Origin of the sequence: Methanolobus halotolerans, assembly GCF_004745425.1 — an archaeon.
GTDB classification, from domain to species: Archaea; Halobacteriota; Methanosarcinia; order Methanosarcinales; family Methanosarcinaceae; genus Methanolobus; species Methanolobus halotolerans.
The window spans coordinates 57,672-158,425 of the sequence record NZ_PGGK01000006.1; the positions used below are offsets into that span (position 1 = coordinate 57,672).

At 42.3% G+C, this 100,754-nt stretch carries 93 protein-coding genes, 1 tRNA gene and 1 pseudogene (1 of these 95 only partly in view); 52 read left to right on the forward strand and 43 right to left on the reverse strand.

The window, feature by feature from the left end; all coding sequences use genetic code 11:
- Positions 1 to 950: the beginning of a DUF3656 domain-containing U32 family peptidase gene (locus CUN85_RS07115; protein ID WP_135389634.1), read on the reverse strand. Its footprint begins 1,534 nt before the window's first position; only the first 950 of its 2,484 coding nucleotides appear in the window; the start codon lies at positions 948 to 950; the stop codon falls past the left edge of the window.
- A 620-nt stretch (positions 951 to 1,570) separates the two neighbouring features.
- Here CUN85_RS07115 and CUN85_RS07120 point away from each other — a divergent pair.
- The 4 genes from CUN85_RS07120 to mtaA all read left to right on the forward strand — a co-directional run bounded on the left by CUN85_RS07120 (position 1,571) and on the right by mtaA (position 4,880).
- Positions 1,571 to 1,888 carry a cobalamin B12-binding domain-containing protein gene (locus CUN85_RS07120; protein WP_135389635.1) on the forward strand — a complete coding sequence of 106 codons (318 nt, stop codon included), beginning with the start codon at positions 1,571 to 1,573 and terminating at the stop codon, positions 1,886 to 1,888.
- 119 nt (positions 1,889 to 2,007) lie between these two features.
- On the forward strand, positions 2,008 to 3,081 hold the full coding sequence (locus CUN85_RS07125; RefSeq protein ID WP_135389636.1) for a DUF7544 domain-containing protein: 1,074 nt from the start codon (positions 2,008 to 2,010) through the stop codon (positions 3,079 to 3,081).
- A 60-nt stretch (positions 3,082 to 3,141) separates the two neighbouring features.
- The gene (locus CUN85_RS07130) at positions 3,142 to 3,717 is read left to right on the forward strand and encodes a Maf family nucleotide pyrophosphatase (protein WP_135389637.1); all 576 of its coding nucleotides are present in this window, start codon (positions 3,142 to 3,144) and stop codon (positions 3,715 to 3,717) included.
- A 122-nt stretch (positions 3,718 to 3,839) separates the two neighbouring features.
- Positions 3,840 to 4,880: a methylcobamide:CoM methyltransferase MtaA gene (gene mtaA, locus CUN85_RS07135; RefSeq protein ID WP_135389638.1), complete on the forward strand. Its 1,041-nt coding sequence runs from the start codon at positions 3,840 to 3,842 to the stop codon at positions 4,878 to 4,880.
- Between the two features lie 27 nt (positions 4,881 to 4,907).
- Here mtaA and CUN85_RS07140 read toward each other — a convergent pair whose 3' ends face one another.
- Positions 4,908 to 5,321 (reverse strand): potassium channel family protein, encoded by a 414-nt coding sequence (locus CUN85_RS07140; RefSeq protein WP_135389639.1) that lies wholly within the window; start codon positions 5,319 to 5,321, stop codon positions 4,908 to 4,910.
- Between the two features lie 177 nt (positions 5,322 to 5,498).
- Between CUN85_RS07140 and CUN85_RS07145 the strand changes: the two genes are divergently transcribed.
- Positions 5,499 to 5,909: a DUF5658 family protein gene (locus CUN85_RS07145; RefSeq protein WP_135389640.1), complete on the forward strand. Its 411-nt coding sequence runs from the start codon at positions 5,499 to 5,501 to the stop codon at positions 5,907 to 5,909.
- Positions 5,910 to 6,122: 213 nt separating this feature from the next.
- Positions 6,123 to 6,995 carry an ATP phosphoribosyltransferase gene (hisG, locus tag CUN85_RS07150; protein WP_135389641.1) on the forward strand — a complete coding sequence of 291 codons (873 nt, stop codon included), beginning with the start codon at positions 6,123 to 6,125 and terminating at the stop codon, positions 6,993 to 6,995.
- Between the two features lie 625 nt (positions 6,996 to 7,620).
- Here the strand turns inward: hisG and thrC are convergent.
- The 6 genes and pseudogenes from thrC to CUN85_RS07180 form a co-directional block, all read right to left on the reverse strand.
- The gene (gene thrC, locus CUN85_RS07155; RefSeq protein ID WP_135389642.1) at positions 7,621 to 8,964 is read right to left on the reverse strand and encodes a threonine synthase; all 1,344 of its coding nucleotides are present in this window, start codon (positions 8,962 to 8,964) and stop codon (positions 7,621 to 7,623) included.
- A 281-nt stretch (positions 8,965 to 9,245) separates the two neighbouring features.
- On the reverse strand, positions 9,246 to 10,202 hold the full coding sequence (locus CUN85_RS07160; protein ID WP_167848820.1) for a hypothetical protein: 957 nt from the start codon (positions 10,200 to 10,202) through the stop codon (positions 9,246 to 9,248).
- A 391-nt stretch (positions 10,203 to 10,593) separates the two neighbouring features.
- Positions 10,594 to 10,836: pseudogene (locus CUN85_RS07165) on the reverse strand (IS1 family transposase); the annotation flags it as partial.
- Positions 10,837 to 10,977: 141 nt separating this feature from the next.
- Positions 10,978 to 12,348 (reverse strand): MBL fold metallo-hydrolase, encoded by a 1,371-nt coding sequence (locus tag CUN85_RS07170; RefSeq protein WP_135389644.1) that lies wholly within the window; start codon positions 12,346 to 12,348, stop codon positions 10,978 to 10,980.
- 1,345 nt (positions 12,349 to 13,693) lie between these two features.
- Positions 13,694 to 14,113 (reverse strand): PGF-CTERM sorting domain-containing protein, encoded by a 420-nt coding sequence (locus CUN85_RS07175; RefSeq protein WP_135389645.1) that lies wholly within the window; start codon positions 14,111 to 14,113, stop codon positions 13,694 to 13,696.
- A 396-nt stretch (positions 14,114 to 14,509) separates the two neighbouring features.
- Positions 14,510 to 15,205, reverse strand: coding sequence for a helix-turn-helix transcriptional regulator (locus CUN85_RS07180; RefSeq protein WP_167848821.1), 696 nt, complete (start codon positions 15,203 to 15,205; stop codon positions 14,510 to 14,512).
- Between the two features lie 1,408 nt (positions 15,206 to 16,613).
- Here CUN85_RS07180 and CUN85_RS07185 point away from each other — a divergent pair.
- A complete protein-coding gene (locus CUN85_RS07185) occupies positions 16,614 to 16,817 on the forward strand; it encodes a hypothetical protein (protein ID WP_135389647.1) in 204 nt (67 codons plus the stop codon).
- A gap of 69 nt (positions 16,818 to 16,886) precedes the next feature.
- On the opposite strand, the gene CUN85_RS07190 is transcribed toward CUN85_RS07185, so the two are convergent.
- Positions 16,887 to 17,441 (reverse strand): flavodoxin family protein, encoded by a 555-nt coding sequence (locus CUN85_RS07190; RefSeq protein ID WP_135389648.1) that lies wholly within the window; start codon positions 17,439 to 17,441, stop codon positions 16,887 to 16,889.
- 132 nt (positions 17,442 to 17,573) lie between these two features.
- Here CUN85_RS07190 and CUN85_RS07195 point away from each other — a divergent pair, with 132 nt between their 5' ends.
- Positions 17,574 to 17,939: a winged helix-turn-helix transcriptional regulator gene (locus CUN85_RS07195; protein WP_135389649.1), complete on the forward strand. Its 366-nt coding sequence runs from the start codon at positions 17,574 to 17,576 to the stop codon at positions 17,937 to 17,939.
- On the opposite strand, the gene CUN85_RS13340 is transcribed toward CUN85_RS07195, so the two are convergent.
- The 4 genes from CUN85_RS13340 to CUN85_RS07205 all read right to left on the reverse strand — a co-directional run bounded on the left by CUN85_RS13340 (position 17,910) and on the right by CUN85_RS07205 (position 23,281).
- The gene (locus CUN85_RS13340) at positions 17,910 to 18,140 is read right to left on the reverse strand and encodes a hypothetical protein (RefSeq protein ID WP_235856233.1); all 231 of its coding nucleotides are present in this window, start codon (positions 18,138 to 18,140) and stop codon (positions 17,910 to 17,912) included. The genes CUN85_RS07195 and CUN85_RS13340 overlap by 30 nt on opposite strands.
- 17 nt (positions 18,141 to 18,157) lie before the next feature.
- Complete coding sequence (locus CUN85_RS13345) at positions 18,158 to 18,976, reverse strand: NCS2 family permease (RefSeq protein ID WP_235856234.1); 819 nt, start codon at positions 18,974 to 18,976, stop codon at positions 18,158 to 18,160.
- Entirely contained in the window at positions 18,969 to 19,127 is a 159-nt protein-coding gene (locus CUN85_RS13350; protein ID WP_235856235.1) for a hypothetical protein, read from the reverse strand. Before CUN85_RS13350 ends, CUN85_RS13345 begins: the two co-directional genes overlap by 8 nt.
- A gap of 251 nt (positions 19,128 to 19,378) precedes the next feature.
- Positions 19,379 to 23,281: a lectin like domain-containing protein gene (locus CUN85_RS07205; protein ID WP_135389650.1), complete on the reverse strand. Its 3,903-nt coding sequence runs from the start codon at positions 23,279 to 23,281 to the stop codon at positions 19,379 to 19,381.
- A 216-nt stretch (positions 23,282 to 23,497) separates the two neighbouring features.
- Between CUN85_RS07205 and CUN85_RS07210 the strand changes: the two genes are divergently transcribed.
- Together CUN85_RS07210 and CUN85_RS07215 are read left to right on the forward strand one after the other, a co-directional pair.
- Complete coding sequence (locus CUN85_RS07210) at positions 23,498 to 26,149, forward strand: PAS domain S-box protein (RefSeq protein WP_135389651.1); 2,652 nt, start codon at positions 23,498 to 23,500, stop codon at positions 26,147 to 26,149.
- Positions 26,146 to 26,505 (forward strand): response regulator, encoded by a 360-nt coding sequence (locus CUN85_RS07215; RefSeq protein WP_135389652.1) that lies wholly within the window; start codon positions 26,146 to 26,148, stop codon positions 26,503 to 26,505. The genes CUN85_RS07210 and CUN85_RS07215 overlap by 4 nt, the downstream gene beginning before the upstream one ends.
- A gap of 365 nt (positions 26,506 to 26,870) precedes the next feature.
- Here the strand turns inward: CUN85_RS07215 and CUN85_RS07220 are convergent, their stop codons facing one another.
- Positions 26,871 to 27,101, reverse strand: coding sequence for a cytochrome b5 domain-containing protein (locus tag CUN85_RS07220; RefSeq protein ID WP_135389653.1), 231 nt, complete (start codon positions 27,099 to 27,101; stop codon positions 26,871 to 26,873).
- A 103-nt stretch (positions 27,102 to 27,204) separates the two neighbouring features.
- Positions 27,205 to 30,189: a right-handed parallel beta-helix repeat-containing protein gene (locus CUN85_RS07225; RefSeq protein WP_135389654.1), complete on the reverse strand. Its 2,985-nt coding sequence runs from the start codon at positions 30,187 to 30,189 to the stop codon at positions 27,205 to 27,207.
- 305 nt (positions 30,190 to 30,494) lie between these two features.
- Here CUN85_RS07225 and CUN85_RS07230 point away from each other — a divergent pair, with 305 nt between their 5' ends.
- From CUN85_RS07230 to CUN85_RS07260, 7 genes are all read left to right on the forward strand, one after another.
- Complete coding sequence (locus tag CUN85_RS07230) at positions 30,495 to 30,848, forward strand: hypothetical protein (protein WP_135389655.1); 354 nt, start codon at positions 30,495 to 30,497, stop codon at positions 30,846 to 30,848.
- Positions 30,849 to 31,218: 370 nt separating this feature from the next.
- Entirely contained in the window at positions 31,219 to 31,620 is a 402-nt protein-coding gene (locus CUN85_RS07235; protein WP_167848822.1) for a hypothetical protein, read from the forward strand.
- 128 nt (positions 31,621 to 31,748) lie between these two features.
- Entirely contained in the window at positions 31,749 to 32,633 is an 885-nt protein-coding gene (htpX, locus tag CUN85_RS07240) for a zinc metalloprotease HtpX (protein ID WP_135389657.1), read from the forward strand.
- Between the two features lie 267 nt (positions 32,634 to 32,900).
- Entirely contained in the window at positions 32,901 to 35,930 is a 3,030-nt protein-coding gene (locus tag CUN85_RS07245; RefSeq protein WP_135389658.1) for a carboxypeptidase-like regulatory domain-containing protein, read from the forward strand.
- A 266-nt stretch (positions 35,931 to 36,196) separates the two neighbouring features.
- Positions 36,197 to 36,931, forward strand: coding sequence for a hypothetical protein (locus CUN85_RS07250; RefSeq protein WP_135389659.1), 735 nt, complete (start codon positions 36,197 to 36,199; stop codon positions 36,929 to 36,931).
- Between the two features lie 15 nt (positions 36,932 to 36,946).
- Positions 36,947 to 38,227, forward strand: coding sequence for a radical SAM protein (locus CUN85_RS07255; protein ID WP_235856236.1), 1,281 nt, complete (start codon positions 36,947 to 36,949; stop codon positions 38,225 to 38,227).
- A complete protein-coding gene (locus CUN85_RS07260; protein ID WP_135389660.1) occupies positions 38,205 to 38,975 on the forward strand; it encodes an alpha/beta fold hydrolase in 771 nt (256 codons plus the stop codon). Before CUN85_RS07255 ends, CUN85_RS07260 begins: the two co-directional genes overlap by 23 nt.
- A 191-nt stretch (positions 38,976 to 39,166) precedes the next feature.
- Here the strand turns inward: CUN85_RS07260 and CUN85_RS07265 are convergent, their stop codons facing one another.
- Together CUN85_RS07265 and CUN85_RS07270 are read right to left on the reverse strand one after the other, a co-directional pair.
- Positions 39,167 to 39,616: a DUF6166 domain-containing protein gene (locus CUN85_RS07265; RefSeq protein WP_135389661.1), complete on the reverse strand. Its 450-nt coding sequence runs from the start codon at positions 39,614 to 39,616 to the stop codon at positions 39,167 to 39,169.
- 110 nt (positions 39,617 to 39,726) lie between these two features.
- Complete coding sequence (locus CUN85_RS07270) at positions 39,727 to 40,578, reverse strand: AIM24 family protein (protein ID WP_167848823.1); 852 nt, start codon at positions 40,576 to 40,578, stop codon at positions 39,727 to 39,729.
- Between the two features lie 682 nt (positions 40,579 to 41,260).
- Here CUN85_RS07270 and CUN85_RS07275 point away from each other — a divergent pair.
- The gene (locus CUN85_RS07275) at positions 41,261 to 43,255 is read left to right on the forward strand and encodes a hybrid sensor histidine kinase/response regulator (RefSeq protein ID WP_135389662.1); all 1,995 of its coding nucleotides are present in this window, start codon (positions 41,261 to 41,263) and stop codon (positions 43,253 to 43,255) included.
- Between the two features lie 50 nt (positions 43,256 to 43,305).
- On the opposite strand, the gene CUN85_RS07280 is transcribed toward CUN85_RS07275, so the two are convergent.
- The 3 genes from CUN85_RS07280 to CUN85_RS07290 all read right to left on the reverse strand — a co-directional run bounded on the left by CUN85_RS07280 (position 43,306) and on the right by CUN85_RS07290 (position 45,100).
- Positions 43,306 to 43,391, reverse strand: a tRNA-Ser gene (locus tag CUN85_RS07280).
- A 98-nt stretch (positions 43,392 to 43,489) separates the two neighbouring features.
- A complete protein-coding gene (locus tag CUN85_RS07285; RefSeq protein WP_135389663.1) occupies positions 43,490 to 44,257 on the reverse strand; it encodes a peptidylprolyl isomerase in 768 nt (255 codons plus the stop codon).
- Between the two features lie 96 nt (positions 44,258 to 44,353).
- Positions 44,354 to 45,100: a hypothetical protein gene (locus CUN85_RS07290; protein ID WP_135389664.1), complete on the reverse strand. Its 747-nt coding sequence runs from the start codon at positions 45,098 to 45,100 to the stop codon at positions 44,354 to 44,356.
- 181 nt (positions 45,101 to 45,281) lie between these two features.
- On the opposite strand from CUN85_RS07290, the gene CUN85_RS07295 reads away from it, so the two are divergent.
- From CUN85_RS07295 to CUN85_RS07305, 3 genes are read left to right on the forward strand one after another with little or no spacing between them, the layout of a single operon-like run.
- Positions 45,282 to 46,472 (forward strand): geranylgeranyl reductase family protein, encoded by a 1,191-nt coding sequence (locus CUN85_RS07295; protein ID WP_135389665.1) that lies wholly within the window; start codon positions 45,282 to 45,284, stop codon positions 46,470 to 46,472.
- Positions 46,473 to 46,850 carry a gamma-glutamylcyclotransferase family protein gene (locus CUN85_RS07300; protein ID WP_135389666.1) on the forward strand — a complete coding sequence of 126 codons (378 nt, stop codon included), beginning with the start codon at positions 46,473 to 46,475 and terminating at the stop codon, positions 46,848 to 46,850.
- Positions 46,840 to 47,463: a TatD family nuclease-associated radical SAM protein gene (locus CUN85_RS07305; protein WP_135389667.1), complete on the forward strand. Its 624-nt coding sequence runs from the start codon at positions 46,840 to 46,842 to the stop codon at positions 47,461 to 47,463. Before CUN85_RS07300 ends, CUN85_RS07305 begins: the two co-directional genes overlap by 11 nt.
- On the opposite strand, the gene engB is transcribed toward CUN85_RS07305, so the two are convergent.
- The 6 genes from engB to CUN85_RS07335 all read right to left on the reverse strand — a co-directional run bounded on the left by engB (position 47,460) and on the right by CUN85_RS07335 (position 53,364).
- Positions 47,460 to 48,092 carry a GTP-binding protein EngB gene (engB, locus tag CUN85_RS07310; protein ID WP_135389668.1) on the reverse strand — a complete coding sequence of 211 codons (633 nt, stop codon included), beginning with the start codon at positions 48,090 to 48,092 and terminating at the stop codon, positions 47,460 to 47,462. The two genes, CUN85_RS07305 and engB, sit on opposite strands and share 4 nt — an antisense overlap.
- The gene (locus CUN85_RS07315; protein WP_135389669.1) at positions 48,092 to 49,096 is read right to left on the reverse strand and encodes a DHHA1 domain-containing protein; all 1,005 of its coding nucleotides are present in this window, start codon (positions 49,094 to 49,096) and stop codon (positions 48,092 to 48,094) included. The genes engB and CUN85_RS07315 overlap by 1 nt, the downstream gene beginning before the upstream one ends.
- A 93-nt stretch (positions 49,097 to 49,189) precedes the next feature.
- Positions 49,190 to 50,461, reverse strand: a complete 1,272-nt coding sequence (locus CUN85_RS07320) for a DUF11 domain-containing protein (protein WP_135389670.1) — start codon at positions 50,459 to 50,461, stop codon at positions 49,190 to 49,192.
- A gap of 5 nt (positions 50,462 to 50,466) precedes the next feature.
- Positions 50,467 to 52,065 (reverse strand): BatD family protein, encoded by a 1,599-nt coding sequence (locus tag CUN85_RS07325; RefSeq protein ID WP_135389671.1) that lies wholly within the window; start codon positions 52,063 to 52,065, stop codon positions 50,467 to 50,469.
- A 40-nt stretch (positions 52,066 to 52,105) separates the two neighbouring features.
- The gene (locus CUN85_RS07330) at positions 52,106 to 52,609 is read right to left on the reverse strand and encodes a hypothetical protein (protein ID WP_135389672.1); all 504 of its coding nucleotides are present in this window, start codon (positions 52,607 to 52,609) and stop codon (positions 52,106 to 52,108) included.
- An 11-nt stretch (positions 52,610 to 52,620) separates the two neighbouring features.
- Positions 52,621 to 53,364, reverse strand: a complete 744-nt coding sequence (locus tag CUN85_RS07335; protein WP_135389673.1) for an RAD55 family ATPase — start codon at positions 53,362 to 53,364, stop codon at positions 52,621 to 52,623.
- 154 nt (positions 53,365 to 53,518) lie between these two features.
- Between CUN85_RS07335 and CUN85_RS07340 the strand changes: the two genes are divergently transcribed.
- Together CUN85_RS07340 and CUN85_RS12985 are read left to right on the forward strand one after the other, a co-directional pair.
- Entirely contained in the window at positions 53,519 to 54,259 is a 741-nt protein-coding gene (locus CUN85_RS07340; RefSeq protein ID WP_135389674.1) for a Nif3-like dinuclear metal center hexameric protein, read from the forward strand.
- 9 nt (positions 54,260 to 54,268) lie between these two features.
- Positions 54,269 to 54,439: a hypothetical protein gene (locus CUN85_RS12985; protein WP_167848824.1), complete on the forward strand. Its 171-nt coding sequence runs from the start codon at positions 54,269 to 54,271 to the stop codon at positions 54,437 to 54,439.
- Between the two features lie 11 nt (positions 54,440 to 54,450).
- Here the strand turns inward: CUN85_RS12985 and CUN85_RS07345 are convergent, their stop codons facing one another.
- Positions 54,451 to 55,011 (reverse strand): tRNA (cytidine(56)-2'-O)-methyltransferase, encoded by a 561-nt coding sequence (locus CUN85_RS07345; protein WP_135389675.1) that lies wholly within the window; start codon positions 55,009 to 55,011, stop codon positions 54,451 to 54,453.
- 26 nt (positions 55,012 to 55,037) lie between these two features.
- On the reverse strand, positions 55,038 to 56,558 hold the full coding sequence (locus CUN85_RS07350) for an AMP phosphorylase (protein ID WP_135389676.1): 1,521 nt from the start codon (positions 56,556 to 56,558) through the stop codon (positions 55,038 to 55,040).
- A 168-nt stretch (positions 56,559 to 56,726) separates the two neighbouring features.
- Between CUN85_RS07350 and CUN85_RS07355 the strand changes: the two genes are divergently transcribed.
- The 9 genes from CUN85_RS07355 to CUN85_RS07395 all read left to right on the forward strand — a co-directional run bounded on the left by CUN85_RS07355 (position 56,727) and on the right by CUN85_RS07395 (position 67,755).
- Positions 56,727 to 57,350, forward strand: coding sequence for an FKBP-type peptidyl-prolyl cis-trans isomerase (locus CUN85_RS07355; RefSeq protein ID WP_135389677.1), 624 nt, complete (start codon positions 56,727 to 56,729; stop codon positions 57,348 to 57,350).
- A gap of 488 nt (positions 57,351 to 57,838) precedes the next feature.
- Positions 57,839 to 58,291, forward strand: a complete 453-nt coding sequence (locus tag CUN85_RS07360; protein ID WP_235856237.1) for a nucleoside deaminase — start codon at positions 57,839 to 57,841, stop codon at positions 58,289 to 58,291.
- Positions 58,292 to 58,386: 95 nt separating this feature from the next.
- The gene (locus CUN85_RS07365; RefSeq protein WP_135389679.1) at positions 58,387 to 59,568 is read left to right on the forward strand and encodes a mechanosensitive ion channel domain-containing protein; all 1,182 of its coding nucleotides are present in this window, start codon (positions 58,387 to 58,389) and stop codon (positions 59,566 to 59,568) included.
- 102 nt (positions 59,569 to 59,670) lie between these two features.
- Positions 59,671 to 60,552, forward strand: a complete 882-nt coding sequence (pheA, locus tag CUN85_RS07370) for a prephenate dehydratase (protein WP_135389680.1) — start codon at positions 59,671 to 59,673, stop codon at positions 60,550 to 60,552.
- Between the two features lie 31 nt (positions 60,553 to 60,583).
- Complete coding sequence (locus tag CUN85_RS07375; RefSeq protein ID WP_135389681.1) at positions 60,584 to 61,480, forward strand: DUF7502 family protein; 897 nt, start codon at positions 60,584 to 60,586, stop codon at positions 61,478 to 61,480.
- 56 nt (positions 61,481 to 61,536) lie between these two features.
- Complete coding sequence (locus CUN85_RS07380) at positions 61,537 to 62,508, forward strand: AAA family ATPase (protein ID WP_135389682.1); 972 nt, start codon at positions 61,537 to 61,539, stop codon at positions 62,506 to 62,508.
- A gap of 41 nt (positions 62,509 to 62,549) precedes the next feature.
- Complete coding sequence (locus CUN85_RS07385) at positions 62,550 to 63,428, forward strand: DUF58 domain-containing protein (protein WP_135389683.1); 879 nt, start codon at positions 62,550 to 62,552, stop codon at positions 63,426 to 63,428.
- Positions 63,429 to 63,430: 2 nt separating this feature from the next.
- Positions 63,431 to 65,299 carry a vWA domain-containing protein gene (locus CUN85_RS07390; RefSeq protein ID WP_135389684.1) on the forward strand — a complete coding sequence of 623 codons (1,869 nt, stop codon included), beginning with the start codon at positions 63,431 to 63,433 and terminating at the stop codon, positions 65,297 to 65,299.
- Entirely contained in the window at positions 65,299 to 67,755 is a 2,457-nt protein-coding gene (locus tag CUN85_RS07395) for a VWA domain-containing protein (protein WP_135389685.1), read from the forward strand. The genes CUN85_RS07390 and CUN85_RS07395 overlap by 1 nt, the downstream gene beginning before the upstream one ends.
- A 39-nt stretch (positions 67,756 to 67,794) precedes the next feature.
- Here the strand turns inward: CUN85_RS07395 and CUN85_RS13355 are convergent, their stop codons facing one another.
- Complete coding sequence (locus tag CUN85_RS13355; protein WP_235856238.1) at positions 67,795 to 69,048, reverse strand: hypothetical protein; 1,254 nt, start codon at positions 69,046 to 69,048, stop codon at positions 67,795 to 67,797.
- Between the two features lie 213 nt (positions 69,049 to 69,261).
- Between CUN85_RS13355 and CUN85_RS07405 the strand changes: the two genes are divergently transcribed.
- From CUN85_RS07405 to CUN85_RS07435, 7 genes are all read left to right on the forward strand, one after another.
- Positions 69,262 to 69,846, forward strand: coding sequence for a GTP-binding protein (locus CUN85_RS07405; RefSeq protein ID WP_135389686.1), 585 nt, complete (start codon positions 69,262 to 69,264; stop codon positions 69,844 to 69,846).
- A gap of 255 nt (positions 69,847 to 70,101) precedes the next feature.
- Complete coding sequence (locus CUN85_RS07410; protein WP_135389687.1) at positions 70,102 to 71,400, forward strand: O-acetylhomoserine aminocarboxypropyltransferase/cysteine synthase family protein; 1,299 nt, start codon at positions 70,102 to 70,104, stop codon at positions 71,398 to 71,400.
- Positions 71,397 to 72,869 (forward strand): homoserine O-acetyltransferase MetX, encoded by a 1,473-nt coding sequence (metX, locus tag CUN85_RS07415; RefSeq protein ID WP_135389688.1) that lies wholly within the window; start codon positions 71,397 to 71,399, stop codon positions 72,867 to 72,869. Before CUN85_RS07410 ends, metX begins: the two co-directional genes overlap by 4 nt.
- Positions 72,870 to 72,996: 127 nt before the next feature.
- Complete coding sequence (locus tag CUN85_RS07420) at positions 72,997 to 73,413, forward strand: MarR family transcriptional regulator (RefSeq protein ID WP_235856239.1); 417 nt, start codon at positions 72,997 to 72,999, stop codon at positions 73,411 to 73,413.
- Complete coding sequence (locus CUN85_RS07425) at positions 73,413 to 74,027, forward strand: 4Fe-4S binding protein (protein ID WP_135389689.1); 615 nt, start codon at positions 73,413 to 73,415, stop codon at positions 74,025 to 74,027. The genes CUN85_RS07420 and CUN85_RS07425 overlap by 1 nt, the downstream gene beginning before the upstream one ends.
- A gap of 188 nt (positions 74,028 to 74,215) precedes the next feature.
- Positions 74,216 to 75,322, forward strand: coding sequence for a hypothetical protein (locus tag CUN85_RS07430; RefSeq protein WP_135389690.1), 1,107 nt, complete (start codon positions 74,216 to 74,218; stop codon positions 75,320 to 75,322).
- An 84-nt stretch (positions 75,323 to 75,406) separates the two neighbouring features.
- Positions 75,407 to 75,856 (forward strand): SRPBCC domain-containing protein, encoded by a 450-nt coding sequence (locus CUN85_RS07435; RefSeq protein ID WP_135389691.1) that lies wholly within the window; start codon positions 75,407 to 75,409, stop codon positions 75,854 to 75,856.
- On the opposite strand, the gene CUN85_RS07440 is transcribed toward CUN85_RS07435, so the two are convergent.
- From CUN85_RS07440 to CUN85_RS07450, 3 genes are all read right to left on the reverse strand, one after another.
- Positions 75,847 to 76,944 (reverse strand): citrate/2-methylcitrate synthase, encoded by a 1,098-nt coding sequence (locus tag CUN85_RS07440; RefSeq protein WP_235856240.1) that lies wholly within the window; start codon positions 76,942 to 76,944, stop codon positions 75,847 to 75,849. The genes CUN85_RS07435 and CUN85_RS07440 overlap by 10 nt on opposite strands.
- A gap of 175 nt (positions 76,945 to 77,119) precedes the next feature.
- Positions 77,120 to 79,903, reverse strand: coding sequence for an aconitate hydratase AcnA (gene acnA / locus CUN85_RS07445; protein WP_135389693.1), 2,784 nt, complete (start codon positions 79,901 to 79,903; stop codon positions 77,120 to 77,122).
- Between the two features lie 198 nt (positions 79,904 to 80,101).
- Positions 80,102 to 80,962 (reverse strand): IS5 family transposase, encoded by an 861-nt coding sequence (locus CUN85_RS07450; RefSeq protein WP_135389694.1) that lies wholly within the window; start codon positions 80,960 to 80,962, stop codon positions 80,102 to 80,104.
- Positions 80,963 to 81,496: 534 nt separating this feature from the next.
- Between CUN85_RS07450 and CUN85_RS07455 the strand changes: the two genes are divergently transcribed.
- The 3 genes from CUN85_RS07455 (at position 81,497) to CUN85_RS07465 (ending at position 83,493) form a co-directional block, all read left to right on the forward strand.
- The gene (locus tag CUN85_RS07455; protein WP_235856241.1) at positions 81,497 to 82,276 is read left to right on the forward strand and encodes a helix-turn-helix transcriptional regulator; all 780 of its coding nucleotides are present in this window, start codon (positions 81,497 to 81,499) and stop codon (positions 82,274 to 82,276) included.
- 158 nt (positions 82,277 to 82,434) lie between these two features.
- On the forward strand, positions 82,435 to 82,674 hold the full coding sequence (locus tag CUN85_RS07460; RefSeq protein ID WP_135389696.1) for a hypothetical protein: 240 nt from the start codon (positions 82,435 to 82,437) through the stop codon (positions 82,672 to 82,674).
- Between the two features lie 81 nt (positions 82,675 to 82,755).
- The gene (locus CUN85_RS07465) at positions 82,756 to 83,493 is read left to right on the forward strand and encodes an NAD-dependent protein deacylase (protein WP_135389697.1); all 738 of its coding nucleotides are present in this window, start codon (positions 82,756 to 82,758) and stop codon (positions 83,491 to 83,493) included.
- A gap of 19 nt (positions 83,494 to 83,512) precedes the next feature.
- Here the strand turns inward: CUN85_RS07465 and CUN85_RS12990 are convergent, their stop codons facing one another.
- Together CUN85_RS12990 and CUN85_RS07470 are read right to left on the reverse strand one after the other, a co-directional pair.
- The gene (locus tag CUN85_RS12990) at positions 83,513 to 83,656 is read right to left on the reverse strand and encodes a hypothetical protein (RefSeq protein WP_167848825.1); all 144 of its coding nucleotides are present in this window, start codon (positions 83,654 to 83,656) and stop codon (positions 83,513 to 83,515) included.
- Positions 83,657 to 83,869: 213 nt separating this feature from the next.
- Positions 83,870 to 84,361 (reverse strand): Hsp20/alpha crystallin family protein, encoded by a 492-nt coding sequence (locus CUN85_RS07470; protein ID WP_135389698.1) that lies wholly within the window; start codon positions 84,359 to 84,361, stop codon positions 83,870 to 83,872.
- 208 nt (positions 84,362 to 84,569) lie between these two features.
- Here CUN85_RS07470 and lysA point away from each other — a divergent pair, with 208 nt between their 5' ends.
- The 3 genes from lysA (at position 84,570) to CUN85_RS07485 (ending at position 88,120) form a co-directional block, all read left to right on the forward strand.
- On the forward strand, positions 84,570 to 85,829 hold the full coding sequence (lysA, locus tag CUN85_RS07475) for a diaminopimelate decarboxylase (RefSeq protein ID WP_135389699.1): 1,260 nt from the start codon (positions 84,570 to 84,572) through the stop codon (positions 85,827 to 85,829).
- 205 nt (positions 85,830 to 86,034) lie between these two features.
- Positions 86,035 to 87,615, forward strand: coding sequence for a S8 family serine peptidase (locus CUN85_RS07480; RefSeq protein WP_135389700.1), 1,581 nt, complete (start codon positions 86,035 to 86,037; stop codon positions 87,613 to 87,615).
- Positions 87,616 to 87,730: 115 nt separating this feature from the next.
- Positions 87,731 to 88,120, forward strand: a complete 390-nt coding sequence (locus CUN85_RS07485) for a secondary thiamine-phosphate synthase enzyme YjbQ (RefSeq protein ID WP_135389701.1) — start codon at positions 87,731 to 87,733, stop codon at positions 88,118 to 88,120.
- 55 nt (positions 88,121 to 88,175) lie between these two features.
- Here the strand turns inward: CUN85_RS07485 and CUN85_RS07490 are convergent, their stop codons facing one another.
- On the reverse strand, positions 88,176 to 88,355 hold the full coding sequence (locus tag CUN85_RS07490; protein WP_135389702.1) for a MarR family transcriptional regulator: 180 nt from the start codon (positions 88,353 to 88,355) through the stop codon (positions 88,176 to 88,178).
- A 23-nt stretch (positions 88,356 to 88,378) separates the two neighbouring features.
- Positions 88,379 to 88,795: an HIT family protein gene (locus CUN85_RS07495; protein ID WP_328591250.1), complete on the reverse strand. Its 417-nt coding sequence runs from the start codon at positions 88,793 to 88,795 to the stop codon at positions 88,379 to 88,381.
- Between the two features lie 144 nt (positions 88,796 to 88,939).
- Between CUN85_RS07495 and CUN85_RS07500 the strand changes: the two genes are divergently transcribed.
- Positions 88,940 to 89,434, forward strand: a complete 495-nt coding sequence (locus CUN85_RS07500) for a hypothetical protein (RefSeq protein ID WP_135389703.1) — start codon at positions 88,940 to 88,942, stop codon at positions 89,432 to 89,434.
- Between the two features lie 41 nt (positions 89,435 to 89,475).
- On the opposite strand, the gene CUN85_RS07505 is transcribed toward CUN85_RS07500, so the two are convergent.
- Positions 89,476 to 89,766 (reverse strand): hypothetical protein, encoded by a 291-nt coding sequence (locus CUN85_RS07505; protein ID WP_135389704.1) that lies wholly within the window; start codon positions 89,764 to 89,766, stop codon positions 89,476 to 89,478.
- A 121-nt stretch (positions 89,767 to 89,887) separates the two neighbouring features.
- On the opposite strand from CUN85_RS07505, the gene CUN85_RS07510 reads away from it, so the two are divergent.
- A complete protein-coding gene (locus tag CUN85_RS07510; protein WP_135389705.1) occupies positions 89,888 to 90,502 on the forward strand; it encodes a hypothetical protein in 615 nt (204 codons plus the stop codon).
- Between the two features lie 37 nt (positions 90,503 to 90,539).
- Positions 90,540 to 91,241 (forward strand): DNA/RNA nuclease SfsA, encoded by a 702-nt coding sequence (sfsA, locus tag CUN85_RS07515; protein ID WP_235856242.1) that lies wholly within the window; start codon positions 90,540 to 90,542, stop codon positions 91,239 to 91,241.
- 8 nt (positions 91,242 to 91,249) lie between these two features.
- Here the strand turns inward: sfsA and CUN85_RS07520 are convergent, their stop codons facing one another.
- Positions 91,250 to 91,453, reverse strand: coding sequence for a hypothetical protein (locus CUN85_RS07520; protein ID WP_135389707.1), 204 nt, complete (start codon positions 91,451 to 91,453; stop codon positions 91,250 to 91,252).
- A gap of 50 nt (positions 91,454 to 91,503) precedes the next feature.
- Positions 91,504 to 92,268, reverse strand: a complete 765-nt coding sequence (locus CUN85_RS07525) for a protease inhibitor I42 family protein (RefSeq protein WP_135389708.1) — start codon at positions 92,266 to 92,268, stop codon at positions 91,504 to 91,506.
- 161 nt (positions 92,269 to 92,429) lie between these two features.
- Between CUN85_RS07525 and CUN85_RS07530 the strand changes: the two genes are divergently transcribed.
- The gene (locus tag CUN85_RS07530; RefSeq protein ID WP_135389709.1) at positions 92,430 to 94,445 is read left to right on the forward strand and encodes a copper-translocating P-type ATPase; all 2,016 of its coding nucleotides are present in this window, start codon (positions 92,430 to 92,432) and stop codon (positions 94,443 to 94,445) included.
- Between the two features lie 471 nt (positions 94,446 to 94,916).
- Here CUN85_RS07530 and CUN85_RS07535 read toward each other — a convergent pair whose 3' ends face one another.
- The 3 genes from CUN85_RS07535 to CUN85_RS07545 form a co-directional block, all read right to left on the reverse strand.
- Positions 94,917 to 95,240: a DUF6951 family protein gene (locus CUN85_RS07535; RefSeq protein ID WP_135389710.1), complete on the reverse strand. Its 324-nt coding sequence runs from the start codon at positions 95,238 to 95,240 to the stop codon at positions 94,917 to 94,919.
- Between the two features lie 13 nt (positions 95,241 to 95,253).
- The gene (locus CUN85_RS07540; protein WP_135389711.1) at positions 95,254 to 95,574 is read right to left on the reverse strand and encodes a DUF6951 family protein; all 321 of its coding nucleotides are present in this window, start codon (positions 95,572 to 95,574) and stop codon (positions 95,254 to 95,256) included.
- Positions 95,575 to 95,756: 182 nt separating this feature from the next.
- The gene (locus CUN85_RS07545; protein ID WP_235856243.1) at positions 95,757 to 96,062 is read right to left on the reverse strand and encodes a hypothetical protein; all 306 of its coding nucleotides are present in this window, start codon (positions 96,060 to 96,062) and stop codon (positions 95,757 to 95,759) included.
- Between the two features lie 979 nt (positions 96,063 to 97,041).
- Here CUN85_RS07545 and CUN85_RS07550 point away from each other — a divergent pair.
- Both CUN85_RS07550 and CUN85_RS07555 read left to right on the forward strand, forming a co-directional pair.
- Positions 97,042 to 97,593: a hypothetical protein gene (locus tag CUN85_RS07550; RefSeq protein WP_135389712.1), complete on the forward strand. Its 552-nt coding sequence runs from the start codon at positions 97,042 to 97,044 to the stop codon at positions 97,591 to 97,593.
- Between the two features lie 768 nt (positions 97,594 to 98,361).
- Positions 98,362 to 99,378 carry a PHP domain-containing protein gene (locus tag CUN85_RS07555; protein WP_235856244.1) on the forward strand — a complete coding sequence of 339 codons (1,017 nt, stop codon included), beginning with the start codon at positions 98,362 to 98,364 and terminating at the stop codon, positions 99,376 to 99,378.
- 347 nt (positions 99,379 to 99,725) lie between these two features.
- On the opposite strand, the gene CUN85_RS07560 is transcribed toward CUN85_RS07555, so the two are convergent.
- Positions 99,726 to 100,433 (reverse strand): flavodoxin family protein, encoded by a 708-nt coding sequence (locus CUN85_RS07560; RefSeq protein ID WP_135389713.1) that lies wholly within the window; start codon positions 100,431 to 100,433, stop codon positions 99,726 to 99,728.
- A 122-nt stretch (positions 100,434 to 100,555) separates the two neighbouring features.
- Here CUN85_RS07560 and CUN85_RS07565 point away from each other — a divergent pair.
- Positions 100,556 to 100,754, forward strand: a 199-nt coding sequence (locus tag CUN85_RS07565; RefSeq protein WP_135389584.1) for a transposase, incomplete at its 3' end; no start/stop codon positions are given.

Consider the following 100,754-nt stretch of genomic DNA (forward strand, 5'->3'; position numbering starts at 1 on the left):
TGATGTGTGACATCACTTTCACCTGAAACGAAACCCTTTGTGAATCCCCTGTAAAAGAGTTTTGCCAGTTCGGTTTCGCATTCACTGATCTCCTCAGCGCTGAGATTCCTACCCGCACTGCATATCTCATGTGCAGCCTTTTTGTAGATCGCGGTACTTGCTGTCACGTATTCAGGTCTTTTCATCCTTCCTTCTATTTTCAGGCTTTTTACACCTGTTTTAACGATACTGTCAAGTTCTGGAAGGGTACACAGTTCAGCACAACTTATGGGATATTCACCGATAAGGTTTCTGTTGACTTCCTTTTCATCAACCATTACCCTGTAAGGTCTGCGGCAGGGCTGGGTACATGCTCCCCTGTTCGCACTGCGGTTGCTAAGAAAACTGCTGAAGAGGCATCTGCCTGAATATGAGTAGCACAGAGCACCATGAACAAAAAGCTCAATTTCAATGTTGCTTTTTTCCACGATATCTTTTACCTGCTCCGAGCGGAGCTCCCTGGAAAGTATGACCCTCGAAGCTCCTGCCTCTTCAATAAGATCAACACCACGCCTATTGTGAATCGTCATCTGTGTACTTGCATGCAGCGGGAGTTCAGGATATAAACTGCTCAGCAGCTTCATCAGGCCGATATCTTCCAGTATCAGGGCATCGACCCCATAAGAAAAAGCCCTGTCAATTATGTCAAGTACATCCTGCAATTCTCTCTGCTTTACAGGAATGTTCAGAGCCAGGAAGACCCGGACATCCCGCGAGTGGGCAAGGTCGATAGCCATTTCAAGTTCGTCAAGATCAAAATTCTTAGCTCCCTGTCTTGCATTGAAATCCGCGACTCCAAGATAGACAGCATCTGCCCCCCCCTTGATTGCACCTTCTAAGGCTTCCATATCACCTGCTGGCGCAAGTATTTCCGGTGGATGGCAGATGTCATGATTATTTTCACTATGCATTTTCTGACTCTCAAAAGATGCTATTTTAATTTTGCTGTAATCGCAATAGATACCTGGGTATATGTTTTAAAACCATTGCTCAGTTTCCTGACGCACCCAAATATCCCACTTCTGCTGCTACTGAGAGATCGATCTTCCATGCGGCAGCCATAAATAGTTCAGCATTCACACTAACAAATAACACAAAACTAATCAGTTAAAAGGGGTAATTTATATAAATATCACAAAAAATAAGTTCCAGCTACTATGCTTTCTGTTCTTTTCACTGTCATATCTGACCCTTATCAATCTATACTTCATGTCCACAGGTTCTGATACGGTAGTATTTGTACCGGGAACACTACTATTCGGCCTGGCTGGATACTTGCTGGGAGGATATCTGTATACCCACTATTCCAGTCCCTGAAAGTAGCACTTTCGGTCCGGTGAGTATAACAAACATTCCTAACGTTCGTTGCCCTCAAAGCAGTAAATGTTACTCAAGTAGTTTAAATTATATACTATAAACCGTAATAGATTCGATAAAATAGTAGACAAATCCGTATTATATTCAACATCGGAAATGTTTATATATGTCTGTATAAATATAACATTTGATATATAATAACAGGGGTTAGTAAATGACAAAACCAAAATTAACCGGTCAGGACATCATTGCGATGGCCAGACATTCCATCATAAACCTTGACAATAAAGAGGCTGAATATGCTGCACAAGAGGCCCTCGATGCAGGTTTGGATCCTGTTGACTTTATTGAGAAAGGTTTCGTCGAGGGAATGAGAGAGATTGGGGACCGTTTTGAAGAAGGGAAAGCCTCTCTTGTACAGATATTTGCCGCTTCCAAAATAATGGATGCAGGTATGAATGTCCTCAAACCTAAACTTAGTAAAAGGGATAAGGGATTCTGCTTCTTTGGCAACATAGCCGTAAATGGCTGAGCACACCTGCATCCCGGTTATAATAAATAATAATGTACTGGAATTCTTTCATACTATTCCCAGAAAAAAATTCTTTTCAAAACACTAATTATTTATTCGAACACTTACACATTCTATGCATGAGTTGGTATGTTGTAGATGCAGTGGATAAGGCTTTTGAGCGGACTAAGAAATGTCTGCTGGAGCCTTTTGACTTCTGGAAATGGGTGAAACTCACTATCATCGTCTTACTTATAGGCGGAGGGGCGAGCTTTAACGGAGGGGGTGGAAACTACTCCTTCGATGGATCTGATGTGCCTTCTTCACAGGATATTCCGGCAGGCATTAGTGATATTTTTCAGATGATCTCCAATAATATCGCAGCTAACGCATCAGGATACATAATAGGAGCTGTACTACTCGTAATTATTCTTGCACTTGTTCTGGCATACATTTCCAGCGTGATGGAGTTCGTCCTGGTAGAATCTCTTGTGAGCAACAGTGTAAAGTTCTGGGAATATTCCCGCAGTTTTCTTGGCAAGGGATTCGGTCTGTTCCTGTTCCGTTTGCTGTTAGGTTTTATCTACCTTGTCCTCATAGCTATTGTGACCCTGCCTTTTATCTACTACCTGATGAGTCAGACAGATGCAGGCCCCGGGAATTCACTGGCTGCCAGCATAGCTTACCTGATATTCCTTCTTATTTTCATCATTTTTGTACTTGTGATTGTCGGCGGCATCATCGGCTCCTTTTTAAACCTTTCCATACCTGTAAGCCTTTATAGCGGATCAAGCATATTCAGTGCATTTTCCATGGTCCTTAAAAAGTTCGGACAGGACTGGCAACAGATAATTATTTACTGGATCGGGCGGATCGTGCTGAATATTGCAGTAGCCATTATTGTAGGCATTGTGGTCCTGATCATTGCTGCCATTGCCTTGATGCTGTTCCTGGTCATTGACGGAGTATTATATTTAGTACTTTCAGCCCTTTTACTAGGGTCTGACCTGTTGATCTGGATAATACTTGCACCTGTGATATTTATCCAGATAATTGTCTTCATACTGGCTATTGCATTTGTCAGTATGCCTGCAAGTATTTTCCTCAAATATCATATGCTTACATTCCTGCAGATGTGGTATTCCAGATTTGAGATACCAATGTTCGATCAGCTACAGGATTCTGATACAGGGGATACGGAATCCTATTTATGATATTCTTGAACAGTTGTAAGTAGTACATATATAGAGTCAGTTCCTACTGTAAAAACAGAAATGGAGAGAATAATCCTTGCCTCGGCTTCCCCCAGAAGAAAAGAGTTACTGAAAATGCTGACCGGTGATCGCTTCCAGGTGTTCACAAGTTCATATGATGAGGGAACAGCACAGAAATCGGACCCTGCAGAACTTGTCACACGTAATTCGCTCGGCAAGGCCAGGGAAGTAGCCAGGCACTTTAACGATGGCGTCATCATCTCAGCGGACACGGTTGTTCTCTGCAGGGAGGAGATACTGGGAAAACCTGATAATGCAGCAATGGCAAAGGGAATGTTACGCAAGGTAAGCGGACAGCAAGTACAGGCCATAACAGGCATCACAGTGCTGGATGTTTCCCGTAACAGAGAGATCACCCGACATGAGATCACCAATCTGTGGATAAAACAGTTGTCAGAGGAAGATGTAGAATCCTATGTCAACTCTGGTGAACCTTTTGGAAAAGCAGGTGCTTTCGCGGTCCAGGGGAAAGGCGCCCTGTTTGTCGAGAGGATAGAAGGTGACTTTTTCAATGCAGTCGGATTGCCATTATTCAGGCTGGGAAGAATGCTAAAAGAAATGGGTATACAATTATAGGACCTGATCAGCTGCTTGTTCGCAATCTTAAAATACACCCCGGAAATTGTTCACTAAGAATAAGTGTATAGGGTCTGCATTCTGCTTGTGGACCTTACATTACCGAATCGGGAGGACGAAGTTTGAAAGATCTGACACAAAAAGAGCGTTTTGTGCGTTCCATAGAAGGAAAAAAAGTAGATAAAGTACCAGTATGTTCTGTCACCCAGACAGGTACAGTTGAACTCATGGAAGCCTGCGGGACATTCTGGCCACAAGCTAACAATGATGCGGAGAAGATGGCAACCCTTGCGATCGCCGGCCATGATATCGTAGGTCTTGAGTCCGTACGTTATCCCTTTTCCACAACAGTTATCGCAGAGGCCCTTGGTTGTACAATAGCTGAAGGTTCACTTGATGTCCAGCCATATGAACTTGACTTCCCCTGCAAGAAAAAAGAAGACGTCAGAGAGCTGAAACTTCCTGAAGATCTGCTGGAAAGCAGTGGAATAAGGACAGTAATCGAATCTACGGAAATCATTAGAAAAAGAGTTGGTGATGATGTACCAATCGTTGCCGGTATGATTGGTCCCGCAGCAGTCGCATTCTATGTGGCAGGTGCAAAGAACTACCTTCGCTGGTGCATAACAGAACCTGAGATATTCCAGGAACTGCTGACCATGGGTGAAGCAGTGTGCACTGAATATGCCAATACACTTTTTGAACACGGGGCAGATGCTGTTATTACTATTGATTCTGAAGCAGGTCCGGATCTCCTCCCTCCTCCTCTCTTCGAGTCGATGATACTTCCGTTGTATCGTTCATTGACAGACAGTATGAAGGGACTGAAGCTGCTGCATATATGCGGGGATGCCACTGCCATACTTGACCAGATGGCTGGCTCCGGATTCCAGGGACTCAGCCTTGAAGAGAAAGTAGATACCAGGTATGCCAGGGAGATCATGGCCGACAGAGCATGCCTGATAGGTAATGTATCACCTGCATTTACACTACTTACAAAATCCCACGAAAGTATTAAAAAGGAAGCAAAGCAATGCATAGAGGACGGAGTCGGTATTTTGGCGCCAGGCTGCGGTATTGCACCAAGAACACCGACTGACAACATTCAGGCATTTGTGGCTGCCAGAGATGAGTATTACATGGAGAAAGGATTGCTGAAATAACCGGACAGAGCAGTCTGGTCAATCTTTTCATTTATCGTTATACTGTGCATCCTCTTTTACATCTTCTGAAATCCTGCTCAACTCTCTCTCAATCTTTTTATGCCTGCCGGATATTCTTTCTTTTTGTTGTTTCCTGAAATATTCCCCGGTGGCATTCACAAAACCAAGCAGTATGCCAAGCCCCAGGAACACATATATCACAGTGAAAATCTTTCCAATATCAGTTGTCGGTGCAAAGTCCCCAAAACCGATGGTTGTAAGGACTATCACAGAAAAATACAAGGAATCAAGCCATCTCCATCCTTCTATATTATGATAAACGACAGTCCCTAAAACAAGGGTTATAATTACAAGTGTAAGCAGACTCCTGAACTCAGGTTCTTTAAGCATCTTAATGAGTGATCTCAAAAAAACAATAAATGCCAGAATCAACGGAATCATGATTTTAATTCCCCATTACATAATTACTGTCCTCGCATGCAAATTCTAATCCCTATGCAATTTCAATCTTTATAATCAAATAATTTGCGGAAGCTTAAATCTTCATTTCTGAACTTTGTTCCTTTAAATCTTAATTAGTTAACCTTCTTATATTTAATACGGGTAGGGGGATTAAGCTTGGGATCAATTCCAGGACCAGATAGGGACCTCTATAGTTTAGGGGCATCACAGAAAGATAGTGATCTTAAAGAATTCATTCATGATGTAAGGTACATTTTTGTATTCTATGTTATGGGGGATATATTGACAACTGTATTTGCTCTTGAAAATGGGCTGGGATATGAAGCGAATTTCCTGATTGCAGAACTCCTTGAATACTGCGGATACTATAGCATTGTGATGCTGAAGCTGTTCTTTCTTTGTTTTTGTTTTGTTGACTACCTGTATCTTAAAAAACGGGGTCACCGTTCCATGTGGAATGGAACAAGGCACATGATATCTCTTTTAGGGATACTGGTTGTTATAAATAACCTGCTAGTTATCAGTGGAGCATGGAACCATTTATATAGTTTTTTCTATGGGACTTGAACTGCCACCCATTAAAACGGGCGGCTTCATACAGTTTTTCTGGTGTGTATTGTTGCTCGCCTTCCGGAGCTCTTATATTTGGCTTTTAAGGCACTTGATTTAGCCGGATTATCACTGTTATATAGTGTCACTATCGAATTCCCAGAAACGCTTATAAAATACAACCATGTTTCTTATGGTACGTTCATCAAAACAATAGACCGAGATGTTAATATGATAAACATAGCTCTTCCTAAAGGCAGTTTAGAGGAACAGACATTCCTTTTGTTCAAGCAGGCGGACCTGGAGATAAAAAAGACGGACAGGGACTACAATCCCAGGATCAGCGACCCGAGGATAGGTAAAATCAAGATACTGCGGCCACAGGAGATTCCGGGTTATGTTTCCGATGGCTACTTCGATCTTGGCATCTCAGGACTGGACTGGGTCAGTGAATCTGATGCCGACATAGTGGAAGTGGCCGACCTCCCTTACAGCAAACAGGGTGCAGGCAACGTGAAAATAGTTATAGCTGTGCCCAAGGATGCTCCCATTGAAAATGCAAGGGATGTCAAACCCAACAGCAGGGTGGCTACGGAATATCCAAAAATGACCAGGAAGTTCTTCGAAGAGCGTGGTATCCCGGTAGAGATCCACTTCTCTTACGGCGCTACAGAAGCTAAGGTACCTGACCTCATGGACGTGGTCGTGGATCTCACCGAAACAGGTTCGACTCTCCGCAAGAACGGCCTTAAGATCGTGGATATCATCATGGAATCATCCTCCAAGCTTATCGCGAACATGAAGAGCTGGGAAGACCCGGTCAAAAGACAGGAGATAGAAGAGATCAAAACACTCCTGCTCTCGGTCATAGAAGCAAGAGGAAAAGTGCTCATCGACATGAACGTCCCAGCCGACAAACTGGATGAGGTTATCGAGTCCCTGCCCTCCATGAAAAGGCCGACCGTGTCGCAGCTGTATAAGTCAGATTATTATGCAGTCGAAACAGTCGTCAACAAAAACGAGGTCAACCTCCTTATACCAAAACTCAAGGCTCTCGGGGCCGAGGACATTCTTGAGATGGACATCTCAAAAATAGTTTATTAGCCCGACCAGTCAGAGCGGTCAACTGATTTTGATGGTCTCTGAGATTATCACATATTCCGGCGCAATGAATCTACTTTTAAGCAGAAAATATAAAGAAAAGTACAGATAAAGTGCTTTCCATATTTTTTGACAATAACCCGGTACATCCCGACATTGCCGGAATGTAACTCCACCATCGCTCATACTCCACTAATAATGACTGCTGAAAGCCGGAACGTTAGCAAGCCGGTTATCTTGAGGGAATGAGGCAATATTTGGCATGATAACGTTCCTTTATAGCAATCGTTTTTTGTGCTTCAGCGTTTTCCCGATCAATCCATACCGTACCACCGAATGGTCTGCAGTCACCTAGAATTTAGGGATCATATGACTGCAAATCCTACTACTAATTTCAACTATATAAATATATCTACACTATAATATATGTTGAGCATCATTATGATGATATAAGCATGTTTAACCACATAACCACTATTTACAATATTATTTACAAATAGTTACACCCGGGTTTGCAAGTCATTATTTAAGGTACCGGCTGTGAATCCTTCTAATAATGTTAAAAAAGGAAGACACATAAATAGCTAATACCCGAGAAATCAATCACAGTTTGAAAAAAGTTAACTATTTATTTAAAATTATTCAGTATGTATTCCCTGAACTGAATGTAGTCAGTATTCAGAGACTGCATATACTCTTCCCCGGCCTCGGTCCTTTTAAGGCTTTCGGGAAGTTCTGGCTCGATGCCTATTACCAACCTTACCTCCCCGGGGAATTTTGCGGGATGGGCGGTCTCCAAGGTCACAGCAAGTGTGTTATCCATGCTAAGTTCCCTGTAGTCTCTCAGGCCCTTTATGCCTACAGCTCCATGTGGTTCGATAAGTATACCGTACTCGTCAAAGAATTCTTTCATAACTGTCTTTGTCTGCTGGTCGGTGACCGAGATAGAGAATATGTCTTGCCTAAGCTTCCCCATGTCAGGCATCTGATTGATATTGCCTTTTTCATCCATCTCACCACCGTATATTGCGATCAGTCTTGAAAGGTTGCTTGGATGACCTACATTCATGGCATTAGAGAGACAATTCTTTGAGGGAGCGAGCTTTGCATACTTTCCGCTGTCAATAAAGCACGGAAACTCGTCATTCTCGTTAACCGATGCAAGTATCCTCTTAATAGGAACGCCCATGTTCTTTGCCAGTACACAACCCATCATGTTTCCGAAATTACCGGATGGGATGGAGACGATCATTTCTTCGGGGTAGTCTCTCAATTTGACATAAGCGTAAAAATAATAGATAGACTGAGGCACCAGACGGCCAATGTTTATAGAATTTGCTGACGAGAGATTCAGGTGTTTAAGTTCTTCATCTGCAAATGCCTGCTTAACCATGGCCTGGCAGTCATCAAACTTACCACCAATTGACAGAGCGGTGATATTCTTGCCCAGGGTCGTCATCTGCTTGCGCTGACGTTCGGACACCTCGCCCTGCGGGAACAATACGATGACCCTGATATTGTCAAGACCGTAGAATGCATGAGCTACCGCACTTCCGGTATCTCCTGAGGTCGCTGTGAGAATGGTAAGCTGCCTGTTCTCTTTCTTGAGGTAGTACTGCATGAGCCTTGCCATCATACGGGCGGCAAAATCCTTGAAAGAGGCAGTCGGACCTCTGTCAAGCCTCATAATATAAGTAATATCATCCACTTTTTCCAGCGGGACTTCATAGTCATAGGCATCATAGGTGATCTCTTTCAGGGACTCTTCATCGATCTCACCTGCAAGGATCTTTTTCAGTACCTGAAAAGCAATTTCAGGATATGGTTTATCCTTCATTGAAGTAAGCTCTTCTTCTGAAAAATATGGCAGTGCCTTTGGCATATAAAGACCTCTGTCCGGGGCAAGTCCTTCAATGAGCGCGGTTTCAAAACTTACTTCTTCCGCCTGGAGATTGGTGCTGTAGAGTTTCATGTTGATCAAATACTGATTTTGTGTCTCTGGTCGAAAACGAAAAGACCATACGCTGGCAACTTTCCTATAAACGTTTCTTGAATATCATTTCTAGTACATAGCATAATTCATTTATGAGCTTTTCTATGAAGATGTTTTTTATGCTCCTTCAAAGCAGTCAGTTGCAGTAAATCTAATTAAAAATAACTGTAAGTAAAAATAAGCAAGAAACAAAAAATATCAAAAAAGAATTGAAAACAGGCTATTGCCTGATGATCAAGATTCAGATGTCAGGAAGACATCTACTGCGTTGAATTCTGTCCTGTTATAGTGAAGATATAAATATCAGCATTTAAATTGCGCCTGTCCTCCCACACGACAGTATCATTATAGATCGCAGGATAGACCTGTCTTTCTTCATTTGTGGTTATCTGTAATTCCTCCCCTGTAGGTATATCATACATGTAGATATCAGAGTTGCCAAGGATATCCCAGTTGGAATTACGCTCATCCGTCCATACTATCCTGTCACCATGTATTTTTGGAACAACCTGCCAGGATTCATTGGTAGTAACCATTAATTCCTCTTCTGAAGAGACATTGTACATAAATATGTTCTGATCATAGTTTCGGTCATCCATCCATACGACCCTGTCCTCATAGACATCAGGGTACAGGGCAATTGATTCGTTGGCCGTGATCTGTGTTTCTTCTCTCGAAGAGAGGTCATATACGAATATGTCCCAGCCACCGTTACGATCATCCATCCATGTTACCAGATCACCATATACTGCAGGATACAATTGGTCTGATTCGTTATCAGTAATCTGCAATTCCTCGCCTGATGAAATGTTATACATATAGATATCCCAGTTACCATTGCGCAGGTCTTCCCAGACGATCCGGTCTTCATGAATAGCAGGGACTCGCTGGTCGGCTTCATTCGTGATCAGTGCAGACTCTTCTTCAGAAGTGAGATTATAAATATAGATATCCCAATTACCATTGCGCCAATCTTCCCAGACTATAATATCCCCGTAGATATCAGGAACCCTCTCCTCTGACTCATTTGATGTTATTTGTAACTCTTCTCCTGAAGTCATATTATAAAGGAAAATATCCGAACTTTCATAGCGAACATCGGTCCAAACTATAATGTCATCATAAATAGCCGGAAAATACTGATCGGACCTATTAGATGTGATCTGAATCTCTGTTCCGTCGATTGTCTGTGCTATCGAGGCATCTATTGATGCCATCAATAAAATACTCAAAAAACAAAGGATAACGCTTTTTTTAGATATCATATATACTAATTTCCCACATTCTCTAAGCCCCGGTAAAGGACCCGGTTCTTTATTTAGTCTATGGATTTTAGTAGTTATGGAAGCAATATTACTGAACAAAGGTAACCAAAAGAACTTTTCAAACAAGTCTGATAATAAAAATAAATTGAATAAATCAAATGGATCAAAATGCTATCCACATTTTCCAAACTATAAAGGCCTCTAAAAGCTTCTTAAGTGAATAATAAATAATTTTTAGGCTCTGTAAAAATCCTCATTTGAATCACATGAACAACCTTGACATACCTGTCAAGGTTGTTTACTATTAGCTTTATTTTAGGCATTGTTATTTAAGCATAGCTATTTATTTATTCCTATATTTCATCAAAAGAAGAAGAGAGTATTTTAGCATTTCAAGACTTTTGGTATAACATTTTGTTTTTCTTCTCAGTCTTGCCAGAAAGTGTCTGAACATACTGTTATATCCTTCAATCGTATATGTTTCTGCTTTTGATCGTGTGTGAATATTCTCTGGAAGGAATTTTGCATATGCTCTCCAGTTATCGGTCATCACTTCCCCGATTTTCTTTTTCTCTAATTTTATCCAGTGCTTTTAAGTGGAGGTAAGGATTTTTTTAAACATTACAGGAAGGATGCTGAACTGATAACAGATATTTGAGAGGTTTTACCTCAGCAATTAGCTTAAAAAGGTTATATTGTTTCATTTCTCTCGTGAAGAAAAAGAACTTCACTCCACTACTTCATATCCTGCATTCTTCCATGCTTTCATACTTCCAAGAACATTGTATATCCTGTCATAGCCATGTTTTCTCAGGATCGAGGCAGCTATATTGGAGCGCCGTCCAGTGCCACAATAGACAACTATCCTGCAATCCTCCGGAATTTTGTCCAGATTCTCTTCCACATGGCCAACATATATATGTGCAGCACCCTGTATGTGACCGTTTTCCCATTCTTCTTTGCTCCTGACATCTAGGATGAACAAATTTTCACCTTTTACCAGTTTGTCCCTGAGGTCATGGACCGATATCAAGTTGAAACTGTCCACCGGCATAGCATCGATATACCAGGCCCCGATTCCCCCGTTGAGAAAACCAGCTATATTGTCATAACCCAGTCTTATGAGATACCGAACTGCAGACTCCAGTTGCTCTTTATCTTCCATCACCAGGAGTATCTGTTTATCATATGGAAGCACCCAGCCAGCAAAGGACGGGAGCCCTTCAAGCCATATGCTGTAACTATCTTTGATATGCGCTCCTCCGAAAGAGTGAGGCATACGTGTATCCACAACTACTGTTGCTTTTTCCATCTCTTCCCTGAATTCCCCGGGTGAAAACAATTCGGGAACCGGGAGGCTGTGCAGCAGCGGAGGCCCTTCCAGATTATACTGTTCCATCTTTTTAAAATAGGGGGGAAATTCCAGCTTTTCTTCAACCTTATATCTGATGAATTCGTCCTTCGCAGTCTTCTGCAGGACAGGATTCTGGAGACGCTCAAGTCCAAGCGTACTGTATTCCCGCTCACTGATAGCTCCTCCACACATAGAACCTGCGCCATGTGCGGGATGTAGTATAACTTCATCCCCCAGAGGAAGTATCCTGTTAAAAATGCTGTCATACAAATCAGATGCCAGTCTCGGAGCTTCGTCAGGACCATATAGGTCGGTCCTTCCCACATCACCTATAAACAGAGCATCTCCTGTAAAGACCATGATCGTTTCATCACCCGCGTTAAGGTCTGCCAAGGCATATGACATGCTCTCATCGGTATGTCCCGGTGTATGTAGAGCAGTTATTCTCAACGAGCCTATAAAAATTTCCTGATCATCCTGAAGAGTGTTCCCGTATTTGAAATCAATCCCGGGGCCATGGTAGATGTCGGCTTCCGTAATGTCCTCAAGCTCCCTAGAACCAACCACATAATCCTCATTACGGTGTGTTTCAAGGATGTATTTTATTTTCATGCCTTCTCTTCTGGCAATATCCGCATAGACTTTGCAGTCCCTGCGTGGATCAATGACTACAGCCTCATTTTCCGATCCAATGACATAAGAAATATGAGCAAGTCCTTCCGATTTTATACGTTCGAATATCATCTTAAACCTTCCTGTAAATATCCCACTATTTACATGTAGAAACACATACTTGATATGTTTTTCTTAGATAGCAGTTCATACAAGAAGTAACTACCAGCTTCCTGTGTACTCTTTTACCTCATGTTTTCTCCGGTCAAAGATACCAGGAATTGTTTATGAATATATTATATATTTTTAATACTATTTATAAATAATATACATTCATCTATATATTCAATAAGTTACTTATTTATGAAAATAATAAATAAGTTTATTTTTTTCTTTAGATATACCAGTATGATACAGTTCTAAATTGAATTTGATGCACAATATTCACAAATAAATAAAGGCTCTGGAAATAAAAATGTCTATATAGAATAATATTTGCATTTAAATGAATATATAGGAACATTTTTTTATCATTTTGACATGTAGGGGGCAAGTCATTATCACTGGAAGAACATATTTTTCCAGATTCGGTAGTGATTGAAAAACGGCAAACTGAAAAATGGTAGATTGAAAAACGGTAGATTGAAAAACGGTAGATTGAAAAACGGTAGATTGAAAAACGGCAAACTGAAAAACGGCAAACTGAAAAACGATAGTAAGGGGAGGCACCTGAAAAACGATGCATTTAAGGTGCCTCTTTCCTTGCGAATCCAGTTTCGTTTAGCCTCCCTATCCAGACCGTATCTTAATATTTACCCACGGTTCCCCCCCTAACTCGCAAGAAGTGTTTCACCTTCTTTTATTTAATATAAACCTTGCTCAAATAAAAATATCCAGCATATTACAATGTTATTGAAAATTCAATCAGCTTTATTAGCTTGGAAAGAGCCTGTTAAGCTAATATTCAAAATTCAGGAGTCTTAACTTAATTTGCAAATTCTAATTCCTTATTCAGGTATGATATTTGTTCTTAGTTTACCATCCAGTGTATACTCTTTTATTATGCACCGCAAATTATTAAAAGTATTAAATATAATAGACAAATAGTTTAGTTGTCTTTTCTGAGGTGCGCCGGTTACTGTGCATCCCCTCACAACTCCACCCGTCATTGCTAAAGCACACCTCAGAAATCAAAAATCTTCAGAGAATGTATTTTTTTAGTGCATAATGATTTCTTACACACCTTCTTACATACTAATTTTATATGTTATATGTAACAGAAATTCACTTATTTGGGAAAAAGAACTCTTCGAGTACTACATCAAAAACTCGTTCCCGATTACATATCTCTGAATTTACCTGATCGAAACAAAAAAGCCGAGTTCAACCGGTGACAGATTGTGTTCACAAAGAAAAAAAAGAGTTTTGTGAAGCATCAAGCCATCCTTATTAGCAGATACAGTTCACTTTCTCTTATTCACTTTCTTTTAATTATATATATCGCCATCAATATACCGGCAACCGCAAATATAGCTTCAAATCCCGGAGATTGTTGTTCGGTGCCTGTATCTTCAACAGGTGCCTCTTCAGTTATGTCATCAGGTTCACTGGGCACTGTCGTATCGGGTTGAGATGATGATCTTGTTTCCGGGTTATCTTCTTGGTCCCCGGGGAAGGTCAAAACGTTTATCTCTTCCTCATTACTGTATCCGTCCCCGTCCGAGTCCAGAGATTCTATAGCTCCAAGATCACCATCGTTCTCCTGATAGTCCATACCATAAGGGTTCAGGGATTCGATATCCGAACCATGGCAGGTATCACAGGTGTCAAGTCTTGTACCATTGGTACCATATTCCTCGTTGAACTCATCCATCATCCCGGATGTAGCCGATGCCATTTGTGTTCCTGCTAATATTACCGCTATCAACAGCAGTAACAGTAAAATATGTTTAGAGATCATAGATTGAACTTACCCCCCAAATTCACTAATAAATTATTTGTTGACATCTGGTATTTAAGTGTAACTCATTTTTCTGATTTAGAGCCTTTTGGCTCACCGGACCTCTGTTCTTTTGTATCTAGTTCCAGTATGAGGTGATTACATCTTCCACTTTTACTTCCACAGATCTTACAAAATCTCGCCATTTATTTACCTCCCCAGATATCAGTTCTTTTGCTCAACATAATATTGTCCCGGAAACGCTGTTTCTATCTTATTTGCTTAAACGGCACATTAATAGAATGTTAGTTATCCACTTTACTGGGATGAGCAGGTCCTCAATTAAAAATATATTTAAACAAGTGTAACAGGAGCCGAGTATTGCTTATAGTATTCAAAAAGTTCTTTCCCCCACTTAAGAGCACCAGGATGACAACTTATCAATTGCTCCCTGGATATACTACCGCCTTTGCTCAGCAGGTTACAGGAAAAACAGTGATCGTTCAGTATAAGTGTCTGCAAGCACATGTCGCCGGGATAGACAAAAATCTTTATCTGTCCTTTATGTAAAAGTCCTTTGAAAAAGAACAGATGCTCGGAACGGATTTTCGTGAGCAGTTCCTCAGAAACTATCATTGATATCTCTATACCTTCATCGGCCCACTTTGAAAGAAATGATGTGAAAGATGGTAACAACAAAGAAGTCACGATTCTGAAACTTTTTGAACTATCCGTAGTCTCTTCTAATACTTTATTAAATTCAAATACTTCAGAAAAATGAGGACGCATAATCTTATACGGACATAGTTCTCTAATTCGTTTCAACAGATCAAATGGAATAAAACCCAACTTATGCTGAGCCAGATAATCAATATTACTTTCGAGGAATTCCAGAGTCTGCAGGAAAGGTATCATTTCATCGACAGCTATTTTTCCGATAGACGTAAGCCCATACGTACCATCATGATGTATGATGATATTATTATGTTCCAGCATCCTTATTGTCGGGACCAGTGCCTGGCTGCTTATTCCCAGTGATTCAAGAATCATATTTTTATTTTTGGGACCTTCATATAACATCAAAAGCAGATTTATTTTATGTTCAGATAGACCAAATGTTTCAAGCAGCGGCATTCTAAGGTATACCCCCTATAACATACTGTCCATTGCCCGGGATAAACTATGGTCCAGACAAGCAGCCGATGCATATGTTTATATTATTTCAAGTACACTACAGATCTAATCTATTTATATGTACCTTTACTGAAATTAATAAACCAAACTTGCTTTTTTAGCAATAATATCATGTTAAGTATGTTTGTTACTATAAAATACAATTAGGATTAAAAATTAGAATAAATCTTACCAACAGATTTTATCTTAATATATTTTGTTGATATTCTGATTTAAGATATCTTTACAGACAACGCTGAAAACTTCCTAATGTTATACCCCTTAAACCCAAACAATACAACCCTAAATCAATGGCCATATTTTAGCACTCAACTGAAATTATAATGGCATTGAAATATCACCTATAGACAAAACTTAGTAGCAGCCCTTAGATTAAAATCCATTCTTGTTATATGCAAAAACAATCTATTAGGACTTGTGAGCATTGGGGCGCTCACAAGCTATTGGGAGTGGAGTTAAAGAGAGATATTGGGGAATATCTCGGACATATAAGGAAAGAGACGCCTTAAAGCGTGGTGGTTTATCAGGTGTCTCATCCTGCCTTCTCAACCATGCGGGTTGAGTGAGTGGGGGTTGAAGAAATGGGGACATCCCGGATTCGTAAGGAAAGAGGTACCATAAGCGTGGTGGTTTATCGGGTACCTCATCTACCTTCTTAAATGTAAGTTCAAGATTGCTTTTCTCGTATAAAACTGTCTCGTAAATTAATAATTTCTCACAGCAAGAATATTATTGTTGGAGTTCTGTAATTGGTACCTAGTCCTTCAGGTACGCTCAAAGAGTTTTCCTCATTCAATAGTGAGGGTCGAGCACAAATGGTATGGTTAGTGTTTTATTTGAGATTTAAAATCTGGAAATGGAAGTTCATGCAAAAAGATTTTTGCGTCCTGGCTGATTATCTGAACTGATTTTTGCCAATCCGATTATCCTTTATACTAAGTTATCCTCTATGCTCTGCCGAGGTGTGTGACCTTTTTTAACCCCACTCCCCCCAACCCACACACCTCGCGATTATAATGAGCCTATCTTGTTTGTGATATGATCGCAATATTGCTTTTTACCTCCTCTTTAGAACTAAATATTGCCGTATAACATCCCATTAGCTGCATCTGTCAGTACATTTAAGGGTCTATATCCGGAAAGTAATGCAAATGAAATATACATTTATCGAAAGCCGTAAATAAACTCAGCTACACATGATAAGGTATATGCAAAAATAACATCTGCATACAATACATTGATAAAAAAATAAGGAGCTGATAATATGTTTTGGGGATTGTCCCACCTGACTGAAGAACAGACCAAAGCCATCACGGATCTGGAAAAGAAATTCAACGCAACCATACTGGCTTTTTCAAGCAAGGATATCGAATACGCTGACCTGAACGAAGAACAACTTAAAGAATTAAAAGATCTGGAAGATAAGCTCGGCCTATCTCTTGTTACTCTCAAGATGAGTTACAAATAACTGACTTATTCTTTAGATACTGTGTGAAACAGGAATGTGCACACATGTGCATGTCCCTGTAGGCACAGATTAGTCAAATATCTTAGTACCTGCAATCTTTGCCTGCTCCATGAGCCCGGTATTTTCCTTAACTTCACCTGGTGCATGATGTCCTATATCCACAAAAGTGCCCTTTACATCCATGCCAAACATCTGTAGTATTTGAGAGAATTCCGCATAGACAGTATTAAAGGCTCCGACATCAGGAGCACCATGTGCACCCACTATGACAGCCTTTTTGCCTGCTTCCAGGCGTGAGATTAGATCCGGATTTAACAATGCGAAACAGCGGTCAATGAACTGCCTCATCTGACCTGTTAACTGAAAGAAGTATATTGGTGACCCGAATACAAAACCATCGGCATCCCTGAGGGCTTCATAGGCTTTTGTCATATCATCATCAATTTTGCAGCCGTCAACAGACCGGCAGTAATTGCAACCCTGACATCCTTTTATATTCATATCATTGATATAGAATTTTTCCACATCAGCACCTGCTTCCATCGCACCGTCAAGAACCTGCTGGACCAGTACATCTGTATTTCCGTCTTTTCTTGGACTTCCTGCAAAACCTACAACCTTCATTTTATCATTTCCTCATTTATAAATGCATTTACTTTCATTGAAAGTAACTGAAAATAAATGGTCTGATACTATATTTATATATAATACAATCATTTTTGTTATCAACTAACAAAAAGTATAGTAAAGGATAGCATGTTTACTCAAAATGAAATAACGGACACAGACAACTGCAACTATATTTGTCCTGTTGAAGCTACCCTTGACGTAATTGGAGGAAAATGGAAACCTCTGATCCTCTGGCAGCTCAAAGACGAGATTCTCCGCTTTAATTCACTTCAGCAGACATTACCCGGAATATCCCCGAAAATGTTGACTAAACAACTGCGCGAGCTTGAAAAAGATGGCATTGTGAAACGTGAGATGTATCCTGAAATACCTCCGAGGGTTGAGTACTCGCTCACTGATTTTGGCAGGACGATCATTCCTGTGCTGGAAGCTTTAGCCCAGTGGGGATTTGGATATATGGATTCAGTAAGGATAGAATATGAAGAACAATGAGCACAGGACGAACAATCCCCAGGCAAGTGGTTTTACTTCACTGCTTTTACCGTCTATGACTTTCAGGATCGGGAACAGGACAAAGCCAGCGCAAATGCCTACTCCGAGGTTATATGTAAAGCTCATGAGAATTATTACTGCCATTGCAGGGATCATTTCGGTGAAATCATTCATGTCGATCTTCTTTATCGAACACATCATAAGAAGGCCCACGAGTATCAAGCCGGAGATGTGGCGGCCATGGGTATTGCCGAGAAGAGGGGATAGAAGAATAGGCCAAGAGTGAAAAGCAGCGCAACAACAAGAGTTGTAAGTCCTGTCTTTCCTCCCTCTTCAATACCCGTGGCAGACTCAATGTAAGTACCTGTAGTGGTCGTGCCCGCCAGTGAAGCAAATACCGTTGCAAGAGCATCTGCAAGGAAAGGTTTGTCCATATTTTCAATATTACCCTGTTCATCCGTAAAACCGGCTTTAAAGGAAACACCTACAAGGGTTCCCATGGTGTCCATCAGATCCATGGTGAACATAGTCAGGATTACAGCAAAGAATCCCCATGTAAGAGCGCCGGTGATGTCAAGCTGGAGGAAGATAGGATCAATACTTGGTGGCATGCTGACAATACTTTCGGGAGCAGGGGCAATACCGGAAATAAATCCGAGAACAGCCGTAATTATAATCCCGATCAGTATTGAACCCTTCACCTTCTTTACCATAAGAAGGCTTATAAGCAGGAAACCGAAGACTGCCAGAGCCACGGGAGCTGTATTCAGACTTCCCACATGCAAAGGAGCACCTTCCACACCAAGGGAAACTATACCTGCATTCACCAGGCCGATAAAGGTAATGAACAGGCTTATACCGGCTGCAAAGCTGTATTTGAGGTTATCGGGGACAGCATCGATCATCTTGCTTCTAAGTCCTGAAACTGTGAGCAGTGTGAAAATCACACCGCTGATGAACACCGCACCCAGAGCCGTCTGCCATGAATAGCCGAGAACACCCACAACAGTGTATGCGACAAAGGCATTCTCACCCATGTAGGGCGGCTATTGCAAGCGGTTTCTTTGCATATACACCCATGATAAGAGTTCCAAAAGCTGCAGACATTATAGTTGCCACCATAGATGCACCAAAGGGTATTCCCGCAGCTTCAAGGGTTGCCGGATTGACAACTATTATATACGCCAATATACGCCATTGTCATGAAGGTGACAACGCCGGCTGTTATTTCGGTTTTTATATTGGTTCCGCGCTCTTTAAGCTTGAAATAGTTTTCCAGTATGTTTGCCATCTCATCCCTTCATCAGTAAATGAAATAAAAAGTTAGATAAAAATACACAGAATTAATATATAAAACTAATTATCCAATATAGATTTTCAATTAAGACACATACGCAGTTACTTACTATAGCAGCTAAATCTTCAACAAATACAAATCACTATTTCTTATGTCGATAATAGACAAGTATCGATAATGCGAGGAGAATGAATACAAATAATTGAAGCAGTCTGTAGTTATCCTTTGATTGAATACCGGAGGGATTTTCATCTTCATTATCCGATATCTTCTCCGAACTGGCACCTCCAGTCAGTGATATTCCTGTTGATGTTTCATCTGATATGGAAGTTGTATCAGCACAGATTGCAAAGGGTGAGAAAGATGTCGTCCTTGATTCGAAATGCATTCTGTCAATATCTTCCCCGACCTTAGTTGTGAGTAATTTATCCCATCTGTTATCAGAATAGTGTTCCAGGCGAATTGTATCAGCATCAATATCATTCGATTCAATCCATTCTATCGGTACACTGAATCCTATAATGGCTTCTTCCATGAAATCCGATAATCCAAGTTTTTCATCACCGACTGTAATTTCAAGATTCTGGTACACCTTACCTGAGGGCTTTCCGGAGAGACCTGCAGAGAAACTTTTGAGTCTGTACACATCAGCCACCACATAGCCTTCGGTGGTTTTTGCTTCAAAACGTATCCTGGTGACAGGACTGTCCACATCGATGAACTCATATTTCACTTCAGTGCCCCTGCCGACAAACTGCATATCCGATTCTTTCAAAACAATATTACTTTCGGGCAGCTTGTCGTTGTTTCTTCTTATACGTACACCATCATCATCAATATCTACTGTTCCTGTATTTTCATTACTCGACGATAATTCAGCATTAGCTGTCAACGGAAGATAGTCGATGTTACAGCCATCCGTGCTCAAATTATAAGGCTGACAGAAACCATCTCCTGTAGAAGGATTGATCTGGCTCCACCCGGTTCCGTTGGGTTTTGCCCAGTAATTACCTCCAATATAATCTCCACCAATGATATTGGTTCCTGGTGTCTTTGGAATATTCCATTGATTGTGCAGAGTACCTGAAATTTTGAAATTATCACTGTTGTTCAAATAGTTGCTATAAATAAGGTTATCATTACTTTCGCTTAATGAAATTCCGTAGTAGTTACTATTGGCTAGTGTAGAGTTGTATATTGTATTATTGTGTGAAGCAAAAAAATATATGGCATCTGCATTGGTACTAAGTGTGCAGTTTGCGATAGTACTACTAGTAGTATTGTAAAAATAAATACCATAAAAATTATTTTGAATTGTTATGTCTTTTACCGTAATATTCGAGCAATCATTAAGATGGACCAGTCCGGCATTAGAATCCTTATCTATAACCATATCCGAAACTCCGGAGAGATAATAAATTGGCTTACCTTCCACCGTATTGCTGGTATCGATAACATTGTAATGTGAATAGAGCAGGCAATTATAGATGCTTCCTGAAATTGAATTGTTCGCAAAATTGTTATTCTCCGAATACCACAACTGCAAACCATAACCTGTATTGTCCTCAATAGTACAATTCAGGATATTGTTGTTGAATGAATCATCAATGTACAGGCCGGTGTAAAGGTTATTATCTGTAATGCAGTCGATTATACCACAATCTTCAGAGTCTGAGAGACGTATTCCATTATAGCAAGTAGAGACACTGCTGTTACTTATATTGCACAGATTCGAATTGGATAATCTTATTCCATAATAACAGTCAGAAATAATACTGTCAACTATATTACACTCGTTCGAATAATAAAAATAAATACCTCTATAAGCACCTGAAACCGTAACACCCTGGAAGGTGATATTATCCGCCATTACATATACTGCATAATTCTGCTTGTCAGTGTAGTCAGGATTTGAAGATATGATCCTTACATCTGCAGGATTGCCTGTAGACGACCTTAGAGTGATATTATCTTTAGCAATCCTTAGTTGCTCAGAGTATATTCCCGATTCAACTATTATAGTGTCTCCTTCTGAAGCTACAGTAAGAGCATCCCTGATAGTCGTAAAATCAGCAGTTCCGCTCTCATTAACAGTTAAAGTACTGTTAAGCACATGTATGAAAGAATTTCTTTTTGTGGTATTGTTACCAAATTCATTTGATACATTCAGAGAAACATTGTATAATCCCGTACTGGTATATGAGTGAGAAGGATTTTGTACTGTTGATGCGGAGTTATCCCCGAAATCCCATTGCCAGGTGTCCGGTGAGAAAAGACTCGTATCATGAAAACTGACAGGTTCATTTATATGGACATATCTTTTGTCAGCAACAAAGCCTGCTTCAGGCTCTTTATCCTCTTTTTTAAAGGCTTTAATACATATATTCATACCTTTTTCAGAAATATCGGTCCATGTGCTTCTATCAAAGCTGAGATAACTTTGTCCTCTTTCAGCATTAGCATTACTGCTATATCCGGGAATGGCTGTTTCAACTGCTGCAGGATAGTTATATTCCGGTGTTGTGAAAGTGACGACCACCGAGAAATTCTGACCTGCTGAGAGCGATACATGTGTATCAAGGTCCACGGTGTGATAACCTGCTATCGGGATACTTCCGTTCTTAACTGTTACAGGACCTGAATTATTTATCGGGCCATCTTCAGGATTAAGATAGATTGAGATGTTATAAAATGAGTTTGAATCAACTGTATAGAAACTTACAGCTTCCAGGATTTCGTTTGAACCTGCCGTGAAAATATTTGCCCCCGTTGCTGTAGTATGACCATAGCCGTAGTTTAGGCACCATCCAAGTGGATCATACTGATAGATATGGTCGTAGTTGCTGACATTCTCTGCAGTGATAACAGTATTCATTAAGTATGGACCATTGCTGTATAGAGCACCATTATTTCCCAGAATAGAATCATAATAGGAGATATAGAAATATCCACTTTCACCCCAGTTATCGCTCCAGGAATTTTTGATAATGTATGCCCCGTCTCCTGGTGCAGCAGTAGTAAACTTGTTCCTGTCAAAATCATCATCCCAGCCAACCAGACTTACAGCATGATTTCGTTCTACGTCTTCTTCATAGCAATAATATGTATTATTCTCTTTGTTGAAAAAGTCTGTATCTTCATGCATGGCTACTGTAATAGCACCATAGTTGCTTATCGTCCATCTGAAGAGATCATCAGAGTGATTTAAATCCGGCAATATCAAGACTTCCTGAACATGTTTTGCAACAAATAGGTCGGATGATGAAACTGGCGATATATCATTATAAGGATCATCAGACTCTGCAACAGGACCATCCCATCTTGCAAGATATGCAACAGTCGGCAGACTGGCTCCCCATGCATCATGAGAGAGACGATCAAAGCCATCCATTTCGTAAATCACAAGCTTGTTCTTAAGATTGTTTTCGGAGAAGTCCCAGTTCTCTGAATTGTTTCTTAGCAGGAATGATTCAAGTGAAGCAAGTGATGCATGAGCCCAGCAACTACCGGCAGTTCCCTGAAACTTTACTTCTGTGACAGTTCCCTCATCCCTCAAATCATACCGGGAAGGATAGAGTTCCTCTGAAAGAGTACTTATTGACATTGAAGATGGCATATCACCATACTCCTCACTGGTCAGTAATTCTTCCATGTGGACAGGAGAGAGATAGGAAAGATCTATAGGTGATGGTATGAGGCCGGTTGGATGTATTATTCCTTCAGGGGACTGAAGGTCCTGAATATCGTTTGAAATTTCAGGCAGGAGCTGGTTATTGGCATCTGTCTCAAAGGTGTTGAAACTGAATTGTTCATCGACATTCAACTGCTCTTCATTGTTTTCTTCAAGCTTTTTCTGATACTCGATAAATTCAGGGTTAATGGGGACCGTAGAGAACTGATTATCAGGTGAAACATTACTGAAGTTGTCATTGGTCAAAGAACTATCATTCTCATAATCCACTGCCAATGCAAAGGAGGTGGTTATCAATATGCAAATTGATACAAGCACAAACAGATTTAACTTCAGTATCGTTTTCACACTCATTCCTCATTAAACGGTCTTTGATAATAATATAATAATTACTTATATACTATTTGTGTGTATCAGCAGTATCAGTTTTACAATGAGTAAATCTAAAATTATCTACTTTAGATAAGATATCTTATAAAAGATAAGATACATCAGAGAATGTAAACAATAGATTCTAAAAAACGATAGAAGATTGTTTTTAGAAGACTGGTGACCGGAGAGGATAAAACGATGGATGCAACTTCTGTTTTTGACAGAGGTACTAAAATTGTATTGAGGTTTATACTCATATACGTATTTTTGGCCAGTGTCTGGGTCCTTTTCTCCGACAGTATCTTAACTCAGTTCGTTTCCGATGTAGACACATACAGCCGACTGCAAACATACAAAGGATGGGCTTTTATTGTTTTTACAGGAGCCCTTTTGTTAGTATACCTCAAACCCCGTATAGAAGCACTGAACAAGTCCCAAAAGACTTTGCTTGATGCTGAGCAAGAACTTAAAAGCAGGCTTGACTACGAGCTGACAACAGTAGAATGCATGCAAATATTACTTGAAACAACTGATATCGCAGATGTACTACCAGATATACTGGACATAGTTCATCGTACGGTTGGTAATAGCAGGTCGTACATATTCCAGAATGAAGAGGATCATAAACTCGGGCTTTGCATGTCACAGGCTTATGAAGTTGTAGCAGACGGCATTTCCCGGGAAATAGATAATCCTGATCTCAAACACCTTCCATACAGTGAAGGGTCATCTACTCTGCTTACTACTTTGCAAGCAAAGCAGCACTATGCACATGTCGTAGAAGAACTTGATGAGCCTGACAGAACGATCCTGTCTGAACAGGGAATTCTTTCAATCCTTATATTGCCGATTTTCTGCGGACAGGAACTCTGGGGTTTCATCGGTTTTGACGATTGTGAGAACGCTCGCCAATGGCATGAGGATGATATAAATCTTCTCAGGATAGTTGCTGACGGTATTGGAGAGGCCATTCTGCGCAAGAGGGCTGAAAAGGCACTCAAAGAGAGCGAAGAACGTTTCAAAGCATTACACAACGCTTCCTTTGGTGGTATTGCAATCCATGATAAGGGAGTTATTCTGGACTGCAATCAGGGATTGTCAGAAGTATCCGGCCATACTATTGAAGAACTCATCGGAATGGATGGTTTGCTCCTGATAGCAGAAGATTTCCGTGGCATAGTTATGAGTAACATACTCTCTGGTTCAGAGGAAGCCTATGAGGTTATAGGACTTCGTAAAGACTTTACAGAGTATCCCCTCAGACTTGAAGCAAAAAATATCCCCTACAAGGAAAAAGAGGTAAGGGTTGTAGAATTCAGAGATATATCCAAACAGAAAAAAGCAGAAGAAGCGTTACGTGAAAATGAAACAAAGCTAAATGCCATGATAGCAAATATTGCCGATGTCATTGCTATAAGCGATGAGGGTGGCATCAATATCTATAAAAGCCCTAATATCGAGAAATGGTTCGGATGGAGACCAGAGGAAATTGTGGGTGTTTCCACTTGGGCGAACATTCACCCGGATGACCTGGCCCGTACACAAGAGATTTTTGCTTCACTTCAGGATAAGCCAAATGCCACAGTGTCTGCCGAATCCAGATATCTTTGCAAAGACGGCACATATAAATGGATAGAGTTTACTGCTATCAATCTTCTGCACAACCCTTCTATCAAAGGGATCCTATTGAATTATCACGATATAACTGTTCACAAACAAGCAGAAGATGCGTTGCGCGAAAGTGAAAAGAAGTTCAGGAACTATATTGAGAATGCACCACATGGTATTTTTATTCTCGATGAGAAAGGAAGCTATGTGGAGATTAATGAAACTGCATGTGTGCTTACCGGTTATTCGGAAAATGAATTACTAGGAACGAATCTTATCGACAGAGTAGTTCCGGAATTTGTATATAAAGCAGAAAATGGTTTGAAGGAACTTATTAGTAACGGTTTTAGTTCAGTTGAATTACTGTTTATACGTAAGGATGAAACTGTCTGCTGGCTGAGAAGGGATGCTGCTAAACTTTCAGAGACCCGGTACCTGATGTTCGCAAGTGACATCACGGAAAAGAAAAAAGCTGAGCACTCCCTTATCGAGGCCAAGATGATGGCAGAAGAGAACAGTCGCATCAAATCAGAGTTTCTTGCAAACATGAGTCATGAACTACGCACCCCCCTTACAGCCATCATAGGTTTTTCAGATATGTTGCGCACTGAAAAATTCGGCGGCTTGAATGAAAAGCAACTTGGATTTGCCGACCATATACTAAAAAGCGGTGAGCATCTACTTGAATTGATAAATGAGATCCTGGATCTCTCAAAGATCGAAGCTGGAAAAATGGAGCTGGAATGTGAAGAATTTTCCCTTTCGGAAATGTTTGATGAGATAGAGACTTTAACTGCACCGATAATGGGCCGCAAAAATATCGACCTGAAGATAGATAACAATATCCAGACCAGGCAAATATTTGCTGACAGGCTGAAATTCAAACAGATCATGTACAATCTTCTCAGCAATGCTATTAAATTTACTTCAGACAATGGGAATATCTCAATTGTTGCTGATAAGACCGATAATGAGGTACTTGTTTCGGTATCTGACTCTGGAATCGGAATCCCTGAACACAGACTCAAAGATATATTCAACCCGTTCACACAGGTAGATGCGTCAAACAAAAGAAAATATGGCGGTACTGGCCTGGGACTCACGCTTGTGAAGCAGTTTGTTGAAATGCACAACGGAAGTATCCGGGTGGAAAGTGAAGAAGGTAAGGGAAGTACTTTCACATTCACTATTGTAGATAGCATATGTAATCAGAAAATAAGTGTGGATAGTGAGATTGAATGAAGAACATACTAGTTGTCGAAGACAGTCCGGTGAATATGGAACTTACAGTGTGCCTTCTTGAATATGACGGATACAATGTTTCAAAAGCAATGGATGGCGAACAGGCTCTGCTATTACTCAAGAAAAAGGATTTTAGTCTGATATTGCTGGACATCCAGCTACCCGGAATGGATGGACTGGAGCTTTTGAGATTGATAAGGAATATGGAAAGGATAAAAGATATCCCAGTGATTGCCCTGACTGCCAATACGATGGCAGGAGATAAAGAAAGGTTCCTGGCTGCAGGATGTAACGGATATATTGCAAAACCTTTTGATACACACGAGTTCAGCGAAATTGTTGCCAGTTTTTTATAAGTGTAAATTTATCTGAATATCACAAAAAAGTATTTCCGGCCTGCATAGTCCCTATCTTGTGGAATTAGCAACACAAGGTCACAGGGATGCGAAGAAGTTCAACCTTGCTTCCCTTAAAGTTTACATCACTTTTCAGCAACTTCCGATTTTTCACAGAGCCGCCATTTCAGACAATTAATACGCATTTCTGCATATCCATCCCCTTTACTTAAGAGCATACATAATGATTACCCGGGTCAATTTAGTAAAACAAAGATTCTATAAAGGCACATAGGCACATATACAGAATCTAACTGTTGCATATAGTAAGTTATTAGCCACAAACTCAGAGATGAAGCTCAGGTAAAAAAAAGAATAATCAAAACTTAATCCACGAGCGTGCCGACGACTTCATATCCTTCGAATATCTCATCCTCGTGTGGTGCCTCACCCATTTGTTCTGTAAGATCAAGACCACCTTCATGACCATAATGTTCCCCCATGTCCCATGAGATACTGTCGGTTACATCATATACTTTTCTATCATGGACGACATAGATTTTATCCATCTGTTTGCCGTCGTACTTTGAAAGTTCCTCTATTGTGAATTCCTTCATATGATCACACTCCTTTAACAGGTTTATATGCTGATCTTAGTTAATTAGTATTTGCATATGTAAAAGAATAAAATCCTGCTCAAAGAATTCAGGGAAAGAGATATTAAAAATCTCCTTCACTTTTTTTTCTCTTGATCAATAAGATTCCCACGATCAGGATAATTGCTATACCGGTGATCCAGTAAAGATATACAAAACCATTTTTATCCTCTACAGCTTCTTCATCCGCCGTCTCATGCAAATAGCTGATATTTTCTTTAGCGGATTCAGCAAGTATTGTCTGCGATCCTGTCCCGGCATCTTCCCCGAACAGAGCGTAGAGCGAAAAGTGACTGATCATTGCAGTTGCCCTGCCATTATTCCGATCAGCACTTGTTTCCAGAGCTATCCAGCCATCATCAGATGTGTAGGTGCAGATCACAGGAATTCTGTTTTTGAAATCATCGGGATCAAATTCAATACTTATCCCGATATCCCGGCTGAAAGTGGTCCCATCTGGTCCGAAATCATAGTAAAGACCGGATTGAACAACTTCTGCTGGAGTATCTGCAGGTAGAGACGATGGTGTGGTTACTATAATCTTGTTTACAGGGTTTCCCTGCGGATCAACAGCTTTTGTCCCCTTGCTTATTGAAAGTGCAGTTGTCGCATCGGATGATTTTATAATGGTGTCACGTAGTATTTCTCCATTACTATTCACCGGCAAATCCGCTACAGTGCCCTGTGATCTGGTTCTTGCAGCAAGTGAACTGTCATCAGAATTTGAATGTTCTGATTCTGATACTGATTCAGGTGAGCTGGAAGCGTCCCTGAAGAGACCGAATGTCCCAAACTCTGTCAAGTTTACAAGGACATAATTAGTGTCAGTATCAAGTATAGTATCCGAAACTTTAGTCCATTCACTGCCACTTAGTCTGTAAAGGATAATCGAGGACTCTTCTGTAGCGCTTATTCCCAAATCATCGTAGTAATATGTAAGATTCAGGTTGCTACTATCGCAATTAATCTTAACATACCCATTGAGATTTGTTTTTCCGGAAAGAGTTACAGAGTTTGAATCAGCACCCTTCATAGAAAGAGATTTATTATCGCTAGTGAATGATATCTGCTGCCGGTTTTCAGCAAGTGCAATTTTATCCACTGTGTTGTTATCCGAATTATAGAAGATGATATCCTTATAATAGCTGATATCCCTATTATCATTGTTAATAATGTTACCGATAAATTCGTTGTTGTCAGAATCCACAACATAAATGCCGTAGAACCTGTTTTCATATAATGAGCTGTTGGTCATGCTATTGTTTTCAGATTCCCAGAAGCAAATACCATCATCACAGTCGGAGATAGTAACGTTATCTATACTTGATTTGTCCGCATCCCGGAAGTAAATACCAGAATAACCTCCTGATATAGTAACGTTATCTATACTTGATTTGTCCGCACCCCGGAAGTAAATACCATCATCACAGTCGGAGATAGTAACGTTACCTATACTTGATTTGTCCGCATCCCGGAAGTAAATACCATCATCACAGTCGGAGATAGTAACATTATCTATATATGAATTGTTCGTACCCACAAGTGTTACGCCAGATATGGCATTAGATATTGAAATATCCCTTATGGTGACATTTGTGGAATTAATGGCGTATATCTGTCCTGCATCAGAAGGTACTATGTAGTCAGCTTCATCGATCAGGTAGTAGATCCTTTTCCCGTCAACTTTGTTGCTGGTATTGATATCGTGAATATATTCAGCATAAGGCAACATATATTCAGCATAAGGCAAAACATCAATTCCGAAATTGAGATCGTTAAGTGTCATGATATTGTGAATCATGGTATTGTTTTTTGAAGATCGGATAAAAATACCTTTTTTATTCTTACTGGCACTGTTATTAGTCAAAACAGTATTATCCGAGAAAATAATATACATACCACTTATTGAATTATTGCTGACTGAATTATTGATCAGAAGATTATTATCACAGTCAAGGCTACTGATCCCATTGCCTTTATTATCATTCACGGTATTGTCTGCCAGAGTATTATTCTCCGATCCGTCTGAAAGATAGATACCGATCCGGTTATTATTTGTTGTACTATTGGCCAGGGTATTGTTGCTCGATTCGAATGAAACTTCGATACCGTGCCTGGAATTATTTGTACTTGTACTATTGGCCAGTATATTATTGCCAGATCGGTAAAGGCCAATGCCTATAGAATTTGTACCAGCTGTCACATTGTAGATAAGATTGAAATCGGATTTCAGGGAAAAGATACCGGTATCAGTGTCTGATACAGTGACATTTCGTATTTCAGAATTGCTTGTATTTACAAATGCTACACCATCAAGGCAATTGGATACTGCGATATCTTTCACAGTTATGCCGGAAGAGTTCACAGCATACACCTGTCCTGCATCGGAAGGCACTATGTAATTGGCTTCATCTGTCAGGTAATATATTTTTTTGCCATCAACTCTGTTGCTTATGGCAACATTGTGAACATAACATTCAGGGAAACTACTTATGATACCGAAATTATAATCGTTTGAAGTCATTGTGTTATTTTTCAGGGTAAAATCAGTAGAATTGTACAGCGTAATACCCATATAATTGGAATGGATCGTATTGTTTCTTAAAATGCCATCAGTCGAATCTTCTGTATATATTCCTTTATCACTTGCGGATATCTCATTGTTTGAAATATTGCAATTTGCTGCTGAGAATATGTAAACTGCTTTAGCATTTGTCGCACCTGTGATATTGAATCCGCTGATTGTGATGTTGCTGGTTGTTATATTAAATATATGCTCGTCTGGAAAAGCCGGCTGTATGAAAGTGTTTGATGAGCCGTTTTCAGAGAGGATCTTAACTTCTTTCCCTATCACCAGATTCTCCTGATAGAACCCGTCGCCTACGATAATTACGTCATTGTTATTTGCATTTGCAAGTGCTGAACTGATATTCGCATACCTCTGATCCGATCCTACCAGAAGATCAGCTGCCGATGATGCGTTCGCACAGGCTAACAGAAGTAATAATATAAAAGAGTATCTGAAAAAATGTGTTTTCATTGTGATCATACAACACTATGAATTACATCTATTTTATATTATCTATTATATATTTCTTTGCTATCACGGAAGAGACTTTTCTTTCTATATTAAGCATATATCCAAAATCTTCATCTTCATTAGCGATCATCGTTTTTGCTTTCCGTCTTTCCTGATTACGAGGTCTGATAGTATATTTTCATATTCCTGAGTTTAATTATCATCGAATATCGAGGATCTCTTTAAAGCCCAAAATATTATATTTAATTAAATACTATATTTAATAAGACAGATTGCAAATTTGTTTATTTGTCTATAATGAAACAGGTGTTTTTATGCCCAAAATTGCACTCATATTTGCATTAGTTTTCATTGGAGCAATATATCTGCTTACAGGTGAACCACTGGCCGCTTTGGGAGCAGCACTTGCAATATCCATTGGGATTGTATTGTATTATAAAAAGTTGAACGAAAGCTGGAAAGGCACTATCACAGAACTAAAAGAAGAAAAATATCTGCAAAAAGAATATGATGAAAATGACAACGCTACAACTCATGAAATGTATAAAACTTATGCTTATATAAAGCAGGACAACAATAAGATCAAAAAACTAGAACTTGGTCCTGAATGGAAAGTAGGCGATGTGATCGAGAAAAGAAAAGGGGAATATAATTACAGGAAACTATGAATATTTGTATTTACCCATACCTCTTTTTTAATATGTAATGGGTAACATTAACTTCTTAACCTTCCCAGCCTTCAACTCTTATATTAACTGCAGGTAAACATGAGTTTCTAACATGTTTAATGATTAGCATTTGGCAGGAAACAATTTAATATTTTCTTTACATGTATCCTATATGGAGAATGCTATTAAATGGGATATAGATGTCAGTATTCTAACAAACCGATTCATTATGCGGGAGGTTGGAAGGGTCTTAACTTACGCTTTTTTGTTTACTGTTTTGATCATATCCCTGATCATGTTTCCTTCATTAATAGATGGATCCCTTCTTATTACTGATGCAAATAATTCAGGGCTCGGATATTTCTTTATCATGATTAGCCTATTGTTCCTGTTCACAGCAGTCTTCATTTTAGTCTATTATGGTAACAGTTACATGCTATCCTATATTGTGGACGAAAAAGGTGTCTGGACATTGACTCGAATGGCGCAGAAGTCCAGAAACCGCATAGCTAACATTCTCCTTATTTTCATGGGTCTGCTGAGTCGCAGCCCTTCTGCCACAGGTATCGGTATGATGGCGGCTGGCAGGCAGGATCAGAGTCTCAAATGGAAGAATGTTAAAAAGGCCCTGTTCTATCCAAAATATAATACTATTGTGCTGAAGGGCAGATATGGAGAAAAAAGCATCATCTTTTGCACGCAGAACAAGTATGATCACGTAGCATCTTTTGTGAAGTCTCACTGCAAAGTTACAATTACTGCGTCCAACTGACTTATCAAGATAATCCAATGATTGCTTTAAAATAACCTTAATGTGAAAGGGACTGCTTTTGGCAGATGAACTATAGAATTCCAGAGTTAGAATGATATGCTGAAAAATAACTTCAAGAGGTTACTGGTATGGTAGAATGGAAGAATGATCTGGGACTTGAGGCAAGAATGATACTGACCATGTTCCTTTTGGCTGCCGTTTATATTTTTTTTCTGGCGTTTCTCTCCTCAGTCATGCACGCTTCCGTAGAATTCATGTTATGGTTCATTGCACTGTTCATGGGAGCACAATACTATTACTCGGACAGACTGGTTCTATGGACCACAAACGCAAAAGTTATCTCAGAGACTGAGGCTCCAGGACTCCATGAGACCATAACCAGACTATGCATCATTTCCGATTTACCAAAACCCACTATTGCCATTGTGGATACCTCGATGCCCAATGCTTTTGCAACCGGAAGAGGGTATAAGAGTGCTGTTATTGCCGTTACAACCGGATTGCTTGACATGCTTGATCAGGGAGAACTGGAAGCTGTGCTTGCACACGAGCTGAGCCATGTAAAGAACAGGGACATGGCAATACTGACAATATCCAGTTTCATTTCAACCCTGGCACTCTATGTTGTAAGATACAGTTTCTACATTGGAAGTTTCGGAAGTAACCGAAGAAACTCAAACGGGGCTTTGATCATAGTATGGATTATATCGATCATAGTATGGATAATCAGTTTTGTCCTTATACGTGCTCTGTCAAGATACAGGGAATTTGCAGCGGACAGGGGAGCTGCAATTATAACCGGCGAGCCTTCAAACATGATATCAGCTCTTAGGAAGATCAGCGGCACAATGGCAAAGATACCTACTGAAGATATGCGCAAAATGGAAGGAATGAATGCCTTTTTTATCATACCTGCAGTGTCAGATTCCTTAATGAATCTTACGTCGACACATCCATCCACGGAAAAAAGGATTGCTGCCCTTGAAAAGATACAAAGGGATATTGAGTTCTGACTGGTATTATGATGTGAGGTATCCAACTCTTTGAAGATGAAGAAATTATGACTTGGCAGGTTCTTGACTAATACAAGAATAGTATAAAAAAGTTTATATGCAATTATATGCTTTTATTTATTAAGTTTCCTTGTTTACTAATACAATTACAGGTTATCAGTATTTTTATATCCAATTCATTCTCGTTGTGCAGGATTTGACGCAGTTTTAAATATGAAACTATTTTAATTATATATATAGAAAAACAGTTCTTGCAAAGGTGGTATATTGAAAACATATATTATTGCTATTATGCTACTATTTCTGATATGTCCTTCAGCTTATGCAGCCGACGGTGTCAGGATAGAGATGCCTGATAATGTGGCATCAGGTGAAATGTTCAAGGTAAAACTAATAATAGAGGATTCCTTGGTAAGGGAACTTACCAACACGATAGACATTACAAGAAAAGGAGGTACACTCCAGCTAAAGAGGTCAGGAGGTATGCATGATCCTTCCACTCTTTCCACTCCTTCTACAATTGAATATGCCGGTGAAGAAGAGATAGTGTTTGATGCTGTAATGTCCTCCGGCTTTCGCAAAGGTGATGTGGAATCGACCCTTAGCTTCCGTTTCATGGGTGATGTGGAGGAAATGCGAAATAAGTATCCGGAATGGAGTACTTACTCCAGGGACCTGGTCACAATTTCTAAGACAGTATATGCATCCCCGGTAAGCTTCTCAGTTGAGACTCCTGATCTTCCGAATACTGAAACAAGCAGGTTTGAAACAGATTACTGGGACAAGGTCACTTCCACTCCTGTATTCAGGTATGTTGACAATAGTAATGATGCGACCGCCAAAATGTACCGGGGCAGCTTTAACAGGGAAACCAGTTATCAGACACCAGATAATTATCTTGTAGGCAGATATATCAGAAAAGAATATCTGACAAACCCTCCAGAAAATACGAAAGTATCCAGTTACAACTATGGTTCTTTCGAACAGTACGGCTCATCAACAGGCTATTACACAGTAAGCTGGTATCCAATGAAAAAGGTTACACGCTATGAACCTGATACTAACGAACCTTACGATGAATATGATATAAGCATAAATTACAATTATGCGGTGCTAATAAATGATTTCCTCCTCTACCACGGCAATATCATAAAACAGGTGACAGTGAGAGAGTCTGAAATAGAGGATGCTGTCAGGGAAGCCGAAGAGGAGTTTCACAAAATAGTTATCAGCCAGAAGTACATACCCATAGAAGCGGGTAGTGCTACATATCCTTCTGTGCTTGAGACAAAACTTCCGGTCTCCGGTCCAAAGACCCTTTATGTCACAGGATACGTATCTGACGCGGATGGAAATCCCCTGTCGTACGTGGAGATACATGCCAGGGTAAAAGGGCAGATGTTTAAAGGAAGGGCAGATGCCGACGGAAATTTCCAGATCCCGCTCTCAATAGAACTGGATGAGAAAGAGAATGATGTAATGCTCGATCTCTGGGTTATTTTTTCCTACGAAAGAGATGATAAGAATTATTTCGCAGTATATGATCTTGACGGAAACACCTATAATGTGGTCTATTACTCCCAGGAGTTAGCCATCATCGACCAGAAGAATGTGGAAGCACCTATCAGGCTTGACGGATCACCTGATCCTAAAAAAGGAAGCAGTACAGGTAACATTGCAGATATGAAAAGTCTGAGTGTGATCTATGCCCATACTGCGGAAGCTGTGGATTTCTGCCTTGTAGAGCTTGATGCGGATATTGACCACAAGCTACCTGTAGAGGTGCTTGTGGGTAATAACGATCGTCAGACCCTTTATTCACCCGGTCAGTCCAGGATCCTCATTTCAAGTAATGATGCAGGATACTCGAATTCCAACCGGCCTAAAAACCGTGAGTATCATGAGTTTGCACATCACCTGATGTATGCAACATATGGTGACTGGACCAGCGGCAGCATGGTGGCAGGTACCAAAAACCATGACGGCTTTCTTAACCCGAATACAGGTGACTCCTATGAAGAGGGTTTTGCAGAATTCATGGCCCTTGTGATATCTGATAAGTACGGGGACAGCAATCCGGCTGACGGAAAGACCAAATCAGACATCTATGCATCTTTTGGAAGTCTTGAGAACAATTATCGTCCATGGGACAGTAAAGGTTATGCTGAGGAACTCGCAGTGGCTTCTCTTCTCTGGGATATGTATGATAAGGACAATGAAAAAGGTGATTCTTTAAGCATGTCCCTTTCCAATATCTGGTCTGTGCTAAAGGTCCAGAGAAATGACTTCTATGACTATTATGTGGCCTTCAAGGAAGCAAATCCCAGCAAGGCGGCAGAGATAGATGCTTTGTTCATCGAACACGGATTCTTTGCTGATACTACTGAAGGCAACGGGGAAAGAGATGATTTTGAAGGTTTCAGGGATGCCAACAACAACAGAAGACATGATACCGGAGAGTTCTTCTTCGATCTGGGGTGTCTAAACACTACCAAGGAGATAGAATACAGGAAAGGTATGGTCATCGGAAAGGCTGCTAACTATGAAAGGGCCAACAGAAGTTCTGCAGTGCGGCTTGATGGTGCTTACCTGAAGGTAAAGGAAGATGAAGTAAAACAGTATCTTGTCAAAGTGGATTACCTGGAATCCGGTTACGGTGAGGATTATGAGTACGTGGTCGACCTGAGGGATAGCCTGCTGTACGTGCAGCCTCTTCCGGGACATGTTGTGGCAGAAATAAGCATAGAGCCCTATTCTGTTGAGTACACTGCAGAGAATGTCTATTCTATAAGCAACGATGAGCTAATAAGCAAACTGGAAGATCCGGATGAGTATTTTGATAAGCATGAGTTCTCGTTGAAGAGCACCGGTGTAACCGGGGACCTGGAGTATGTGGTCTACAAGGATACTGAGCCGGTGTATGCTTATGAAGGTGACAGAGGACAGGACGTGGATGTAAAGATATCGAATACTGACTCTGTAACTGATGATCGGAAAGGTTTGCCCTTACTATGGCTACTCCTTATCCCTATAATAGGTGCTGGTGTCTTAATGCGCAAGTCAGAGAACAGGGACAAGGCACAGGATATGCTTAAAATGGGTACACAGGAGTTAAACGAGAAAGGACTTCCATTTATAAAAGAAGCAAGTAAGAAAGCTGCAAAGTACACTTCAAAAAGTGCGGCATATGCCTCTAAACAGACAAAAGAAGGCTATGAAAAAGCAAAGCCCAAATTGAAAAAAGCACAGGAGGATATCAAGAGGAAAATGGATGAGGCAAAAGTAAAGAAAGAGTGAATCTTTCAGTTTTTCTTTTTTCTTTTTTTACGAAGATATTTTTTCAAAGAAACAAATACATCGAACAGAAGTTTCCAAATAAAAGTGATAGAATTAAAAACAGAAATCCAGAATAAATAACCATTCTGAAACAATAGAAAAAGATATATTCTTGTGAGAGTAACATCAAATATTCTTCATTCTGTTCGTATTTGTTTACGGCAGATGTCGAATGGAATGAAGCAGGAAATCATGTGGCAGGACCAGGGTAGTTAATTGGTGATACAATGAGTGAGAAAAAAGTAAATTCTAAATTTATATTGTTGGCGGTTCTTTTATTGGTTTTAGGCGGTGTTTTTTGGGTATATGCAAGTTTTTCGTTATTCGGACCTAAAGATCTGGGAGTCGAGTATACACATGAAGACTATCTGAGTGCTTTGGAGAAAACCGGCATCCAAATCGAATATGAAGGTATGACCGGCGAACAACTGGAAGAATACAAGAAAAATGCAGAAAAGAAATCCATTCATGATTATAATTTTGAGTTCTCTGAATATGAACGTAAAGAATTTACTCTCACGGCAGCAGAGTCAACAGCTCTACTTAATGAAATCGCACCCGGATTCTGGTGGTTTGATAATTTGCAGGTAAAAGTCTCACCTGATGGAACTATGGAAGGATCAAGTACAGCTGACATAAAGAGACTTAAGACCGATCTGTATTCAGATATTGCAGGTGATGTCCCGATCCCGCTACCTGACAGTTTGAATATATATAGCAAAGGACAGATCAGCGTTACTAATAATCAGTTAAGCGGAGACCCGAAAACATTTTATCTTGGAGCAATACCACTTTCAGATAAATATATGGAAGAAGAAAGCGTGAATACAATGGAAGAATATTTCCCACGAATCTATACAGTCATCCCGGGACTTGAAATAACAAGCCTGACATCCAACTCCAATGGTGAGTTTGTTTTTGATGGAGTTGTTCCTCAAAAAGTGTCTGTGACTGAAAAGTAGATTTGAGGTTTACATTTGAAATATCTAATAATCAACGGGAACAAAGAAAAAATACCCGCGTTCCCGCATCATAAAGCTTACATCTACAGATCTAAGCAGTTCTTTTCAGCCAGAGGAATAGTCACTCATTTAACTATGGGTAATTTCCTTACTTTGAAAGAATTATATAAAGGATACAAAAATAAATGTTCTATTCCAAGGGTATTGCTGGTAGACCCTACGAGTGATTGTAATTTAAGATGTAAAGGTTGCTGGTCTCAAGATTATGAAAGCGGCTATAATATTTCCTATGAAAAATTTGATGATATACTTAACCAGGCTGAAAAGTTAGGGATCATGGATTGCTTAATGACTGGCGGTGAACCTTTACTGAGAAAAGATGATATCCTGAAATTATGCAAAAAACACAATCGTATGACATTTGGAGCATTTACAAATGCTACTTTGATAGATGAAGGATTTGCCGATGAAATGGCAAAACTAGGAAACCTGAATGTTTTCATCAGTATTGAAGGAACAAAAGAGGAAACAGATTTCAGAAGAGGATCAGGAGTTTATGATAAAGCGATCGAAGCTATGGATATTCTGAGATCCAGGGATATCGGATTTGCTTTTTCGGCCTGCTATCATTCAAAAAACTATGAAACTATAGCCAGCGACGAATTTCTTGATCATATGCGTAAAAAAGGTGCATGGTTCGGATGGTTGTTCCAGTACATTCCCGTGGGAAACAATGCCGATACTTCGCTTGTGTGTACTGCCGAGCAAAGAGCTTACGTGCAGGAAAAGGTCAGGGATTACTGCATAAAGCACGACTATGTAATCATAGATTTCTGGAATAATGGACATTTGTCCTTTGGTTGCATCGGCGCAGGAGTTGGCTTTGCACATATCAATGCAAAGGGTGACGTTGAACCCTGTGCATTCTGTCACTATTCCGATTCAAACATATACGAAGTATCGCTCGCCGAAGCTCTCAGATCTGAATTCTTTACTGCCTTTAGAAATGCTCAGCCATTTTCACAAAATCCATTAAGACCCTGTCCATTAATAGATAATCCACAGTCAATAATTGATGTTGTTAAGGCAGGGGGAGCAAAATCAACCCACCTGGCAAACCCCGAATCTGCCGAAGACCTTGCCAGAAAAAGTTATGATAGGGCTAAAGAATGGGAAAAGTTATCTGATGATCTGTTTAAGAAAATGCCGGAGCATAACAGGAAAAATTTTCCACTGTTTTTAAAGTACTCTGTTTTTAAGAAAGGAATAACCGATGGGAGAAGAAAAAAAGTTTAGTGCGGAATCTTACTATAAAAGTGAAATTGCTGATTGGATTGTATTTGTTCATGGTTTCGGAGGTAGTGCAAGGACCTGGAAGAAGCAGATCGAGTTCTTTGCAAAGCACTATAACCTTCTTGTACTGGAGATGCACAAAGAAAAAAATAATGAGAATCTGAACCTTGATAAAGTATGTGGGTTCATAAATAATACATTGAACCAACACAATATCGAGAAGGCTCATTTTCTGAGCTCTTCGTTTAGTTCTCTAATATGCTTACGGCTTGCTGTGCTTTACCCGGAGAGAGTAAATTCATTGATTATGAGTGGGGGAATTATCAAGTTCAATTTCAAAACGAGATTTCTACTTTCCCTAGCAGTTGTTTCAAAAAGATGGGTTAATTACATGATTCTCTACAGATTTTTCGCCTATATCATACTTCCTAAAAAGAATCATGCAAGATCGCGGAGTATATTTATAAAGGAAGCAAAAAAGCTGGGTTATGCTGAATTTTGTAAATGGGTTGACATAATCCCGCAAACAGAAAAAAGTTTAACTTGGTTAGATGGCATAAATGATGAAATCAAGATCCTCTATGTTTCAGGAAAACAGGACTATCTTTTTCTAAAAAACACTCTGAAATACAGTAAGAAAATGCCCAACTCTCAGATTGAAATAATTGAAAATTGCGGACATGTATGTTCAATTGAACAATATGATAGGTTCAACAGTATCGTTTTTAAATATTTGAACCAAACAGCATAGAAACTTTGCTTTTTTCTCCTGAAAACTTAAATATTAATGATCTACCTGGAATTACTGAGCAACCTGTTCAGATAAGATGCTTAGAGATTCTTAAAATGCGTTGCAATTCCTGTTCCACATTTATCATAATTAGAAGATTAACAGGCTGAATAGTTATAGAAGCAGAAAAAGGGAAATTAAAGCCGGAATTTTCAGTCATCATCATTTCCTGGTGCTTGATCTATTGTAGAAACCAATTTACGGTATTTTCCCGGAGTAATCCTGTTATTCCATCCTACAAAATTGTATAGAATTTCAAAATCCTCCTTCGGAAATCTCATAACGAAATCCCGGAAGAAAATATCCTTTCTGACCAGTGCCTCATCCTTTTCCAGGAACCATAGAAGGATTGCAAATGCTGCCATTTCCGAACCTTCCGAATCATCACCCCAGTGAAATTCGTTCATAGTTCGGGAAATATTATGCTCGTCCAGTATTTCAGGGGTAACAGGGGAACCGTAGATGAATAGTTCTTTAGTTCCCCATATTCCTCTGACTTCAAGTCCTCTGCCATTTATTTTAGACATACGTGCACTTTTTTCGTCTACCACAGCATCCAGTATATCAAGAACTTTGTCTGCGATGATACTAATGATCCCCATATTTTCTCCTGAAGTCAGATTATTGTCTTTACATCCACCTTGGTTCTGAACTCTTCCATAATGACACTAACTTATCAAAAATAAGAAGCATCTTAAATTTCTAAAATTTCTTATGTGGAATTGTCTCTGTTATATGTCGCAGCAGCCAGAGACTGAATATTACTTGCAGAAATTGATTTGTAAATCGGTTGTGTTGGTGCAAGCCACACAGCCCCTGACCCTTCAAATGTCTGTAACATACCTTCACCGGAAGTTAGTTTACCTGCAATCCCCTTACCTGAACTCTCGATCCTGAAATTTACAGAATCTGATCTTAAAAGCGCAAAGTTTCCGTCTACCTGGAGCCTTTCATCTTTAAGTTCATATTTCAGTATCTCGGACATTGGAACAGGACTCTCCAGTATACATATACCTGTGCCACTGATTTTTGTCTGGAACCAGCCCTCACCGCCGAACAATCCTGAACTTATGTTCTTCTGGCTTGCCACACCAACCACCAGACTTGATTCGGCACAGTAGAACAGACCCTTATCCACAATAATAGAGCCATTCTTGAGAGTGACTATGAGAAAGTGACTGAAACTTGGCTCCAGGAATACTTCCCCCACACCCCTGTAAAGGGGGTTAAAAGCTGCCTCATTTGTAAGCTTTTTCTTGATCATCTTTTTTGCAATACCACCCACACCACCAAGGTTAGCATCACATACGATATTCCCTTTGTGAAATTGAAGAGCACCGGGCTCGACTATGACCCCACCATCATTCAGTGTTATCTTTATCTGTTTGAGTGACATACCCGATTTCTGAACATAATAAAGGTTCTTTGCAAGCCCCGTATCTTCACTTCCGGTCAGAGAATCATACTGAAGTATCTCTGCCTTGAAGTTTTCTTTATCAATACTATCAAGGACTGTAATGTTACTGTAGAAATTAGTTTCTGCTATGATATCACATCCATACAAAGAACAGCATTAATAGTTTTAAGTTGCTGCTTTAATAATATATTAATTATATATGCTACAAAAATATATCTAATCAGTATTGATCCAACTACAAAGCCATCCATTTTTTATCATATTCTTCTATTCAATAAAAGGTTCTTACAGATTAAAGTAACAATCATCTCATGTGGTTCCAGCTTCTGACTACATTGAGCTGAATACTATGACTATGAAAGCCAGATATTTGCATAATACAACACAACGAACCAGACAAGTGTCCATATTCATGTTGAAGTCACGGGCACAAACAAATGGTGGGTCGGTGGCTGGAGATTCAACACATACAAGGATACAATAAGAGTCCAGATAAACGTTCACAGGATGGATGGATTGCAGCAGATTGAAGCATGGCTATCGGAGAAGGGGTCTACGATGAATACCAATAGAACAAAATACATAGAGACTATTGTCATCAAACAATGCTTAAAAAACGAGATGCCCCATTGCAAAATATAATTCAGTACCATAAAAAAGTATTCAGAATGAACCACGAGGATTTCTTCTCCCTCTCCCTGGGCACCAAAAAAGAACTGCAATCCTATCGTTTGACACTGATCGATAATTTTATTTTTAAAGGCTATCTGAGTGCTGCCGGAAATAAAAGCTGTATTAGCTCACTCAACAATATGGATGGGGGTCAATTATGCAAAATTCAGTAATATCCCATCAAAATTCATGGTTGATATATCCACTATTTGCTACCTTTGTAATTATATGGTTCTTTGTCTTTCCGTTGAAATTTCCATTTGATACCGATGACATTGTGATTGAGGGGCTGTATTTTTTCGCAGCACTTGCATCGTTCTTCCTGATTAGGCAGTTGCAGATTCCGATACTCTCAATTGGATGGTCTCTTTTCACCTTCGGACTTCTGATAAACCTGCTAGATGAATTCACATCCGAACCCGATATCATCAGCACAGTGATCGAAGGAATAATAACCACAGCCGGGCTGGTTATTATTGCTTTTGGATTTTATTCGGTTTTTACGAAAATCGATAAGGGTGAAAACGAATTGCATGCCACCAATCAACAGCTCCGGACCGAAGTTGTGCAGCGCAAGCAGGCGAAGAAAGACCTGAGAGAAACTTCCAATATCTTAGAGACAATGCTGGATCAATTGCAAGATGTAGTAGCTATCCAGAAACCAGACCTTACAATAGTACGCTATAATCAAGCGGGTTATGAATTGCTGAACATGTCGTCCGAGAATGCAATAGGTAAGAAATGTTATGAACTGATTGGGCGCGAAAAAGAATGCGAAAATTGTCAGACAAATAAGGCTCTGAAAAGCAAAACGATCGAGATTACAGAAAGATATCTACCTGAACTTGATAAGTACATAAAAGCAACAAGCAATCCAATATTAGGTGACGATGGAGAAGTTCTCTTCATCGTGGAACAACTCCAGGATATCACAGAGTGTAAGCGTGTTGAAGAAGAACTTACACAGGCCAAAAAAAATGCTGAAGGCGCTAATAGAGCCAAGTCTGAATTCATAGCCAACATGAGCCATGAACTCCGTACCCCTATGAATGCGATTATCGGCTTTAACGAACTACTGCTGGAAACAAAGTTAACCGAAGAACAATGCCACTATGTAGAAATTGTTCAGAGAAGCGGGAAAACATTACTTCATATCATTGAAGACATACTTGATTTCTCAAAGATAGAGGCAGGGAAGCTCGAACTGGAAGTACTGGACTTCGATCTGTTGAATTTGCTGGAAGATTTTATAGACATCATGACCCTACGTGCACAAAACAAAGGGTTGGAACTGTTCTACAATGTTGATCCGGAGGTACCTTCACTGCTCTGTGGAGATCCGGGCCGTTTACTTCAGGTATTGACCAATCTGACAGGAAATGCTATTAAATTCACTTCAATGGGAGAGGTGGCAATCCACGTCTCAGTAGAATCACGGGAATATAATACTGTCCTGCTACATTTTTCAGTGAGAGACACAGGTATCGGCGTTCCCGAAGACAAGACGGAACTGATATTTCAAAAGTTCACCCAGGCGGATGCTTCGGATACCCGCAGATTCGGAGGGACTGGCTTAGGTCTTGCAATCTCCAAGCAACTGGTCGAGATGATGGGTGGAGACATTGGTATGAGCAGCCAAGTTGAAAAAGGTTCAGTGTTCTGGTTTACCCTGCAGTTTGAAAAGCAAGTCAAACCAGAACATGAAGAAAAGGTTGAACAGAAGAATTTACTGCGAAAGCGTAGCTATGATCTAAATATCCTGTTGGCTGAGGATGATACCAGTAACAGGGAATTGGTTCAAGTGATGCTAAAAAAACTGGGCTTTAATGCAGATACTGTTGTAAATGGCGAAGAAGCCATAAAGCTCCTTGAGACAAAACAGTATGATCTGGTGTTTATGGACGTTCAGATGCCAGAGATGGATGGACTGGAAGCTACTAAGATAATCCGAAGTCCGGAATCCAGAGTAATCAGCAAGGACATACCTATAGTAGCATTGACAGCACACGCTATGGAGGGTGATAAAGAACGTTTTATTGAAATTGGTATGGATGATTATATCTCAAAACCGGTTTCGTTAAAGGAACTTGGAGAAATGCTGGAGAAGTGGAATCACATTATGCTTAAAGGTAGAGAAACGTCTCAACATTGAGTCTCTGATTGCTCCCAAGAGCAAATAATAAAATTTTTACAACAGGAAAACGCTGAGGGAGAGATTCGAACTCTCGCAGCGCGTGAGCACTACCGGTTTTCAAGACCGGCGCCGTAGTCCACTTGGCTACCTCAGCATGTCGGATGGATTTACCTAAACAGCACACTTGAATATAAGGGTTTTGACTCAAAAACAATGCTTAGTTAACGCAAAAGAATGTAGGGAAGAGAGGTCTTATTCCTCACTCTCTTCCTCTTCTGTGGTTTCTGCTTCGGAGTTTTCTTCAGCAGGTACTTCTACTATGTCCTCTGCTCCCATCTCTGGTGGCACATAGGGGTGCTTTTCAACGAATTCCAGGTTGGGGATGCCAAGTCTGTCTATAAGTTCTGTGGCTATGTTCACTTTTGTAACAAGCCATCTCTGGTTGAAGCTGAGCTCGATCGGAGTAACGATCCTGATGAGGTCGTCTGTGATCTCGGTCTCGATATCCTCCAGACCTGTGTAGAGTGCGACAAGGCCTTTTACCTTCTCTGTATTATCCTCTACCTTCTCCTCGATAGTGTAGTCGTACTGGACTTCCTTGCCTGCAAGAGCATGGTTGAAATCAACACGTACTCTGCGGCCTATTATCTGGGAAATCACACCACGCTTACCGTTAACTTCCACTGGCATTCCAGGGTATGGGTTCTTGTCCTTGAACTGATCCTTCAGTTTGGTGACCGACAGGGTCTCCACAAGAGCAGGGTTGTGTGCGCCGAATGCCTTCTCAGGAGGAACGGTAAGGGTGCCTGTGTATCCAGGCTCCTTACCTTCGAAATCCTCGTCAAGACCCTTGATGGTCTGGCCTGAGCCTACAACTACAACATCTCCGCCGTAAACTCCGCGGGGATTATATATGCCATTTTCTTTTGCCAGCTGCTCGTCGGTAGTATCAAAGACCATGTCGTCATCGAACTTTCCAGTGTACTGTATCTTTATGAAATCGCCTTTCTCAATTGCCAAATCGATCAACTCTATTAATCTGTCATTATTTAGAAGTGGTATTACCTGCTCGCTATACTCATATGTCTTTAAGAACCTTTTGCCAGTAAAAGACAATCAGAAGTATACCTTTGAAGCAACCTCGAGTATAGAATCCCTGCAATCACCCTTAACAAGGATAAGATGTGAACCCGAGTCCATCAACTCGCTGAACCCTGGACATAAATTTGAAAACGGAACCCGGTCATCAGACCAGATTATCCGCCTGTAGTGACTGAGATCCCCAAATCCTTCCCTGTATTTGTAATTCTCCCGTACCTTGCCTATAAAAGCAATACCTTCGCTTTCTATAGGAAGCACCACAGTATCATATATTCTCATACCGCTGACAAAATGGAATATCTCACCTGACCATTTGTCAAGCACAGCAGGATCAAGTTCCGCCAGTTTAGCGATTATCATTTCCTTGATGAACTCAAGCTTCTCAAACTCATCGAACTTCTGCATTGTCTCGGAGAACTGCTTCATTTCTTCATCAAAATTCTTCAGTTTGCGATTCAGGCTCCTCATTTTTTTAACAACTTCAGGTCTCTGTTCCTCTTTACCGTGATCAAGTTTTTTGACTGCTTCATCAAACTCTTTCCTGAACCTGCGGTCAAAATCCCTGAACTTATCCCCCATCAAATGGTATTGTTTGTGGTCATGAGGCAGGTTCCTGAACTCCTCGAGATCCTCTCCAAAATGGTCCAGTAAATGCAGGTTCAGGTCGAGTGAGATCACACCCTTCTCAAGGAAGAGCTGTTCACGATCTCTGTTGCGACCGGCACGTATTATCCACACATTGTTCCGATGTTCGTGTACCATATCTTCTCACAGATGGATAGATGAATAATAGTTAGATATATCTAATAGAATGTGGTTTGTGATAAGCGTAATGCATGAGAACCTGCAACAGGGAGATTGCACAAGTTCTGACCTTTATGTAGCACCTGCATGAAAGATTTTATAGATCACCATTGTAGTTTAAAGTACACCACAAGATGATATGATACCAGATGATTCCTATGACATAATAGTCGCTGGAGCAGGGCCTGCCGGCTCCACGGCAGCAATGTATGCAGCCCAGAGAGGTTTGTCCGTACTTCTCGTGGACAAGAAAAAAGATATTGGCACGCCCCTGCAATGTGGTGGTTTCCTGCCACATCGAGAGACCCTGAGAGAACTGGTCCCAAATGCCGAACTGCCATATACCCTGGAAGAAATACCCTCATCCTGCATACATACAAGTACATCCTACCAGCGCTTCATAGCACCTGACGGCATTTCCAAAGGTTTCCATGTCAGTGCAGATGCGATAGACAGAAGACGCTTTGACAAACATCTTGCCATGCTTGCAGGAAAGGCCGGTGCGCAGATACTGGTGGGGACTAATGTGATCAAGGTCAATGGCACCGAACTTCTCATGGACGGGGCATTCGGGGAGTTCTGTGTGAAAGGCAAGATCATTATCGGGGCTGACGGACCAAATTCCATAATTGCGAAGTCCAATAATATGCTAAGGAATACTGACCCAATGGGCACAGGTACGGCATTCGAGTATGAACTAAGCGGAGTGGATGTGGACAGGGAAGCCGTGGAGATGTATTTTGGAAGGGATTACGTACCCGGAGGTTATGCCTGGATAATCTCGCAGGGCGGGGATACAGCAAATATAGGCGTAGGTATCCGTGAAGCCATGTTCGAGCATCAGATGTGTGCCAGGGACTACCTGGACAGGTTCATGCATAAGCATCCCATTGCTGCCGGCAAACTGGAAGGAGCATCTATAGTGTCAGTTGTCGCCGGTCTGGTTCCGGTTGGAGGCGCCCCAAAGGTCACAGCCACAAAGGACACAGTTATCGCAGGTGACGCCGCAGGACATATCATCGCTACCAACGGGGGCGGGATCTCCACCGCAATGGTAGGCGGCAGGATAGCAGGTGAGACAGCTGCGGACCACCTTGAAGGAAAATGCGACCTCACAGATTATGAAAAGCGATGGAGAGAGCAGATGGGACTTGAGATCAAGACAGCAGTCTATACAAGAAAGCTCATGGATAAGCTTATGCTTTCCGACAGACTGATGAGTGCAGCCATCAGAATGATATCACCGGAACATATGAAAGCCATACAGTGCGGCCAGTTACCTGGTACTGTCAGGAAAAGCCTGCTAAAACTTAACGCCGGTCTGACCTGAATGTACATCTTCGTCTATGGTTCGCTCAAAAAAGGTTTTTCAAATCACAATCTACTGCAGAGTTCGGAATTTATCTGTAAGACCAGGACACAAGAAGAGTTTGCTATGATCGACCTGAATATGTTCCCTGGCGTCATAAAGGGAAAAAAGGTATCCCGCATCCAGGGCGAGGTTTATGAACTGGATTCAAATACTTTAGAACAGATAGATATGTATGAGGGTGAATGGTATTCAAGGGAGAGTGTGGAGCTGGAAGCAGGTTTCAGGGCACAGATATATTTTCTCATAAAATACCCCCGGTATTCCGAAGGCCCTATGGTTATAAGTGAAGGGAACTGGACTGAAAAGTTAATGCAGGAGTCTAATAATGTCAGATAATGAAGAAAATACAGATATCAGTTTTTCAGGAGGCACCATAGGCTACGAAGCACACGGGAATCTTTATCTTAATATAACAAACAAGTGCTCTGCTAACTGTTATTTCTGCGTGAGGGAATCTTCAGATGGCGTTTACGGTTACAACCTCAGATTATCAAAGGAGCCAAGCTATGATGAGATAATCAAGGAACTTGAACAGTCCGACCTTAAAAAGTACAACGAGATCGTATTCACAGGCCTGGGCGAGCCGACGTGCAGGCTTGAAACCGTACTTGATGTTACCCGGTGGCTCCATGAAAGAGGCGTTCGCGTAAGGCTTGACACGAACGGCCATGCAAAACTGATGTATCCTGAAACAGATGTGGTCACTGAACTTAAAAATGCAGGACTTGATTCGGTCTCAGTAAGTCTTAATGCAGAGTCGGAAGAGAAGTATGAGAAGATATGTAAGCCTTCTCTGAAGAATGCCTACGATTCACTGATCGATTTCACGAAAGAAGCAATCGAAGCCGGGATCGCTACCCGGATGACTGTTGTCGGAATGCCTGAGATAGACATCGGCAAGTGTGAAAAGATAGCCAGAGACCTTGGCGCCGGTTTTCGTGTACGTTAACTTCTGAAGTACTTGAAAAGGTCATCCCTTCTCTTATCATGCAGACGTTGCCTGATAATCAATTTCAGAGATTTTATCTGCCCTTTCTTCGCACTCATAGGTGCGACCATATTTATCCACTGTCGCCATGGTGGCAGCATACCCAGCTTATCTGTTATTCCGTCAAGCATGGAGTCCAGTTCTTCTTCTCTTACTCTGTCGGTCTTGTTAACAGCAAGTACGACATCGATACCAAGTTCCTTCAGGAAATCGAACATCTCTATGTCAATGGGTATCTCCTTACGTGACTCCCATCGCTCCACAACCTCTACGAAAACCGGACCATCCACGACCATCACTGCCATCATGATCCGTCCGGCATTATCCTCAATATAGCGTACGATCTTATCTTTTACGATATCCTGCTTGCGTTCCTTGACCCCGCTCATGAAACCGAAGCCTGGCATATCGGTGATGAGAAGATCCGATAAACGAATGTGAGCAGGTATAAGTGTCACACCCGGACGCTTCCCCACCTTGACCTTCCGACCGGTAAGTTCCCTTATAAGTGATGATTTTCCCACATTGGACCTGCCAACAAATATAATCTCTAAGCTGGCACCTTCTGTTTTATTTTCGCTTTTTGCCATTACTTTTCACTTGTATCCTTGCGCTCTTCCTTCCCTATCGCAGCGTCCAAATCACTAAGGAATTTCATGAACGAGTCCCTGGGGATCCTTGCGCCTGCAGCGGAAGCATGACCTCCGCCAGTACCCCCATGCCTGGGTGCGATAGTACGCAGCAGCCTGTTAAGGTCCGCCGCACCATTCCTTGAACGCAGGCTCATGTCATAAACCTGCTTCTTATACCTGTACTCGGCTGCAATACCAACACCCCTTCTGCCGTAGGATGCTGCAAAGATAGCTGATTTTGACATATATCCTTTAGGGTCTATCACATATGCAAGATTATCAAGTGATTCCACCTGCTTTTTCACCCTGAGACGCAGCATTTCCTCAAGATGTGACCCTTCTTTTGCAAGCTGGGGGATATCCGGAATCTCCGAAGGGATTACATCATGAGAGAGAGGAGCAAGTAACTTCCTTTTAAAATTATAATTGCGCCCCATATAGATAAGAGCCTGGATAAGCGTACCTGCCTGGTAGAAAAGGCTTCTTTTGTCCCAGTCAAGCAGCCATTCCCTTACAGACGGAGTATTATCATGATAATCGCCGATCGCACCGTAGATAGCAACCCTGCGAATATCCCTGTTCAGCTGTTTCTCAAAAACCTTATATGTCAGTTCCGCTGCACAGATATTCACATCATGGTGCAGCCAGTCGACATCCCAGCATTTCCCGGGCAGAGGATGATGATCGATATAAGTAACACTGGAAGCCTCCGAAAGTTCCGTGAGCCTCTTGTACAGTTTCTTACACGCACGTTCATCCACAGCAATATCGCAGATTATGATATTACTGTATCCATCCGCAAGCTCCAGTTCATCAAGTATGCCTACAGGAGAAGTAAAATAAACATCAGAACCAGGGTAAGCACTTTTTGCAATGGCACCAGAGCACACACCATCAGAATCACCATGTGTCAAAATAAGGGAGCTGCTTTTAGTGGAATTGTGTAGGCCTTTCACTTTCATATGAATCAATACCTTTAATATCAGTTTAAAAGAAAATACACGTATTTTAAGAACAGACTTCTACCAGAGAAGCAAATATCAACTATCTTATTTTTAGTTTATGTTACCCAGATATCCTTTTATAGAATCCAGCAGATCGAAAAAAAACTGGAACTTACCATAATCTTCTTTTTCTGTTTCTGCTGTAGGAACAGTATCCTCAGCATAGTTGTTTTCAAACTGACCATCTGCAGGTCCATCCCGATCATTTTCAAACCGATCGCTATCAGAACTCTGAGACGGATCAGAGACCTGCAATAAAAAGCGCCTGGAGTAAACAGTATCTTCATATTCTTTTGAATCAACTGATTTTACCTTTACAGAGGGAATGACAATGTTGCCTGCCATTTTCATCCTTACAGAGTATGTCAGATCCAGGCTATCAGCAGGATGCAGAACTTTACCCCCGGATGTTTCCCCGGACACTAGCACAGCTCCCGGAGGGATTTCGTCAGAAACAGAAACATACGTTGCCCTGTTACCTTCATTCTTCACAATAACATTCACATCGAGGACATCACCGACCTGGACCGAATCTGCAGAAACAGATTTTACCAGGTTCAGGAATGGGCCATGTACAATTATTTCCGAATTGTTTAGGGTTTTTGTATAAGTGCGCCCTTCCATATTGACCAGAACCCGTGTGCCCGAAAAGTTATAGGTTCCTGGTTTCAGGGCCTTTAAAGAATATCTCACTGTTTTCTGCCCGTAGGCAGCCATGGAAAAATTTCGTACCTGGTCGATATCAGGATCAAGTATAAACTCTTGCGGGATGGAAGAGATCAGTTCTACATTTTCCAGAGGTATTCCCCCGAGGTTTTTTATATTGACCTCTATATGTGCCCGCTCATCCATATATATCTCATCAGACCTCTTTTCTACCACAGATATAGTCGCATCGATCTTCTTTACGATCTTTGCCTGCGCAAGTGACCGATTTGCAATGGCAACACTGATGGTTGTATAGGGTACGGGTATATCGTTACCTGTGATTATCTCTACCGCAGTGATATTCAGGCGATCATCAAAAACATAATTGTCGGGGATATCCGAATTATTCAGGGCAAGAATAGTACCCCAGGATTCCGAACTGTTAGACATGACCGACAACATCACATAATCTGTATCCGTGTCTGAAGCTCTGGAAGGAGAAAAATCCAGGGCAGTGATCAGATAGCCACTGGCATTTACTTCCTCCCCCCAGTATAGAGTAAACTCTTCCGCTTCCAGCCATTCTATATCATCGGTAGTTGATTGTGCACCTGCTTGACCACACAGCAACACAAGAACTACCAATAACACCGGTTTGAACAACAACTGTCTCATGGCGATTACTGCTTTCTCCTGCGTCCATATACAGCATATACGCAAAATAGGACAAATACCAGCGTGGTTGCTTCAAAGCCTGGTTGTACTCTGTTTTCATCCTCCGCATATTCACTGTCACTGGAAGGGGATGAAGAACTGCTTGAAGGCGACTTATCACCTGATGTACCCTCCGGAGAGAAATCAGCACTTGTTTGCTCCGGATCTACCACAGAGATCACAGGCATATTGGACACTTTCTCTCCTTTGAAGTCCTCAAAATCGATGAAGGTAGATGTTGTTGCAGGCAATCTTATTTCACCGGCCTCTTTAGTCTTGATTATATAGGAATAACTGAGGGTCTTGCCCTTGCTGACAACTTCCTTGAAGTTCAGGTCCCCACTTACAAAAGTAACAGTTTCGGGCAGAGTTTCGGATGCGGTCACACTGGCCCTAACAGTGCCTTTATTTGCCACTGCTACGGTAACTTTGACCTCATCACCCGGGCTTACAGTGGATGGATTTATTGTTTTAGTCAGGACGATATCCGGTCCGGTGATCTTGACGGAGGGGGTTTTTGATTTGAATGTATGTACTTTCCCTTCAGAATCGGTAAAAGTTGCAGTAGCTGCCGGAACTTTATAAGTACCTGTTTTTACTGGCTTGAGGGTGTACTGGAACAGCTTTGCCTTTGTCTCACCGGGAGCAAAGGACAGTTTTGTTTCCTGACTGATACTATCCTGTAGTTCCATATCCCCAAGTACAGGGTTTGTGATCGTTGCCGAGTTCACACTATATATCCCGTCGTTCCAAATACTCACCGAAACATGAGCCGTGCCATCCATATAGACATTCTCAGTAATCGTCTTCGTAATGATAAGTTCGACAACTGGCTCGATGGTGAGTGTTTTTACTTTGCGATCCTCATTGATATCATCATTTATGTCCCGCGACTTTGTGGTAACAGTGATATCCTTCCTGGTCTGCTCCCAGTACTCGGGTATCTCGAACTTTGCCACGATTGGGTCCAGTGCCTCATCCTCTTCAATGGCAATTAAATGATGGCTGAGCTTTCCCGAGACAAGCTCCATACCATTGGGATCGATCTCAACATCCATTTCTGAGGCTCTGGCATCACCCTCATTCTTGATGTTGATAGTTGCTACTATATACCTGGGGGCCATGTCCCTGGGATCGTATGTATCTTCTTCAGTAGAGATATCTATTTTCATCCTGGGTACTGCCCTTTTGTATACCTCCACAGATGCATGGGGATCATTCATGTTACCTGTCCATTCATCCACTTTCAAGGTAACGGATTTGATGAATACCTTTATATCCTCACCATTCTCCGTATCACGGTATCCCAGACTTCCTCCCACTTTTAATGGCGATATCTCTTTTACTTCACCATCCCGGGAGATACTTATACTTACAAAGCCGTCTTTATTGAAGTCCTCGGCCTTGATAGTGTAGTCATCCATTTTTATCGTACTGCCCCAGTAAAGGGTACCGCTCTTATCTGCTTTGTCTTTCCATTCGACATCTTCAAGAGTATATGCTAAAGCGGGTAAGCATAAAAGCAAAATAAGACATACTATGAAAATAAGGAATTTTCTAAACATAACACAACCTCATGTCTTTTGTTAAGTCATTACAGAGATATCAATTTTTAGGAATAAGTTGTTTGAAACCCTTAATCTGTGAGGGTCTGTCAATAGCTTTTGTCCGGGAAGTGGAGCCTGGCAGATCGGTCATGGCAGGCTGCTGAATAGCAACTATTGTATTATCATCGATTGAACGCTGGCTTTGATACCCGGCTTCGATACTACGCCCGATATCTTCTTCAATTGTATTGTCATGTGTTGCGTCTGACCTGTTCTTTTGTTTCTGAGCATCTTTTCTGGAGAGACTTGCATTCACATCCCGTTCTTTGGCTTTGGCACCATCTTCTTTTCCCTTCTTGTAATTCTCACTTACAAGTTTACCAAGACCCGATTCTTTGGCCAGTTCCTCGAGCATGGAGTACTGTTCACTAACCCATCCAAGTTCTGAGTGTTTATGGTAGCCTACTTCAAAACCAAGATTGCAGGAACTTTTGATAAGCTCGTCGATTTCCGATCCTGTGAGCTGCGTTTGCTCTTCTTTCTTTTTGAAGAATCTTACCATTTCAAACACCCTCACTCAAGAAGTCCCTGGACGGACATACCTTTTTCAGTAAAATCAACGCTGCGCAGATTGCAGTCATGCCTGGTGCCCCTCATTTTTATGACCTGTATTGCACGCGTCATGGTTTTATCATAAAGGAAATTGTGCAGGAATATGACCCCATGGGAAGCAAACTGTTCTGTGGAATATGCAGTCGAATCGGTCATCTCGGAAATAAGTATAGTAGTACAGCCAAGCTTCTTAAGGTTCCGTATGAATCGACTCATTTCCTTTTCCTGCAAGGAAGGATCCTTTGTGGTAAAACGGATAGCTGAAACGGAATCTATTACGAGCCGTTTTACATCGTATTCAGCAACATAGGCTGCAATTTCCTTGAAGACTGTTGCAGGGGATGGCGCTTCATGCTCTCCGGGAGAAGACCCGACATCATATTCAGGAGTTACATAGTCATTGAGTTCGTCAATAAAACCATACTCCATCCGTGGTCCGAGATCGGCAAAAAGCAGTTTGTTCATTTTAACCAAAGGTATGACATTCATGGCATAATTTGACATGTCATCGATTATATTCTGCGGACTTTCTACCAGACTTACATAAAGCCCGACTTCCCCATGTGTTGCACCGTGAGCAAGATACTGCACACAAAAAGTGGTCTTGCCACTTCCCGGAGGCCCGCTTACAAGATAAACGCGCTGAGACAGTAGTCCCCCTTGCACGATTTCGTCAAATCCATCTATTCCGGTTCCAATTCTCATGAAGTACCCTCATTGTATTATAATAATAGTTATTGATATTATAGTTATAATATTAATATATGTATATTTTTATCGTCTTAATTCTATATATAAATTGCTTATATTATCTCCATTTCTGCGATAAATTGAAATCTCTTGAAAATTATCGTTATTTATGAACCTTTCAGATGTAGTAACAATACTTGAAGAGATAGCTCCTCCCGAGCTTGCTGAAGATTTCGATATCGGGAAAATTGGATTGACACTTGACCTTGAAAATGATATCCGGAAAATAGCTGTTGCCCTTGACCCTACACATTACGTACTAAAAAGAGCCTCCGACATCGGAGCGGATCTGCTGATCACGCACCATACACTTATCTTTGATGCAGTGAACCAGATCAACAAATCTCTTGCAGATGTACTGAAGATCGCACTGGACAGCAATATATCCCTGTACTCGATGCATACCAACTACGACAGGGCAAAAGGTGGTATCAACGATATACTGGCCAGAAGGATCGGCCTGTCTAACATAGAGGAGATTGATATTGGCAGGATCGGAACTATAAGTCCGTGTCCGGCCGAGACCTTCTTAAACCATGTTGCAAAAAGCCTTGATACACATGTCTGGTTCACGGGAAGAAAAGAAGAGGTTAGCAAAGTCATGGTATTCGGAGGTAGCGGCTTTAAAGGCGAGTTCCTGGAGATTGCACAAGAGCATGGTGTTGATGCTTACGTTTCTGCTGAGCTCAAACATGATATAATACGCTCCTGGGAAGACATCCTGCTGGTAGATGCCACGCACTACGCAACAGAGAACCCGGGAATGGAGGAGCTATGCCCAAGGCTGGAAGACAGACTAGGACTTGACGTGGAGTTCATTGACCACAACCCCTTCATAAAGACACTTTAAGTGATGTAAATGTGTGAAAATGATGAAGTGACTGATGATGAGCTGGAAGAAATGCTCGAAGAACAATCGAAATTAAAGGAAAAACCAAAACACAGAGGTTATGGTGACTACGAAAGAAAAGGTATCTACAGGGGACCTTCGGTCAAGAAGGATGAACAGGAGAATACAGATTCTTCCTGATCTGCTTTTGGTTATTCTTCCCGACACATTTCCTGAGACTCTTCCTGCCTGTTGTCTATTACTTTCTTTCCACGTTCGGCCGGTACAATCATAAGTTCTCCGTCTGTGAATTCCTTTCTGAGGGGGTCATTTCCGGCTATCCTGTCCAGGGTCACTGCCACGGCTGCAACCTCTGAATGGGGCTGGTTTCCCACAGCAACATTCCAGTCTGAAAGTTCGTATATCTCAAAGGGAACCTTTTCGGCACCCACTACCACCATTAACTTTTCACACAGGCTGATCTCCGAAACAGCATCCGGCAGGTTTATCCCGTACATCGACAGGTGGCAGACTTTCCCGCCTTCTTCCTTCCACTTCCTGATCTCGGTCTTCCAGTTAACATTGTTTGTGACATAGAAGTTCCCTCCCCATCTTTTTGCAACATCCCGGATATTTTCTGTAAGCTTTGGGTCATCAGATGCCAGCAACATACCCTCGGCACCAAAAGCCCTGGCAGTAAGTCCTACATGGGTGGTTATTCTCTTATCCCTCACCGGACGGTGTCCGAGCCTGAGAATGACAATTTGCTGCATATGTACACCTTGATCCTCAGGAGAGATTACATTTCCTTCAGATCAGCCACCTTTTCGATAAGCATTCCTTCGACGAATATGGGAGGATGTTCTCTGCAGAACTTAACGGCGTCTTTGAGTTTATCTTTCTTTTCTGCATAGATGGTCAGTACAGGCTGGCCTTTCTCTACTACCTGACCACGTTTCTTGTGTATCAGTACACCCGCACCCTTATCGTTGGGTGCACCTGCGAACCTTGCTGTCTGTACGATGCGCTTGTTATAGAACTCTATGATGTATCCGTTTGCAGGAGCTGTGATGTCCGCCTTGAATTGACCTACTGCGATATCCTCAGAGGTTATATCGGGATTACCGCCCTGTATCCGGATGATCTCCTTCAGTTTTGCGAGAGCCTTACCGTTCTTCAGTGTCTCAAGAGCAAGCTCTCTCCCCTGTCCCCTCGGGGCCGCACTGCCCATCTCAAGCAGCATACCTGCAATTATGACACTCTTTTCAATAAGACTGTTAGGTCCTTCCATGGTTTCAAGTACCTTTAGTGCCTCGATCACTTCAAGTGCCGGGCCCACTGTCCTGCCTATCGGAGAAGCACCATAGGTAAGAGCACAGTCCACATCCATACCCAGGCGCTCGCCCAGACTTATGAGGTCCCTTGCAAGTTTCCTGCCTGCTTTTACATCAAGGATCTTCGTACCTGCACCCATCGGAATGTCCATGACTACTTTCTGGGCACCGACAGCCCCTTTCTTTGCCATGATCGAAGCCAGAAGCTGGCAGTGCGGGTCAATGGAAAGAGGATATTCAACCTTGATGAGCTTGTCATCTGCAGGTGCAATGTTGGTGGCACCACCCCATACAATAACACCGCCAACCTTTTCGGTCATCTCCTTTATCTGTTCAGCCGAAAACTCTACAGGTGCAAGTATCTCCATCAGGTCAGCAGTCCCTCCGGCACCTGTGATGGCACGGGAACTCGTCTTTGGAATGAGCAGACCGTTAGCAGCAACAATTGGTACAATGAGAAGAGTAATCTTATTGCCCGGTACGCCTCCGATGGAATGTTTATCCATTATCGGTGAAGTGCTGAACTCTATTCTCTCTCCAGTGTCTATCATGGCCTTTGTCAGCCATTCGGTCTCATCCTCGGAGAGATCCTTGATATAAGTAGCTGTCAGGAAAGCGGCGATCTCTATATCACTCAGATTCTCCTCTACTATATCCCTCACCAGCTCGTTTATCTCGTCCCTTTCCAGTTTAAGACCATCCATGACCTTTCGGATAATACGGGAGGATTTCGGTCTCTCCGCAGCCTCTACTTCCACAGTCTCGGTCCATTCCCGCTGAAGCTGCTCCTGCACTTCATGGTACAGTCCTATCATTCCGGAAGAGATCATGTCCTCTGTAAAATCAACGATGGCTGTCAGGGTCACATGGTCCTTTATCCTTACTCTGTCCCCCTCATGGACTCCTAACTCCTTCGCATCGATGGAGTTCATGACTACTTTATACTTGCCGACTTTGATATCAATGGGCTGTACTTTTAACTGCATTTTTACACCTTTTTTATAGTATACAGAAATGCACTAGGGTTAAATATGTTTATGGTATGTCCAGATGCAAGGAAGTATTAATGAATGCACTCATTTACAGCGGTTTTGTGCATACTGATCAAGTGAGACCAAAATGACTATATGATATCCTATCTCACGGAGAAGCTGATGAGATACAGTAAACTGTTTATGATGCTTATACTGGGAAGTGCCCTGCTTCTTAGTGGATGTGTAGATACCGAGGATCTTTCTGCACAGACGGCGTCAGTAGAAAATGGGGACATTGTTACACTGGATTATACTGTAATGAGTGAGGACGGCACAGTCGTTGAGACATCCAATGAGGAAAGTGCTGAAAATAACAATATCGAGCAGACTGCAGAACCACTGGTGTTCGAAGTTGAGTCCGGACAGATAATTGAAGGAATCGATAAAGGCGTTGTCGGCATGAGCGAAGGAGAACAGAAAGAACTGACACTGCCACCGGAACAGGCTTTTGGCCCATACAGGGAAGAACTGGTACAAGAGATACCCATCCAGGAATACCAGAATGCCACCAACACAACCGAGGTACCTCAGCCTGGAGAACAGTTGATGTCCCAGATGGGAGTAATTACTGTCAAGGATGTCAATGATACCCACATTGTACTGGACGCTAATTCACCGTTTGCTAATGATACTATGATCTTTGAAGTAACAGTGATTTCCATTGAAAAGGGAGAAACATCAACAAATGATGTTGAAGTGCCGTCAGAAGATTCTGAAGCATTTACCGTAGATGAAGGCATGTAAACACCTGAGATTGTGACCCGTAAGTCGAAAATTGATACATTCGATAGTAAGAAACCTGAGTTCCGGCCCGGTTGAGGTCTTATCAGATCACAGCTTGCACACTCTTAACACTTCGGTGGCTAACATTTAAGTTGCTGCAGGGCCGGAAATTCAATATATTTTTCATAAATGTGAAGGCTCGTGAACTATCCCGAAGCTAAAGACTTCGTGGCTTCCTGCTTCATTCCCCGAACTTATGTTCACCAGTCCACAGGCTCTTCCCGCAGTCCCTGCGGTGTTTGAGTTACTAAAATGTAATGTAGCCACTTGGTTATCGTGGTTATAATTAAAACAAAAACATTATGGGATATATAATTAATGGACACTTACACATCCTATGCTAAAGACACAGGAGTTTTATGCTCCATCTATAAAAAATGATTTTTGCATGATATGCCACCACTTCATTTAAAAGTAATCAGCATAAATACAAACCCATGAACTTTTTCATGCAGACAGCCATTGACGAAGCCCGACATGGAGTCCTGCATAACCACGGAGGGCCCTTTGGTGCGGTGATCGTCAGAGAAAGGGAAATAATTTCCAGGACACATAATGAGGTGCTCAGGACCAATGACCCTACGGCCCATGCCGAAGTGCTTGCAATCAGGCAGGCTTCATCTGTTCTCGGGAAGTTCGATCTCTCGGAGTGCGAGATATATATCACTTCCCAGCCATGTCCGATGTGCCTCGCAGCTATTTACTGGGCAAGGATAAAAACCATTTACTTTGGTTCCGATAAGGAAGATGTAGCAGAGATTGGATTTGATGACAGTCACTTCTATGACCTTATATGTGGCGATGCTGAAGATCCTGATTTTAGAACTGTGAGGATTGAGAGGGAGAAATGCCTTGAATTACTTGAGATCTGGGAAAAAAAGCCCGACAGGAAAATGTATTGAGAGCTGCAAGCAGCAATTATATAGATAAATAAACAAATAATTCAAAGTACCCGTAGCAACGACTGTTTTAAAAATAGACAAATGGTGGTTCAAAAATGGCACTCGATGATTTTGCAGCAAGTATTATAATATTTATTGTAACCTTGTTCCTTGTGCTGGTACTTACTTATCTTTTCAGGAAGAGATCGGTCTTTTCTAAGGAAAAGATAGTCCAGCAACTGATAATATTCTCATTGCTCATTACCGGACTTATCTTTATTATTTTCACCCTGCCGATCGGGGTTGAGGATAAGAATATAATTCTGACACTCGTGGGTATCATCATAGGTGCGGTAATCACCTTTGCCTCGACAACCTTTGTCGCCAACGCCATGGCTGGTATCATGCTCAGGCTCATCAACCCTTTTCTAATAGGGGATTTCATCCAAATAAACGATACATTCGGAAGGGTCACAGAGATAAATTTCCTGCACACTCAGGTCCAGTCCATCGACAGAGATCTGGTCACTATACCAAACAGCACACTGGTACTCAACCCGCTCAAAACGATTCGCTCATCAGGAACAATTATCACTACCAGCGTATCCCTGGGTTACAACATCCCCCGCAAGAGCATCGAAAGGAATCTTCTGCTTGCCGCTGAAAGAATCGGGCTGGAAAATCCTTTTGTACATGTAATGAATCTGGGTGATTTTTCGGTTACCTATAAAGTGGGAGGGCTGCTTAAGGATGTTGAAAGTGTCATTACTGCAAGGTCCGATTTCAGAAAGAGTGTGATGGACTCACTGCATGAGGCCGATATTGAGATCGTGTCCCCTACCTTTACCAACCGCAGAGAACTCAGCAATGACTATGTATGCCTGCCTCCTGAAGAGGAAGACACAGCAGTTGAAATAGAAGAACAGAAAATACCTGATGTCAAGACCGAGGAGATTATATTCGATAAGGCCATCGAAGCCCGCCACATTGATTATATATATAAGACCGTAGAAATGTTCCCGGAAAGAAGAAAAGCTCTGGAAGAAAGGTTAAAAAAGCTACCTGATGAAGATTCCCGGGAAAGTATAAGAGCAGAACTGAAATTGCTTGAGCAAAAGGAAGTAGAACTAAAGCCTGCGGTACAGGAGCTCATGAGCATTCCGGACATAACGGCTGCTATGGATGAAAAAGAAAAACAGCTGATTATTGATTCCATCAGGAACATCGAAAGCATGGCCTCTGAGATCGACATCTGGCTCAAGCGACTTGAAAAACGGCTGGAGAACTTCTCTGACTGAAAAGATAATCCTGTGAGGAATTGAGAGTATTGAGCTTCAAATCGTGGATTTTTCCATTGCGGGACAAAAAATACTTTAAATTAAGCACTCCTATTGCCCAGAATGATAATCGCTGTGCTAGGGCCTAAAGGCTCTTACTCGGAAAAGGCTGCCATGCAATGGCTTGCTGAAAATGGCAGTGAAGAAGGTTATATTCTCGAATATTGTGATGACATACAGGATGTGTTCTCTTCCCTTGCAACGGGTTCTGCTAAAATTGGGATAACACCGGTGGAGAACTCCATCGAAGGCTCAGTTGGAGTCACACTTGATATGCTTTTTGAACATGATGTCTCCATCATCGCAGAGACAGTAGTAGCAATTGAGCACTGCCTGCTTTCCAGGGGCAGGAAAAAGGATATCAGGATCATTCTTTCACACCCCCAGGGGCTTGCACAGTGCAGGCAGTTCCTGAAGGACCATTTTAAAGGCGTGGAACTGCGGACCACAGGTAGCACTTCCCATGCTGCAAAGCTTGCAACGGAGTTCGAGGAGATGGCGGCTATTGCTTCCCGTGAATCGGCACAGATGTACGGCCTTGAAGTACTGGTCCCCAGCATACAGGACAGGGAGCAGAACCACACACGTTTTCTTATTATGATACGCTCAGGAGATGCCGCTGCAGGTAGCCAGTACCCAGCGGAAAACCCGGCAGTGAAGAAGGGAATATATACTGGCAAGACATCAATGATCGTCGGTCTTGACCGTGACAGGCCCGGAGCCCTTTATGAGATACTGGAAGAGTTCGCCTGCAGGAAGATAAATCTCACCAGAATAGAGTCCAGGCCTTCAAAGCGTGCGCTTGGTGATTATGTATTCTATATAGATCTCGAAGGACATATAAGCGATGATATTATAAAAGATGCAATATATAATATAGAGTCAAAAGTCGGAATGTTGAAAATGCTAGGATCATATCCGATGTTCAAGAATAATCACTTATAAATAGGTACAGTCACATCGAACCGGTGCCGCAATGGATGTCAGAGATTTTATAAAAAAGCAGGAATCGGCCCTCCGCAAGTACCGCAGGGTCTATAGAATACTGGACTTTATCACGATACTTATCATATTATACACACTTATGCTCCTGCTGAGCGTTGACCAGTTACTCCCGCTTATCAGTTATTTTGAGGTCCGCACCGGAAACAGCTACGACCTGACAGGTGTAAGCATCGCCTTTGAGACCGTGGTCATGCTGCTGATGGCTGCATTCCTGTCCATGATACTAACGTTCCTGATCCATATAAGAGATAAGAGGACAGCCGCAATCCTGCAGATAGAGGAAAAGTATCCGGAACTGAAGGAAAGACTTCGTACTGCATACGATAACAGTAATGCTGACAATATAATTGTTAACGATCTGCTACAGGTAGTGTCTTTTAGTCTGACAAAGGTAAGATCATCCGATTTCCTGAGAAAAAAAAGGATAACATTAGGAATTATGCTTATACTTATTTCTGTTTCAGCCCTGACTTTTGTTACTTTTTATAACATTCATACTGATACAACTTCTGAAGACTGGAAGGACCTCATAGACAGGCTCCCTTTTATTCCGGAAGAGGAAAATCCTGACGATCTTGTAGAGATGGGCGGAGATGACGAGGAGCAGAACGGAAATGGAGGCAATGAGGACCTGACCGGAGAACCTACTGTCGTCGTTGTGGACGGGACGGAAGTTGACCTCTCACTACCACCTGGAACCGGGACAGGTTTCAGTCAGAATGAAGAGTCCGAAGAGATACTACGGGAATTCGAGGATTCACCCGGCGGACCACCTGAAGCCACGCCTTCCGGGACATACTACGAAGAATTTCCGGACGGCTACGAAAGCGTTATAAGATCATACTTCGAGCAGCTGGCTGAAGAATAGATCAAATACTGTAAATTAAAGGATCATTTAAATTACTAACAAAAAGGAGAGAACAAATGGCTAGTGACCTGAATTCAAGGGATCTTAATCAAACATACAAAGTTGCGGGAGATATGTTTGCTACTCTTTTCAAAGAGATTGGAAAGGTAGTTGTCGGCCAGAACAATACGGTGGAACAGATAATCATTGCAATATTATGTAACGGACACGCACTGGTAGAAAGTAACCCCGGACTGGGCAAGACCCTTACAATATCCACCATATCCAAGTCAATGGACCTGAACTTCAGCAGGATACAGTGTACACCTGACCTCATGCCAGCGGATATCACCGGAACGAATATCATTGAAGAGAGCGACGGACACAAGCATTTCAAGTTCGAGCCAGGTCCCGTCTTTGCAAACATTGTACTTGCGGACGAGATCAACCGTGCATCACCGAAGACCCAGTCCGCATTGCTTGAGGCTATGCAGGAAAAACAGATAACAGTAGGTAACGACACGTTTTTACTTGAGCAGCCATTCTTTATCCTTGCTACTCAGAACCCAATTGAGATGGAAGGTACTTTCCCGCTTCCCGAAGCGCAGCTTGACAGGTTCCTCCTCAAGATACTAATGGAATATCCCCGGTATGAGGATGAGATAGAGATCGTGAACCGCTACACGCGTTCTGTGATGCCCACCGTCGGTAAGGTGATAAACAAGAACACGCTGCTCGACCTTCAGAGACTTACGCGGGATATGCCTGTTGCAGATGACATCAAGAACCGTGCTATCAAAATAGTTATGAGTACACGTATAAAGAACGAGTTTATCGAGTACGGTGCATCTCCCAGGGCATCAATCGGCCTTATCCTTGCTGCAAAAGCAAGAGCACTCATCCAGGGAAGGAACTTCGTAAGCAATGATGATATCAATGCTATGGCCTACCCGATTCTGAGGCACAGGTTGATCCTTACCTTTGAATCCGAAAGGAAAGGTGTTACCACTGACCAGGTGATCAGAAATATACTTGAGAAGATCAAATGAGCTATCGGCCAGACCGGAAAACTTAATCCAAAAGGCAGGCAATGAGCGATAAAAAGCATACCATAGATGTCGATTTTTTCAGGCAGCTCGACCGCTTTACCTTCATCGTAAGGAAGAAAGTATCATCTACCTACGCAGGTAGCAGGCGCTCCCTTCACAGCGGGAAAGGACTTGATACGATCGGCTACAGGGAATATCATAAGGGGGACGAACTCAAGTCCATAGACTGGAACGCCTATGCAAGAACCGAGAAACTCTATGTGCGCCAGTTCGAGGAGGATAAATCCCTTACGACCCACATACTGCTGGATGCCAGCAACAGCATGGACTATGCAGGTGACAATACCACCAAGTTCGAATATGCTACTATGCTCGCTGCCGGTTTTGCTTACCTTGTGACAAGGGACAACGACAAGTTTGCCATCTCTACTTTTTCCGATGAAATAGACATCTCAAAGGCCAGAAGAGGTAGAAAGTACCTCCTCGAAACGATCGAACGGCTTGAAGACCTTAAACTCGGAGGAAAGACCGGCATAGATAATGCCACCGCGCAGTATGGAAAAGCCGTTAATTCGAGGTCACTTATCATTATCATCTCTGACTTCCTTGAAGACTTAGAGGCAATTGAGTCTGCAATCTATCGATTCTCTTATCATGATCTGATACTCGTGCAGGTACTTGACCCCACGGAACGGGACCTGACGGTCCACGGCCACAGCAAACTGGTCGACCTTGAAACAGAAGTTAATCTGGATACATATGTGAGTGACTCTTTTAAGGAAGAATACCAGGAACAGCTGGACACACACATCAACAGGATAAGTGACGTATGCAACAAGGTCGGGGCCGAATTTTACATATTCACAACCGATGTGCCCATCTTTGACGCATTCCTGCATACTATCGCCAGGAGGAAATAAGATTGCCCTTTGAGACCCCACTCGCCCTGGTAGCTCTTGCAAGTGTTATCCTCCTGGTAATACTCTACCTGCTGCGCCCGAAGCCACTAAGGGTGATGGTACCCTCCCTCATGTTCCTGATGAAGATACAGGAAGAGAAAAAACGCTTCTACACATCCATCACAAAACTCATTAAGGACCCGCTGTTCCTTATTCAGTTGTTGGTGTTGATATTGCTTGCACTGGCAGCTGCAGCACCTTTTATCGAGACCCAGGAGCCACTGAGCGGAGAGCATACTGTCATAATTATAGATTCATCCGCAAGCATGCAGACCGAGGACCGCTTCGATGATGCGATCTCAAAGGCCGGGGACTACGTAAGCAAGACCAACAGCATCATACTTGCCCAGAACATCCCTGTTACCATGCTTGAGAGCGGAGGTTCGGATGCAGCCTACCAGACACTCGATTCACTGGAGCCAAAGGCAACTGTTGCGGATATCTCAGCCGCCGTTTCGGCCGGAATGAGAATGCTCTCTGATGAAGGTGGCAGGATAGTAGTCATATCTGACTTTGCACACTGGGACGGAGATGACCCTGTCAATGCGAAAACCCTCGCACAGTCATATGGTCTTAATGTCGAGTATGTCATTGTTGGCAGGAGCACCGGGAATACAGGGATAATCCAGGGAGAGGTAGAGGCAGTCGACGGGACCTATACCTACACCGGTGTTGTAAAGAATTACAGGAACAGCAGGGAACTGGTGGAATTGGAGATCAGGAACGGGGAAACAGTCACCACCCAGAGTTTCAGTGTCCGGGGACGGTCCACACAGCAGTTCCGTGTGACAGATATTGGAAGAGGCATTACCGAAGTTACGATCAAAGGTTCTGACAGCCTCATGGCGGATAATACCGCTTATATATCCATACCCAGGGTATCCGCAAAGGAAATGCTTGTGGTATCGGATGTAGAGAAACTTCCTTCCCTCACTGCCCTGTCACTTATGCCCAATGTCAGGACGGGCCTGGTAGAAGGAGTGCCTGCTGACCTTTCAAAGTACAGTGTGGTTGTGATCGCAAACAAGGAAAGAGCACTCACGTCAGATGAGCTGGGAACGCTGAGAGGTTTCATTAATGGCGGTGGCGAGGCGGTCTTTATTGCAAGCGATGCCCTGTCAGGAGAAAATGCCGGAACCGATCTGCAGGCACTGCTACCTGTCAGAACCGGCGGAATGGTCGATACTGAAAGAGGAGCTACGCTTGAGGTCATACAGGATACAAGGTTAAGTGAAGATATCAAGTTCGCCGAGGTTGCGGTCTATAAATATCTCAACGCGACTGAAAGAAGAGGTGCCACCACGCTGGTAAGCACGACCGAAGGAGTACCGGTGCTTACCTACGGGACTATAAGTGATGGTACAGTTGTTTACATGGGTTTAAATGATGCATTTGCAGAAGATGCCTGGAACAATTTCCATAATCTTCCGGAGTATCCTGTTTTCTGGTTCAAGCTTGCGGGCTGGCTTGGAGGCACCGGAAGCATTTCGGACTACAACTTAAAGACCGGTGCGATCTCCGCACTTGCACAGGTGCAGGATATTGAGACGCCCGGCGGGATAGATACAGTGAACAGAGTACACTATAACGAAGTCGGAGTCTACACCGTGGCAGGCAAACAGGTAGCTGTCAATCTCTACAACGACAGGGAGTCCGACACAACTCTTGAAGGGTACGAACTTATCGAGCGCTCAGAAGCAAAGGGCGAACCCGGTATCGTGCGTGCGGACACCTATACAGCAAAAAATTACCTGGACACATACATGATAATCATAGTTCTTCTGCTCGTCCTGCTTGAACTGTATATAATCAGAAAGCGTGGTGAGCTCTAATGGCAAGCATAAACCTGGAAGATCCCGAGATGCTCTGGCTGATCATACCGACACTCATAGGCGGCATCTACCTCTTGAAGAAGGCCAGGAATAAGAGCCTGATAATATCAAGGATCATAGTTGTCATCCTGCTTGTGGCCGCACTGGCGTCCCCCTATACTTTGAGTGCAAGGGTGGACTCGGATGAGAATCCCGATATCGTCCTGATATCCGACGAAACTGCCAGCATGAAGCTGTTCAATGACGAGACTGCAACCAACCTCTACGAACATCTGACCGCCACCACCCCCACCACCCTGGTCCAGCTCACTGGAGAAAAGACCGCCCTCGGGGATGCCATAATGCAGTATTCGAGGGGAGATAACCAGATAGTCCTGGTAACCGACGGAAACAACAATCAGGGAGCTGAGCTTGAGGAAGCCCTGCAGTTTGCAGAGGATACGGGAACAACCGTCTACTATGTAGAACCGGAACTGGAAAAAAATGACCTGAACGTGCAGATCCAGGGAGATAAGACAGTCATCGTGGGCAACGAAAACCAGTTTGATATCCTGGTCACTCAGGCAGGCGATGAGAGTATCAGTTATAGTTATGAAATATACAGTGATGGAGAACTCATCAGGAGCGGTAATGCCGTACAGAACGGACGCCAGAGATCAGTACCAGTAAGCAGGGTGAAATTCTCAACATTGGGGGAACACACACTGAGAGCCGTTATCACTCCTTCAGGTTCTGACAGTGACCCCATCAACAACGAGTTCTATAAGAGTGTTTATGCCATCCCGAAACCAAAGATACAGGCTATAGGTCTTGAAAGAAACTCTCCACTTGCTTATAATCTCTATAAGCTCTACGATGTCTCGACAACGGATGATTTTTCAGACCTCGATAGTACAAAGGCCATTGTTATAGACAATGTACATTCGAACTCCTTCTCCGGGACCGATGTAGAGGAACTAAAGGAATACCTCCGTGACGGACGTGGTATCGTGGTTGTTGGAGGGGAGCGCTCCTTCAACTTTGGAGGGTATCTTGATTCAGAAATCGAGCAGCTACTACCTGTAATCTCTGAACCTACCAACTGGAAAGGAGGGCGAAATGTCGTACTGATGCTTGATATCTCCGAGAGTACTGCAAATCACGGTACACTCGGAGATATTCTGGGGAACGCCATATATATCTTGGAAAATGAGAACCTCCGGGATGCATATGTAGGTGTTATAGCGTTTGGCAGCGAAGGCTTAGATGTTTCGAATGGCCTTGTCTATCTTGGAAGTACCTCCAATATGGATTATCTTAGAAATAATATAGAGACCCTGACGCCAACACCTACAAGCCAGACATCGCTCAACGAGGGCCTTCTGATAGCAGAAGAATGGCTGCAGACCGAGACCGGTGAACTTGATATCATCATCATATCAGACGGCGGGATAGAGAGATCATATGACGAGAGCCTTGCGATTGCAGACGAGATACATGGGAATGGTGTGAACATGTACTACACACATATCCGGTCCAGCGCCCCCTCACAGCTTGACGATTCAGGTGTTCACTATGCAGAAAAGCTGATGAATGAGATTGGAGGGACCTACTTCCACATAGACCAAGGAGAAAGGGCAAATATTATATTTGACGAACTACCAGAACCCACTGACAAGGATAACGACACCCAGTTGAGTTCCTATCCGCTCATAGAACTTAACCCCAAACACTTTATCACAAGCAATGTCGAGCTTGAAGGAAATATCACCGGGTTCAACGATGTCACCCCTAAGGCAGGCGCTGACAGACTGGTCATCACCAGCACCGGCAAGCCCGTGCTCACAACCTGGAGATACGGTCTTGGAAGGGTCGCTGCCCTTACAGCCGATAATGGACAGGGCGGAGAGGCCAGCTGGGCAACTTCTCTGTATTCCGGGAACAATTCTAAGATAATATCTTCCACCATGAACTGGGCAATCGGCAACCCCAGAGAGGAAACGGGTGCGGTAGTTGAAGCTCCTGACGGTTGGTACGGGACGCCTGTAGAGGTCGAGCTTACCATGTACGACGAGGGGCTCCCCATCCTGAAACTTGACGGTGAGGACGTACCAATTTCGCTTACAGGAAACAATGTCTATGAGGCTGCTGTGAGTCCGGACAGCATAGGCATGCATGACCTGTCAGGTTATCCCATTGCAGTAAACTATGCAATTGAATACCGTGATGTGGGTCTCAATGAAGACTTCCCGCGCCTGATCAAGCAGTATGGTGGAAAGATATACACAGAGGATAATGCACACTCCCTCCTGCTTTCGGATGCAAGGGAGAATTCCCATAAAGTGGTACGTGAGACCGTAAGCCAGAAGTTATACTTCCTGCTGGCAGCCCTTATCATCTTCCTTGGAGAGGTTATCCTCAGGAGAATTAAGGAGATACGGGAAATGAAAAAGATGCAGAGTCAGACACAGGCCTGATCTTTGCCTTTTTCATTTGCACTTACTCTGCGAGCGTATCTAAACTGTATTGCTAAGTTGCATGTGCTTTTTTTGCAGGGCCCGCATGACTCTTTTTTTAGCACTTATCTTTTTCATCCGGTCAAGTCTGTCAAATTCCCCAAACTGGCTTTTGACTGAGTCGTGCTCCAGCAAAACAGAAACATCCCCAATTAGTTTCTTATATAGCAGATCCAGACCTTTCTGTGTTATACCTTTGCAGTTCTCGTCCAGAATGCCTTTTTGTATCATCTGCTTACAATGATAGTCAAAATAATCATTATTGTGTCCAAGGTACGCCAGCACATTTTTCTCGGATCCATAAACAAGATAGAACATAAACAGGATCCTCATCTGCCTGTCCTCAGCATTATTCAGTATACCATAGAGTGCAAGTACAACAGAACTATCACGGGATAAGAAAAAAATAGTTGCTCCGTCATATGTATGCATCAACATTCCAAGGCCCGTGCCTTGTATTCTTTTGATCTCTGCAATCCTGATATGTCTTATATTCAGATAGTTCCACAAGTCTTCTGTTGTGACCAAGCCGCTCAGTGCGGAATTTCCATGTTTCCACATGATCTTGTTCGCTACCGGACTTGCTGAATGCTCTTCCGTACAAACCCAGTTCCTTGATAACTCATCGAACTTCGTATCTATATCAGAGCCGATCTTAACTCTGCCACTGCCCCTCACCTTTTCCACAATGTCCCTGCCCGAAGGCGTGAGTGAAGCGTACTCATCCACCATATCCTTCTTTTTGAGATTGTTGAAGGTATTCTTAAGCAGGGTCTTATCATTATTGAAAAGAGGAAGGAGGATGTCCTCTTTGTTCATATCAGCAGCAAAGAGGCATAAAAGACGTAGCTCTTCCGGCCGGAGTTTGCCAGCCACCGGATTGGCACTCAAACCCAGCAGGCTCATAAGCAGATGTTTTAAAGTGGATACATCCTCTTTTTTGCCTGCAAGTACTAAAGAAAAAAGAACATTTCCATTGCCAATTGTCGCTTTTTGCCTGTAGTCAATTACAAGGAAAGAGCCATGCTTTGTATAACTCTGTATTTTGTTTGCGACAGCATGTGACAGTGGCCTGTCTACAAATTCAATTTGCTTGAGAGAGATCAGATCTGTTTTAGAGGCAGTATGAATTTCTATATTTTCATCCGTTAAGCGAACTTTCCATGCATCCCATTTTGAGGAATCGATATAGTACATTGTGGAAATATGCGGAATAGCAGATATACCGTAAAAGTCCATTTCACCATAGAACATAGTTTTTCCTGTTGTAAAAATTGAAATTATTGTTTGCTATCCATCAAGCAATATAGCAAATATGAGTAATCATAACTCCTGCAACTATGCAATTTGATATGTTTTAATAATATATATCCATACTTATCTAAATTAAAGACAATCAGATTGCTGACAGTAAGGTAAATATAGTATTCTGAAAAACCAGTTATCAGACATAATCGGAGTTCAATTATGCACGTGTCTGTAATCGGAGGAGCAACTGATAGTGGTAAGACTACCATCATACTCAAGCTTTCAAAATATCTGAATGATAAGGGAAAGCGCCTGGGAGTTATCATCCAGGAGAACGGTCAGATGAATTACGACGAGAGGAAATTAAAAGGTCTTGGAATCGAGGCAAAGGAGATCGACAGCGTTTGTATTCCCTGTTCCCTTGATACAGATATAAGAAACAACCTGATGAGCCTTAAAAAAGGATCCGATCCTGATATAGTCTTCATTGAAGCGGAAGAGACTGTGATACCGCATAAGATCAGAAAAGATATCGAAAGAATGGGACTTCAGGATATAGAATTCCTCCCGGTGGTCGTAGTGGTGAATGCAGAGGATTTTGAAACCGAAGCGGACCAGCTTACCGAATATGCCCGCAAGCAGCTTGAAGGTGCGGAGATCATCTGTATAAATAAAACCGATATTGCTGACCAGGCCATTGTCAGCAGGATAGAAGAACTTGCAAGGCAGATGAACCAGAAAGCACGTATACTCCGGGTAGCGGCCATCGAGAGTATTGAGGAATTGCAAAGCCTGTTAACCTGAGGCATTTCCGGACAACCGGATACGGCGCCCGGACAGTCCAGAAGAAAATTTCTTTTTCTGTTATGATATCTATGTTGATTGATGTGTTAAAAACGGGAGTTTATCACGCTTTTATTACCATTGGTTATTTATTCACAATTGTTATATGCAAATATTTATATGCTTGTTGGCACTACTATACAATACGATCACTCAACAAGGATCATTATACGGTCTGCAAAAACCACAGACCGATGAAAATAAAGAGGAAACAACATGGACGAGAAACAGTACGGACCCAACACTCTTGCCCTCCATGCAGGGCAGACCCCGGACCCTGTAACAGGTTCCAGGGCAGTACCGATCTATCAGACCGCATCCTACACTTTCAGGGATTCGGAGCACGCTGCTAACCTTTTCGGGCTGAAGGAGTTCGGTAATATTTACACCAGGCTTATGAACCCTACAACCGACGTCCTGGAAAAGAGAGTTGCTGCTGTTGAAGGTGGCACCGGGGCATTGGCTGTTTCGTCCGGTATGTCTGCAATAACCCTTGCGACCCTTGGGGTTACCAGACTGGGCGATGAGATCGTTTCCGCAGACAATCTTTATGGTGGGACTTACCAGTTGTTTAAAAATACGTTTTCGGATCTCGGGCGTAAAGTAATGTTCGTTGACTCTACAAGACCTGAAGAGTTCAGGAAAGCTATCAATGAGAAGACAAAGGCCATTTATACGGAGATCATAGGCAACCCCAAGCTGGACGTACCCGATCTGAAGGAACTTGCAGATATAGCACATGAAGCAGGTATCCCGCTGATAGTTGACAACACGGTGGGCATTGGTATCACACGGCCTATTGACCATGGTGCTGATATCGTAGTGCTCTCGGCCACCAAGTTCCTTGGGGGTCACGGCACATCAATTGGCGGTCTTATAGTGGACTCCGGAAACTTCAATTGGGACAACGGCAAGTTCCCGCAGTACACCGAACCAGACCCGGGATATCACGGGCTTAAGTACTGGGAGAGCTTCGGGAATTTACCCGGGGTAGGAAATATCGCTTTCATAATCAAGATGAGAGTTCACCTGCTACGCGACCTTGGACCCGCAATGAGCCCCTTTAATGCTTTTCTCTTCCTGCAGGGGCTTGAGACACTGCCCATGAGAGTTGAAAGACACAGCAAGAACGCACTTGATGTTGCAAGGTTCTTAAGTCTCCATCCACTTGTGAAATGGGTGAATTACCCTGGACTGGAGGATCATCCAAGTCACGAACTTGCCGGCAGGTATCTTAACGGCAAATACGGGGCTATTCTGGGATTCGGCATAAAAGGAGGGATTGAAGCAGGCAGAAAATTCATAAACAACGTCAAACTGCTCTCTCATCTTGCGAACATAGGTGATGCAAAGACACTTGTAATCCATCCTGCATCCACGACCCATCAACAGTTAACGGCTGAGGAAAGGAAATCTACCGGTGTTACGGATGATTTTATCAGGATGTCGGTGGGACTTGAAGATGTCGAGGACATAATAGCAGATATCGACCAGGCATTGAAGGGGTCCCAATGAAGCATGAATCGGTCGGTACGGTCGAAACTCATTATTATCACTTCCCTTCAGAATTGCATCTAGACAGTGGAAAACTGCTAAAAGAAGTGACTCTGGCTTATGAGACCTATGGCAACCTGAACAATGAAAAGAGCAATGCTATTCTGGTCTGCCACGCACTCACGGGCGACGCACATGCTGCAGGGTGGCACCAGGGAGACAGGAAACCCGGGTGGTGGGACTCAATGATCGGACCCGGAAAAGCACTGGATACCGACAAGTATTTTGTGATCTGTTCCAACATACTTGGCGGATGTAAGGGTTCCACGGGCCCGTCCTCTGTAAACCCGGACAGCGGAAAGCCATATGGCCTTGATTTCCCGGTGATGACCATAGGAGACATTGTCAGGGCCCAGAAGGACTTAGTGAACCATCTGGGAATCGGAAAACTATTTGCAGTCATCGGTGGTTCCATGGGCGGAGTGCAGGTGCTCCAATGGGCTGTGTCCTACCCGGGATCCGTAGCAAATGCAATTGCCATTGCAACAACAGCCCGTTCTTCCCCACAGCAGATAGCCTTCAATGAGGTTGCCAGGATAGCCATCGTATCCGACCCTGAATGGAAAAAAGGGAACTACTACTTCGGGAATCCTCCTGTCCACGGCCTTGCCCTTGCGAGGATGATAGGACACATCACTTACCTTAGCGATGATTCCATGCAAGAGAAGTTCAGTAGAAGACTTCAAAACAAGCAGAATTACGATTTCAGTATGGATATGGATTTCGAAGTCGAGAGCTACCTCCACTACCAGGGACAATCGTTCACCAGAAGATTTGATGCCAATTCTTATCTATATATCACCAAGGCGCTGGATTATTTTGACATCTCGAAGAACGGTTCTCTGAAGGAAGGCCTGAAGGATGTTCAAACCAAGTTCCTGGTCATTGCTGTCAGTTCAGACTGGTTGTACCCGCCCTACCAGTCCAGGGAGATAGTAGCCGCACTGAGTGCCAATGGGAAAGAAGCAACATACAGAGAGATCGAGTCTAATTACGGCCACGATGCGTTCCTTCTTGAATCCGGGCACCTGAACTACCTTATAAGCAATTTCCTGTCGGATGTTGTTGTTGCCGATATTATGAAGAGTGAGATCGTCTCGATAAAAAAAGGGCTGAGCATTGAGGAAACAGCTCGTGTGATGTACAGGGAAGGAATTACTCATCTGCCTGTGGTTTCCGAAGGCAATATACTGGCAGGCATAGTTACCTCATGGGACATATCCAAGGCCGTGGCACTGAAATACAAATCACTTGACAGGATAATGACAACTGATGTCATAACCGCAAGCCCTGATGAAAGCATCGAGAGTGCTGCAAAGAAAATGGAAAAGCATAACATTTCCGCACTTCCCGTCATCGACGGTAATATGAAAATACTGGGAATTATCGGAAGCGATGAGATTAACAGGCTCATTGGAGGGTATGCATGAGCCTGTTGAAAATTTAAATGGCTTATAATTTGCAGTACTTCTCTTTTTGGCAATTGTAGGCAGTACTTGAAACCATTTATATATACTGCCGCTTTAATACAGTACTGTTGTAAAACAGAGGTGTCATATGATCGACTTTGCCTGCAAGGAATTTGAAATCGAAGCTGTTATAAAATGTGGCCTGAACCTTACAAAAGCCGATCTGCAGGTACTTAAGCATTTCCTGCAGTTCGGACAGAACTGGCTCAATACCGAGCATATTGCCGAGGAGCTGGGACTTAATCTTTCAACGGTTCAGAGAAGCGTGAAGAAACTATATGAACGCAATATACTCATTCGCTCCCAGAATAATATGGACGGCGGTGGATATTTTTTCGTCTATAAGGTACGCAGCAAGAAGGAGATCCGCGAGCTTATAATGCAGGTAGTCAACAGCTGGGTTAAGCGTGTGGACAGCGAACTGCAGGCATGGGCTGAAGAAACAAGAACAAACGATGACATCATAATCAACATTACTGACGCTTCAAAATCAAAGGTGAAATAATGCTCAAAATCACTCCTTATCTTGGCATACTTGTTATAATTGTATCAGTCGCAGGACTGTGGTTCCCACTGCTGGGATATTTCCTGCTTGTGGTCTTTGCCACGCTCATGATAACCAGTATCTTCAGGGGAAGGTGGTTCTGCGGAAATCTCTGCCCCAGAGGCAGTTTCAATGACTTCTGGGTAGGTAAGATCACAAGGAACAAAAAAATACCTGGTTTCCTAAGAAGTCTCTGGATAAGGATTCCCCTCTTTGCAATGATGATGGTATTCATGGGATACAGGCTGCTCTCAACAGAGGGTGTCATAAACCAGATCGGCATGGTCTTTGTTATAATGTGTATCATGACAACTTCCATTGCGCTAGTAGCCGGAATAACAGTAAGTCCCCGTACGTGGTGTACTTTCTGTCCAATGGGAACAGTACAGAACCTTATCGGTGGCAGCAAATACCAGCTTCATATGGATGACTCCAAATGTGTCAGCTGTAAAAAGTGTGACAGATCATGCCCAATGCAGCTTGATGTTCATACCAACGAGCATAAACCAGACTGCATTAAGTGCGGAAGATGCATAACCACGTGCCCAACAAATGCACTGGCATTCAAGCCCTGAGAATTCACTGGCTCATACATTTTCTTTCTATATACCTATATAAACTATTTTTCTTTTCTTTTCTTTTCTTTTTCCATATCAACGGTCTTTTTTAAACCTTCATCCTGAAAGAGATTGACACCCCCATTTTAATAAAATTTTTAAATGATAACAGCATCTTATTTTCAGAGTAGTTATTAGAGGGAAGCATGAAAAGAGCATTTGGTATCTTCTTATTACTGTTAATCATCCTGACTGCATTATGTAGTCCGGCTACCGCTTTAACCACACGGGCCGGGGACCTGGTGATTATAGATGGTGTTATAGAGGACGACCTCTATGTAGCCGGTAACAATATAATCATCACAGGGACCGTTATGGGAGATGTAATAGCCGCCGGCGGGAGGGTGGAATTCAGGGGCAACATCACACAGGACCTTACAGTAATGGCCGGAGATATTATCATTACGGGAAGTGTCGGGGATGACATCAGAGTTGCAGCTGGAACACTGGATATGCAAGGCGAAGTAAGGGATGATCTGATCATAGCATCCGGAGATGCACTTGTTGCCAGCAGGTCAACGATAGGAGGGGAGCTTTCATTCAGATCAGGACATATGCAGATGCTTGGAAGTGTTGCCGGAGATGCAATGGGTTCTGGTGGTGAGATTACAGTAGGCGGACAGATAGATGGACATGCTGACCTGGAAGCAGGAGAACTAACGATCCTGCCTGCTGCAGGCATCGGAGGTAATCTCAGGTATATGAGCCCGGAGAGAGCCACAATTCCTGAGGGAACAGTTGGCGGAGATGTAGAATTCATACAAGGTGTAGAGGGGGATGCAGACGAAGGTATCGGAGTATTCTCTGTCATCTGGTGGCTCTTCCAGTATGTCGTGCTCACGATAATCGGTCTTGTGGTTATAGCAATCTGGCCAAAGAAAATGAATGCTCTGGCAGAAAGAACAAGGACCTCGCCTGTAAAGGCATTCCTGACAGGTTTAGGATTGATGCTTGGCGCATGGATACTTGCGGCGCTGCTACTGATCACGCTGGTAGGTATACCCATAGGTGTGCTCATAATCTTACTGATATTGGCTGTACTTTACTTTGCCAGAGTGATAACAGGCCTGTGGATCGGCAAATATATATTTGCAAAGATAGGACATGAATCAAAACACTGGCATGAACTGGTACTTGGTGTGCTCATCCTGCTCTTGTTGAGTGACCTGCCTTTAGTCGGATGGCTTGTGTATCTGGTCGCAACCTTCATACCTCTTGGGAATTACTACTATGGAACGAAGAATACACTTTAAATTTAAATACTAAACTGCATATCAGTGTATTTAGAAAAAATATGTAATTTACATTATCCCTTTTTTAGGGAGGTCTATTTCTTAATGCAAAAAATATGCACTGACATCGAAATCAATGCTCCTGCCGAACAGGTATGGCACATACTGACTGATTTTGAAAACTTTGAAAACTGGAACCCTTTCATGCTTATTAAAAAAGGAAAACTTGAGACAGGCTCTCAACTGGAGGTTACACTACATCCTCCGGGTTCCAAACCCATGTCATTCAAGCCAACAGTTCTGAAGGTCGACCCTGTCCGGGAGTTTCGGTGGATAGGAAGCATTTGGATAAAAGGCATCTTTGACGGCGAGCATGCCTTCAGGATAGAAGAACTGGACAACAGCAGAACGCGTCTTGTCCAGTGCGAGAGGTTTCGTGGAATACTTGCCCCGCTGATAATGCACATTATGGGGGAGAATATTGAAGCGGGTTTTGAGGAAATGAATCTTTCACTGAAGAATGTCAGTGAAAATGCGGCAAAGATTCATATATAGTGTGCCCTTGGCCTGATGACACGGTTATCTGCGTACTGCTCAAAGCAGTGAGCCGTCCAGCCGGACACCCTACCTATAGCAAACACGGAAGTTGCAAGTTCTGGCGGTATACGGAGATACTTGTATATCACAGCCGAATAGAAATCCACATTCGGATATATGGGCCTCCCCCGCACATCCAGGAACTCACGGTACATGACATGTTCCAGACTTTCGGCTACTTCATACCATGTAGGATCGCCATTTTCCTTTGCTACCCTTTTTGCCATATCCTTGAATATCCTTGACCGGGGATCATATGTTCTGTAAACCCTGTGCCCAAAGCCCATTATCTTCTCCTTCCGGGAGAGTTTGTACAGGACATAATTATTGGCATTCTCCGGAACAGCAACCTCATCCAGCATTTCCATTACACCCCTTCTGGCACCCCCGTGAAGAGGCCCCTTCAAGGTGCATAGGCCCGTTATTATGGCTGAATACACATCTGCCAGGGTGGAAGCTGCAATCCTCAAAGCAAATGTTGACGGATTTAGTTCATGCTCAGCACTGAGAATAAAATCTTTTTCGATAGCCTCAGCCTCTATCGCTGAAGGTGCCTCTCCCCTTAACATGTACAGGAAATTAGCTCCGTGCGACAGAGTTTCGTCGGGCTGGAACGGAAAGTCACCACTTTTGCACCTGTAAAGTGCGGCAATCATGGTAGGTAATTTCGCTATCAGGCGAACTGCCTTATTCTTATTTGCATCCAGTGAGTTATTATCATTCTCATGATCCATATGAGCAGTACAGGAGATAGCGGTCCTCAGAGAATCAAGTGCTTCGGTACCGTAGTTACATACCCTCATTATATCTATCATCTCTCCATTGATACGGCGTTCGCTCTTCAATCTGTTTGAATATGCAGCCAGTTCCTGCTCACCCGGAAGTATTCCGTTTATCAGTAAATAAGAAATAGTCTCATAAGACATCTCTGCCAAGTGCTCAATATCGATTCCCCTGTACTTTAAAATACCCTGCATACCATCGATAAAGGATATGCTCGTATCCAAAGCTACAATGCCTTCAAGTCCCTTTTTTGTTTCTTGCAAGTAAGAGCCCCCAGCAAAGAAATGCATTTTTTTGGTAAAATATCCTCAATTTAATATTTGCTTTGCTGTATATAAAGATTGCTTAAGCATTATATAAGAAAGCAAACAACATTTGAGATTAGAGTAGAACAGTGGACAGAATATTATTGCGATATAAACAAGGAGAAAGGGGAAATCACTCCCCTTTGATCTTGTCTCTGAGGAACTTATGGAGGATGCCGCCGTTCCTGTAATATTCGATCTCAATATCTGAGTTCAAACATATAATGACATTGAACTGCTTTGTCTTCCCTTCAGAATCCGCAGCAACTACAGAAAGTTCACCATTGGGTTGCAGAGATTCAATTCCTCTGATATCGAATGTCTCCCTACCTGTGAGATCAAGACTCTGCACATTCTCACCGTCCGGGAACTTAAGTGGCAGTACACCCATTCCTACCAGGTTGCTACGATGGATCCTTTCAAATGACTCAGCAATGACCGCTTTTACACCGAGGAGCTGGGTCCCTTTTGCAGCCCAGTCACGGGAACTACCCGTACCATATTCCTTTCCAGCAAGAATGATCAGAGGAATGTTGTTCTCAACATATTTCATTGCCGCAGGATAGATGTGCATCTCTTCTCCGGTAGGCACGTAGACTGTCCATGAACCTTCTTTCCCGGGGACTAGTTTGTTTTTCAGACGGACATTCCCGAATGTTCCCCTCATCATAACCTCATGATTGCCACGCCTGGAGCCATATGAATTGAAGCTCTTCTCATCAACACCCTTTGAGATCAGGTACTGGCCGGCAGGATAGTCCGTGCGTATGGAACCTGCAGGTGAGATATGATCGGTAGTGATACTGTCGCCAACAAGGGCAAGCACATATGCATTTTCTATGTTTTTCATGTCTTCTGTTCCCATGGGGAAATCTTTGAAGAATGGCGGCTCCTGTATGTAGGTTGAATCAGCATCCCAGTCATAGAGAAGCCCCGAGGGAGCATCAAGCTCTCGCCAGAGTTCTGTCCCTTCAAATACATTAGAATACTCTTTTTCAAACATTTCAGGCCTGACGAACTCCTGCGTATACCTCTCGATATCTTCTTTTCCGGGCCATATATCATTAAGGTATACAGGCTGCCCATTTGGATCACAGGCTATTGGCTCTGTTTTCAGATCAATGTCAACTGTGCCTGCAAGGGCGTAGGCTACCACAAGCATGGGAGATGCCAGATAGTTCGCCTTTACAAGAGAATTAATCCTGCCTTCGAAGTTCCTGTTACCGCTGAGTACGGCAGCCACTGTCAGGTCCTTGTTCTCTATCTCCCTGGAAACAACTTCATTGAGGGGGCCACTGTTACCGATACATGTCATACAGCCATAACCCACCAGATGGAAGCCAAGTGCTTCAAGATAGGGCATGAGATCCGCTTCCTCAAGGTAATCTGTGATTACACGGGAACCCGGTGCAAGGCTCGTCTTGACGAAAGGTTTGACCTTAAGGCCTCTTTCAACCGCATTCTTTGCAAGCAGTCCTGCACCCATCATGAGGGTAGGACTGGAAGTATTAGTACAGGATGTAATAGATGCTATCACCACTGACCCATGGGTCACTTTTACTATATCATCGGCACATTTGGCCTTGACGATCCCGAAAATGTGAGGATGCGTCGCTTCAGCAACGTTGTAACCGCCTTCCTCAAGCCACCTGCTGTAGTCCGAATCCGTGCCATTCAGTACTCTACGGCTCTTTGCCTCGAAGACTTCCTTCATTGTCTGATGGAATACCCTGGACATATCCTGGATCGGAATGCGGTCCTGGGGTCTCTTCGGTCCTGCAAGACATGCATCTACAGTACTCATATCGAGCTCCAGTGTTGAACTGAACTGAGGCTCTGGAGCACCCTCTTCCATGAACAGGCCCTGTTGCTTGCAGTACTCACGGACAAGATCAATGTGCTCCTGTTTTCGGCCGGTCATCGCCATATAATCAAGAGTGATCTCATCCACCGGACAGAATCCCATGGTAGCACCGTACTCCGGTGCCATGTTCGCAAGCACTGCCCTATCAGCCAGATTCAACGTCTTGTAGCCGGGACCGAAGAACTCCACGAACTTGCTCACAACACCATGCTCCCTGAGCATCTGGACAACAGTCAGTACAAGGTCGGTTGAGCTTACGCCTTCCCTCAATTCCCCTGTCAGTCTGAATCCGACAACTTCCGGTACCGGCATGTAATAAGGCTGTCCAAGCATAACCGCTTCAGCTTCGATACCACCTACTCCCCAGCCCAGCACACCGAGACCGTTTATCATGGTGGTGTGGGAATCCGTCCCAACGAGGGTATCGGGATAAGCAAGCAGCTCTGAGTCCTTTTCTACAAGATGTACAAGGGGTGCCAGGTATTCGAGGTTTACCTGGTGAATGATACCGCTTGCCGGCGGGACCACTCTCATGTTATCAAAGGCCTTCTGAGCCCAGTGGAGAACCTCATAACGTTCCTGATTCCTGTGGAACTCATACTTTTCGTTGCAGTTACGTGCATAGGATGTGCCATAATAATCGACCTGTACCGAATGGTCAATGACAAGATCGGCGGGTATCACCGGATTGATCTTTGCAGGATCGCCTCCCAGTCTCTGCATTGCTGACCTGATCGCAGCGATATCGACAACTGCAGGAACGCCCGTAAAGTCCTGAAGTATAACCCTTGAAGGTATAAACGGAATATCAGATGAAGGAACAGAATCCGGACTCCAGCCAGCCAGGTTCTTTACATCATCCTCAGTGACAAGTTTACCATCTATATTCCTTAACAGGTCTTCCAGTAAGACCCTGATGGAATACGGCAGGGCTGATAACTTGACAAGGCCAAGCTCTTCAAGTTTCTTTAACCGGTAAATAGTTACCTTTTTACCATCCATTTCAAAAATCTGTTTAGCCCCGAAGGGGTCATGACCAAGACTGCCTTTCATTATTGTCACCCATAATAATTACATATCGTTAAAGTGAATTAATATTTAAACGTATTTTGCTCAGGATACGATTAAAATCCGATCAGTTTGCATTTTAAGCAAGCAGGCCAGCCGGAAGAGATTTACGGCTGGCAGGAGCTTTAACAAACCTGTTGCATGTATTTGTTTATTTATTTTCAGATGAGGACCGAGTAAATTCTATTCAGATATATAACTTTGCTCTGTCGGCTCTGTAGAAATCCTCATTTGGATCAAACAAACAACCTTGGCAGACCTGTCAAGGTTGTTTACTATTAGCTTTATTTTAATCTCTTTTACCTGATTCCAGTGCTTCCTGGCCTTTATTTCCTCACCATATTTCCTTTTGAGGACTGAAAACATAGTTTCAACCAGGTTTCTGTTATGGTAGAGTTCCTCATCAAACTCTTTTATCATTTTTCTACGATAATATCCTTTTATCCTTTTTCTCTTCCTCTGCCTTAAAGGAATAATGGCTATTGCTTGTAATTGTTCTCTTGTTAGTGAATGTATAGCTTCTGAATCGTATCCTTTATCCATGACATAGTAGTTTGATCTTCGAGTTTTATGACATTGCTTTAACAACGTTTTTGCATGTTTTGCATCATGATTTGGTTTACCTGATATCTTAAAACCAGTAACTATTAACTTATTAGTATCAACAGAAATACTTACTTTCATGAATGATCTGCGTTTCTTCTTTGTCCTGAGTGAATAGTAGTAACTACAATAACCACTGGTAAATCCACTTGAATCAATAGCAGTAACTTCTATTCTTTCTCCATGTGAGTAGAACAGATCAAGTGTTTGCTTTAATAATCCATTGAAGTAAACAGATTTAATTCTTCTAACGAACTTATGAAGTGTAGTATAATGTGGAACTTGCTTTAATCCAATTCTTGACTTAACTGGATCCATCAATTGAACAAGTTCAACAACACTCCTGTAATCGGTCTTCAGATACTCTTTCAATAAAACCAATGTCAATAGCTGATGTTGTGTATATTTTCTTTTGGAATACTTACAACTGTATATCTCCAAATGTGAGTTTCCTGATGCAGCTAGCGCTGCATCAACAAACTTTAAGTACTTATTAGACTGCCATCAAATCGAAGATTTAATGGGAGTTCCAGATATTTGATCTGGAACAAAACACTAATCATCCCCTTTGTGTTTTTCGTTAGCAAGTTAACACTTTGGGTTTTTATCCTTTTTAAGCTATTATGCGTAAAATGGAGTAGAAAATAGGTTTTCTACAGAGCCATATTTTGAGAATTACTGATTATGCATTAAGAGCCACAATGGATATTCGATAAGTGGGGCGAGCGACCCTATGCATACAACATCGAATAAATATTTTTTGTATAAGCCTGAATGTATTTTGATTTAAGAAATGATTAAATATTTTGTTAACTAACGATAATCTAATGCAGTCATAATCTCAGCCAGACTTCAAAATTGTAATAAGACTTCTCAGGAATAACAGCCTCGTATAAATATTACTATTAAAAATCTTATTGTGGTGATTGATATTAACAAGTTGTTGAATAGGATGTGCCATCGGTGAAAAAAACGTTGCTTGATATTATATTTGCGTCTGAGAAAAGGAAAAATACGCTTTTGCTGTTGAAAGAGGGCCCATGTGAAATGGATACTCTCCTTAAATCTCTGAATACAACAAGAACAGCTTTACTTCCTCAGATAAGAATTCTGGAAGATTATTACCTGATTGATCAGCTGGGCAATTCTTATGAATTGACAGAGATCGGGGAATTAGTAACTAATGAAATGATTCCTTTACTGGACATAATAGAAGTTTTTGATAACAAAGTCGATTACCTGGGAACTCATAACCTTGATTTCATTCCGCCTCACTTGGTTAAAAAAATAAGCAAGCTTAGAAAATGTAAGGAAGTGAATCTTCCTCTTCCGGAATCTTATCAGCTTAATCAGGAGACCGTCAAAACGACCTTCATGTCTGAATCCTTTTTTGTAGTTACTTCATTCTTCCATCCAAATTACCCGTATATTTTCCCTGAAATGGTTCAGGAGGATGTAAAGCTGCATATAATTGTCTCTGAATACGTGCTTGACATAATGCGGACCCAGTACCACGAGATATTTGTTGGACTTATAAGAAATGGTTCTCTTGATCTATATGCCTACCCTGAAGAAATGGGCTTCCAGGTTATCGCATTTAATGACTATCGCCTGCTGCTGCGCCTGTTGACCAACGATGGTGAAATAGACATAAACCATATGCTCTGTTCCAGTTCTGATGCACTTGAGTGGGGAAGAGAGCTGTTTGAACATTATAAATATGTTTCAACACCAATAACGGAGGATATTTTTTAATAATCTTTGTGTTCATTGGATATCAGGTGGCTTGTTCCGCTTATATTTTGCGGTATGCAACGCAAACCAGGATCAATCGTTGAAGATTGATGTGGATGTTCCTTAAAAATCCTCGATATTCAGTGATTGGTCATGATCATAATTTTTTGTAATTCTTTTTGTCTGATACATTCATCGACTACGTGAACATGAGAGGATCAGACTCACATACTTACAGAGCTACTATCCTCTTGACAATGCATGAGATAGCGGCCGGAATCTATGCCCTGAATATCGAGTATGAGTTTATTATAAGCCTGTCAATATTGCTACTGATCCTAGGTGCAATAAAGATCATGGCTGTCAATTATTCTCCTGACGACAATGACTTTATTCTATCAACTGGTTCGAGTAAATGAATTTATCAAGAATGGTTTTTGAATCAAAGGGAGACATCCTATCAAGAAAAATCTATAAACTTTGTCTCTCAACTATGAACGATGGACAGATTCATCAAACTTCTTGCAGAATCAAGGCACTGTGTCTTTCTTAGCGGTGCCGGTATTTCCACACTTTCAGGAATACCTGATTTCAGGGGAAATAATGGTATTTACAGGAAGTTTGACGCTGACAGGATATTCGATATAGATTATTTCCACGCCGATCCAGGCTACTTCTATTCCCATTCAAAGGATCTCATCTATAATGTCGATGAAAAAGAACCGAATATAATTCATTACGTACTTGCAAGACTCGAAAGGATGGGCTTTGTAAAGTCGGTGATTACACAGAATATCGATCTTCTTCACCAAAAAGCCGGCTCGAAGAATGTTATTGAGATACATGGTTCTCCTAAAGAGAATACCTGCCTGTCCTGCGGAAAGACGTTTTCCTATGAGCAAACTGCAAGTATTGTCAGGGCTGACCGGGTTCCAGAATGTGATGAATGCAGTGGTCTTATAAAACCAAATATAACCTTTTTCGGGGAAATGCTCGACCGGGAAGCTATCATGAAAGCAGTAGATGAAAGTTCCCGCGCGGACCTTTTCGTAGTCACAGGTTCTTCATTGATGGTTCACCCGGCTGCATCTCTTCCCCTATATTCTATCAGGAACAGGGGCAGGCTTGTGATAGTGAACAACAGGCCAACTCCCCTTGATCAATATGCAAATTTGAGGTATGATGACCTGGAAGTTTTCTTTGAATATCTTGAATCTAATTTCAATGATACAAAATAACTTTTAGGCTTTTTTATCTTCATCCGGGAGGCGATGCCAATGATTTCTGAATAGTTTCTTCCAGTGAGTACAGTTTATTGATGCGAGGGTCTCTGATCATCTGGTTGTTCTCTGAGTTTTTGCCTACATTGGGAAGGCTGTTCAGTTCCTCATCTGTCCACATCCTTTTTTAATATAGGTCAGATTTCTGATTTACATATCAATTTATTTTTAGACCTATATAAAACTTATTTTCTAACCTAAGTGAATCAGGTGAAGAATAAACGAAGACATTCCTTTAAAACAGGTTTTATTAAAATTAAATAGGTTTTTCCGGAAAGTCATTTAAAATTGGATGGTTCTCTGTTTAAAATAGGTATGAACCATCACGTTATATTTATTCCGGATACTCAAAGGTGATCTCTAGTACGCCATTCCTGCATGTGGACTCCGCTGTTGCCGGGTCTACTTTCGTTGGCAACCTCACGATCTTTGATTGACCTACTCCATCAACGATCATATTGATCTCCACTTGTATGTCAGAAGCAAAGTACTCGATACAGTCTTCATCTGCCCCCAGGTCCGCGATCAAATGTACTTTGTCACCAGTTTGCTGAACTTCAATGAAAGGATCTTGTTTCAGGATGTAGAAGTTACCTTCTTTCTCCTCTTCATCATGCTGTTTCACAGACTTCCTCCCCTCAAAACCAAAGATAGTCGGATTCTTCCCAGGTTGATTGATTATAGTGAAACCATGAACCACGGACTTATTACTTTCGTTGATGGTATCGTTGAACATGTCCAGTATGTGTTCAATCAGCTGGTCAATCGTTTCAATCTTTTTCTCATTGGACTCATCGTCATTTTCATGACGTCTTTTATCGTCCATTGTTTCATCTCCATTGATATTTGCGTTTTCTTCATTTATATGACTATGGTTATAGCCGAATTTCGTTCTATGCTATACGAACAAGTCATATATAATATTATGCGTCTGCAAAACGAAGTTACTTCAAGGAGAAGCCGAACAATTATTTATCTTTGTAATAACCTCTAAAGAACTATATCCTGAATTTATTGTAGAACGAGGAAATATCATGGTATCAAAAGAACTACCATTTACGGAAGAAAAGATCAAAGAGATAATAGCCAAGCACCCAACTCCATTTCACATATATGACAGGAAGAACATCCTGGAAAATTCAAGGAAACTGAAGGAAGCCTTTAGCATAGTTAATGGTTTCAGGGAATATTTTGCGGTAAAAGCTCTGCCGAATCCTTACATCATGAAGATACTCAAAAAAGAGGGCTTCGGAGCAGACTGCAGCTCCATGGCAGAGTTAGTGCTTGCAGAAAAGACAGGCATTGTCGGTAAGGATATAATGTTCAGTTCTAATGACACACCGGCCGAGGAATTCATCAAGGCAAAAGAACTTGGTGCTATCATAAACCTGGATGATATCAGTCATATCGAATATCTTGAAAAGACTGCAGGCCTGCCTGAAATTGTCTGCTGCCGATATAATCCCGGATCCCTGAAAAAGGGCAACACCCTAATTGGCAATCCTGAGGAGGCAAAGTATGGTTTTACAAGGGAGCAGTTATTCGAAGGTTACAAACTGATGAAGGAAAAAGGTGTTAAAAAGTTCGGACTCCATACAATGGTTGCATCTAATGAACTTGAACCCGACTATTTTGTTGAGACCGCCAGGATACTCTTCGAGCTGGCAGCTGACCTTTCAAAGGAACTTGGTATTGAGTTCGAGTTCGTGAACCTTGGAGGCGGCATCGGAATCCCATACAGGCCGGATCAAGAACCAGTATCCTATGAAAAGATAGCAGAGGGTGTCAGGGAAGCATATGATGAAAATATCACGGCTAATAGTCTGTACCCACTTAAGGTATATCTGGAATGTGGCAGAGTTATAACAGGGCCATATGGCTATCTTGTTACTACTGTGAGGCATCTCAAGCATATCTACAAGGATTATGTGGGCACGGATGCAAGCATGGCCAATCTGATGAGACCAGGCATATATGGAGCCTACCACCATATAACGGTGCTTGGTAAAGAAAACGAAGAACCTACTCATCTTTATGATGTTACCGGCTCTCTCTGTGAGAATAATGATAAGTTCGCCATTGACCGGCTACTTCCAAAAGTCGAAAGAGGTGACATTCTTGTGATCCATGACACCGGTGCCCATGGTCATGCAATGGGGTTCAACTATAATGGAAAGCTCCGCTCAGCAGAAATATTGCTTAATGAAGATAAGAGTTTCATGGAGATAAGAAGAGCTGAAACACTGGAAGATTACTTTGCCACATTGGATTTCGATAACCTGGATAAAGTTTAAACAAGTGTTTCCAGGTACTGATAACATGAAGGATAACCTCTAATTATCCTTCATCCCACATTCACTTTTGACAACAGGTTCGCTTTATACTGTTCCTACTTTTAGAAAATTATATTATTTACAATCAGGTTTCATAAATTACTTATATCTGGTCATTATCCAACTACACTATTATTTTAAATTCTGAATTAAAACGAGTGATTCAATGACCAGAAAGACAATAACGATATTGATCGTTCTAGCAATTTTGCTTTCTCTGTCGTCTATGACGGCAAGTGCAAAAACAAATGAAAACGAAAAGGTGCCGGTCCTTATCACATTTAAAGGAACGACAGATGCAGATCTCGTTAAAGCTCACGGAGGGAATGTGAAGTATGAGTATACAATTATCCCCTCAATAGCTGCAGAGCTTCCTCAGAAGGCAATTGAAGCCCTGTCAAAAAATCCGAACATAGGTATTATTGAGCCGGATCTCCAGGGTCAGATTCTTGAAGACGAGATTCCCTGGGGCATAAGCAGGATTAACGCAGATAGTGCACAGACGATTGGTTTCAATGGCAGCGGTACCACTATTGGAGTAGTGGATTCAGGTATTGACTACAACCATGCCGATCTCGCTGCTAACTACCTGGGTGGTTACGACTTTGTGAACAATGATGCAGATCCGATGGACGACAATGGCCATGGCACCCATGTTGCAGGGACAATTGCAGCTGCAGATAATGGTTTCGGTGTAGTTGGAGCTGCTCCGGGTGCAGGGCTCTATGCCCTGAAAGCAGTCGATGAGACTGGCTATTGCTCTTACAGTGATATAATTGCCGCTATCAACTGGGCTGTTGACAATGACGTAGATGTCATCACAATGAGCCTTGGTGGTACTGGTTATTCATCAACGTTGAAAAACGCATGTGATCATGCCTATGCTAACGGAATTGTTATCGTAGCTGCTGCAGGCAATTATAATAGTGAGGTAATCTACCCGGCAGCGTATGACTCCGTGATCGCGGTTTCAGCAACTGATTATTATGACAATAAGGCTTCATGGTCATGCTATGGTCCTGAGATAGAACTTGCAGCTCCGGGTGTCAGTATAAAATCCACACTCCTTGGTGGCTCATATGGTTCAAAGAGCGGTACGAGTATGGCAGCACCACATGTTACAGGTGCAGTATCCCTGTTGCTGTGTACCGATGTAGCAGGTACGGTCTATGATACCGACAGCGATGGGAAATGGGATCCTGCAGAGATCCGCTCAAGACTTCATTCCACCGCTACAGACCTAGGTACTACGGGAAAGGATGATTATTATGGTTATGGACTCGTGAACGCTTTTGCAGCAGTGGATGGTCTTAGTCTTGCGGATCCGGAAGAGAATGCTCCTGAAGAACCTTTGGCAGATCCTGAAGAAGACGATTCCACAACCTCTCCTGAAACACCTGAGTTTTCTGAGCCTTCCATGGTAATGTACGTAAGCAGTCTTGAAGTTACTACGGACCTCATCGTAAGGGGCAGGAAGAACTATTTCGTGTGGGGTGAAGCAGAGATGAGGATTGTTGACATTAATGGAAACAATGTTGAAGGAGCAACTGTAACAGGAGATTGGAGCGGACTTGTATCAAAGACCGTTTCGGGAGTTACAGACGCTAACGGCATGGTTGTCATCAGTTCCGATCACCTGAAGAATCCAGAAGGTGAGTTCATTTTTACTGTAACCGATGTTTCACTTGATGGATATGAATACGATTCATCTGAGAACCTGTGTTCAACAGATAGTGCAGAATACTGAGGATTGAAGTTATCCGTATTCCGGATTCCTTCTTTCTTTTTCCAGAAACTTTGATACATTCATTTTTACAGTGCATTTTTTATGCCTTTTACTTATTATCTCTATAAGAGTATTCATGAAGATCAAGACCGTAAAGCGGATAGAGCTGATAAATATAACCGATCATGTTCATGACCATGTAAAAAAGAGTGGCGTGCAGCAGGGTATATGTGCTGTCAGTACCAGGCACACGACAACCGCTATAATAGTAAATGAGAATGAGAAAGGGCTCCGTGCGGATATTCTCGCATTGCTCGACAGGCTTGTTCCTGAAAATGCCGGTTATGCACATGACAGGATAGATGAGAATGCACATGCCCATCTGAGATCCGTCCTGCTTGGCAGCAGTGAGACCTTACATGTCGATAACAGTAAACTTGTGCTTGGTACGTGGCAGAGTATCTTTCTAGCTGAGCTAGACGGGCCAAGAACAAGGACTGTTGACATTACAGTGATCAGTAGGTAATATTATGATCAGTGACCTTTCCGGCCCAGTTAAAATTCATAAAAAAATGCCCTGCCTAGTCAGCAGGCGCATAGTAGCATCTTTTAGGAGAGCAGACGGTACCTGCATCTTTCAGATATTTTATTATCTTGCTAACTTCTTTGCTTTCCACACCGGTCATCTTTGCAATATCACCTGGCCGGAGTGGTTTTCCTGCACTTTTTAGTGCTTCGAGGACCTTATCTTCATTTTCCATAGTTTTTACCTCCTTATTTTAATTCAGAATGCCTTTCTGATCACTTCTGCAAGCTCACCGATATTATCTGTATTGGGGTGAGTTTCAACAATTGTATGCATTGATCCTCCATTATCGTTTTCCCTTCGCGGGATGATATGGACATGTACATGAGGCACGCTTTGGCCGGCCACTTCCCCGTTATTGATCCCTATGTTCAAACCCGGGACATTCAGTGTTCTTTCCACGACCTTCGCAACCTTGTTCACGGCTTTAAAAAGAGATGCGGAATCTGTTTCTTCCATGTTAGTATAACGTGGAATATGCTCTTTCGGAAGAATTATGGTATGGCCTTCTGAACAGGGGTAAATATCCAGAAAAGCATACACAAACTCATCTTCGTATATTTTATGTGAAGGAATCTCGCCGGAAATTATCTTACAGAACAGACAATCCATCATATCACCTGTATCAAGTTGGAAATTCGAATATTTAGTTATTGCTGTTGACCCGGAACTTTTCTGCTGCGTTCTCAGGGCAGGTTCACTGGAAATGGCTATAAGGATATGGTCTTATATCATACATACATAACTTTAACCGATACTATGATAATCGACAACAAGGGGGCATTAGCATTAGGTTTGTTGATTACAGGAATCCTGTTGTTATCAGCCCCGGCTCTGGCAGTCAATGGAAACACTACGAACGAAACAAATGAAACAAACAACAATCTTTATGAAGAGCTGAACCAAAGTGTTGTCCGATACAACGACGGAATTTCCGATGTTCCTCAGTTGGTCATAACTGTTGCCGGAAATGAGGTCATTCTAATTGATATCGACATGGAGGATGGCAGCAATCTGATGATAGAGGCGGTAACAAATAATGGTATGATCACCTCGTTCGATGAGGTTTCTTCAGCAGGAGAAGTTGAACCCACAATGGTCATAGAGACCGATGAAGAAACAGCAAGAACGATAATTGATTCAGATACACCCCTGAGGACATCTATGAATGCTATCGATCAGGGTGACGCAGATGTAGATGTAAGCGGATTCATTAAAAATGCAGCTCTGAGAGCTCTAAGAGTGCTGTATTAAATTATATGATCTCTTACCATTTTAATTTTTTTATGAATCGCTTACGACTGGTCTTCCTGTTCTTCAAGCTCTTCTTTATATCTTTCTATCCTGTTATCATTCAGCAGATTTTCAATCTTGATCACATTTACATGGTCAAGTTTGTCAACAGGGTCTTTGGTATGTACAACAACGTTGTCATCTTCAATATAAAAATATAATATCTTCCCATTGAAAGGTACTCCATCCCTTATTCTCCATATCTTGTCAAGTTGCTGGATGAGAACTTTTTCTATCTTCTTGCTTATCTTAGTATATTCTTCCAGTTCTTGTTCCATCAGGAATAATCCCATATGCAGATTCCTCTTTTCAGTTCATACTTTTGTTTGCTATATACTTAAACACATGCGCCCTTATACAAACAAAGTTATTTAGATTATGAATATGATTTTATCCTTTCTAAGGAGGATGACAATGAAACTTTTTCGTATTGACAGGAAAATACTGCTGTCTGTTATGACTGTGTTGGTACTTTTTGGTGCAATTATTTTCACTTTTACGGATTTTGGAGTAGCCTCAAGTGAGAATACAGCCAATTCTAATATCGGCGCTTACTCTGCAGGTAACAGGACAGATTCTGTGCCTGAAAGTATTTATCTCTTTGTCGAAAGGAACCGGATACATGATGAAATGTTAAGCAGAAAGGTAAGCGCAGAGCTTGAATCAGGAGGATATGATGTGCTGGTATCCTCTGACCTGCAGGCAGAGTATCCTGATCAGGCTTTGTTCGTGTCAGTAACCGACGGAGACCTATTCTATACCCCGGTTCACGCTCAATCGGAGATTGATTTGATGTTTGTCTATTCATCCACCGGAAGTTCCGAGTATTTTGAAAAGTTCAGGAGCACCGACGATACTGTCCCGGTAATATTCACATCCGATGGTTCGCATAGATACCAGTTGCTTATGCATGGCTTAATTGAGTTGCGTGACACCACACAGGGTTTGTTCTCAGGCAGGTACTATGAGAGACACATTGCCGATACTATTGCAGAAGAGGTGGCCAGGGATGTGCAGTCACATCTTTAACGAACGAAACCGGTCATTTTCCGGCCGGGAGGTCATAATGATCAATACCGATGCAGAGGGCATTGTGGTCGACAGGCCGAACAGATTCCTTTGCATTGTGAATATCACAAAACCGGTAACTATGGAATCTGAAATGGTACATGTGCATGACCCGGGCAGGCTTGAAGATATACTTTATCCTGGAAACCGCGTGCTGCTTAAAAGGGCAGCTGAAGGAAAGAGAAAGACCAAGTGGGATCTGATTGCAGGAGATATCATGGGTGAATGGGTACTTGTGAACTCATCCTGGCATCGAAAGATATCCGAGTGGGTGATACAAAATAAGATCATCCCTTTTCTGAATGGCATTGACACTGTTATTCCTGAAAAGAAATTTGGTGACAGCAGACTTGATTTTCTCCTTATGGAAAAAGAAAAGAGTATCTGGGTAGAAGTAAAAGGCTGCACACTTGCCCGGGGCAGTGTAGCATTATTTCCTGATGCACCTACCATCCGCGGGAGAAGGCACCTTGAAGAGCTGATCAAAGCAAGAAATGAAGGGCATGAAGCTGTGGTGCTGATACTTGTGTTCAGGCAGGAAGCCGAATCCTTCTCTGCGAATAAGGTAATTGACCCTGATTTTGCATTAACATTCAGCAAGGCCATCGACGCAGGTGTTAAGGTCTTCCCGCTTTGTTTCTCCTATGAAGAGAACACAATTCACTTCCGATCATTGCTGCCCGTGTTTCAAAAAAGCTGATACTTCTATCAATTTTTATCCTTTTTACTTTTGTCGTTATCTTTATCATTTACAGTTGAATCCTGACACCATGCATCGATCTCCAGGTCATCGGCGCTTTTTGAATCATCTATTTCCGTGGGTGCCTCACACCAGTTCTTTATCTCATTTTCCAGGGAAGGAATTTCCAGGTCTTCCTGCTTTCCGTCCTTTTTCTGCTTTTTAGTCTCCATTTGTTATCCCTCCGCTTAAATACGTATAGATAGTTGAATCGTTGAGTATTTCATTCGATAACCCTGGCTGTCCTTATCTCTACAAGCTGACCCCACATGTGTATGCTCATAAGCTCATCCCTGGGGTATGCAGTGAAGTTGATATCAAGGCCATCCACTCTGAACTTGTCATCAAGGTTCACAGGGTCGTAGCGAATACCGTTTTTATCGGTGATTCCGTAGAAACCACCTTCAAGTTCTATGTAGTTTACAGTACCATTTGCTTTTATCAGTTTTTCTTCGGGTATCACATTTACAGTTAACTCAAATTGAGTCTCGTTTCCTGTTGTTACTTCCCACGAGCGCTTGTAGGTCGCTGAAATGTTCTGTTCTTCATTCTCTATGATCTCAAAGACCCATTTATGAGTTCCCCCGGCTCCCACCAGTTGATTACCCTCTATTTCCTCTTCATAGAATTCATCTACCATTGAAAGACCAGGACTTGCAGTAAGGTTCCATGTATAGCCTGTCGTGGGATTCTCTTTCAACATGACTATGATTGTGTCTCCCCTGATGACATTCACAATTTCTCCACTGTCATTTTCTGTAAACATCACAGTTATAGGTTCAATCCCGTTTTCCGTGTTCACAGGTACTTTCTCTCCGTAAGCAGCATCCTCATCGATGACATCCGGCTTCTCTCCTTCTTTCCACTGATCGTCTGCATCTGATATCTGAGCAACGTCGTTCACCCCGCTCTCTGTTTCCATACAGCCTGGCACCAATACGGATAATACGACTACAAGGAGTAAAAAAACCAACCTCTTCTCTTTCATCAACCATTCCTCCTTACTTTAAAAAGGACTTATGGATATTTATGTCTTGTTTCGATTACAATTTATCGGACCAGGTCTTCCGCAAATCACATAAATGAATACAGCCAGTGATTTATATTATTGTTGACAAAGATTTGCAGGGGTATCTCCAAGATATGGGCATGAGTGAAGAAAATCCGGAAAAACAAGAGAAAGCGATGGAACATATGGAACATGAGGATCATAAAGGCCACGAGGACCACCACACTCACATGCTGGCGGATTTCAAGAGAAGATTTATCATCTCAATGGTCCTGACAGTCCCGGTCCTGCTCCTGTCCCCTGCCATACAGAGTTTGTCCGGACTGGAGATTCCGATTCCGGGCTCGAATTACATCCTGTTCTTACTCTCTGCTGCAGTCTATTTCTATGGAGGTTATCCTTTTCTCAAAGGTTTCCTCGATGAAATGAAGAACAAGTCACCGGGGATGATGACGCTGATAGCTGTTGCCATAAGCGTTGCATTCCTGTATAGTTCTGCAGTGGTTTTCGGGCTTGCCGGCAAGATGTTCTTCTGGGAGCTTGTCACACTGATTGATATCATGCTTCTGGGACATTGGCTTGAGATGCGCTCGGTCATGGGAGCCTCGAAGGCACTGGAAGAGCTGGTTAAGATAATGCCTTCTGAGGCTCATCTTCTTAAAGGTGAAGAAGTAACTGATGTCCGTGTGGATGAATTGAAAACAGGTGACAGGGTGCTGGTGAAACCCGGTGAGAAAATGCCGGTTGATGGTACTGTTATCAAAGGGGAAACAAGTGTCAATGAAGCTATGCTGACTGGTGAATCTCTCCCTGTTCCAAAAAGTGAAGGTGAAGAGGTTATCGGTGGTTCTATCAACGGAGAAGGTTCTGTTCAGATAGAAGTCCGGAAAACAGGAAAGGACACCTACCTGAATCAGGTAATCGAACTAGTCAGCAGTGCACAGGAAAGTAAATCCAGGACGCAGGACCTTGCAGACAGAGCAGCCCTGGTGCTCACTATAATAGCTTTGAGTGTTGGTGTGCTGACACTCGGGTCCTGGCTATATTTTGGAAGTGAATTCGTTTTTGCCCTGGAGAGGGCTGTTACGGTTATGGTTATAACCTGCCCCCATGCCCTTGGCTTGGCAATCCCGCTTGTGGTTGCTGTTTCCACATCTCTGGCTGCCAACTCCGGTTTGCTAATCAGGGACCGGCAGGCCTTTGAGAGGGCACGCAATGTCCAGGCCATAGTGTTCGACAAGACAGGGACACTGACACAGGGGAAATTCGGAGTCACCGACATAGTACCGCTTGCAGATGCAGATAAAAATGAGGTACTGGGTCTTGCAGCTTCACTTGAATCTAACTCTGCACACCCGCTTGCCATTGGTATAATCAATACTGCAAAGGAAATGGGCCTTGATATCAAAAGCCCGGAGGAATTCAGTTCAATGCCGGGAAAAGGAATAGAGGGTCTTGTTGAGGGCAGAAGATTGAAAGTTATTAGTCCCGGTCATCTTCGTGAGATCGGGGTCAATGTCACAAATGATGATGTCATGAAGATAGAAGAGCAGGGCAGAACTGTTGTGTTCCTTCTTGAGGACAATAGACCTGTGGGAGCTCTAGGGCTTGCGGATATAGTAAGGAAAGAGTCAAAGGAAGCGATTGCAAGCCTTAAGTCTGCAGATATCAAGTGTATGATGCTCACAGGAGATAATGAGTTCGTAGCGCGCCAGGTATCAGAGGAACTAGGACTGGATGAATATTTCGCCGGGGTCCTGCCACACCAGAAGGCTGAGAAAATAAAGTATGTACAGCAGGAATATGTGGTAGCTATGGTGGGTGACGGGGTAAACGATGCCCCTGCACTGGTTCAGGCAGATGTTGGGATAGCTATTGGCGCGGGCACGGATGTAGCAGTTGAAAGTGCCGATGTCGTCCTGGTAAAGAACGACCCGCGAAATGTAGCTGATGTTATCATGCTTTCCAGGAACACATATTCGAAGATGTTCCAGAACCTTCTCTGGGCCACTGGCTATAACGCATTTGCAATTCCTCTTGCAGCAGGTGTACTTTTCAGTTATGGCATTTTACTATCCCCCGCTGCCGGAGCATTGTTGATGAGCCTGAGTACAGTAATCGTCGCTATCAACGCAAAGACACTCAAAATGCAGTGAGTCCGGTCAGATAGTGGCTTAAGCGATTCTGTGGTAGTCAAAAACTATATTTAAGATTAAGAGCAACATTAATGCCGGAATAAGTTCAATATAAACTCGGGGGAGATTAAAGGATGTTTATGGGTTTAATGCAAGGATGGTTAATAGGAAAACTGATGAAGTTGCCTTTGTGGCTACTTATTATAATTGGTGCTTTCTTCATATATAAGAAGTTCATTTCAGGATCTGACAGTATGGGCGAAATGCAGTAATGATGGTTAAATCACAGTTCCTTTCAGCCTAAAGGCAGTGTAAAAGCGGGCCTTATATTGCCAGAATATGCGTGATACCAGTTTGCCACTCTATATAGTGTTTGCAATAGTGCTGGTATCTGTCACTTTTTTCAGGGATCAATACACAGGCTACCTGTTAGTGACAGTCCTCCCCGGCTCAATGTACATGGGGGAGGCTGTGTTGTCTGTCATAAAGGATTCAGACTTCATCGAAGTCAATACTTATTTTTCCTACCTGCTTTGCCAGGGTCTTTGAGATCATTCCCGTCTCCAGCCTGCATACATGCAAAACCCCAGATGGGACAATACATCCCGGAGTGCAGTGTATTTCTTTTGCTCTGTCCATCACAAAATTGTCTTTGATATCCATGGTTTCCATCATTGGGATTACCATATGTGACATCTTCTTTATCTTCTCACATGGTGTTTCAATATCCACAATAATGTTCTTGCCATCAAGCTTTCCGGTTATCTTGTGGTTGAAACCACAGATAGCTGAGTTTACACTGATCGTTGTTGTCATCTAAATCCTCTCTTTATTCATCATTGAATTCAATACTAATCCTTTCTGATTGCTTTGCCAGTGTTTTTGAAAGCATACCCAATTCCATTTTACAAACGTGCAGCACTCCGGCAGGAACAATGCATGTCGCACAACAGGTATCTTTTGCCTGGTCCATTACATAATTCTCTTTTATGTTCATCGTTTGCTTCTTCGGAATCTCCATATGTGCGATGGTGGCGATTTTCTTGCATTCTGTATTGATATCGGTTATGACATTCTTTCCTTCAAGTTTTCCGGTAATCTTATGCTTAAAACCGCATATAGCTGAATTTACTGTTACTTCTGATGGCATATTATGTTCTCTCTCTCTGAATTTTTCTTTTTTCCGGGAGTGTTTTTGATATTATAGATTCATTTAATGCCAGTACTTTTAAAAGTTTGCGTCTAACTCAAAATAAACCTGTTTTTCAGCAGTTCTGTCTAAGATCACCAGATAAAAAGGAGTGTGTTATGTCATACATTTAAAGCTATGTATTATTCCGGATCTTCGTCGCCGGCACAGGAGTAACATACATTGTCTTCAAGAATCTCTTTCCAGTCACCGATCACATCGTGGGTCCAGCAGTTATCGATACCTGCTGCCTCCCTCATTATCAGGGCAAGGATAAAAGAAAGTTCCTTTACAGTGGTACCAGCTTCAAGTGCTCCCTTAAAGTGATCTCTTAAAGTGCTTGAGAACACATGGTTTGGACCTGGCCTTGATAGAAAGTGCAAAGCAGATAAATTGATACGTCTTTTCGTCGATTGTTCTGGTATCGGCATAGAGTTTGTCGATCTCATCTAGCTTTCCGATAAATTCAGGGAAGGACTTTATCATAAAATAAATCTGGTTGAAACAATGTTCTCAGCCCTCAAAAGGAAATATGGTGAAAAATAAAGGCCTGGGAGCACTGGAATTGGTGGAAGGATCTATGAACTTATTGGCATTGGTCAGAAAATTAAATATAAAGGCCCTCAGTTTTTAGCTGAGGGTAATCCACATTTCTCCTGCAACTCTTCTGCTAATCAACGCTTTCCTATGAAATATGCGGTAGTAATGCCAGTCAGAATTGCAAACAGTCTAAATCCAGGTGTTTGGGTCGGTTCGGACTCTTCGGAAGGTGAAACGAGCCTATAGACCCTCCCTGTCTCTCCGGTCGGCCCGGAGTTCTCCGTGGTCAGGATGTAGAGTTCACGGTCCGCATCCTGCCCGATTGAAAGGATATAGGCACCAACCGTCTGGTTGGAGGCTACCTCGAGTTCCGTAAAATCCCACGTTTGTTCGGTGATGTTCTCTTCTGGGGGGTGTTGCTATAAAGATGATGCCATTACCATCAGCACCCGCCCGATTCCATTCGGCGAAAACGTAGCGCCCCTCGAATTCCGGAATATCACTGCCGCGATAAACGTATCCGCCGACAACAACCTCTCCGAGGCCATCGGGCTGTTTCGCATTTGAATACTCTATGATCAGGTCGATCAAGGGTTCACCCTGAAGGCCGACTTCGGGCACCTCTTCAGGAGAATTGTTCGGGTTCTCTGGGTCAAAGGCGTGACTTCCCTCTTTAAGGTTTCAGCCATAGTTGCCACCTGCTTCGATGATGTTGACCGACTCCCAGCAATTTTGTCCGGCATCGGAGGCAGATGCACTTTATTGCATATTGTTGTGTTTTTTTGCTCATTATTTATAATGTCTCATGTGATCGAAATGTAGAAGTTTTGATAAGTATCTAATAAATGGGTTTAAATAGCATTTTTCCTATTTTGTATGGGGGTTCATATGAGTAGAATAAACAGTATTTTAATTATGCTGCTAGTGGCTATTACCACTTTAGCTCTGGCAGGAGTTGCATCGGCAGAAGATACATCGCAGAATTCAAACGGAGTAAGTATAGACTGTGTGGAGACCTGTAAATGGACAGGCTCTGAGAAAGTCAAACTGGTAGCCGGCCAGCATATAGACGCAGGCTATGTTAATGCTAAGGTTGTAGAGGACTATCTCTATGTGACATACAAGACTACAGATGGATGGAAATTGCATGACACCCATCTCTATGTCGGTACCGAAGAGCCAAATAAGCATGCACCTGGACAGTTCCCATATAAGAGTGGCAAACTCTCAGAAGTGACAAGCTACACTTATAAGATACCATTATCAGACATCGTATCTGATTGTGAGAAGGGAGATAAAGAAATCGTTTATCTGGCTGCACACGCTGATGTCAAGAAGTCTGGCGCCGGAAGTGAGACTGCTTGGGGTGAAGGCGACCTTATCCGTGAAAAGGGACCATGGGCAATGTATTTCGATATGAAACTGAAGTGCATCTGTTAAACCACCGGTTCCCAAGTAAACCATAGTCAAATATCAAAATTCGGGGCCCTGCTCCGAACCATTATTTTATAAACGTTCTTACTGTATGCGAGAACTGTATAATCTGCATAAGACTCTAATTTTCGGCACAGTTGAACCGGGCAGAGATAGCAGTATAGGCCTGTCTTGTAGCTCTTCTGAAGCAGGCACCCATGAACCCGACCACAAGTAGAGATCTTTTTCTTAGCGGGGGGTCAACCGTGGGTAAAGCTCAGCGATGTGCTCTTCCAATTGTGCCAGTTCCGCATTATTAAGCGGCATACAGTACCTGCGAACCCGGTCAGCTACCCATTATCGACCCCTTCCTGCAATTGCTTCGGAACTTTCATATTTTGCGTTATGAACGTTACGCAGTCCCTCACAAAAAATCTCTGTTCTTTTTTATGAAACGTGTTCACGACAGCCGCCTTGCTCTGACCCAGCTTCAGGTAAAAGATATCAAAGTCGATTAATTTACTTTGTATAGTCTCTGCTCATCGAAAAGCATTGAAATAATTCTCAGCATCGCTATTTATATTTTAGAGGATCTTTATAAGCCCACAGGGGCCTGCCTGTGGTATATACATCCCCAGTAAAACTTACAATTCCATACCTCAACAATTCTACAGAGCCCATAAGTATTTATTTTTGTATCCCTATAGTTCAGGGGCAATTATATTTTGTCGTAAATAAATATATAGTAATTGTATATGATATTGTTTTATCTCAAATACAATAGTAAAAAGGATCGTGAGTACCTTGTTTCGTAGAAAAGATATCAATAAGCAGAGGATAATCTCTTCTGAAAGAGCAGCCGAGCTTCTGGAAAACGGATGGCACAGGGCAGACCTGCATGTGCATACCTGTTGCTCCTATGATGTACCTCCTGCAAGGTCAATGCATCCTGAGAACCTTCTCTTAAAGGGCAAATCAAGAGGTATGGATTACATAACGTTTACAGACCACGATACCGTAAAAGCCTACGATCTGCTTGGATGGAAGACGAAAAACCTCGTTACCGGTGTCGAGGTATCCATCAAGGATCTGGAGAATGTAGGTCATACCATACATGTTAATGTTTTTGGATTCGACAAGCAGCAGTACAGTGAGTTCGACAGATTGGTGAAAAAAGAATCCAATATCTACAGCCTGATTGACTATCTCAAAAGCAACGATCTTCCCTACATGTATAACCACCCTTTCTGGTTCAAACTGAGTGATAAACCAAATATCCCTATAATACCTGAACTTGCCAGACATTTCCCCGTAATTGAATATAACATACAAGACCTCAAACAGAAGAACATATTCTCAATGCTACTTGCAAAATATTATGGAAAGGGGATGGCCGTTACAACAGATAGTCACACAGGTGGTATCGGAAAGGCCTACACAATAGCCGAAGGTGAAGACTTCCATGAATATTACAATAACATACGTAAAGGCCGCTCCTATATGATCATGGACGACCCCTCATGGAAACATCTGACCAGGGAGATGAACGCCTGGATAGAGCTGGTGTTCAGTATGGAAAAAGAGATACGTGAAGAGATGGGCTTTACCAGCGGAGTCGGGAAGATAGACAGACTTGTAGATATCTTCGACAGGTACGGACTTAGCCATCACCAGAAAATAAACGGTGCAATGATGAATGTCATGAAACTGATCTCCAGATCAGGACTGCCGGTGTTCATGTACATGCTATCAAAACAGCCTCAGGTTTCCAGAATAGGGAAGACGGTTAATGTTCTATCCGGAATCACTTGAATGGGAGTAAAGAACTCTTTTGATCATTACTTAAAATACTCTACACCAATTATTGAAATTAACCTTTAATTGATCTTTGATAAAAATATTTTTAATTTTAATCAACATTATTGTCGTTGCGTTTTTTGGTTTACTATTACCGGCCTGTAGGAAACCTATAAAATCACAATAAATAGACTGAAACTGGCAAATCTATCAATGATGGATAGCACCTTTACAATTATTGTTAAGTTCAATTTTCGCTAGAATGTCGATGATTCTACAGAACCTTTGTAGTCTGTTTATATGTTTACTTCTACAATTGCTCAGATTGTCCATATACTTCTCTGAAAATTGCTCCTGTTTGCTTATAATCCTCCTTTCGTGATTTCTTCATCCCAGTACTGGTTAGCTCCTGCCATAAACTCCTCATCACTGATTAATTCAGCATGAATACTTTTAATGATGGTTTCTGAAACCTGACCTTTGGTGACCATTTCCCTGCCTGCCTCTCGCAACGCATCATAAAATTTGTTTATTCTTTTTTTGACACTCTCTTCAGGCCAATCCTCTAATACTCCTCCGCAATTACGATAGATTTCCAGTATGGGATTCTGCAGCGCCATATATGTCTTAAATAAGTCAAAATTGTGTTCTCCGGGAAATCCTGCATTTGCGATCATAAAAAAACGGGGGTAGTGCATTCTTTCCTCATGATAACAGCTTCCATCTTCATTTTTATGAATATGCGGAGTTGCAGTAGGCAGAAGTCTTTCATTGAATTTCTTTAGGATTGAGGTCATGAACAAGCCATAGACAGGAGTGGCCATTCCTACATAATCCGATTCAAAAAAAAGATCTATGAAATCTGACATATCGTCATGTATCACGCATTTTCCGGGAGTTTTAGTCCAGCAACTAAAACAACCACAACAGTGATTAATATTATGCTCTGCCAGGAATATCTCTTCTGTCTGAGCACCTGCTTGTCTGGCTCCTTCCAGTAAAGGATCAACTATTCGATGGGTATTGCTTTTTCTTCCTCTGGGACTACCATTGAAAACAGTTACTTTCATATTAATTCTCCAATTTTGTTTTTGTTTAGCTGATTATTAGATGATTTGGATAAAACTGCTTTCAATGAGCTGGTTTCAAAAATATAAATACCCCTTTCATCAATAGTATTATGGGGATTTGAATGGGGTTTAAAGAACTCTCAGACGAACAGTGGAAATTTATTAAACCGTTTTTACCACCACAACCGATAACTGGTAGAAAGAGAGCTGATGACCGTAAGGTCATCAATGGTATTCTCTTTGTCCTAGCTACAGGTTGCAGATGGAGAGACCTGCCTGAACGTTATGGTTCTGGTGTTACAGCATGGAGAAGGCTGAAAA

Coding starts and splice junctions, on each gene's coding strand:
- CUN85_RS07395 (WP_135389685.1), top strand. CDS start 65,299: ATGGCAAGCATAAACCTGGAAGATCCCGAGATGCTCTGGCTGATCATA.
- CUN85_RS07500 (WP_135389703.1), top strand. CDS start 88,940: ATGATAATCGACAACAAGGGGGCATTAGCATTAGGTTTGTTGATTACA.
- CUN85_RS07470 (WP_135389698.1), bottom strand. CDS start 84,361: ATGGACGATAAAAGACGTCATGAAAATGACGATGAGTCCAATGAGAAA.
- CUN85_RS07205 (WP_135389650.1), bottom strand. CDS start 23,281: ATGAGTGTGAAAACGATACTGAAGTTAAATCTGTTTGTGCTTGTATCA.
- CUN85_RS07520 (WP_135389707.1), bottom strand. CDS start 91,453: ATGGAGACTAAAAAGCAGAAAAAGGACGGAAAGCAGGAAGACCTGGAA.
- CUN85_RS07525 (WP_135389708.1), bottom strand. CDS start 92,268: ATGAAAGAGAAGAGGTTGGTTTTTTTACTCCTTGTAGTCGTATTATCC.
- CUN85_RS07490 (WP_135389702.1), bottom strand. CDS start 88,355: ATGGAAAATGAAGATAAGGTCCTCGAAGCACTAAAAAGTGCAGGAAAA.
- CUN85_RS07290 (WP_135389664.1), bottom strand. CDS start 45,100: ATGGTACACGAACATCGGAACAATGTGTGGATAATACGTGCCGGTCGC.
- CUN85_RS07465 (WP_135389697.1), top strand. CDS start 82,756: ATGGACAGATTCATCAAACTTCTTGCAGAATCAAGGCACTGTGTCTTT.
- CUN85_RS07265 (WP_135389661.1), bottom strand. CDS start 39,616: ATGGGGATCATTAGTATCATCGCAGACAAAGTTCTTGATATACTGGAT.
- CUN85_RS07560 (WP_135389713.1), bottom strand. CDS start 100,433: ATGAAAGTAACTGTTTTCAATGGTAGTCCCAGAGGAAGAAAAAGCAAT.
- CUN85_RS07485 (WP_135389701.1), top strand. CDS start 87,731: ATGAAGATCAAGACCGTAAAGCGGATAGAGCTGATAAATATAACCGAT.
- CUN85_RS07365 (WP_135389679.1), top strand. CDS start 58,387: ATGGCACTCGATGATTTTGCAGCAAGTATTATAATATTTATTGTAACC.
- CUN85_RS07480 (WP_135389700.1), top strand. CDS start 86,035: ATGACCAGAAAGACAATAACGATATTGATCGTTCTAGCAATTTTGCTT.
- sfsA (WP_235856242.1), top strand. CDS start 90,540: ATGATCAATACCGATGCAGAGGGCATTGTGGTCGACAGGCCGAACAGA.
- CUN85_RS07315 (WP_135389669.1), bottom strand. CDS start 49,096: ATGAAAGTGAAAGGCCTACACAATTCCACTAAAAGCAGCTCCCTTATT.
- htpX (WP_135389657.1), top strand. CDS start 31,749: ATGGTAGAATGGAAGAATGATCTGGGACTTGAGGCAAGAATGATACTG.
- CUN85_RS07345 (WP_135389675.1), bottom strand. CDS start 55,011: ATGCAGCAAATTGTCATTCTCAGGCTCGGACACCGTCCGGTGAGGGAT.
- CUN85_RS07195 (WP_135389649.1), top strand. CDS start 17,574: ATGTTTACTCAAAATGAAATAACGGACACAGACAACTGCAACTATATT.
- CUN85_RS07545 (WP_235856243.1), bottom strand. CDS start 96,062: ATGAGATCGACAAACTCTATGCCGATACCAGAACAATCGACGAAAAGA.
- CUN85_RS07540 (WP_135389711.1), bottom strand. CDS start 95,574: ATGCCATCAGAAGTAACAGTAAATTCAGCTATATGCGGTTTTAAGCAT.
- hisG (WP_135389641.1), top strand. CDS start 6,123: ATGATAAACATAGCTCTTCCTAAAGGCAGTTTAGAGGAACAGACATTC.
- lysA (WP_135389699.1), top strand. CDS start 84,570: ATGGTATCAAAAGAACTACCATTTACGGAAGAAAAGATCAAAGAGATA.
- CUN85_RS07210 (WP_135389651.1), top strand. CDS start 23,498: ATGGATGCAACTTCTGTTTTTGACAGAGGTACTAAAATTGTATTGAGG.
- CUN85_RS07140 (WP_135389639.1), bottom strand. CDS start 5,321: ATGATTCCGTTGATTCTGGCATTTATTGTTTTTTTGAGATCACTCATT.
- CUN85_RS13340 (WP_235856233.1), bottom strand. CDS start 18,140: ATGATGTGTTCGATAAAGAAGATCGACATGAATGATTTCACCGAAATG.
- CUN85_RS07430 (WP_135389690.1), top strand. CDS start 74,216: ATGAAAAGAGCATTTGGTATCTTCTTATTACTGTTAATCATCCTGACT.
- CUN85_RS07170 (WP_135389644.1), bottom strand. CDS start 12,348: ATGATATTCGAACGTATAAAATCGGAAGGACTTGCTCATATTTCTTAT.
- CUN85_RS07495 (WP_328591250.1), bottom strand. CDS start 88,795: ATGATGGATTGTCTGTTCTGTAAGATAATTTCCGGCGAGATTCCTTCA.
- CUN85_RS07235 (WP_167848822.1), top strand. CDS start 31,219: ATGATTAGCCTATTGTTCCTGTTCACAGCAGTCTTCATTTTAGTCTAT.
- CUN85_RS07215 (WP_135389652.1), top strand. CDS start 26,146: ATGAAGAACATACTAGTTGTCGAAGACAGTCCGGTGAATATGGAACTT.
- CUN85_RS07335 (WP_135389673.1), bottom strand. CDS start 53,364: ATGAGAATTGGAACCGGAATAGATGGATTTGACGAAATCGTGCAAGGG.
- CUN85_RS07385 (WP_135389683.1), top strand. CDS start 62,550: ATGAGCGATAAAAAGCATACCATAGATGTCGATTTTTTCAGGCAGCTC.
- CUN85_RS07260 (WP_135389660.1), top strand. CDS start 38,205: ATGGGAGAAGAAAAAAAGTTTAGTGCGGAATCTTACTATAAAAGTGAA.
- CUN85_RS07175 (WP_135389645.1), bottom strand. CDS start 14,113: ATGGCATCGGCTACATCCGGGATGATGGATGAGTTCAACGAGGAATAT.
- CUN85_RS07325 (WP_135389671.1), bottom strand. CDS start 52,065: ATGTTTAGAAAATTCCTTATTTTCATAGTATGTCTTATTTTGCTTTTA.
- CUN85_RS07220 (WP_135389653.1), bottom strand. CDS start 27,101: ATGAAGGAATTCACAATAGAGGAACTTTCAAAGTACGACGGCAAACAG.
- CUN85_RS07300 (WP_135389666.1), top strand. CDS start 46,473: ATGTACATCTTCGTCTATGGTTCGCTCAAAAAAGGTTTTTCAAATCAC.
- CUN85_RS07305 (WP_135389667.1), top strand. CDS start 46,840: ATGTCAGATAATGAAGAAAATACAGATATCAGTTTTTCAGGAGGCACC.
- CUN85_RS07355 (WP_135389677.1), top strand. CDS start 56,727: ATGAGATACAGTAAACTGTTTATGATGCTTATACTGGGAAGTGCCCTG.
- CUN85_RS07410 (WP_135389687.1), top strand. CDS start 70,102: ATGGACGAGAAACAGTACGGACCCAACACTCTTGCCCTCCATGCAGGG.
- CUN85_RS07550 (WP_135389712.1), top strand. CDS start 97,042: ATGAGTAGAATAAACAGTATTTTAATTATGCTGCTAGTGGCTATTACC.
- CUN85_RS07225 (WP_135389654.1), bottom strand. CDS start 30,189: ATGATCACAATGAAAACACATTTTTTCAGATACTCTTTTATATTATTA.
- CUN85_RS07420 (WP_235856239.1), top strand. CDS start 72,997: ATGATCGACTTTGCCTGCAAGGAATTTGAAATCGAAGCTGTTATAAAA.
- CUN85_RS07535 (WP_135389710.1), bottom strand. CDS start 95,240: ATGACAACAACGATCAGTGTAAACTCAGCTATCTGTGGTTTCAACCAC.
- CUN85_RS12985 (WP_167848824.1), top strand. CDS start 54,269: ATGTGTGAAAATGATGAAGTGACTGATGATGAGCTGGAAGAAATGCTC.
- CUN85_RS07530 (WP_135389709.1), top strand. CDS start 92,430: ATGAGTGAAGAAAATCCGGAAAAACAAGAGAAAGCGATGGAACATATG.
- CUN85_RS07380 (WP_135389682.1), top strand. CDS start 61,537: ATGGCTAGTGACCTGAATTCAAGGGATCTTAATCAAACATACAAAGTT.
- pheA (WP_135389680.1), top strand. CDS start 59,671: ATGATAATCGCTGTGCTAGGGCCTAAAGGCTCTTACTCGGAAAAGGCT.
- CUN85_RS07185 (WP_135389647.1), top strand. CDS start 16,614: ATGTTTTGGGGATTGTCCCACCTGACTGAAGAACAGACCAAAGCCATC.
- CUN85_RS13345 (WP_235856234.1), bottom strand. CDS start 18,976: ATGGGTGAGAATGCCTTTGTCGCATACACTGTTGTGGGTGTTCTCGGC.
- CUN85_RS07125 (WP_135389636.1), top strand. CDS start 2,008: ATGAGTTGGTATGTTGTAGATGCAGTGGATAAGGCTTTTGAGCGGACT.
- CUN85_RS07505 (WP_135389704.1), bottom strand. CDS start 89,766: ATGGGATTATTCCTGATGGAACAAGAACTGGAAGAATATACTAAGATA.
- CUN85_RS07120 (WP_135389635.1), top strand. CDS start 1,571: ATGACAAAACCAAAATTAACCGGTCAGGACATCATTGCGATGGCCAGA.
- engB (WP_135389668.1), bottom strand. CDS start 48,092: ATGGCAAAAAGCGAAAATAAAACAGAAGGTGCCAGCTTAGAGATTATA.
- CUN85_RS07435 (WP_135389691.1), top strand. CDS start 75,407: ATGCAAAAAATATGCACTGACATCGAAATCAATGCTCCTGCCGAACAG.
- CUN85_RS07350 (WP_135389676.1), bottom strand. CDS start 56,558: ATGCAGTTAAAAGTACAGCCCATTGATATCAAAGTCGGCAAGTATAAA.
- CUN85_RS07405 (WP_135389686.1), top strand. CDS start 69,262: ATGCACGTGTCTGTAATCGGAGGAGCAACTGATAGTGGTAAGACTACC.
- CUN85_RS07295 (WP_135389665.1), top strand. CDS start 45,282: ATGATACCAGATGATTCCTATGACATAATAGTCGCTGGAGCAGGGCCT.
- CUN85_RS07330 (WP_135389672.1), bottom strand. CDS start 52,609: ATGGTAAGATTCTTCAAAAAGAAAGAAGAGCAAACGCAGCTCACAGGA.
- metX (WP_135389688.1), top strand. CDS start 71,397: ATGAAGCATGAATCGGTCGGTACGGTCGAAACTCATTATTATCACTTC.
- CUN85_RS07230 (WP_135389655.1), top strand. CDS start 30,495: ATGCCCAAAATTGCACTCATATTTGCATTAGTTTTCATTGGAGCAATA.
- CUN85_RS07250 (WP_135389659.1), top strand. CDS start 36,197: ATGAGTGAGAAAAAAGTAAATTCTAAATTTATATTGTTGGCGGTTCTT.
- CUN85_RS07510 (WP_135389705.1), top strand. CDS start 89,888: ATGAAACTTTTTCGTATTGACAGGAAAATACTGCTGTCTGTTATGACT.
- CUN85_RS13355 (WP_235856238.1), bottom strand. CDS start 69,048: ATGTTCTATGGTGAAATGGACTTTTACGGTATATCTGCTATTCCGCAT.
- CUN85_RS07360 (WP_235856237.1), top strand. CDS start 57,839: ATGCAGACAGCCATTGACGAAGCCCGACATGGAGTCCTGCATAACCAC.
- CUN85_RS07130 (WP_135389637.1), top strand. CDS start 3,142: ATGGAGAGAATAATCCTTGCCTCGGCTTCCCCCAGAAGAAAAGAGTTA.
- CUN85_RS07375 (WP_135389681.1), top strand. CDS start 60,584: ATGGATGTCAGAGATTTTATAAAAAAGCAGGAATCGGCCCTCCGCAAG.
- CUN85_RS07275 (WP_135389662.1), top strand. CDS start 41,261: ATGCAAAATTCAGTAATATCCCATCAAAATTCATGGTTGATATATCCA.
- thrC (WP_135389642.1), bottom strand. CDS start 8,964: ATGAAACTCTACAGCACCAATCTCCAGGCGGAAGAAGTAAGTTTTGAA.
- acnA (WP_135389693.1), bottom strand. CDS start 79,903: ATGAAAGGCAGTCTTGGTCATGACCCCTTCGGGGCTAAACAGATTTTT.
- CUN85_RS07190 (WP_135389648.1), bottom strand. CDS start 17,441: ATGAAGGTTGTAGGTTTTGCAGGAAGTCCAAGAAAAGACGGAAATACA.
- CUN85_RS07160 (WP_167848820.1), bottom strand. CDS start 10,202: ATGGCATCAATAGATGCCTCGATAGCACAGACAATCGACGGAACAGAG.
- CUN85_RS07180 (WP_167848821.1), bottom strand. CDS start 15,205: ATGATTCTTGAATCACTGGGAATAAGCAGCCAGGCACTGGTCCCGACA.
- CUN85_RS07340 (WP_135389674.1), top strand. CDS start 53,519: ATGAACCTTTCAGATGTAGTAACAATACTTGAAGAGATAGCTCCTCCC.
- CUN85_RS07320 (WP_135389670.1), bottom strand. CDS start 50,461: ATGAGACAGTTGTTGTTCAAACCGGTGTTATTGGTAGTTCTTGTGTTG.
- CUN85_RS07425 (WP_135389689.1), top strand. CDS start 73,413: ATGCTCAAAATCACTCCTTATCTTGGCATACTTGTTATAATTGTATCA.
- CUN85_RS12990 (WP_167848825.1), bottom strand. CDS start 83,656: ATGTGGACAGATGAGGAACTGAACAGCCTTCCCAATGTAGGCAAAAAC.